103 protein-coding genes (2 of these 103 only partly in view) are annotated in these 111,986 nt (G+C 67.4%); 38 read left to right on the top strand and 65 right to left on the bottom strand.

The features are described from left to right. Positions 1-453 carry the 5' portion of a TauD/TfdA dioxygenase family protein gene (locus LJF27_RS16580; RefSeq protein ID WP_003112660.1) on the bottom strand. Its footprint begins 450 nt before the window's first position, so the window shows 453 of its 903 coding nt (coding positions 1-453); its start codon is at positions 451-453; its stop codon lies beyond the left edge, outside the window. Between the two features lie 40 nt (positions 454-493). Beyond that, entirely contained in the window at positions 494-2,866 is a 2,373-nt protein-coding gene (locus tag LJF27_RS16575; protein ID WP_229601857.1) for a TonB-dependent receptor, read from the bottom strand. Between the two features lie 349 nt (positions 2,867-3,215). Here LJF27_RS16575 and LJF27_RS16570 point away from each other — a divergent pair, with 349 nt between their 5' ends. Then, positions 3,216-4,133 carry a LysR family transcriptional regulator gene (locus LJF27_RS16570; RefSeq protein WP_003083964.1) on the top strand — a complete coding sequence of 306 codons (918 nt, stop codon included), beginning with the start codon at positions 3,216-3,218 and terminating at the stop codon, positions 4,131-4,133. Between the two features lie 23 nt (positions 4,134-4,156). Here the strand turns inward: LJF27_RS16570 and LJF27_RS16565 are convergent, their stop codons facing one another. Beyond that, a complete protein-coding gene (locus tag LJF27_RS16565; protein WP_003083962.1) occupies positions 4,157-4,882 on the bottom strand; it encodes an acid phosphatase in 726 nt (241 codons plus the stop codon). 247 nt (positions 4,883-5,129) lie between these two features. Between LJF27_RS16565 and LJF27_RS16560 the strand changes: the two genes are divergently transcribed. Further along, positions 5,130-6,488 carry an OprD family porin gene (locus LJF27_RS16560; RefSeq protein ID WP_023117250.1) on the top strand — a complete coding sequence of 453 codons (1,359 nt, stop codon included), beginning with the start codon at positions 5,130-5,132 and terminating at the stop codon, positions 6,486-6,488. A gap of 37 nt (positions 6,489-6,525) precedes the next feature. On the opposite strand, the gene LJF27_RS16555 is transcribed toward LJF27_RS16560, so the two are convergent. From LJF27_RS16555 to LJF27_RS16545, 3 genes are all read right to left on the bottom strand, one after another. Further along, positions 6,526-7,407, bottom strand: coding sequence for an AEC family transporter (locus LJF27_RS16555; RefSeq protein ID WP_003107192.1), 882 nt, complete (start codon positions 7,405-7,407; stop codon positions 6,526-6,528). Further along, a complete protein-coding gene (locus LJF27_RS16550) occupies positions 7,404-8,219 on the bottom strand; it encodes a TauD/TfdA family dioxygenase (protein WP_010793570.1) in 816 nt (271 codons plus the stop codon). Before LJF27_RS16550 ends, LJF27_RS16555 begins: the two co-directional genes overlap by 4 nt. A 417-nt stretch (positions 8,220-8,636) precedes the next feature. Next, complete coding sequence (locus LJF27_RS16545) at positions 8,637-9,698, bottom strand: ABC transporter substrate-binding protein (protein WP_003112655.1); 1,062 nt, start codon at positions 9,696-9,698, stop codon at positions 8,637-8,639. A gap of 266 nt (positions 9,699-9,964) precedes the next feature. Between LJF27_RS16545 and LJF27_RS16540 the strand changes: the two genes are divergently transcribed. From LJF27_RS16540 to atsA, 3 genes are all read left to right on the top strand, one after another. After that, entirely contained in the window at positions 9,965-11,581 is a 1,617-nt protein-coding gene (locus LJF27_RS16540; RefSeq protein ID WP_003106694.1) for an ABC transporter permease, read from the top strand. Further along, positions 11,578-12,417, top strand: coding sequence for an ABC transporter ATP-binding protein (locus LJF27_RS16535; protein WP_003112653.1), 840 nt, complete (start codon positions 11,578-11,580; stop codon positions 12,415-12,417). The genes LJF27_RS16540 and LJF27_RS16535 overlap by 4 nt, the downstream gene beginning before the upstream one ends. An 87-nt stretch (positions 12,418-12,504) precedes the next feature. Continuing rightward, positions 12,505-14,115, top strand: a complete 1,611-nt coding sequence (gene atsA, locus LJF27_RS16530; protein WP_003106692.1) for an arylsulfatase AtsA — start codon at positions 12,505-12,507, stop codon at positions 14,113-14,115. A 99-nt stretch (positions 14,116-14,214) separates the two neighbouring features. On the opposite strand, the gene LJF27_RS16525 is transcribed toward atsA, so the two are convergent. After that, the gene (locus LJF27_RS16525; protein ID WP_003106691.1) at positions 14,215-14,967 is read right to left on the bottom strand and encodes a 3-oxoacyl-ACP reductase family protein; all 753 of its coding nucleotides are present in this window, start codon (positions 14,965-14,967) and stop codon (positions 14,215-14,217) included. Positions 14,968-15,083: 116 nt separating this feature from the next. Between LJF27_RS16525 and LJF27_RS16520 the strand changes: the two genes are divergently transcribed. From LJF27_RS16520 to siaD, 13 genes are all read left to right on the top strand, one after another. Continuing rightward, positions 15,084-16,016 (top strand): LysR family transcriptional regulator, encoded by a 933-nt coding sequence (locus LJF27_RS16520; RefSeq protein WP_003083951.1) that lies wholly within the window; start codon positions 15,084-15,086, stop codon positions 16,014-16,016. Between the two features lie 180 nt (positions 16,017-16,196). Beyond that, complete coding sequence (gene cttP / locus LJF27_RS16515) at positions 16,197-17,381, top strand: trichloroethylene chemotactic transducer CttP (RefSeq protein ID WP_009875676.1); 1,185 nt, start codon at positions 16,197-16,199, stop codon at positions 17,379-17,381. A 197-nt stretch (positions 17,382-17,578) separates the two neighbouring features. Beyond that, positions 17,579-17,944: a response regulator gene (locus tag LJF27_RS16510; RefSeq protein ID WP_003083943.1), complete on the top strand. Its 366-nt coding sequence runs from the start codon at positions 17,579-17,581 to the stop codon at positions 17,942-17,944. 27 nt (positions 17,945-17,971) lie between these two features. Beyond that, positions 17,972-19,891, top strand: coding sequence for a chemotaxis protein CheA (locus tag LJF27_RS16505; protein ID WP_023083869.1), 1,920 nt, complete (start codon positions 17,972-17,974; stop codon positions 19,889-19,891). Beyond that, positions 19,878-20,363 (top strand): chemotaxis protein CheW, encoded by a 486-nt coding sequence (locus tag LJF27_RS16500; protein WP_003083938.1) that lies wholly within the window; start codon positions 19,878-19,880, stop codon positions 20,361-20,363. The genes LJF27_RS16505 and LJF27_RS16500 overlap by 14 nt, the downstream gene beginning before the upstream one ends. 35 nt (positions 20,364-20,398) lie before the next feature. Next, complete coding sequence (aer2, locus tag LJF27_RS16495) at positions 20,399-22,438, top strand: aerotaxis transducer Aer2 (protein WP_003112650.1); 2,040 nt, start codon at positions 20,399-20,401, stop codon at positions 22,436-22,438. 69 nt (positions 22,439-22,507) lie between these two features. Next, positions 22,508-23,350 carry a CheR family methyltransferase gene (locus LJF27_RS16490; RefSeq protein ID WP_003102222.1) on the top strand — a complete coding sequence of 281 codons (843 nt, stop codon included), beginning with the start codon at positions 22,508-22,510 and terminating at the stop codon, positions 23,348-23,350. Positions 23,351-23,355: 5 nt separating this feature from the next. After that, positions 23,356-23,958: a chemoreceptor glutamine deamidase CheD gene (cheD, locus tag LJF27_RS16485; RefSeq protein WP_003102220.1), complete on the top strand. Its 603-nt coding sequence runs from the start codon at positions 23,356-23,358 to the stop codon at positions 23,956-23,958. A gap of 19 nt (positions 23,959-23,977) precedes the next feature. After that, positions 23,978-25,027 (top strand): protein-glutamate methylesterase/protein-glutamine glutaminase, encoded by a 1,050-nt coding sequence (locus LJF27_RS16480; RefSeq protein ID WP_003083922.1) that lies wholly within the window; start codon positions 23,978-23,980, stop codon positions 25,025-25,027. A gap of 262 nt (positions 25,028-25,289) precedes the next feature. Then, complete coding sequence (gene siaA, locus LJF27_RS16475; RefSeq protein WP_003112649.1) at positions 25,290-27,281, top strand: biofilm regulation protein phosphatase SiaA; 1,992 nt, start codon at positions 25,290-25,292, stop codon at positions 27,279-27,281. An 8-nt stretch (positions 27,282-27,289) separates the two neighbouring features. Beyond that, complete coding sequence (gene siaB / locus LJF27_RS16470; RefSeq protein WP_003083916.1) at positions 27,290-27,832, top strand: biofilm formation regulator kinase SiaB; 543 nt, start codon at positions 27,290-27,292, stop codon at positions 27,830-27,832. Between the two features lie 26 nt (positions 27,833-27,858). Further along, positions 27,859-28,239, top strand: a complete 381-nt coding sequence (gene siaC / locus LJF27_RS16465) for a biofilm formation regulator SiaD modulator protein SiaC (RefSeq protein WP_003102215.1) — start codon at positions 27,859-27,861, stop codon at positions 28,237-28,239. Positions 28,240-28,245: 6 nt separating this feature from the next. After that, entirely contained in the window at positions 28,246-29,073 is an 828-nt protein-coding gene (gene siaD / locus LJF27_RS16460; RefSeq protein ID WP_003083910.1) for a biofilm formation regulator diguanylate cyclase SiaD, read from the top strand. Between the two features lie 6 nt (positions 29,074-29,079). Here siaD and LJF27_RS16455 read toward each other — a convergent pair whose 3' ends face one another. The 5 genes from LJF27_RS16455 to LJF27_RS16435 form a co-directional block, all read right to left on the bottom strand. Beyond that, positions 29,080-29,670, bottom strand: coding sequence for an IMPACT family protein (locus tag LJF27_RS16455; RefSeq protein ID WP_003102213.1), 591 nt, complete (start codon positions 29,668-29,670; stop codon positions 29,080-29,082). Between the two features lie 5 nt (positions 29,671-29,675). Further along, positions 29,676-30,341 carry a TetR/AcrR family transcriptional regulator gene (locus LJF27_RS16450; RefSeq protein WP_003117223.1) on the bottom strand — a complete coding sequence of 222 codons (666 nt, stop codon included), beginning with the start codon at positions 30,339-30,341 and terminating at the stop codon, positions 29,676-29,678. A gap of 92 nt (positions 30,342-30,433) precedes the next feature. Continuing rightward, positions 30,434-31,840, bottom strand: a complete 1,407-nt coding sequence (locus LJF27_RS16445; protein WP_023117251.1) for a uracil-xanthine permease family protein — start codon at positions 31,838-31,840, stop codon at positions 30,434-30,436. A gap of 241 nt (positions 31,841-32,081) precedes the next feature. After that, positions 32,082-32,918 (bottom strand): outer membrane protein OmpK, encoded by an 837-nt coding sequence (locus LJF27_RS16440; RefSeq protein WP_003102209.1) that lies wholly within the window; start codon positions 32,916-32,918, stop codon positions 32,082-32,084. Between the two features lie 671 nt (positions 32,919-33,589). Beyond that, complete coding sequence (locus LJF27_RS16435) at positions 33,590-35,206, bottom strand: gamma-glutamyltransferase family protein (protein WP_003128380.1); 1,617 nt, start codon at positions 35,204-35,206, stop codon at positions 33,590-33,592. A 77-nt stretch (positions 35,207-35,283) separates the two neighbouring features. Between LJF27_RS16435 and LJF27_RS16430 the strand changes: the two genes are divergently transcribed. Beyond that, complete coding sequence (locus LJF27_RS16430) at positions 35,284-36,081, top strand: AraC family transcriptional regulator (RefSeq protein WP_003083886.1); 798 nt, start codon at positions 35,284-35,286, stop codon at positions 36,079-36,081. Positions 36,082-36,109: 28 nt separating this feature from the next. Here the strand turns inward: LJF27_RS16430 and LJF27_RS16425 are convergent, their stop codons facing one another. The 16 genes from LJF27_RS16425 to LJF27_RS16350 all read right to left on the bottom strand — a co-directional run bounded on the left by LJF27_RS16425 (position 36,110) and on the right by LJF27_RS16350 (position 56,061). After that, positions 36,110-37,444 (bottom strand): OprD family porin, encoded by a 1,335-nt coding sequence (locus tag LJF27_RS16425; protein ID WP_023117252.1) that lies wholly within the window; start codon positions 37,442-37,444, stop codon positions 36,110-36,112. 587 nt (positions 37,445-38,031) lie between these two features. Beyond that, positions 38,032-38,217 carry a hypothetical protein gene (locus LJF27_RS16420; RefSeq protein ID WP_003142428.1) on the bottom strand — a complete coding sequence of 62 codons (186 nt, stop codon included), beginning with the start codon at positions 38,215-38,217 and terminating at the stop codon, positions 38,032-38,034. 115 nt (positions 38,218-38,332) lie between these two features. After that, the gene (locus LJF27_RS16415; protein WP_003121631.1) at positions 38,333-39,271 is read right to left on the bottom strand and encodes a LysR family transcriptional regulator; all 939 of its coding nucleotides are present in this window, start codon (positions 39,269-39,271) and stop codon (positions 38,333-38,335) included. Between the two features lie 198 nt (positions 39,272-39,469). Beyond that, a complete protein-coding gene (triC, locus tag LJF27_RS16410; RefSeq protein WP_229601856.1) occupies positions 39,470-42,517 on the bottom strand; it encodes a triclosan efflux RND transporter permease subunit TriC in 3,048 nt (1,015 codons plus the stop codon). Continuing rightward, the gene (gene triB / locus LJF27_RS16405) at positions 42,514-43,584 is read right to left on the bottom strand and encodes a triclosan efflux RND transporter adaptor protein TriB (protein WP_003083872.1); all 1,071 of its coding nucleotides are present in this window, start codon (positions 43,582-43,584) and stop codon (positions 42,514-42,516) included. Before triB ends, triC begins: the two co-directional genes overlap by 4 nt. Continuing rightward, positions 43,581-44,732 carry a triclosan efflux RND transporter adaptor protein TriA gene (triA, locus tag LJF27_RS16400; protein ID WP_003118583.1) on the bottom strand — a complete coding sequence of 384 codons (1,152 nt, stop codon included), beginning with the start codon at positions 44,730-44,732 and terminating at the stop codon, positions 43,581-43,583. Before triA ends, triB begins: the two co-directional genes overlap by 4 nt. Positions 44,733-44,884: 152 nt before the next feature. Further along, the gene (locus LJF27_RS16395) at positions 44,885-45,724 is read right to left on the bottom strand and encodes an IclR family transcriptional regulator domain-containing protein (RefSeq protein WP_003083866.1); all 840 of its coding nucleotides are present in this window, start codon (positions 45,722-45,724) and stop codon (positions 44,885-44,887) included. Between the two features lie 206 nt (positions 45,725-45,930). Then, the gene (pcaG, locus tag LJF27_RS16390; protein WP_003118582.1) at positions 45,931-46,536 is read right to left on the bottom strand and encodes a protocatechuate 3,4-dioxygenase subunit alpha; all 606 of its coding nucleotides are present in this window, start codon (positions 46,534-46,536) and stop codon (positions 45,931-45,933) included. Between the two features lie 10 nt (positions 46,537-46,546). Next, entirely contained in the window at positions 46,547-47,266 is a 720-nt protein-coding gene (gene pcaH, locus LJF27_RS16385) for a protocatechuate 3,4-dioxygenase subunit beta (RefSeq protein ID WP_003102187.1), read from the bottom strand. A 134-nt stretch (positions 47,267-47,400) separates the two neighbouring features. Beyond that, positions 47,401-48,318: a pca operon transcription factor PcaQ gene (gene pcaQ / locus LJF27_RS16380; protein WP_009314968.1), complete on the bottom strand. Its 918-nt coding sequence runs from the start codon at positions 48,316-48,318 to the stop codon at positions 47,401-47,403. Between the two features lie 286 nt (positions 48,319-48,604). Continuing rightward, positions 48,605-50,992, bottom strand: coding sequence for a TonB-dependent siderophore receptor (locus LJF27_RS16375; protein WP_023117254.1), 2,388 nt, complete (start codon positions 50,990-50,992; stop codon positions 48,605-48,607). A gap of 147 nt (positions 50,993-51,139) precedes the next feature. Then, positions 51,140-52,135, bottom strand: coding sequence for a FecR family protein (locus tag LJF27_RS16370; protein WP_023117255.1), 996 nt, complete (start codon positions 52,133-52,135; stop codon positions 51,140-51,142). Beyond that, entirely contained in the window at positions 52,132-52,677 is a 546-nt protein-coding gene (locus LJF27_RS16365; protein WP_003112642.1) for an RNA polymerase sigma factor, read from the bottom strand. The genes LJF27_RS16370 and LJF27_RS16365 overlap by 4 nt, the downstream gene beginning before the upstream one ends. 196 nt (positions 52,678-52,873) lie before the next feature. Next, positions 52,874-53,824 (bottom strand): adenosine deaminase, encoded by a 951-nt coding sequence (locus LJF27_RS16360; protein ID WP_003112641.1) that lies wholly within the window; start codon positions 53,822-53,824, stop codon positions 52,874-52,876. Between the two features lie 104 nt (positions 53,825-53,928). Then, positions 53,929-54,891 (bottom strand): oxidoreductase, encoded by a 963-nt coding sequence (locus LJF27_RS16355; RefSeq protein ID WP_003112640.1) that lies wholly within the window; start codon positions 54,889-54,891, stop codon positions 53,929-53,931. A 72-nt stretch (positions 54,892-54,963) separates the two neighbouring features. Further along, positions 54,964-56,061, bottom strand: coding sequence for a BMP family ABC transporter substrate-binding protein (locus LJF27_RS16350; RefSeq protein WP_003118576.1), 1,098 nt, complete (start codon positions 56,059-56,061; stop codon positions 54,964-54,966). A 238-nt stretch (positions 56,062-56,299) separates the two neighbouring features. Here LJF27_RS16350 and LJF27_RS16345 point away from each other — a divergent pair, with 238 nt between their 5' ends. Next, entirely contained in the window at positions 56,300-56,815 is a 516-nt protein-coding gene (locus tag LJF27_RS16345) for a nucleoside 2-deoxyribosyltransferase (RefSeq protein ID WP_003162250.1), read from the top strand. A 121-nt stretch (positions 56,816-56,936) separates the two neighbouring features. Then, positions 56,937-57,563 carry a nucleoside 2-deoxyribosyltransferase gene (locus tag LJF27_RS16340; RefSeq protein ID WP_003117212.1) on the top strand — a complete coding sequence of 209 codons (627 nt, stop codon included), beginning with the start codon at positions 56,937-56,939 and terminating at the stop codon, positions 57,561-57,563. A 27-nt stretch (positions 57,564-57,590) separates the two neighbouring features. Here LJF27_RS16340 and LJF27_RS16335 read toward each other — a convergent pair whose 3' ends face one another. Next, the gene (locus tag LJF27_RS16335) at positions 57,591-58,643 is read right to left on the bottom strand and encodes a nucleoside hydrolase (RefSeq protein ID WP_019681401.1); all 1,053 of its coding nucleotides are present in this window, start codon (positions 58,641-58,643) and stop codon (positions 57,591-57,593) included. A gap of 107 nt (positions 58,644-58,750) precedes the next feature. After that, positions 58,751-60,100: an 8-oxoguanine deaminase gene (locus LJF27_RS16330; RefSeq protein WP_004352010.1), complete on the bottom strand. Its 1,350-nt coding sequence runs from the start codon at positions 60,098-60,100 to the stop codon at positions 58,751-58,753. Positions 60,101-60,557: 457 nt separating this feature from the next. On the opposite strand from LJF27_RS16330, the gene ppk2 reads away from it, so the two are divergent. Next, complete coding sequence (gene ppk2, locus LJF27_RS16325; protein ID WP_003121626.1) at positions 60,558-61,454, top strand: polyphosphate kinase 2; 897 nt, start codon at positions 60,558-60,560, stop codon at positions 61,452-61,454. A gap of 79 nt (positions 61,455-61,533) precedes the next feature. On the opposite strand, the gene ahpF is transcribed toward ppk2, so the two are convergent. From ahpF to LJF27_RS16300, 5 genes are all read right to left on the bottom strand, one after another. Further along, a complete protein-coding gene (gene ahpF / locus LJF27_RS16320; protein WP_003083830.1) occupies positions 61,534-63,099 on the bottom strand; it encodes an alkyl hydroperoxide reductase subunit F in 1,566 nt (521 codons plus the stop codon). A gap of 144 nt (positions 63,100-63,243) precedes the next feature. After that, positions 63,244-63,807, bottom strand: coding sequence for an alkyl hydroperoxide reductase subunit C (ahpC, locus tag LJF27_RS16315; RefSeq protein WP_003083828.1), 564 nt, complete (start codon positions 63,805-63,807; stop codon positions 63,244-63,246). Between the two features lie 164 nt (positions 63,808-63,971). Then, entirely contained in the window at positions 63,972-64,898 is a 927-nt protein-coding gene (locus LJF27_RS16310; protein WP_003083821.1) for an ABC transporter permease, read from the bottom strand. 22 nt (positions 64,899-64,920) lie between these two features. After that, complete coding sequence (locus LJF27_RS16305) at positions 64,921-66,018, bottom strand: ABC transporter permease (RefSeq protein WP_003112631.1); 1,098 nt, start codon at positions 66,016-66,018, stop codon at positions 64,921-64,923. After that, the gene (locus LJF27_RS16300; RefSeq protein ID WP_023085742.1) at positions 66,018-67,589 is read right to left on the bottom strand and encodes an ABC transporter ATP-binding protein; all 1,572 of its coding nucleotides are present in this window, start codon (positions 67,587-67,589) and stop codon (positions 66,018-66,020) included. The genes LJF27_RS16305 and LJF27_RS16300 overlap by 1 nt, the downstream gene beginning before the upstream one ends. 1,110 nt (positions 67,590-68,699) lie before the next feature. Between LJF27_RS16300 and guaD the strand changes: the two genes are divergently transcribed. Beyond that, positions 68,700-70,070, top strand: a complete 1,371-nt coding sequence (gene guaD, locus LJF27_RS16295) for a guanine deaminase (RefSeq protein WP_003121623.1) — start codon at positions 68,700-68,702, stop codon at positions 70,068-70,070. A gap of 113 nt (positions 70,071-70,183) precedes the next feature. On the opposite strand, the gene bauR is transcribed toward guaD, so the two are convergent. Beyond that, on the bottom strand, positions 70,184-71,101 hold the full coding sequence (gene bauR / locus LJF27_RS16290) for an HTH-type transcriptional activator BauR (protein WP_023117257.1): 918 nt from the start codon (positions 71,099-71,101) through the stop codon (positions 70,184-70,186). A 134-nt stretch (positions 71,102-71,235) separates the two neighbouring features. Between bauR and bauA the strand changes: the two genes are divergently transcribed. From bauA to gabP, 4 genes are all read left to right on the top strand, one after another. Further along, positions 71,236-72,582 (top strand): beta-alanine--pyruvate aminotransferase, encoded by a 1,347-nt coding sequence (bauA, locus tag LJF27_RS16285; RefSeq protein ID WP_009875662.1) that lies wholly within the window; start codon positions 71,236-71,238, stop codon positions 72,580-72,582. Next, positions 72,582-72,869: a beta-alanine degradation protein BauB gene (gene bauB, locus LJF27_RS16280; protein WP_003083790.1), complete on the top strand. Its 288-nt coding sequence runs from the start codon at positions 72,582-72,584 to the stop codon at positions 72,867-72,869. The genes bauA and bauB overlap by 1 nt, the downstream gene beginning before the upstream one ends. Positions 72,870-72,952: 83 nt before the next feature. Continuing rightward, positions 72,953-74,446, top strand: a complete 1,494-nt coding sequence (locus LJF27_RS16275; protein WP_003101230.1) for a CoA-acylating methylmalonate-semialdehyde dehydrogenase — start codon at positions 72,953-72,955, stop codon at positions 74,444-74,446. 168 nt (positions 74,447-74,614) lie between these two features. Beyond that, the gene (gabP, locus tag LJF27_RS16270; protein ID WP_003083784.1) at positions 74,615-76,042 is read left to right on the top strand and encodes a GABA permease; all 1,428 of its coding nucleotides are present in this window, start codon (positions 74,615-74,617) and stop codon (positions 76,040-76,042) included. A gap of 81 nt (positions 76,043-76,123) precedes the next feature. On the opposite strand, the gene LJF27_RS16265 is transcribed toward gabP, so the two are convergent. Further along, positions 76,124-76,465 carry a zinc ribbon domain-containing protein YjdM gene (locus LJF27_RS16265; protein WP_003101229.1) on the bottom strand — a complete coding sequence of 114 codons (342 nt, stop codon included), beginning with the start codon at positions 76,463-76,465 and terminating at the stop codon, positions 76,124-76,126. Positions 76,466-76,537: 72 nt separating this feature from the next. Then, the gene (locus tag LJF27_RS16260) at positions 76,538-77,038 is read right to left on the bottom strand and encodes an LEA type 2 family protein (RefSeq protein WP_003101228.1); all 501 of its coding nucleotides are present in this window, start codon (positions 77,036-77,038) and stop codon (positions 76,538-76,540) included. A 100-nt stretch (positions 77,039-77,138) separates the two neighbouring features. Between LJF27_RS16260 and LJF27_RS16255 the strand changes: the two genes are divergently transcribed. The 4 genes from LJF27_RS16255 (at position 77,139) to LJF27_RS16240 (ending at position 79,648) form a co-directional block, all read left to right on the top strand. Then, complete coding sequence (locus LJF27_RS16255) at positions 77,139-77,759, top strand: hypothetical protein (RefSeq protein WP_003101226.1); 621 nt, start codon at positions 77,139-77,141, stop codon at positions 77,757-77,759. A 175-nt stretch (positions 77,760-77,934) separates the two neighbouring features. Next, on the top strand, positions 77,935-78,162 hold the full coding sequence (locus LJF27_RS16250; RefSeq protein WP_003112628.1) for a CopG family ribbon-helix-helix protein: 228 nt from the start codon (positions 77,935-77,937) through the stop codon (positions 78,160-78,162). Beyond that, the gene (parE, locus tag LJF27_RS16245) at positions 78,159-78,440 is read left to right on the top strand and encodes a type II toxin-antitoxin system toxin ParE (RefSeq protein WP_003121619.1); all 282 of its coding nucleotides are present in this window, start codon (positions 78,159-78,161) and stop codon (positions 78,438-78,440) included. The genes LJF27_RS16250 and parE overlap by 4 nt, the downstream gene beginning before the upstream one ends. A 299-nt stretch (positions 78,441-78,739) precedes the next feature. Continuing rightward, the gene (locus tag LJF27_RS16240; protein WP_229601855.1) at positions 78,740-79,648 is read left to right on the top strand and encodes a LysR family transcriptional regulator; all 909 of its coding nucleotides are present in this window, start codon (positions 78,740-78,742) and stop codon (positions 79,646-79,648) included. A 31-nt stretch (positions 79,649-79,679) separates the two neighbouring features. Here the strand turns inward: LJF27_RS16240 and LJF27_RS16235 are convergent, their stop codons facing one another. From LJF27_RS16235 to LJF27_RS16205, 7 genes are all read right to left on the bottom strand, one after another. Then, the gene (locus tag LJF27_RS16235; protein ID WP_003101225.1) at positions 79,680-80,090 is read right to left on the bottom strand and encodes an aegerolysin family protein; all 411 of its coding nucleotides are present in this window, start codon (positions 80,088-80,090) and stop codon (positions 79,680-79,682) included. A gap of 179 nt (positions 80,091-80,269) precedes the next feature. Beyond that, positions 80,270-81,004 carry a GntR family transcriptional regulator gene (locus LJF27_RS16230; protein ID WP_003117208.1) on the bottom strand — a complete coding sequence of 245 codons (735 nt, stop codon included), beginning with the start codon at positions 81,002-81,004 and terminating at the stop codon, positions 80,270-80,272. Between the two features lie 100 nt (positions 81,005-81,104). Then, entirely contained in the window at positions 81,105-81,791 is a 687-nt protein-coding gene (locus LJF27_RS16225; protein ID WP_003083762.1) for a FadR/GntR family transcriptional regulator, read from the bottom strand. Positions 81,792-81,839: 48 nt separating this feature from the next. Further along, a complete protein-coding gene (locus LJF27_RS16220) occupies positions 81,840-83,189 on the bottom strand; it encodes a C4-dicarboxylate transporter DctA (protein WP_003119513.1) in 1,350 nt (449 codons plus the stop codon). A gap of 229 nt (positions 83,190-83,418) precedes the next feature. Continuing rightward, the gene (locus LJF27_RS16215) at positions 83,419-84,006 is read right to left on the bottom strand and encodes a 2-hydroxychromene-2-carboxylate isomerase (RefSeq protein WP_003119512.1); all 588 of its coding nucleotides are present in this window, start codon (positions 84,004-84,006) and stop codon (positions 83,419-83,421) included. Between the two features lie 24 nt (positions 84,007-84,030). Then, positions 84,031-84,759, bottom strand: a complete 729-nt coding sequence (locus LJF27_RS16210) for an SDR family oxidoreductase (protein ID WP_003083755.1) — start codon at positions 84,757-84,759, stop codon at positions 84,031-84,033. A 256-nt stretch (positions 84,760-85,015) separates the two neighbouring features. Then, positions 85,016-85,489, bottom strand: coding sequence for a winged helix-turn-helix transcriptional regulator (locus LJF27_RS16205; RefSeq protein ID WP_003101222.1), 474 nt, complete (start codon positions 85,487-85,489; stop codon positions 85,016-85,018). 131 nt (positions 85,490-85,620) lie between these two features. Here LJF27_RS16205 and LJF27_RS16200 point away from each other — a divergent pair, with 131 nt between their 5' ends. Beyond that, positions 85,621-86,073 carry a GNAT family N-acetyltransferase gene (locus tag LJF27_RS16200; RefSeq protein ID WP_003083750.1) on the top strand — a complete coding sequence of 151 codons (453 nt, stop codon included), beginning with the start codon at positions 85,621-85,623 and terminating at the stop codon, positions 86,071-86,073. A gap of 39 nt (positions 86,074-86,112) precedes the next feature. On the opposite strand, the gene senC is transcribed toward LJF27_RS16200, so the two are convergent. From senC to LJF27_RS16175, 5 genes are all read right to left on the bottom strand, one after another. Continuing rightward, positions 86,113-86,748 (bottom strand): cytochrome c oxidase copper chaperone SenC, encoded by a 636-nt coding sequence (gene senC / locus LJF27_RS16195; RefSeq protein ID WP_003083748.1) that lies wholly within the window; start codon positions 86,746-86,748, stop codon positions 86,113-86,115. Between the two features lie 25 nt (positions 86,749-86,773). Then, positions 86,774-87,688 carry a heme o synthase gene (gene cyoE / locus LJF27_RS16190; protein ID WP_003083746.1) on the bottom strand — a complete coding sequence of 305 codons (915 nt, stop codon included), beginning with the start codon at positions 87,686-87,688 and terminating at the stop codon, positions 86,774-86,776. 25 nt (positions 87,689-87,713) lie between these two features. Continuing rightward, positions 87,714-88,787, bottom strand: coding sequence for a COX15/CtaA family protein (locus LJF27_RS16185; protein ID WP_023089577.1), 1,074 nt, complete (start codon positions 88,785-88,787; stop codon positions 87,714-87,716). Between the two features lie 64 nt (positions 88,788-88,851). Beyond that, entirely contained in the window at positions 88,852-89,430 is a 579-nt protein-coding gene (locus LJF27_RS16180; protein WP_003101218.1) for a hypothetical protein, read from the bottom strand. Then, entirely contained in the window at positions 89,405-90,199 is a 795-nt protein-coding gene (locus LJF27_RS16175) for an SURF1 family protein (protein WP_003121615.1), read from the bottom strand. The genes LJF27_RS16180 and LJF27_RS16175 overlap by 26 nt, the downstream gene beginning before the upstream one ends. Before the next feature lie 15 nt (positions 90,200-90,214). On the opposite strand from LJF27_RS16175, the gene LJF27_RS16170 reads away from it, so the two are divergent. Continuing rightward, on the top strand, positions 90,215-90,424 hold the full coding sequence (locus tag LJF27_RS16170) for a twin transmembrane helix small protein (RefSeq protein ID WP_003101213.1): 210 nt from the start codon (positions 90,215-90,217) through the stop codon (positions 90,422-90,424). A gap of 15 nt (positions 90,425-90,439) precedes the next feature. Here the strand turns inward: LJF27_RS16170 and LJF27_RS16165 are convergent, their stop codons facing one another. The 4 genes from LJF27_RS16165 to coxB are packed head-to-tail and all read right to left on the bottom strand — an operon-like array spanning position 90,440 to position 94,629. After that, positions 90,440-91,327 (bottom strand): cytochrome c oxidase subunit 3, encoded by an 888-nt coding sequence (locus LJF27_RS16165; RefSeq protein ID WP_003115030.1) that lies wholly within the window; start codon positions 91,325-91,327, stop codon positions 90,440-90,442. A 10-nt stretch (positions 91,328-91,337) separates the two neighbouring features. Beyond that, the gene (locus LJF27_RS16160; RefSeq protein WP_003083725.1) at positions 91,338-91,892 is read right to left on the bottom strand and encodes a cytochrome c oxidase assembly protein; all 555 of its coding nucleotides are present in this window, start codon (positions 91,890-91,892) and stop codon (positions 91,338-91,340) included. 10 nt (positions 91,893-91,902) lie between these two features. Continuing rightward, complete coding sequence (gene ctaD / locus LJF27_RS16155) at positions 91,903-93,495, bottom strand: cytochrome c oxidase subunit I (RefSeq protein ID WP_003083723.1); 1,593 nt, start codon at positions 93,493-93,495, stop codon at positions 91,903-91,905. A 9-nt stretch (positions 93,496-93,504) separates the two neighbouring features. Then, positions 93,505-94,629 carry a cytochrome c oxidase subunit II gene (gene coxB / locus LJF27_RS16150; protein WP_003101203.1) on the bottom strand — a complete coding sequence of 375 codons (1,125 nt, stop codon included), beginning with the start codon at positions 94,627-94,629 and terminating at the stop codon, positions 93,505-93,507. A gap of 371 nt (positions 94,630-95,000) precedes the next feature. Here coxB and LJF27_RS16145 point away from each other — a divergent pair, with 371 nt between their 5' ends. Further along, positions 95,001-95,639: a hypothetical protein gene (locus LJF27_RS16145; protein WP_003083705.1), complete on the top strand. Its 639-nt coding sequence runs from the start codon at positions 95,001-95,003 to the stop codon at positions 95,637-95,639. Here LJF27_RS16145 and LJF27_RS16140 read toward each other — a convergent pair. The 9 genes from LJF27_RS16140 to vgrG1b all read right to left on the bottom strand — a co-directional run bounded on the left by LJF27_RS16140 (position 95,626) and on the right by vgrG1b (position 106,708). Further along, the gene (locus LJF27_RS16140; RefSeq protein ID WP_023117258.1) at positions 95,626-97,197 is read right to left on the bottom strand and encodes a SulP family inorganic anion transporter; all 1,572 of its coding nucleotides are present in this window, start codon (positions 97,195-97,197) and stop codon (positions 95,626-95,628) included. The genes LJF27_RS16145 and LJF27_RS16140 overlap by 14 nt on opposite strands. Positions 97,198-97,407: 210 nt before the next feature. After that, positions 97,408-98,136 carry a carbonic anhydrase gene (locus tag LJF27_RS16135; protein ID WP_003083701.1) on the bottom strand — a complete coding sequence of 243 codons (729 nt, stop codon included), beginning with the start codon at positions 98,134-98,136 and terminating at the stop codon, positions 97,408-97,410. Positions 98,137-98,511: 375 nt separating this feature from the next. Continuing rightward, positions 98,512-99,759, bottom strand: a complete 1,248-nt coding sequence (locus LJF27_RS16130; RefSeq protein WP_023117259.1) for a TIGR02270 family protein — start codon at positions 99,757-99,759, stop codon at positions 98,512-98,514. Beyond that, positions 99,741-100,661: a type IV secretion system immunity protein Tsi7 gene (gene tsi7 / locus LJF27_RS16125; protein ID WP_003083699.1), complete on the bottom strand. Its 921-nt coding sequence runs from the start codon at positions 100,659-100,661 to the stop codon at positions 99,741-99,743. The genes LJF27_RS16130 and tsi7 overlap by 19 nt, the downstream gene beginning before the upstream one ends. A gap of 21 nt (positions 100,662-100,682) precedes the next feature. Beyond that, positions 100,683-101,843, bottom strand: coding sequence for a type VI secretion system effector Dnase Tse7 (tse7, locus tag LJF27_RS16120; protein WP_003083698.1), 1,161 nt, complete (start codon positions 101,841-101,843; stop codon positions 100,683-100,685). Further along, positions 101,843-102,880, bottom strand: coding sequence for a 3-oxoacyl-ACP synthase (locus tag LJF27_RS16115; protein WP_003115088.1), 1,038 nt, complete (start codon positions 102,878-102,880; stop codon positions 101,843-101,845). Before LJF27_RS16115 ends, tse7 begins: the two co-directional genes overlap by 1 nt. After that, the gene (locus LJF27_RS16110) at positions 102,877-103,989 is read right to left on the bottom strand and encodes a DUF2169 family type VI secretion system accessory protein (protein ID WP_003101197.1); all 1,113 of its coding nucleotides are present in this window, start codon (positions 103,987-103,989) and stop codon (positions 102,877-102,879) included. The genes LJF27_RS16115 and LJF27_RS16110 overlap by 4 nt, the downstream gene beginning before the upstream one ends. A gap of 16 nt (positions 103,990-104,005) precedes the next feature. Beyond that, positions 104,006-104,455 carry a DUF6484 domain-containing protein gene (locus tag LJF27_RS16105; RefSeq protein ID WP_003101196.1) on the bottom strand — a complete coding sequence of 150 codons (450 nt, stop codon included), beginning with the start codon at positions 104,453-104,455 and terminating at the stop codon, positions 104,006-104,008. A 27-nt stretch (positions 104,456-104,482) separates the two neighbouring features. After that, positions 104,483-106,708 carry a type VI secretion system spike protein VgrG1b gene (gene vgrG1b / locus LJF27_RS16100; RefSeq protein ID WP_023117260.1) on the bottom strand — a complete coding sequence of 742 codons (2,226 nt, stop codon included), beginning with the start codon at positions 106,706-106,708 and terminating at the stop codon, positions 104,483-104,485. Positions 106,709-106,961: 253 nt separating this feature from the next. Here vgrG1b and eagT6 point away from each other — a divergent pair, with 253 nt between their 5' ends. The 4 genes from eagT6 to LJF27_RS16080 are packed head-to-tail and all read left to right on the top strand — an operon-like array spanning position 106,962 to position 109,314. Continuing rightward, entirely contained in the window at positions 106,962-107,396 is a 435-nt protein-coding gene (gene eagT6 / locus LJF27_RS16095) for a type VI secretion system effector EagT6 (protein WP_003083692.1), read from the top strand. 15 nt (positions 107,397-107,411) lie between these two features. Next, positions 107,412-108,794 (top strand): T6SS effector (p)ppApp synthetase Tas1, encoded by a 1,383-nt coding sequence (tas1, locus tag LJF27_RS16090; protein WP_023117261.1) that lies wholly within the window; start codon positions 107,412-107,414, stop codon positions 108,792-108,794. Next, positions 108,784-109,017 (top strand): T6SS immunity factor Tis1, encoded by a 234-nt coding sequence (gene tis1 / locus LJF27_RS16085; protein WP_003083689.1) that lies wholly within the window; start codon positions 108,784-108,786, stop codon positions 109,015-109,017. Before tas1 ends, tis1 begins: the two co-directional genes overlap by 11 nt. Positions 109,018-109,029: 12 nt before the next feature. Next, positions 109,030-109,314, top strand: coding sequence for an immunity protein Tsi6 family protein (locus LJF27_RS16080; protein ID WP_003111794.1), 285 nt, complete (start codon positions 109,030-109,032; stop codon positions 109,312-109,314). A 114-nt stretch (positions 109,315-109,428) separates the two neighbouring features. Here the strand turns inward: LJF27_RS16080 and vgrG1a are convergent, their stop codons facing one another. Both vgrG1a and tssH read right to left on the bottom strand, forming a co-directional pair. Beyond that, complete coding sequence (vgrG1a, locus tag LJF27_RS16075) at positions 109,429-111,360, bottom strand: type VI secretion system spike protein VgrG1a (RefSeq protein WP_073673201.1); 1,932 nt, start codon at positions 111,358-111,360, stop codon at positions 109,429-109,431. Between the two features lie 46 nt (positions 111,361-111,406). Beyond that, a protein-coding gene (gene tssH, locus LJF27_RS16070; RefSeq protein WP_010793589.1) for a type VI secretion system ATPase TssH crosses the window boundary here: on the bottom strand, positions 111,407-111,986 show its 3' portion. Its footprint extends 2,129 nt past the window's final position; the window shows 580 of its 2,709 coding nt (coding positions 2,130-2,709); its start codon lies beyond the right edge, outside the window — the gene reads right to left on this strand; the stop codon is at positions 111,407-111,409.

Below are 111,986 nucleotides of genomic sequence, written 5' to 3'. Positions count from 1 at the left end.
GCGCAGCTCCGCCGGCAGGTCGGCGTAGGCGCTCGCCGTGTTGGCCCAGACGGTGTCGCCGCCGGACTCCGGGGCCACCACGCTGCGCAGGATCGAGGCCTTCGGGTAGGCCTCGACGAAGGTCACGTCGGTATGCCAGGAGTTGGCCCGGCGGCCTTCGGCGCCATCCAGCTCGAGGAGGAAGCGGGTGCCTTCGCGGGACGGCACGGTGGGGTGGGCGACCGGTTCGCCGAGCAAGTGGGCGAAGGCCTCCTGGGTCTGGTCGTCGAGATGGCTCTGGTCCCGGAAGAAGATCACCTTGTGGCGTACCAGGGCGGCCTGGATCGCCTCGACGGTGGCGGCGTCCAGTTCGCCGGACAGGGTCACGCCGCGAATCTCCGCGCCGATCCGTCCGGCGACCGGCCGGATGTCGAGCCGTACCGGCGTGGCGAGGGCTTGTGCTGCATTGCTCATGTCATGTTCCTCATGCGTGGGGTACTGCGTGGGTGAAGGCTCAGAAGTCGTAGCGCAGCGATACGCCGAGCGTGCGCGGCTGCCCCACCGATGCGGTGTAGGAGCCGTTGATGCTGGCGAAGGCGCTCAGGTAGTAGTCCTTGTCGAAGGCGTTCTTCAGCCATACCGAGGTGTCCAGTTGGCCGTCGCCGAGATCGCTGCGCAGACCGGCGGCGAGGTTCACCAGGGCGTAGCCGTCGATCTTCGAAAGGTCGGAGTTGTCCAGCGTGCCCTCGGCGGCGGAGCGGTAGGCGTAGCTGGCGCTGACGTAGGGTTGGAAGCGGTCGTCGAGGCGCCACTGGTATTCGCCATTGAGATTGGCGATCCATTTCGAGGCGCCGACCACGCGCTGCCCGGTGAGGTCGCAACTGCTCGGCGCGCCGGGCCGGGTGCTGACTTCCGCAGGGCACGGGGCATCCTTGAACGACAGGTAGGTGACGTCGTTATAGGAGCCGTTGAAGTTCAGGGTCAGGCCGCGCAACGGCAGCGCGGTGGCCTCGAACTCCAGACCACGCGAGCGCACGCTGCCGGCGTTGGCCAGCACCTGCACCAACTGGGTCGAGCCCGGCGCCTGGTACAGGGTGGTGGCCTGGTAGCCGTGGATGCCGGTCCAGAACAGGTTGGCGTTGAGCAGCAGGCGCCGGTCGAAGAGCGTGCTCTTCAGGCCCAGCTCGGCGTCGTTGGCGCGCTCCGGTCCGACCAGCAGCGAATCGGCGCCGGCGCTCGGTGCGCTGCCCACCGCCAGGTTGACCCCGCCGGACTTCTCGCCGTGGGACAGGCTGGCGTAGCCGAGCAGGTCGTCGCTGAACTGGTAGCTGAGGCTGAGCAACGCCGAAGGGGCGAAGTTGTACTGGCTGAGATCGCCGGAATCGTAGGCGCCGAGCTGGCCGTTGCGCACCGCCGCGCCGACCCCGCCGACCGCCGCGCCGCCCAGCGGAGCGAAGCGCTCGACCTTGGCGTTCTTCTCCTCGTAGGTACCGCGCAGGCCGGCGGTGAAGTCCAGGCGTTCGGTGAGGTGCCAGGTGCCCTGGGCGAACAGCGCTAAGCTGTCGGTCTCGATCTTGCCGTTGGCCTTCGAGTAGGTGTCGTTCAGCGCGCCGAGATTGGCGCCGAGCAGGTACAGGTCGGCCAACGGTCCGTAGGAGGTGAAGGTCTTGTTGCCGAGGTTCTGCCTGAACGCGTAGGCGCCCACCACGTAGTCGAAGGCACCGCCGGTGGGCGAGGCCAGGCGGATCTCCTGGGAGAACTGCCGGTCGTGCACTTCCACCCCGGTGTCGTTGATCGCCGAGACGTTCAGTTGCTCGTCGTTGGCCGGGGTGAAGTGCCAGTAGCGGTAGGCGCTGATGGAGGTCAGGCGGTAGCCGCCGGCGAGGTTCCAGTTGGCCTCCAGCGAGCTGCCGCCCTGGTGCACGCTGACGTGCTGGCGGCCGTTGATGTTGACCTTCCTGCGCTGCGGATCGCGCAACGGCGAAGCGCCGACCAGCGCGGCGCGCTGCCAGAAACGCTCGGCGGCGCCGTAGACCACCATGCTGCCGTTGCTCGAATCCTCCTCGTTGTAGTCGGCGATCCAGCGCAGGCTGAAGTCCTCGTTCGGCTCGAACAGCAATTGCCCGCGCGCGCCCTGGCGCTCGCCGCCGTTGAGATAGTTGTCGTCGTGGATGTTCTTGATGTAGCCGTCGTCGCGGGTGCGATAGGCCGAGAGGCGTCCGGCGAGGGTTTCGCCGAGCGGCCCGGAAACCGTGCCGCGGCCCTGGAAGTAGCCATCCTGCCCGCCGGAGACCTCGACGGTACGCTCGGCAGTGAAGGTCGGCGCGCGGGTGCTGATGTTCAGCACCCCGGCGGTGGTGTTCTTGCCGAACAGGGTGCCCTGCGGACCGCGCAGCAGCTCCAGTTGCTCGATGTCCAGCAGGTCGAACACGGCCATTCCCGGACGTCCCAGGTAGACGTTGTCGAGGTAGATCCCGGCGCTGCCTTCCAGGCCGTCGCTGGCGGGGTTGTTGCCGATGCCGCGCACGGCGACGCTCGACTGCCGCGCATGGATGTAGGCGACATTGACGCTGGGCAGCACCTGCTGCAGGTCCTGCACCCGGGAGATGCGCTGGGCCTCGAGAGTCTCGCCGCCGAGCACGGTGATCGGCGTCGGTACCTTCTGCGAATCCTCCTCGCGGCGACGCGCGGTGACAGTGACCTTGCCCAGGGCCGTATCGGCCTTGTCCGGGACGCTGCTGGCCAGCGGCGGCGCTTCCTCGGCGGGCGCGGGAGCATCGGCGGCACTGGCCGGCAACGCACCGCCGAGGGCGAGCAGCAGGGCCAGGGCGTAGTCGGAGCCGCCGGGCGGCGTTCGGCGGAGCGGCAAGCGGTAGTGGTGCTTCATCGTGAATGTCCTCGGTTCCGGCGCAGCCGGACGCAGGCAGCAGGCGGCCATGCCGCGCAAGGCAGCGATCTGGCGAAGGGTTCGAAGGGGGCCGGCGGACGGCTCAGCCCCGGGCGACTGTCAGGGGCGACAGCCGCCGGCGACGCGGAAGGGCATTCGGAACGGCGGAGGTGGGGCGGCAAAGGCACGGTGGACCATGTTCAGCTCCTGGGGTCTATCTATACTTATTACTAAATCGCATATTTTTCTAATTTGTTCTTTGTTGACGGAATAAGAGCTTGCATTTAAAACCAGCACATCCCGAACGGCAAATGCCTTTGTCCAATATTTCCAATGCCGGTAAAGCATCATGGATCTGCGCCAACTGCGTTACTTCATCGCCCTCGCCGAACACCGCAGTTTCGTCCGCGCGGCGGACGCCATGGGCATCACCCAGCCGGCCTTCAGCCGCAGCATCCAGGGCCTGGAGCAGGAGCTTGGCTGTCAGTTGGTGGACCGTGGCAGCAAGGACCTGCGCCCGACGCCGGAAGGCCAGGTGGTGCTGCAACACGCGCTGAGCCTGGTGCAGGGGTCGGCCAACCTGATCCACGAGATCGCCCAGTTGAACAAGCTGGATGCCGGCGAGCTGCGCTTCGGCAGCGGGCCGGCGCCGGCCCAGCAACTGGTGCCGGACGCGGTGGCCGACTTCATCAACCGCCACCCGCGGGTGCAGATCAGCCTGGACGTGGACAACTGGGAAAAGCTCAGCCGCGCCCTGCTCCGCGAAGAGATCGAATTCTTCGTCGCCGACATCCGCGACTTCGAGGCCGACCCGAACTTCCAGACGCGCCCGCTGACCCCGCGCCGCGGCCAGTTCTTCTGCCGTCCGCAACATCCGCTGCTGGGCAAGGACAGCCTGTCCACCAACGACCTGTTCAACTACCCGCTGGCCTCGACCCTGATTCCCCCGGGCATCCGCAAGCTGCTGGCGAACCTCAGCGGCAAGATCGACTTCGCCGCCAACATCCGCTGCGAGAACATGCACGCGCTGATCCGTATCGTCCGCCAGACCGACGCCATCGGCATCGCCAGCGACGAGACCCTGCGCCCCTACCTGCAGCGCGGCGAACTGCAACCGCTACAGTGGCGCAACCTGCCGCAGAACCTGGATAGCCTCAGCGCCCGCTGCGGCATCATCAGCCGCAGCGGCTACCGGCTTTCGGCAGCGGCGAAGGCGATGATCGAGACGCTGGTGGAACTGGACCAGGCGCAACACGCGGCGGCCTGAGCCGCCGCGCGGTTTCCCTTCCTCTACTGGAGTTTCGGCAACCCCAGCGCGCCGCGCAGCTCCTCGCGCACCGCGGCGAAGTCGGCGGCCACCGCCGGATCGGCCAGCAGGCTCGCCACCAGCGCCGCGGCGGCGGTCTGCCCGCCTTCCAGGTCGCTGGGGAAGTGCACGCCGGCCAGCACACGGCTCTGCGCATGCTCCTCGGCGCGGGCGAAGAACGCATCGTGATGCTCCGGCACCAGCATGCTCAGCAGCGAGGCCTTGAAGTAGCTGTCCATGGTGTGGCCGCTGGGATAGGACTCCCCCTCCGGCGGCGGCAGCACCGGCTTCACCTTCGGTGTCACTTCGTAGGGACGCGGGCGGGCGAAGTGCTTCTTCGCCGGCATCAGCACCTCGACCAGGTTTTCCTGGGCGCGGTTGAAGAAACTCCGGGTCAGCGGCAGGCGTTCCTTGTCGAACGAGGCGCCCAGCAGGTCGCCGGCGAAGGGGAAGACGTTGTCCTCCCACTGGTCGTGGGCGCGTACCCGGCGTACCTGTTCGGGCGTGCGCAGGCGTTGCGCCTCCAGCACCGCGCCGAGATCGGCGACGGCCGCAGCCGAGTCCGCCGCCGGCGGCGGCGGGAGGTAGTCGGCCAGGCGCGGTGGGTGGGCCAGCGGATAGGGCGCGGCGGCGGTCTCCCCGAGACAAGACAGCGGTGCAAGCAGCGAAAGGCAGAGCAAGAGCGAAGGGCATAGGGTCTTGTTGTTCATGAAGCGTATTCCCTGAGGCGAGGTTGCATCGGGAGCCTAGGCTCCCACCCACGGCCGTTGCGGATGACGGCCGACGCCACACTCTCCGTCGGTGACTTCCGAAATGCTTGACCCGGCCTGCCGTTGCACATGCCAGCCCCTGCCAATGGCAGGCCCCGGCAAAAGCCGAGGCAGGGAAACACAAGCGGCCTGCGGAGCGACTTCCGAGACTGCGCCCACCTGGCACTCAGGTGGGAGAAAACAATAAATGCAAAATCTCAGACGCGCTGTATTCGCCGGCCTGGTCGCCGGCACGCTTTCCGAAGGGGCGGCCGCGACGGCCGGGGATGGGGGCTTCGTCGAGGACAGCGAACTGCAGTTCCTCGCTCGCACCTACTACTTCAACCGCGACTACCGCGACAGCCCGAACAACGCCGGGCGCAACCGCTTCAAGCCCAGGAGCGAGCGCAACGGCTACCGCGAGGAAGCCACCCAGGGCCTGCGCCTCCAGTTCGCCTCCGGCTACACGCCGGGCAGCCTCGGCTTCGGCCTCGACGCCCATGCCATGCTCGGCCTGCAACTGGACAGCGGCGGCGGCCGCACCGGCACCGGCAACCTGCCGGTCGGCGCCGACGGCCATCCCGACCATCGCTACGGCAAGGTCGGTGGCGCCCTCAGGCTACGCCACGGCGAAACCCGCCTGAAGTACGGCCAGACCACCACCAGCGCGCCGGTGTTCGCCGCCAGCAGCAACCGCACGCTGGCCGGCATGGCCTACGGCCTGCTGCTGGAGGACCGCTCGTTCGACGGGCTGCTGCTCGAGGGCGGGCGCTTCACCGCCGCCTCCGGCCCCGGCGAATCCAAGGTCCGCGGCGACATCAGCACCGTCTACGGACGCCTCGGCGCCTATCCGGTGCGCCTCGACGCGGTCGGCTTCCTCGGCGGTCAATGGCAGGCCACGGAGCGGCTGCAACTGTCGCTCTACGCCTCGCGCTTCGACGACATCTGGCAGCAGGCCTATTTCGGCGCCAGCCATCGCCAGCCGCTGGGCGGGGAGCGCGCGCTGCGGGTCGACCTCGACGCCTACCGCACCCGCGACAGCGGCCAGAGCCGCTTCGGCCGCATCGACACCCTGGCCAGCTCCCTGGCCCTGGGCTACGAACAGGGGCCGCAGCGCATCACCCTGGCCTACCAGCGTGTCCATGGCGAGCAGCCGTTCGACTACATGGCCTTCGGCGACGGGCGCTCCAGCGCGTCCATGGTACTGGCCAACTCGGTGGGCTACTCCGACTTCAACGGACCGGGCGAGCGTTCCTGGCAATTACGCTATGACCTGGACCTCGGCGCGCTCGGCCTGCCTGGGCTCAGCCTGCATGCGCTGCATGCCCGCGGCCGTGCCGGGGCCAGCGCCAGCAGTGCCGCCGAGAGCATCTACGCCGGACTCTACAGGCGTGACGGGCGGCACCGGGAAAGCGACCTCGGCTTCGCCTATCGGGTCAAGGCGGGCCCCCTCGCCGGCCTCGCGCTGCGCGCCTCGCAGGCCTGGCACCGGGGCAACGCGAGCTATCTCGACGGCGACATCGACGAAACCCGGCTGGTCGTCGATTACTCCCGCTCGATCTGGTGACGCCCCGGGCCGCCCCGCGGGGCGGCCCGGATCGTCTTCACGCGCGCGGCAGCAACTGGATGAACAAAGGCGTGGAGAGCAGCACCAGCAGCGTGGTGATCAGCACCATGCCTGCCACTTCGTTCACCGGGCCGTCGTAACGCTTGGCCAACAGGTAGGTGAGCACCGCGGTCGGCATCCCGCACTGGATGGCGAAGGTGCCCGCCGCCACCGCCTCCATGCCCAGGCCGGCAGCGATCCCATAGCCGACCGCGAAACCGCCCCAGACCCGCACCAGAGACAGCAGCAATGGCCGCCAGGTCTCGTGCAGGCGCAGACCGGCCAGCGACAGGCCGAGCATCACCAGCATCAGCGGCACGGTAATCCCGCCCAGCAGGCGGGTCACATCGCGCAACGGCGGCGGCAGGCTCCAGCCCAGGGCGATCAGGCCCAGCGCCACGGCCAGGGCATAGATCATCGGGTTGCGCAGGATGCTCGCCGGGGTGATATCGCCCGAAGCGAACCAGACGCCGAGCGTCGCGTGACCCACCTGGATCAGGGTGGAGAACGCCACCGCATACACCAGCGCCTCCTCGCCGAAGGCCAGGTAGGCGATGGGGATGCCCATGTTCCCGGAGTTCGGCAGCATGATCGACGGCAGGTAGCGCCGCACCGGCATCCGCAGCAGGCGCAGGGCGACCAGGCCCAGCAGGGCGAACGCCAGCACCGCCAGCGCGGTGGCGAGGAACACCCCGGCCACCATGCCAATGGACAGGCCGGGGCGGTCCAGCGACGACAGCAGCAGGCAGGGAAAGCCGACGTTGGCCACCAGGAACACCAGCGCGCGGGTATCCACCGGCCCGGCGGAACGGCTCCAGGCGAAACCGATCCCGGTGCAGATCAGGATCGGCAGCACCACCGCGACGAACTGTGCGATCACAACCCCACCTTGAAGCCCAGTTCCAGCTCCGCCCGCAGGCGGCCGTGGCCGTCGAAGTTGAGCCGGCGCATTTCGCGCAGTTCGTTGGCGCAGAAGGCGGTGCGCCCGTGCAACACCGCGGTGTTGTCGAGCACCAGGATTTCCCCCGGTTCGAGCTTGATCCGCAGTTGGCAGGCCGGATCCTCGAGCGCCGCCACCAGTTCGGCGAAGGCCTCCACCGCCACAGGGTGCTCGACCACCTCGGCCGCCCCGTCGTTCTGCCGGAACTTGATGCCCAGCGCCTCGCCGTTCAGGCGGAACACCGGCTGGGTGCTGCTCTGGTGCTTGCGCACGATGGTCAGGGCGTCGCCGCGCAGCAGGCCGAGATGCTTGGTCGGCATGCGCCGGCGCAGGCGCTCGAAGGCCAGTCCGGCGCTGGCCAGCAGGGTCTCCCCGCCCTCCCGGGCGTTGCGCACGCATTGCAGGCTGCACAATTGCTCCGGGATGTCGAGGAAAGCGCCGTCGGTGTGCAGCTTGTGCTCCAGCGGCGTGGAGCCGAGGTAGCCGCTGACATACCGCGCATTGCTGATCGGCACGATGCCGTCGGCGTCGGCGCGCGGGTGGGGGGCGGCGCGGCCGAACAACTCCTTGAGCGCGAGAAGTTCCTGCCTGTCTTCGCCCTGTTCGCTGCGCAACAGCAGGAAACCAAACTCGTTGAGGGTCCGGATGATCGCCGATTGTTCCTGGCGGGATAACTTCACCAGCGTTCTCACCGAAACTTTCACGCGTTCGAGATCGAGTGTCGCGTCGAACAATTTGCTATCGAGATTCATATGACCGCTCTCCTCCGGAAGAAAATCAGGAATGCCGCCGACGCGCAGGGCGAGGCCCGGCGCTGGCGCCGCGCTGTCGTAGTGATGGGCAGGCTAGATGCGGGACGCGGCGGTTCGCCGCGAGATACTTGGAGTTGTTTCCGGGGAGGGTCGGGAGAATTGTCGGAAGGGAAAACTGGAAGAATTGGCAGTGCCGATTTTGTATCTGAATATATGGGGCGATTAACGAACGAAATGATCGCGGAATAACCTGCGGATTACCCGCGTGAAACTTTCATGACGCGATATACGCAGAATCCCCGACCAACGGCTGGATACTTCGCTCGATCCAGTCATTGGTTGGGTCGGTGCAAGAATCTCGAAACATATTACAAATTGCTACGAAACGGCGCCGCCTCGGCCGTCCCCGGCTCGGCGTCACTCCGCCGCCTGCGCCACGGCCTTGGCCTTGGCCAGCTTGCCGGCCGCCTCCAGCAGTTCCGGCGCGGCCCACTGCTCGGCGCTGAATTCGCGACGGATCAGGCCGAAACGCTTGGCCGCCTGGATCGAAGCATCCAGCCGGCCAAGGAAATCGGCGTCCAGGCGCGGCGACAGGGCGTCGCCCAGCTTGCGGCCACGGTACTCGCTCTGCAGGATCACCACCGGGTAGCTGGCCTGCTTCGACACCAGTTCGATGTAGGCGTCGCGGTTCTCCTCGCGGGCCAGCCAGTCCTGGGCCTGCAACTGCACCTTGAGCAGCCGCTCGGTGATGTCCGGATGGGCATCGACGAAGGCTCCGGAGCCGACCAGCAGCGCCTGCAGGGTGCCGGCGCCGTTCAGGTCGCGGGTGCTCAGCGGAATTTCCGCGAGCCCGCGGTCGCGCAGGGCGAACAGTCCGGCCAGGCCCCAGGTGGCATCGATCTGCCTGGCTGCGAGGGCGGACAGGGCGGCACTGAAATCGAGGTTGATCACCTTCAGGTCCTTCTCGCTGAGACCGACGCTGGCCAGGGCATTGTCGAACGACAACTGGCTGGCGGTGCCACGGAAGATGCCTACGCGCTTGCCCTTGAGATCCTCCAGGGTCTTGATCCCGGAGCCCGGCTGCACGCCGAGATAGTGGTTGACCCCTCGCGCGGTAGCGGCCAGCAGGCGGCTGTCCAGGCCTCCGGACTTGCCGATGATCGCCGCCAGGTCGCCGAGGTAGGCGAAGTCCACCTGGCCGTTGGCGAACGCTTCGTTGACCACCGGGCCGGCGCCCTTGAAGAAGCTCCATTTCACCGCGATGCCGTCGTTGGCGAACTCCTTCTCCAGCAACTGGCGGGTGTAGAGCACGTCGACCACGCCACCGCCCGAGTGCGAACTGCCGGCGCTGACGTCCGGCACCGCGATGCGGATTTCCTTCGGCGGAGCGGCGCTCGCCAGCGGCACGTAGGCACCGAGCAGGCCGGCGAGCACAGGCGCGGCGAACAGACCGAGCAGGGAAGACGTAAGCGCTTTCATGGGGCGGCTCCTTGGAACGGGAAGAGAGGGATTCCCGCCGGGAGCGGGTGTGCGGCTAGCTATGCACAGCGGCGCCTCGAAAATAAATAATAAAAATTCATTTTTTTATAACCACAAGCAGTATGACAGGCCGCACGGGCCTCTCCGCGTCATATGCAGCCAGAGCATGGAAAATATTCTCCAAATGCATTTGCCGCTGCCTGGTGCCTTTCTTTAAATGGCCCTTCTTAGCGAAAAAATGCATTGATTCGGCGATTTATATTCCCATGAAGAATATCGATAAAACCCTTTCGCCCGCCTGGAGCCGGCCCCTGCCGCGCCTGGCGCCGCCGCCCTCCGCGGCTTTCGCCCGGCGCCTGGGGGACGGCCTGCTGCCCTGGTTGCTGCCGCTCGGGCTGGCGCTGCTGTGGTGGGTCGCCAGCCATCGCCACTGGATGTCGGCCCAGGTGCTACCAACTCCCGAGCTGGTCTGGCAGAGCGCCCGCGAGTTGCTCGCCGGCGAACTCTGGAGCGAATTGGCGATCAGCCTGCGGCGCCTGGCCTGGGGCCTGCTCGCCGGGGTCGCCAGCGGCGCCGCGCTAGGCGCCTGGCTGGGCTTCAGTCCGCGTGCCGAGCGCCTGGTCTTCCCCACCTTCAGCGCCCTCGCACAAATCCCCACGCTGGCCTGGATCCCGCTGTTCATGCTGTTCTTCGGCATCGGCGAACTGCTCAAGCTGGTGGTGCTGGTGAAAGCGGTCGTGGTGCCGGTGACCATCCATACCCTGGTCGGCGTGCGCGACGCCCAGCCCAAGCTGCGCGAAGCCGCCGCAGTACTGCGCCTGCCGCCACGCCTGCTGGTCTGGCGGCTGATCCTGCCGGCGGCGCTGCCGGCCTTCCTCACCGGGCTGCGCCTGGCCCTGGCGCAGGGCTGGACCTCGCTGCTGGCGGTCGAGTTGCTGGCTTCCAGCGAGGGTATCGGCTACCTGATGGTGCAGGGCCGGCAACTGTTCATGCTCGACATCGTGTTCGTCTGCATCCTCATCATCGGCCTGGTCGGGGTGGGCATGGACCGCGCCATCCAGTGGCTCGACCGCCGCCTGCTGCACTGGCCGCAAGCCGCCACCGGCGAATTCCGCCGGCGCCCGCCGGGACGCGGCTGGCAGCGCCTGCAGGTGTGGCTGCCGCCGCTGGCGCTGCTGCTCCTGTGGCAGTCGGCGAGCAGCGCCGAATGGGTCGACCCGGCGATCCTCGCCAGCCCTCTGGAAGTGGCGCGGGCGACCTGGAGCGGAGCGCTCGACGGCAGCCTCCCAGGCGCCCTGTTCGACAGCCTGAAGCGCACGCTCGGCGGGCTCCTGCTGGGCGGCGGCCTGGGTTTCCTCGGCGGCCTGCTGCTCGGCCTGTGGCGCCCGGCGGAACGCTTCTTCGGCCCCACTTTCGCGGCACTGCGGCAGGTGGCGATCTTCGCCTGGGTACCGCTGCTCACCGCCTGGTTCGGCCTGGGCGAACCGGCCAAGCTGACGTTCGTCGCAATCGCCGCCTTCTTCCCGCTGCTGCTGGCCACCCAGCGCGGCATCGCCAGCCTGCCGCCGAGCCTCGGCGAGGCGGCCCGGGTGCTGCGCCTGGGTCCCTGGCGACGGCTGCTCCGGCTGGTCCTGCCGGGTGCCGCCCCGTCGGTGTTCGCCGGCCTGCGCCTGGCGCTGATCTACGCCTGGCTGGGAACCATCGGCGCCGAGTACTTCATGCCCTCCGACGGCGGCATCGGCAGCCTGATGATCGGCGCCCAGCAATTGTTCCGCATGGACCTGATCGGCGCCGGCATGCTCCTGGTCGGCCTCACCGGCGCCCTGCTCAATGCCCTCGGCCAACGCATCGAAGCGCGCGCCACGCGCTGGAGACACGCATGAACGCATTCACCGCGCCCGCCACGGGCACCCCGCTGGTCAGCTTCCGCCAGGTGCGCAAGCACTTCGCCGTGGACGGCCGGCGACTGGAAGCGATCCAGCAGTTCGACCTGGAGATCGGCGAGGGCGAGTTCATCGCCATCGTCGGCGCCAGTGGCTGCGGCAAGTCGACCCTGCTGCGCCTGCTGATCGGCCTGGACCGCGACTACGACGGCGAGATCCGCGTCGACGGCCGGCCAATCGCCGGCATCGGCGGCGAACGCGGCATCGTGTTCCAGGAGCACCGCCTGTTCCCCTGGCTGACGGTGCAGCAGAACGTCGCCCTCGGCCTGGTCAACGAAGCCCTTGGCGAAACCGACAAGGCGGCGCGGATCGACGAATACATCCGCCTGGTCGGCCTGCACGGCTTCGAGCGTGCCTACCCGCACCAGTTGTCCGGCGGCATGGCCCAGCGCGTGGCGATCGCCCGTGGCCTGGTGGCCAGCCCGCGCCTGCTGCTGCTCGACGAGCCGTTCAGCGCCCTCGACGCACTGACCCGCCAGCAGTTGCAGGAAGAGTTGCTGGCGATCCGCCGGCGCACCCGTATCACCACCCTGCTGGTCACCCACGACGTCGAGGAGGCGCTCTACCTGGCCGACCGGGTGGTGGTGATGGAGCCACGTCCGGGGCGGATCAGGCGGGTGGTCGAGGTGGGCCTGGCGCATCCGCGCGAGCGCGGTGGCTTCGACTTCCTGCGCCAGCGCGAAGCGCTGCTGCACGAACTGACCGCCGACGGCGAGTACGTCGCGCCGCCGCCGCGACGGGTGGAAAACCTGCCCTTCGAATTCATCGCTTGCTGAAAAGCCCCTTGCCCTGGCCCTTTCCCCCTGCGGGAAGGGCGGGGGCGAGGGCCCCACCTTCTCCTCCCATCCAGACGAGACCCGCGCATGAGCAAACGCCCCAACTTCCTGGTGATCGTCGCCGACGACCTGGGCTTCTCCGATATCGGCGCCTTCGGCGGCGAGATCGCCACGCCGAACCTCGACGCCCTGGCCATCGCCGGCCTGCGCCTGACCGACTTCCACACCGCCTCGACCTGCTCGCCGACCCGCTCGATGCTGCTCACCGGCACCGACCACCACATCGCCGGGATCGGCACCATGGCCGAGGCGCTGACCCCGGAACTGGAAGGCAAGCCGGGTTACGAAGGGCATCTCAACGAGCGCGTGGTGGCGCTGCCGGAGCTGCTCCGCGAGGCCGGCTACCAGACCCTCATGGCCGGCAAGTGGCACCTCGGCCTGAAGCCGGAACAGACGCCCCATGCACGCGGTTTCGAGCGTTCCTTCTCGCTGCTGCCGGGCGCCGCCAACCACTATGGTTTCGAGCCGCCCTACGACGAAAGCACTCCGCGCATCCTCAAGGGTACGCCAGCGCTCTACGTGGAAGACGAGCGCTACCTCGACACGCTGCCGGAGGGCTTCTATTCCTCCGACGCCTTCGGCGACAAGCTGCTGCAATACCTCAAGGAGCGCGACCAGAGCCGGCCGTTCTTCGCCTACCTGCCGTTCTCCGCGCCGCACTGGCCGCTGCAAGCGCCGCGGGAGATCGTCGAGAAGTACCGCGGTCGCTACGACGCCGGTCCAGAAGCGCTGCGCCAGGAACGCCTGGCCCGGCTCAAGGAGCTGGGCCTGGTGGAAGCGGACGTCGAAGCCCATCCGGTGCTCGCCCTGACCCGCGAGTGGGAGGCCCTGGAGGACGAGGAACGGGCTAAGTCGGCGCGGGCGATGGAGGTCTATGCGGCGATGGTCGAGCGCATGGACTGGAACATCGGCAGGGTCGTGGACTACCTGCGCCGGCAGGGCGAGCTGGACAACACCTTCGTCCTGTTCATGTCCGACAACGGCGCCGAAGGCGCCCTGCTGGAGGCGTTCCCGAAATTCGGCCCGGACCTGCTGGGCTTTCTCGACCGGCACTACGACAACAGCCTGGAAAACATCGGCCGCGCCAATTCCTACGTCTGGTATGGCCCGCGCTGGGCCCAGGCGGCCACCGCACCATCGCGCCTGTACAAGGCATTCACCACCCAGGGCGGGATTCGCGTGCCAGCGCTGGTGCGCTACCCGCGGCTAAGCCGGCAGGGTGCGATCAGCCATGCCTTCGCCACGGTGATGGACGTCACCCCGACCCTCCTCGACCTCGCCGGTGTCCGCCACCCAGGCAAGCGCTGGCGCGGCCGCGAGATCGCCGAGCCGCGCGGCAGGTCTTGGCTGGGTTGGCTTTCCGGCGAGACCGAGGCGGCCCACGACGAGAACACCGTGACCGGCTGGGAGCTGTTCGGCATGCGTGCGATCCGCCAGGGCGACTGGAAGGCGGTGTACCTGCCGGCCCCGGTGGGCCCGGCCACCTGGCAGCTCTACGACCTGGCCCGCGACCCGGGCGAGATCCACGACCTCGCTGACAGCCAGCCGGGCAAGCTGGCGGAGCTGATCGAGCATTGGAAGCGATACGTCAGCGAGACCGGTGTCGTAGAGGGGGCTTCGCCTTTCCTGGTGCGATAAGCGGAACCTCTCCCCTCGCCCTCTCCCTTCAGGAGGGAGCGTCTGGCCAGAAGGTCGGGGAGAGGGGCTACTTCGCCGGGTGGAACGAGGCGACCCGGGTCAGGCCGAGAAACCGCCATCGATGGTCAGGCTGGCCCCGGTGATGTAGGCCGCTTCCGGCCCGGCCAGGTAGGCGACGAAGCTGGCGATTTCCTCGCTGCGGGCGTAGCGCGGCAGTGCCATCAGGCCCTTGAGGGCCTCGGCGAAGTCGCCGTCGTCCGGGTTCATGTCGGTATCCACCGGACCCGGCTGCACGTTGTTCACCGTGATCCCGCGCGGGCCGAGGTCGCGGGCCAGGCCCTTGGTCAGGCCGACCAGCGCCGACTTGCTCATCGCGTAGGTGGCGCCGCCGGCGAACGGCATGCGTTCGGCATTGGTGCTGCCGATGCTGATCACCCGCCCGCCGTCGCCCATGTGCTTGACCGCCGCCTGGGTGGCGACGAAGACGCTGCGCACGTTGATCGCCAGGGTCCGCTCGAAGTCGGCCAGCGGCAGCTCTTCCACCGAACCGAGGGCGAGGACGGCGGCGTTGTTGACCAGGATGTCGATGCGTCCGAAGCGAGCCGCCGCTTCGTCGACGGCGGCGACGAGCGCGGCCGCGTCGGCGCTATCGGCATGCAGGGCCAGGATGCTGGCTCCGGCGCCTTCGAGTTCGGCCGCCAGGGCCCGGGACTTGTCCGCCGAGCTGACGTAGGTGAAGGCGACGCTGGCGCCTTCGGCGGCCAGCCGGCGAACGATGGCGGCGCCGATGCCGCGGGAACCGCCCTGGACGAAGGCGACTTTGCCGGCGAGGGATGCAGAGGATACGGACATGGAAATCTCCATCGGAGTGGATAGACAGGCCCCGAGTTTCCGTCGTCCATTGCAGACCTGGTAGCGGGTAATCGCTATATTCAGCCGATACCAATGGTTTATGCGGGCCCTTTCCCATGGAAACCCTCAGCAACATCCAGTGCTTCGTCCGCAGCGCCGAGGCCGGTAGCTTCGCCGAGGCCGCCAGGCGCCTGGGCCTGACGCCGGCCGGGGTGGGCAAGAACGTCGCCCGCCTGGAAAGCAACCTCGGCGTGCGCCTGTTCCAGCGCAGCACCCGGCGCCTGACCCTGACCGAAGCCGGGGAGCGTTTCCTGCAAGAGGTCGGCGGCAGCCTGGAGGGCATCCAGACCGCTCTCGCCAACGTCTCCAGCGTCGGCAACCAACCCAGCGGCACGTTGAAGGTCAGCATGGGGCTGGCCTTCGGCCGCGACTACATCCTGCCGCTGCTCGGCGAGTTCCTCGAACGCTATCCCGACATCGTGCCCGACTGGCATTTCGACAATCGCCAGGTCGACCTCATCGGCGAAGGCTTCGACGCCGCCATCGGCGGCGGTTTCGAACTGCCTCCCGGGGTGGTGGCGCGCAACCTGACGCCGGGCCACCTGATCCTCCTCGCCTCGCCCGCCTACCTCCGCGACAAGCCGCCAATCCGCCATCCAGGCGACCTGGGCGGCTTCGACGGGATCCGCATCCGCTCGCCGCAGACCGGCCGCGTGCGCTCCTGGCCGCTGCGCCGGCGCAACGGCGAGGAGGCGCCGATCGAGCTGCGCGAACGCATGACCATGAGCGACCCGGAAGCCACCTGCGAGGTCGCCGCCATGGGCCTGGGCATCACCCTGGTATGCATGCAGCACGCCTATGCCTACCTGGAGTCCGGCGCCCTGGTGCGGGTCCTGCCGGACTGGTACGTCGACGCCGGCAACACCAGCCTCTACTACGCGGCGAACAAGCTGCTACCGGCCAAGACCCGGGTCTTCGTCGACTTCGTCGTCGACTACTTCCGCCGCCAGGACCTGGCCCGGCGCTTCTCCGCCTTCCCAACCGGCTAGCGCCAGCCATCCGTCGCCTCGGCAAACGGGAAAAGGCCCTGGCACCGGCCTCGCCGGAAAAACGGCAGTTTGACATTACCGATTGGGACTCTAGTTTTAGAAAACGCCGCCGACGAGCTTGGAAGGCGTCTTCCGCACGGTCCCGAGGGACCGCCTGGAAGCCCTGCTCCGATCCGGCACATGGAGTGCAGCATGCGCGAGTCCCTCGGTGTTTCGTTACCATCCCGGCCCCTGCTGCTGAAGCTGGGCCTGCTTTCCCTACCCTGGGCGTTGTGCGCCGGGCTGCATGCCGTCGGCCTCGGCGTCTGGCTGGTCCTGGCGCTCGGTTGGTTCGCCAGCCTGGCCATGCTCGTCCTCCTCCTGCGCGCCCCTCGGCAAGCGGTAGCGAATGCCAACCCGCAGGCGGATGCCGCTTCGCCGGCCTGGAGCGCGGCGCAACGGGCGCTCGCCGACGAAACCGCGCAACTGGACGGTCACGCCCGGCAGATCGACGAACTGCTGCATTCGGCGATCCGCCAGCTCAGCGACAGCTTCCACGGCCTCGCCGAACGCATCGATACCCAGCGCGGCCTGTCCCATTCGCTGATCGAGCGCTACGACGGGCGCGGCCAGGTCGACGAAGGCATCAACTTCCAGGACTTCGTCAGGACCACCCAGCAGACCCTCAGCCTGTTCGTCGAGGCTACCCTGGAAACCAGCCGGACCTCGCAGCAACTGGTGGAACGCATGGACCAGGTGCGCCTGAAGATCACCGAGATCCTGCAGTCGACCCAGGACATGGACGCCATCGCCAAGCAGACCAACCTGCTCGCCCTCAACGCTGCCATCGAGGCCGCCCGAGCCGGCGAGAGCGGCCGCGGCTTCGCCGTGGTCGCCGATGAAGTGCGCGCGCTGTCGACCCGCTCCACGGAGTTTTCCGCCGCCATCCGCAAGCACGTCGACGTGGTCCACCACGAGATCCAGGACGCCGAGAGCGCGATCTCGCAACTGGCCGACAAGGACATGTCCTTCGCCCTCGATTCCAAGCACAAGATCCAGGGCATGCTCGATGACCTGGAGGCGATGAACCGGCACACCCTGAAGGTCATCCACGAACTGGACCGGCTCTCGCTGGAAGTCGGCCAGGGCGTCGACGCGGCGGTCACCGCCCTGCAATTCCAGGACATGGGCAGCCAGTTGCTCGGCCAGATGCGCAAGCACCATGCGCGTCTTGGCGCCTTCGCCCTCGGCCTCGGCGCGCTGGAGGCGCGGCCGCGCCAGGAATGGCCCGAACGGGTCGCGCGGGAGGTCGAGGAACTACGCCGGCCCTTGCCCAGCCCGGTGAGCCAGAACAGCGTCAACGTGGGCGAAGTGGAATTGTTCTGAGGGGTATCGATAGCCAATCCGTCTAACCGGATAACTATCCGACGAGAAACCGGCGCCAATAATTGAAATCCACCGGACATTGTCTTTACTGGAACTAGCAAAGGGCCATCAGAGCCCTCCGTCACAGCCACCTGGCACACACCACCTTCGCCGCCGAGCTTGGCGCTGCGGTAGGGACACCGTGAGGACGCAAGACCATGGGCAAACCGATTCTGATCGTCGACGACTCGGCGTCTATCCGCCAGATGCTGAGCTTCACCCTGAAGTCCGCCGGCTACGAGGTGGACGAGGCCGCGGACGGCAAGGAAGGCCTCGGCAAGGCCCAGAGCAAGAGCTACAGCCTGGTGTTCACCGACCAGAACATGCCGAACATGGACGGCCTGTCGCTGATCCGCAGCCTGCGTAACCTGGCCGGCTACCGCAGCGTGCCGATCCTCATGCTGACCACCGAATCGAGCGACGCGATGAAGCAGCAGGGGCGTAGCGCCGGCGCCACCGGCTGGCTGGTGAAGCCGTTCGACCCGCCGAAACTGCTCGAAGTGACGCGCAAGGTCCTGCCCTGATTCCCGTTCCCCCGCGGGGGAGGTCCCATGCCCCAGGATATGAGCCAGTTTCTCCAGGTGTTCTTCGAGGAAACCGAGGAACACCTGGCCACCCTCGAACTCCTCCTGATCGGTCTCGACCTGGACCGGCCGGACAGCGAGACGCTGCACGGCATCTTCCGCGCCGCGCATTCGATCAAGGGTTCCAGCGGAATGTTCGGTTTCGACGACATCACCGCCGTCACCCACGAACTGGAGACCCTGCTCGACCGCATCCGCTGTGGCCAGATGCACCTGCGGCCGGACATGATCAGTTCCTTCCTCGAAGCCCGCGACGTGTTGCAGCGCCTGCTCGACGCCCATCGCAGCGGCAGTCCCGACCCCGGGGTGCCGTTGCTGGAGACGGTCGAGCGGCTGCGCGGCTGGCTGCGGGTGCCGGAACAGGAAGCGGCGGAGGAAGGCTTCGGCCTGTTCGACGACGCGCCCGCCAGGGAAACCGCGGACGACGATGCCTTCGGCTTCTTCGACGAAGGCCCGGGCGCTCCGGAACGAGCGGCCGCGCCGGAAGCGTTCGGGCTCTTCGACGAGGCGCCCGGCGCACCGGCCGCGAGCGAAGCGTTCGGCCTCTTCGATGAGGCACCGGGTTCCCCACCTACGGAGGAACGCGCCTTCGGCCTGTTCGACGGCGCCCCCGGCAGCCCCGCCGCGCCCAGTGCGCCCGCGCAAGCCGTCGCCGCGACGGCCAGGGGCGCAGTCGCGCCCGTGCGTGGCGACGGCGAGTCCGGCTCGATCCGGGTCAGCGTGGAAAAGATCGACAGCCTGATCAACCTGGTCGGCGAACTGGTGATCACCCAGGCCATGCTCGGCCAGCTCGGCGAGCAGCTCGACCCGAGCCGCCACGAGCGCCTGCAGCACGCCCTGGCCCAGCTCGAACACAACACCCGCGACCTGCAGGAATCGGTGATGTCGATCCGCATGCTGCCGATCAACTTCATCTTCAGCCGCTTCCCCAGGCTGGTGCGCGACACCGCCACGCGCCTGGGCAAGCAGGTCGAGCTGCACCTGCACGGCGAGCACACCGAACTGGACAAGAGCGTGATCGAGAAACTCAGCGATCCGCTCACCCACATCGTCCGCAACAGCATCGACCACGGCATCGAAACGCCCGCCGAACGCCTCGCCGCCGGCAAGCCGGCGAGCGGCACGGTGAAGCTCGCCGCCAGCCACCAGGGCGGCAGCGTGGTGGTGGAGGTTTCCGACGACGGTCGCGGCCTGTCGCGTCCACGCATCCTCGCCAAGGCCCGCGAGCGCAACCTGCCGGTGCATGACGGGATGAGCGACGCCGAGGTCTGGCAACTGGTGTTCATGCCCGGCTTCTCCACCGCCGAGACGGTCACCGAGCTGTCCGGACGCGGCGTCGGCATGGACGTGGTGAAGCGCAACATCGGTGCCATGGGCGGGCGCATCGACATCGACTCGGCGCCCGGCATGGGCACTCGCATCGGCATCCGCCTGCCGCTGACCCTGGCGATCCTCGACGGCCTGATCGTCGCCGTCGAAGCGGTCAACTACGTGATTCCGCTGACCTACATCGTCGAGTCGCTGCAGGCGCGCAGCGACGACGTGCGCGGCCTCGGCGGCGAAGACAACGCGATGATCCGCGTACGCGGCGAGTACCTGCCGCTGTTCAGCCTGCACGAGCTGTTGCGCATCGGCGGCGAAGCGCCGGCGCCGGAGCAGGGCATCGTGGTGATCCTCGAGTCCGAGGGGCGCAGCTTCGCCCTGCAGGTGGACGAACTGGTCGGCCAGCAGCAGGTGGTGATCAAGAGCCTGGAACAGAATTTCCGCCGTGTGGAGGGTATCGCCGGCGCCACCATCATGGGCGACGGCAGCGTCGCCCTGATTCTCGACGTCGATGCGCTGCCACGCCTGGCGGCGCGGGAGGACACCGCCGATGAACGGCACTGAGGCAAGCCAGGCGAACGGCCCGGCGCAGGAATACCTGACCTTCACCCTGGGCCGCGAGGAGTACGCCATCGACATCCTCCGCGTGCAGGAGATCCGCGGCTACGACCAGGTCACCGCGATCGCCAACGCGCCGCCCTTCATCAAGGGCGTGATCAACCTGCGCGGGGCGATCGTGCCGATCGTCGACCTGCGCATCAAGTTCCACCTCGCCGAGGTCACCTACGACCCGTTCACCGTGGTGATCATCCTCAACATCGGCCGGCGCATCGTCGGCGTGGTGGTGGACTCGGTATCCGACGTGATCGCACTGGGCGGCGACGCGATCAGGCCGCCGCCGGAGTTCGGCGCCAGCTTCGACACCGAATACCTGCTCGGCCTGGCCACCGCGGGCGAGCGCATGTTGATCCTGGTGGACATCGAGAGACTGATGACCAGCCGCGAAATGGCGCTGGTCGACGAAGCCGCGGCCTGAGCGGCGCCAACGAGGGATAGGCAGGGGATATCGAAATGGGTCTGTTCAATGCACATGCGGTGGCGCAGCAACGCGCCGACCGGATCGCCACGCTCCTCCAGTCGTTCGCCGACGGCCAGCTCGACACCGCCGTCGGCGAGGCCCCGGCGCCCGGCTACGAGCGTCTCTACGACAGCCTGCGGGCGCTGCAGCGGCAACTGCGCGAACAACGCGCCGAACTCCAGCAGGTGGAAAGCCTGGAGGCGGGGCTGGCGGAGATGAGCCGCCAGCACGAAGCCGGCTGGATCGACCAGACGATTCCCGCCGAACGCCTGGAAGGTCGCGCGGCGCGCATCGCCAAGGGCGTCAACGAACTGGTGGCCGCGCACATCGCGGTGAAGATGAAGGTGGTCAGCGTGGTCACCGCCTACGGCCAGGGCAACTTCGAGCCGCTGATGGACCGCCTGCCGGGCAAGAAGGCGCAGATCACCGAAGCCATCGACGGCGTTCGCGAACGCCTGCGCGGGGCCGCCGAGGCGACCTCGGCGCAACTGGCCACGGCGGCCTACAACGCGCGGATCAAGAGCGCGCTGGACAACGTCTCGGCCAACGTGATGATCGCCGACAACGATCTCAACATCATCTACATGAACCGCACCGTCAGCGAGATGCTCGGTCGCGCCGAAGCGGATATCCGCAAGCAACTGCCGAACTTCGACGCCGGCCGCCTGATGGGCGCCAACATCGACGTGTTCCACAAGAATCCGGCGCACCAGCGGCACCTGCTGGCCAACCTCACCGGCGTGCACAAGGCCGAGCTCAACCTCGGCGGCCGGCGCTTCTCCCTCGACGTGGTGCCAGTGTTCAACGACGCCAACGAACGCCTCGGCTCCGCCGTGCAATGGACCGACCGCACCGAGGAACACCGCGCCGAGCAGGAAGTCTCGCAACTGGTGCAGGCGGCGGCCGCCGGCGACTTCAGCAAGCGCGTCGAGGAGGCCGGCAAGGAAGGCTTCTTCCTCAGGCTGGCGAAGGACCTGAACAGCCTGGTGGATACCGCCGACCGCGGCTTGCGCGACGTCTCGCGGATGCTCGGGGCGCTGGCCCAGGGCGACCTCACCCAGCGCATCGAGGCCGACTACCAGGGCACCTTCGGCCAGCTCAAGGATTTCTCCAACGACACCGCACAAAGCCTGTCGCGGATGCTCGGGCAGATTCGCGAGGCCGCCGACACCATCAACACCGCCGCCAGCGAGATCGCCAGCGGCAACGCCGAACTGTCGGCGCGCACCGAGCAGCAGGCGTCGAGCCTGGAGGAAACCGCCTCGAGCATGGAAGAACTGACCAGTACGGTGAAGCTCAACGCCGAGAATGCCCGCCAGGCCAACTCGCTGGCGGCCAATGCCTCGGAAGTGGCGACCCAGGGCGGCACCGTGGTGCAGAAGGTGGTCAGCACCATGTCCTCGATCAACGAGTCGGCGCGCAAGATCGCCGACATCATCGGGGTGATCGACGGCATCGCCTTCCAGACCAACATCCTCGCCCTCAACGCCGCGGTCGAGGCAGCCCGCGCCGGCGAGCAGGGCCGCGGCTTCGCGGTGGTCGCCGGGGAAGTGCGCACCCTCGCCCAGCGTTCCGCCGCCGCGGCCAAGGAGATCAAGACGCTGATCTCCGACTCGGTGGACAAGGTGGAGAACGGCAACACCCTGGTGGCCCAGGCCGGACAGACCATGAGCGACATCGTGGTGGCGATCCGCCGGGTCACCGACATCATGTCGGAGATCGCCGCCGCCTCCGCCGAGCAGAGCACCGGCATCGAAGAGGTGAACAGCGCGGTCTCGCAGATGGACGACATGACCCAGCAGAACGCCGCGCTGGTGGAGGAAGCCGCGGCCGCGGCCGAGGCCATGCAGGAGCAGGCGGGCCTGCTCAACCAGTCGGTGGCGGTGTTCAGGCTGGACACTCCGCCGAGCGTGGTCCAGCTCGCCAGCGCGCGGCCGTCCGCGCCACGCCCCAGCGCGCCGGCGCCGCTGGCCCGCAGCGGCATGGCGCGGGCCAGCAAGGCGCGCAAGGAAGACGGCTGGGAAGAGTTCTGAGACCACGCCGCGCCTCCGCCAGGCGGAGGGCGGCAAGCCCTTAGGGTCGACCAGGGAAACCCGACGCCAATGCCCACCTCCACGCCTTCGCCGGTGTTCGGCAACCAGGAGTTCCACTACACCCGCGAGGACTTCCAGCAAGTACGCGAGCGGCTCTACCGACTGACCGGCATCAGCCTGGCCGAGAGCAAGGCGCAACTGGTCTATAGCCGCCTCTCGCGGCGCCTGCGCCTGCTGCGGCTCGGCAGCTTCGCCGAATATTTCACCCACCTCGACCGCGAGCCGGGCGAGCAGCAGTTGTTCGTCAACGCGCTGACCACCAACCTCACCGCATTCTTCCGCGAACGCCACCACTTCCCCCTGCTCGCCGACCTCGCCCGCCGCCAGTTGCAGCGGCATCGCCCGCTGCGCATCTGGTCGGCGGCGGCGAGTACCGGCGAGGAACCCTATTCGATCGCCATCACCCTGGTGGAGGCGCTGGGCAGCTTCGATCCGCCGGTGAAGATCGTCGCCTCGGACATCGATACCGGGGTGCTCGACTGCGCCCGCCAGGGCGTCTATCCGCTGGAGCGTCTGGAGCAGATGCCGGCGCCGCTGAAGAAACGCTTCTTCCTCCGCGGCACCGGGCCCAACGCCGGCAAGGCGCGGGTGGTGGAGGAACTGCGGCAACTGGTGGAGTTCCGCCAGATCAACCTGCTGGAGGCAGACTGGTCGATCGCCGGGGAACTCGACGCGATCTTCTGCCGCAACGTGATGATCTACTTCGACAAGCCGACCCAGACCCGCCTGCTGGAACGCATGGTGGCCCTGCTGCGGCCGGAGGGCCTGTTCTTCGCCGGGCATTCGGAGAACTTCGTCCACGCCAGCCACCTGGTGCGCTCCGTCGGCCAGACCGTCTACAGCCCGGCCTGATCGCGATGAATCTCCAGGCCCGGGAAGGCGCGCCGCTGAACCGCTACTACGATCCGTACTTCGCCTGCGATGCGGTGAAGCTTTTGCCCGGCGAATACTTCGCCAGCGGCGAAGACCTGGTGATCGTCACCGTGCTCGGCTCCTGCGTCTCGGTGTGCCTGCGCGACCCGCTCAACGGCATCGCCGGGATGAACCACTTCATGCTCCCCGAGCGCGGCCTCGGCGGCGACCCGGCCTCGCCGTCGGCGCGCTACGGCAGCCACGCCATGGAACTGCTGATCAACCGCATGCTGGCCCTCGGCGCCAGCCGCGAGCGCCTGCAGGCCAAGGTCTTCGGCGGCGGCTCGGTACTGCGCCAGATCAGCGCCGCCATCGGCCAGCGCAACGTCGAGTTCACCCTCGACTACCTGGCCACCGAGCGTATCCCGCTGCTCGCCAGCGACGTGCTGGAGGCCTTCCCGCGCAAGATCTACTTCTTCCCGCGCAATGGCCGGGTCCTGGTGAAGTCCCTGGTGGAGCTGAAGAACGACACCGTGCTGCAGCGTGAACGCGACTACCGCCGCCGTATCGACCGCAACGCGGACGGCGGCCCCATCGACCTGTTCTGACTCTCCGGGAGAGCCCGCCATGCCCATCAGTGTCCTGGTCGTCGACGATTCCGCCCTGATCCGCAGCCTGCTCAAGGAGATCATCCAGGCCGACCCGGAGCTGCGCCTGGTCGGCTGCGCGCCGGACGCCTTCGTCGCCCGCGACCTGATCAAGCAGCACGCGCCGGACGTGATCAGCCTCGACGTGGAAATGCCGCGAATGGACGGCCTGACCTTCCTCGACAAGCTGATGAAGGCGCGGCCGACCCCGGTGCTGATGATCTCCTCGCTCACCGAGCGCGGTTCCGAAGCCACCCTGCGCGCGCTGGAACTGGGCGCGGTGGACTTCATCGCCAAGCCCCGGCTGGGCATCGCCGAAGGCATGCAGGCCTATGCCGAGGAAATCCGCGCCAAGCTCAAGACCGTCGCCCGCGCCCGCCTGCGCCGCCGTGCGGCGGACGCGCCGGCGCCGCCGGAAAGCGCGGCGCCGCTGCTCAGCACCGAGAAGATCATCGCCCTCGGCGCCTCCACCGGCGGCACCGAGGCGCTCAAGGAAGTGCTGCTCGGCCTGCCGGCGCACAGTCCCGGGGTGGTCATCACCCAGCACATGCCTCCCGGCTTCACCCGCAGCTTCGCCGAGCGCCTGGATCGCCTGACCCGGCTCAGCGTCAGCGAAGCGCGCGACGGCGACCGCATACTGCCCGGCCACGCCCTGGTCGCGCCGGGCGACCACCACATGGAGGTGCAGCGCTCCGGCGCCAACTACGTGGTGCGTTTGAACCGCCAGGCGCAGGTCAACGGCCACCGCCCGGCAGTGGACGTGATGTTCGAGTCGCTGGCTCGCTGCGCCGGGCGCAACCTGCTCGCCGGCCTGCTCACCGGCATGGGCAAGGACGGCGCGCGCGGGCTCCTGGCGATCCGCCAGGCCGGCGGCTACACCCTGGCCCAGGACGAGGCTACCTGCGTGGTCTACGGCATGCCCCGCGAAGCGGTGGAACTGGGCGCCGCGGAAGACGTGCTGCCGCTCGAACGGATCGCCGCCGCGCTGCTCCAGCAAGCCGCCCGGCGCGGCAGCGGCAACCGCCTCTGAGCGGGATCCTGGCCGGCCCGCTGCGCTTTTTCGCCGCCCCCCGCAACCTCCCCCGCCGAGACCCCGCCGACGACAGGCCCGAACCACGGGCCTTTGCCTGCTCGCCATCATTGTGACGTCAAATTAATGGCGAAATAAAACCAAATTACGTTGCCTGAAATAATGCACATCTGCACAATTGGCCCTTTCGCCAAAAGTTCGACACACGCTTTCGATCCATGATTTCGGCCGCGGGCCGGGCGAGAAACTGATAGGGATAGCCATGGCGGCGAACTGGGGGTTGCGCGGCAAATCGGTGGTGGCGCTGTTGCTGGCCTGTGCCCTGGCACTGGTCCCGGCGGTGCTGCTGGGCTGGCGCGCGATGGACGACATCCGTACGCACTTCGGCCTGGCCTACGCGAAGAACTTCACCCTGCTGCACCGGCAGAAGATCCTCGCCCCGGTCTCCCGCGAACTGGCGTTGTCGCGCCGTTTCGCCGAATCGGTGGTGACCCGCGACTGGCTGCTGAAGGAAGACGACCCGGCGCGCCGCGCGCTGTTCTTCCGCGAGGCCGAGGGCTACCGCGGCGACTTCCGCGACCACGCCTACTTCATCATCGCCAGCGGCTCCCACCACTACTACTTCAACGACGGCCGCCAACCCTACAGCGAACGGCCGCGCTACACCCTGGAGGCCGGCGACCCGGAAGACGCCTGGTACTTCAATACCCTGCGCAACAGCGCCGCCTACAACATCAACGTCAATGTCGACAGCAAGCTGAACCTGACCAAGGTCTGGTTCAACCTGGTGATCCGCGACCAGGGCCGGCCCATCGGCCTGGCCGGCAGCGGCCTGGACCTGAGCGGCTTCCTCGACGACTTCATCATCGCCCGCGAGCCGGGCGTGACGCCGATGATCGTCGGCGACGACGGCGCCATCCAGGCCCACCCGGACCGCCGCCTGATCGCCTACAGCTCCGCCGCCGGCGGCGCCAGCGAACGCCACCGGGTGTTCGACCTGCTCGACCAGCCGGAACAGCGCGACGCCCTGCGCGAGGCCATGCGCCTGGCCCGCGCCAAGGCCGGCTCGGTGCACTGCCTGTGGGCCGGCCTCGACGGCCGCCAGCAACTCTTCGCCGTGGCCTACATTCCCCAACTGCGCTGGTACGTGCTCACCGCCGTCGACCTGCACGCCGCCCAGGTCCTCGACAACCGCTGGCTTTGGCCGCTGGCGGGCACGTTCCTGCTGTTGCTGGTGGCCCTGCTGCTGGGCTTCGCCTATGCCGTCGAGCGCCTGCTGTTGCGCCCCCTGCGCAGCCTCAAGCGCTCGGCCAAGGCGATCGCCGCCGGGCGCTACGACACGCCGCTGCCGCTGGCGCGCCAGGACGAGATCGGCTCGCTGTCGAAGGCCTTCGCCAGCATGGCCGACCAGGTCCGCCGGCACACCGCCGAGCTGGAAGACAAGGTCCAGGAGCGCACCCAGGCGCTGGAGGAAGCCAACCGCGAGATGGCCGCCGCGCAGAAGAAGATCGGCGACAGCCTCGACTATGCCAGCCTGATCCAGCGCGCGATCCTCCCCGACCGCCAGCTCAGCGCCACCCTCGGCGAGCATCACTTCATCCTGTGGAAACCGCGCGACGTGGTCGGCGGCGACTTCTACGTGTACCGCGAGCAGGCCGACGGCTACCTGATCGGCGTGGTCGACTGCGCCGGTCACGGCGTGCCCGGCGCGCTGATGACCATGCTCGCCCGCGCCGCCATCGACCACGCCATCGAGGCGGTGGGCAGCCGCGACCCGGCGGCGATCCTCGGCGAGACCGACCAGGCGATGCGCAGCATGCTCAGCCAGGAGCAGATCCCCCAGGCGTTGGCCACCAACATGGATGCCGGGCTGGTCTGGGTCGACCGCCGGCGCCGCCAGCTGGCCTTCGCCGGGGCGAAGATCTCGCTGTACGCCAGCGACGGCGAGGAGGTCCAGGAACTCAAGGGCGCGCGCCGGGCGATCGGCGACAAGCGCCGTGGCGACTACCGCAACATCGAGGTACCGCTGGCGCCGGGCTGGACCTTCTACCTGAGCACCGACGGTTTCCTCGACCAGGCCGGCGGCGAACACGGCTTCGGCTTCGGCAGCCGGCGCTTCGCCGACATGCTCCGCGACCACGCGCGGCAGCCGCTCCCCGAGCAGGCCGAGGCCTTCGTGGCGACGCTCGCCGAGTACCAGGGCGAGCACCCGCAACGCGACGACATCACCATCCTGTCCTTCCGATTCGACTAGGGGCACCCATGGAAACGCTAGACCTGCTGGCCATGCGTGAAAGCTACACCCGCCAACGCATCCTGCTCTGCTTCAACGGACCGATCTCGCGCAGCCTGATCGAGGAGATAGGCCACGCGCTGCGCAACTACCTGCACGCCGAACAGGCCAAGCCGAGCGAAGCGATGGACGTCTTCGCGGTGTACATCGAGATGACCCAGAACATCCGCCACTACGCCAATCTCAAGGGCTACGGCGAACACGAGGCGGCGGCCACGGTAGCCATCGCCCGCAACGAGGACGGCCACTACGTGGTGTCCGCCGGCAACCTGGTGGAACGCGACGACGGCCAGAGCCTGGTGCGCAGCATCCAGGCCATCGCCAACCTCGACAAGGCCGCCCTCAAGGCCGCCTACAAGGAGCAGCTACGCCGCCCGCGCGACAGCGGCTGCGCCAGCGGAGCCGGTCTCGGCCTGCTGGACATCGCCCGCAAGTCCAGCGAACCACTGGCCGCATCGCTGAAGGAACAGCCCGACGGGCGCGCCTTCTTCAGCCTGCGCGCCGTGATCTGACCCCGTGTTTTAGGAAGAACACCATCATGAGTGACCTGCACATACCCGGCACCCAGTCCACGCCCGCCATCCAGGGCGACTGGCAGGCCGGACGCCTGTCCATGCAAGGCGATTCCTACCCGGAAAACTCCTATGAACTGTTCGGCCAGGTGATCGACTGGGTCGAGCGCTTCCTCGCCGCCGGGCAGCGGCCGCTGGAACTGGACCTGCGCCTGCTGTACCTGAACACCAGTTCGATCAAGGCCATGATGGACATCCTCGACCTGCTCGAAGAGGCCCACCAGGGCGGTCGCCCGGTCAGCCTGCGCTGGCACTACGACCGGCGCAACGAACGGGTCGCCGAGCTGGCCGAGGAGTTCCGCGAGGACTGCAGCTTCCCCTTCGCCATCCAGGCCCACGACGAGTAGCCGACGATGAGCCGCGAACGCGAACTGGACGCCTGGATCGACGGCCTGCTGGCCGATCCGCAGTTCCACGGGCATCCGCTGCACCAGGCGCTGGCCCGCCTGCGCCAGCAATCGCTGGAGCAACTGGTGCGGCTGGAGCGCATCGCCCGGATCTCCGACGGTTTCCAGTCGATGGCGCGGGAGCAGAACCTGTCGCTGTCCGAGCGCTACCACAAGCAGCTGCGGCGCCTGGAAAAGGTGGCGCGGATCTCCGACCGCTACCAGCAGATGATGCGCGACCTCAACCTGGCGCTGAAGGAAGCCTCGATCCGCGACCCACTGACCGGCCTGCCCAACCGACGCATGCTGCTGGAGCGCCTCAGGGAGGAGAACGAACGCTCCCAACGCCACGGCCAGAGCTACGTGCTGGCAATGCTCGATGTGGACTTCTTCAAGCAGGTCAACGATACCTGGGGCCACGACAGCGGTGACCGGGTGCTGGTGGAAATCGCCCGGGCCATGGAGTCCGAGCTACGCGAATACGACCTCTGCGGCCGCTGGGGCGGCGAGGAATTCCTCCTGCTGCTGCCACAGACCCGCCTGCAGGACGCCGGCCCGGTACTCGAGCGGGTGCGCGACAGCGTACGGACCCTGGCGGTACGCGTCGGCACCGAGGCGCTGAGCGTCACCGCCAGCGTCGGCGTTACCGAACACCGCATCGGCGAAACCTATTCGCAGACCGTCAATCGCGCCGACGCCGCACTGCTCGACGCCAAGCGCAGCGGCCGCGACAAATGCGTGTTCGCCGCGCTCCCGCCGCTTCCTGCCCCTTCCCGCCCGGCTCCAGCGCGCTGAGCCTCCTCAGGCGTCCAGCCGCTGCGGCCGCACCTGGCCTCGGCTGAGGTCCACCAGCAGCGCCTGAAGCGCCTCGAAGCGCGCCACCGGCAACTCCAGGGTCAGGACGACGCCGTCGGCGCCGTAGTCTTCCGCCGCCACGCTGGCGCCCAGCGCCAGGCTGCGCGCCTTGAGCAGCGCGTGGTCGGCGAAGGCACAGGCGAAACGCACCCGGCAGCGCTCGACCAGCTCGCTGCGCGGCGCCTGCTGCAGGCACTTGGCCGCGCCGCCGCCATAGGCGCGGGCGAGGCCGCCGGTGCCGAGCTTGATGCCACCGAACCAGCGGCTGACCAGCACCGCCACGCAGTCCATGTCCTGTCCCTCGATGGCCGCCAGGATCGGCCGCCCGGCGCTGCCGCCGGGTTCGCCGTCGTCGCTGAAGCGGTACTGCGCGCCGCACTTCCAGGCCCAGCAGTTGTGTCCGGCGGAAGCGTCGCGGTGGGCGGCGATGAACGCCTGCGCCTCGTCCTCGTCGGCCACCGGGGCGGCGATGGTGTGGAAGCGGCTCTTGCGGATTTCCTCGCGGTATTCGGCGAGGCCTTGCAGGGTGCTCGGCATCGCGTTCAGGCCGCCGGCGGGATCAGTCCGCAGCCCTTGAGGATGATCCGCACCAGGTTGTCGGCGGCGGCGGCGAAGTCCTGCCTGGACATGCGCTTGCGGCCGGTGACCAGGCCGATCTGGCTGGCGAAGTCGGCGTAGTGCTGGGTGCTGCCCCAGAGCAGGAAGATCAGGTGCACGGGATCCACCGGGTCCATCCGGCCGGCGGCGATCCAGGCCTCGAATACCGCGGCGCGGCCGCGGAACCAGCTGCGGTAGTCCTGGTTGAAATGCGCGGTGAGGCACTCGCCGCCGCTGATGATCTCCATGGCGAAGATCCGCGAGGCCAGCGGGTAGCGGCGGGAGAACTCCATCTTGGCGCGGATGTAGCGGGCCAGCGCCTCGGCCGGATCGTCGTCGACGCCGAGGGTGTTGAAGGTACTGTCCCAGAGTTCGAGGATGTTGCTCAGCACCGCCGTGTAGAGGCCCAGCTTGTTGCCGAAGTAGTAGTGCAGGTTGGCCTTGGGCAGGCCGACGTTCTGCGCGATGGTGTTCATGCTGGTGCCCTTGAAGCCGTGGCGGGCGAACTCCTCCTCGGCCGCGGCGAGGATCGCCTCCTCGTTCTTCTGGCGGATGCGCCCGGCCGGCTTGTCGCGGGCGGCCGGGTCGTGGGCGGGCACTGTCAGGGTCATGCGCAGGTTTCCATCGGCGTGATCCCCGCGTTGATACCCCAGCCCGGCCGCGGGACACAAGCCAGGCGCGGAAAAATTTGCAAACGCCCGTATCAACCCAGCGGCTTGCGCCAGCGCGCCAGGGCGCCGCCCTTCGCGCTGGCCTGCGCCGCTTCGGCAACGCGCTCCTCGGGCAGCAGCAGGTTGAGCAGGATGGCGGTGATGCCGCCGCTGGTGATCGCCGAGTCGAACAGGGTCTTCACCACCGCCGGCATCTGGTCGAGCAGGGTCGGCTGCGCGGCCACGCCGAGGCCGACGCCGAACGAGGCGGCGATGATCAGCACGCTGCGGCGGTCCATCGCGGTCTGGCCGAGAATGCGGATGCCGGCGGCGGCGACGCTGCCGAACATCACCAGGGTGGCGCCACCGAGCACCGGCTTGGGGACCTGCTGGAGGATCGCGCCGACCCAGGGGAACAGGCCGAGCGCCAGCAACACGCCGCCGATATAGATCCCGACGTGCCGGCTGGCCACCCCGGTGAGCTGGATCACCCCGTTGTTCTGCGCGAAGGTGGTGTTCGGGAAGGCGCTGAAGGTGGCTGCCAGCAGGCAACTGACGCCGTCGCCGAGCACCCCGCCGCGCAACCGCTGCAGGTACGCCGGTCCCTCCAGGGGCTGCCGCGAGAGCATGCAGTTGGCGGTCAGATCGCCGACCGTCTCGATGCTGCTGATCAGGTAGATCAGCGCCACCGGCAGGAAGGCCATCCAGTCGAAGGCGAAGCCGAAGCGGAACGGCTGCGGCAGGCTGACCAGCGGCAGCTCGGGCAACGCCCGCGGAACGAACAGGCCGGTCGCCCAGGCCGCCAGGGTACCCAGCGCCAGGCCGATGACGATGGCGGCCAGGCGCAGCCAGGGCAGGCGCGAGCGGTTCAGCAGGACGATGCTCAGCAGCACCAGCGCGCCCAGCGCGAGATTGGCCGGTGCGCCGAAGTCCGTGGCCCCGGCTCCGCCGCCGAGGTCGGTGATGCCGACCTTGATCAGGCTGACGCCGATCAGGGTGATGACGATGCCGGTGACCAGCGGCGTGATCACCCGGCGAAGATGGCCGAGGAAACGACTGAGGACGATCTGCACGAAGGCGCCGAAGAAGCACACGCCGAAGATCATCGCGAGGATCTCCTCGGGACCGCCGCCGCGCTGCTTCACCAGCATCCCGGCGGCCAGCACGGCGCCGAGGAAGGCGAAGCTGGTGCCTTGCAGGCAGATCATCCCGGCGCCGATGCCGAACGGCCGGCGCGCCTGGATCAGGGTGCCGGCGCCGGAAACCATCAGCGCCATGCTGATCAGGTATGGCAGGTGCTCGCCGAGGCCGAGCAGCGAGCCGATCACCAGCGGCGGAGTGACGATACCGACGAAGCTGGCCAGCACGTGCTGTAGCGCGGCAAGGAAGGCGGGAAGCGGGCGCGGCCGGTCGTCGAGGCCGTAGATGAGGTCGTTGGGGCGTTGGTCTTCGCTATGCATCGGGCCGTCTCAAGTGGCGCTCCTCGGACAGGAGGAGGTTGCACGGCTTCTGCAAAAAGCTGTCCAGGTGATCAGCTTATTCCTGCCGCTCAGGCTGCAGGGCGCGCCCGGCGTGGGTCGAGCGAACAACGGGAGGCAAACGCAAGGACCACGGAGGCGACCGTCGCGCACCGTGCCGATGCACGGCGCGCAATGACGGGGCGCGCTGGCGGGGCCCGGCCGGCAGCCCCGCGCGACGGACTCAGAAGTGGTACTTGACCAGGAAGCTGGCGGTGTTCTGGTCGGTGGTGAAGTACTGCGAGTCCTTCACGCCGTACTTGTCGGACCAGTAGTCGTACTCCAGGCCCACGTACAGGTGCTTAGGCTCGTAGCCGAGGGCCTTGCCCAGGTCGTACTTGACCTGTGGGTTGAAGTGCAGGTTGGCGTGATAGTCGCTCTGGTTGCGGCGGCTGGTGCTGGCGCTCTTGTTGTTGATCACCCAGTCCATGTAGCCGTCGATGAGGATGTCGGAGTTGCCCACCGGAATGGTGTAGGACCACACCGGGGTGATCTGCCAGGCGCCGGCGCGCACGCGGTTGCCGTCGGGCTTGCGGTAGTAGAAATTGAGCTGGAAGTAGTCGAAGCCGGGGATCGCCAGGTCGAAGCCCGGGCCGAGCAGGTAGGCCTCGGTGTCGCCTTCGCCGAACTCGTAGGTGCCGGCCAGCAGCACGTCCTTCACCGGGCCGAAGGAGAGGTCCGCTCCGGTGAGCTTGCCGAAGCTCAGGCGCGGAGTGATCTCGCCGTAGTAGGTGTTCTTGCCGTTGCTGGCGTCTTCCTTGCCGTTGTAGTTGATCTGGTCGAAGAAGATAAACAGGTCGCCCCAGGTCCAGCCGCTGGCATGTTCCAGGGTGAAGGTCTGCTGGATCGGCGGGTTGATCTTGAAGTTCTTGCCGTAGAGGTAGGTCAGGCTCTCGTTGTGCCAGAGCAGCGGCCCCGAGTCGGTCTCGTGGGTCGGCGTCATGTCATGGTCTTCGGCGACAGCCTGGCCTGCGGCCAGTAGCCCCCCGGCTAGCATCACGGTGGCGAGTGTGCGGCTCATTGAAACGCTCCTGGAGTGAATAGCTTTTCTTCTAGTGGGCGAACCTGTCCGAGCGGTCAGGCCTCGCCATGGATAGCAAGAACGAAGCCAAGACGGCGCGGGCGCTTCGCCGGGTTTCCTGCGGCGAAGGGAACGCCTGTTTTTTCAGTGTTTTGGACAAAGGCGGCGAAATGCCTCCAACCTCTCTACGACGGCAAAAACCTGACCCCAAGGACAGTTTTTGCCTTGCACTGGTGCGTGGTCGGGAGGGGCGTGCTCGACTTTGGGTTGGCAGCGCGAAGAAAACTGGATACACAAAAACGATTTGTGACAAAAAGAATCAGCAGACTTTTGTACACAAAACAGTGCGTGGTCTTTCTACACATCACCGCCCCGGCGTTCGGGCGAGAAGCGGCGCGGATGATGCCAGAGACGGCGGGCGGAATTCATCCCCGAATGGGGTTTTTCGTCGGGTTTCAGGACGCCCGGACGTAAATTCGCCAGGGCCTGGGAGACTCCGGTGGCATGACATCCAGAAGGCGCTCTCGATGTTGCGTAGCGGAGCGCGCTCGAGTACGGGTCGCCTGGCAGCCTATGCCTGCCGGGACTTCTTGCTTCGCCATCCGCAGGGCGGATACGCCTTGGGCATTATCCGCCGGACAGGTCTCCCCGCCTCACCCACATGGGTCCCCTCACCACACCGCGATCTGCGAATCGGTGCGCGGCTCGGTGCCGCCACAGAGCACGCCGCTGGCCGGGTCGCGCAGGACGATCTGGCCGCGCCCGTAGCTGGTCGAGTCGTAGGCGATTTCCACCTGGTGCCCACGCTGCGCCAGCTCCGCCGCCAGCGCGCGCGGCGCGGCATGTTCGATGCCGACGCGCAGCCCGCCCAGCCACTGCCAGCGCGGCGCGTCGAGGGCGGCCTGGGGGTTGAGGCCGAAGTCCACCAGGTTCATCACCATCTGCACGTGGCCCTGCGGCTGCATATAGGCGCCCATCACGCCGAACGGGCCGAGCGGCACGCCGTCCTTGCTGAGGAAACCGGGAATGATGGTGTGGAAGGTCTGCTTGCCCGGCTCCAGGCAATTCACGTGGTCCGGATCGAGGCTGAACTCGGCGCCGCGGTTCTGCAAGGCGATGCCGGTGCCGGGCACCACCACGCCGGAGCCGAAGCCGTGGTAGTTGCTCTGGATGAACGAGACCAGGTTGCCCTCCTCGTCGCCACAGGCCAGGTACACCGTGCCGCCCGGCCTCGGCTGGCCGGGGCTGGGATCGAGCGCGCGCTCGCCGATCAGCGCACGGCGGCTGGCGGCGTAGTCCTCGTGCAGCAGTTCCTCGACCGAGACCCGCATCGACTGCGGCTGGCTGATGTAGTGCAGCCCGTCGACGTACGCCAGCTTCATCGCCTCCAGTTGGCGATGCCAGGTCCGCGCGCAGTCGCGCTCGCCGAATTCGAAGCCCTTGAGGATGTTCAGGGTCATCAGGGCGATCAGGCCCTGGCCGCTCGGCGGAATCTCCCAGACGTCATAGCCACGGTAGTTCAGTGAGATCGGTTCGACCCACTTCGCCTGGTAGCCGGCCAGGTCCTCCGCGCGCAGGTAGCCGCCGCTGCGCTCGGCGTGGCCGACGATGGCCCTGGCCAGCTCGCCGCGATAGAAGCTTTCGCACTGGCTGCGCGCCAGCTCGTCCAGGGTGTCGGCCTGGCCCGGCTGGCGGAACACCTCGCCGGCGCGCGGCGCCCGGCCGTCGATGAGGAACTCGTCGAACCAGGCCCGCAGCTCGGGCCGCTGCGGCAACGCCGCGCGGAACTTGTCCAGGCCGCTTTGCCACAGGCGGGCGATCACCGGCGAGACCGGGAAGCCATCGCGGGCCAGCTCGATCGCCGGCCGCAGCAGTTGTTCGAACGGCAATTTGCCGAAGCGCCGCGACAGTTCGGCCCAGGCCGCCGGACAGCCCGGCACGGTGACCGGCGTCCAGCCGTACAGCGGCATCCGCTCGTGGCCGGCGGCGCGCACCCGCTCGCGATCGAGCAGGCCCGGCGCGCGCCCGCTGGCGTCCAGGCCGTGCAGGCGGCCGCGGGTCCAGACCAGGGCGAAGGCGTCGCCGCCGATCCCGCAGCCGGTCGGCTCGACCACCGTCAGCGCGGCGGCGGTGGCGATCGCCGCGTCGATGGCGTTGCCGCCACGGCGCAATATCTCCAACCCGACCTGCGCCGCCTGCGGCTGCGAGGTGGCGACCATGCCGCGGCGGGCATGGACCGGCGAACGTTGCGAGGCGTAGGGAAGCGCGTGGGCGGAGAAGTCGAGCATCGGCGTGGGCTCCGGGAAACTTGAGGCGGCAGGTTAGCCCTGCCAGACTCTGCCGACTAGCGACACGACGCCAAGTCATGACGATGAACGGACAGCCTGCGGAACTGCACCGCCCGATTCCCACCCTCGCCCGCCTGCCACGGCCGGTCTACGCGCGCGCCGAAAGCCTGCGCGCCGGCTCCTGGACCTCGCGCCACCGGCACGCCTGGGTGCAGCTTTCCTACGCCATCAGCGGCGTGCTCGGCGTGCATACCGCCGAGGGCAGCTTCTTCGCCCCGCCGCAGCGGGCGATCTGGATTCCGGCGCAACTGGAACACGAGGTGGTCACCTCCACCCGCGCCGAGATGCGCAGCCTGTACATCCGTGGCGACGCCTGCGCCTGGGCGCCGACGCGTTGCCGGGTGCTGGAGGTGACGCCGCTGGCGCGCGAGCTGATCAAGAGTTTCTGCGAGTTGCCGGTGGACTACCCGGAGGGCGACAGCGCCGAATCGCGGCTGGTGCAGGTGCTGCTGGACCAGTTGCGGCTGCTGCCGGAGGTCGCCTTCTCCCTGCCGATGCCGCGCGAGCCGCGCCTGCTGCGGCTGTGCCAGGCACTGATCGACGAACCGACCCAGAGCCTGACCATGGGCGACTGGGCGCAGCGCCTGGGCACCTCGGAAAAGACCCTGTCGCGCCTGTTCCAGCGCGAGACCGGGATGAACTACCGGCTCTGGCGCCAACGCCAGCGCCTGCTCGCCTCGCTCAACGCGCTGGAAGCCGGCGACAGCGTCACCGGCGCCGCCCTGGACAGCGGCTACGACTCGACCTCGGCCTACATCGCCGCCTTCAAGGGACTCTTCGGCTTCACTCCCGGCGAACTGTTCCGCCAGCGCTGAGCCCGGCGAAGGGCCCAGCGCGCGGGGCTCAGAGCACGTCGATGGGATAGTCGACGATCACCCGGTATTCGTCGATGTCGTTGTCCACCGCGCTGTAGCCGCCGGTGCCGCGGTGGGTGGCCCAGCGCAGGCGCAGCGAGAGGTCCTTGGCCGGACCGCCCTGGACCACGTACTGCAGGTCGAGGTCGCGTTCCCAGTGCTTGGCGTTCTTGCCGTCGGCGCTGTACCAGCCGCCGTAGCCGGGGCTGTCCGGATCGACCCGGGTCAGGTCCAGCTTGCCGCGCGAGTACGAGGCCGAGGCGCTCAGGCCGGGTAGGCCGAGGGCGACGAAGTCGTAGTCGTATTGCAGCTTCCAGGACTTCTCGTTGGGACCGTTGAAGTCGGAATACTGCTGCGAGTTGTCGAGGAAGATGCTGTCGCCCTGGTTGATGTAGTCGAACGGCGTGTTGCCGTTGACCTTCTGCAGCACCGCGGTGACGGTGTGCTGCCTGTAGCCGACCGCGAAATGCAGGCTGTAGGTGTTGTTGTCGATCCGGCCGAGCAACGAGTCGCCGCTGTCGACGGTCTTGTAGTAGTGCGCGCCGGGGTTCAGCGACCAGTTGTCGTCGATCTCGTAGGTGTAGTCGACGTCGGCGTAGTACTGCTTCCAGACGTTCTGCAGTTCGGCGGCGTACAGGCTGCTGGTGAAGCCCTCGATGCCGCCCCAGGTGCCGCCCAGCCAGCTGAGATGATGGCTGTCGCGGTCGCCCGGCAGTTCGCCGTAGTACGAGCCGAGGCGACGGTGGCCACTCTGGTTGTAGTACTTGGTGAAACTGACCTGGCCAGCCGTGAGGGTCAGGTCCTCGAAACTGTTGTTGGTCAGGCTCACACCGCGGAAGGTCTGCGGCAGCATGCGCGACTCGCCGCCGGCGACCACCGGGTTGCTGAGGAACTGGTCGCCCAGCTTCAGCTCGGTGTCGAAGGCGCGGATCTTCAGCGCCGCCCCGCCACTGGAGAACTCATCGGGCGCCTTGCCGGATTCGTAGCCTTCCTTGCTCGGCGCGGTGATCGGCAGGATGCTGGTGCCGCCGGTACCGCCGCCGCCGTCGAGCTTCAGCCCGAGCATGCCGTAGGCGTCGACGCCGAAGCCGACCACGCCGGGCGTGTAGCCGGACTGAAAGGTGGCGATGAAGCCTTGCGCCCATTCCTTGCTGTCGTGCCCGGAAGCGTGCCGGCGGTCATGGTTGAAGTAGTAGTTGCGGGTCAGCAATTGGAGGCTGGAGCCTTCGATGAAGCCTTCTTTGGCTTCCCCCTCATCGGCCCAGGCGGCGGACGCGGTGCACAGCGCCAGCGCCATCGGCGTCAAGGCGAACAGATTCCTCATTGCGGTTGCTCCTTCTTACAGCGTGGTGAAATCCGGCAAGGCCGGAAAGCGTGTTGTGGTGTCGTTCCCGGCGACGCTTCTGCTGGCGTCGCGCGGGCGATCGCTCCCATGGGGCGCCCAGCCGGGCGCAACCCGAAAAAAAAGGCCGCTGGTATCAGCGGCCTTGAGAAGACGTCGAATAGGAGCAATCAAAGTTCGGCGTCGGGAAGTCTTGCCAGTGTATTTCCGGACACTGGAAACCGGCTGGAACGCAGTCGGACTCTTCTATTGAAAGTCTCTTCGACTCATCAGGCTTTAGGCTTTCCACGTCCCGCTCTTGCATGGCGAGATCGATGAAGACAGAACGAATATCGTCGACAGCCAGCGACAATTATCCATTGAGCTGGCGCGATTATATTTTTTTGCCACTATCGGAAAAACCCGATATCCAACGAAAGTCTTTTACATATTCTGCAAGAATTGTCCGAACGGTCAGGAAGGCAAAAAAAAACGCCGCATATCATATGCGGCGCAAGGACAGGGTACCCAGGCTCACGCTTCCCGAGTACCCGGGGGAAGCCATGGCGCGGCTGGCGCCATGCGCTAGATCAGGTGTCGCTGCGGGCCCCGGCCTGCGCGGCGGAGGCGGAAAGTTCCTGCTGGTGCTCGATGGCCTGCTGGTTGGCGTCGACCATGCGGTTGGTCATCAGCGAGGACTCTTCGGCGAAACCGGCCTGGGAAAATGCGAGGGAAAACAAACTGAGTATGGCGGCAGCAAGGATCTGGCGATTCATGGCGGGTCTCCGATGACACCCTGTTCACTTGGGACAGGCGCCATATTAGTTAACCGCCATGCTCGGAAAAATAGCCAAACAGACGAGAGAGTATTACCTCAATAACAACAATCCTTCACTGTGCCCAGTAACTTGAACTTTGCATGGTGGTTTCGTCGCGGGCGAATGCCTGGGGAAGTTCCTGTTGCAACAGATCGACCCAGGTGCGGATCTTCGCGTCCAGGTAACGCCGCGAGGGATACAGCGCATAGATGGTCCGCTGGTGCATGGCATGGCCGGGCAACACCCGTAGCAGCTCGCCGTTGCGCAGCGCCGCGGCCGCCACGTAGCTGGGCAGCAGGGCGATGCCGAGGTCGGCCTTGGCCGCCTGGGCCATGACCTCGGCGACATTGACCATGAAGGTGTTCTGCGGGCTGACGGTGCGCTCGCCCTGCTCGTCGGCGAAGATCCAGCCCTCCGGGTAGGCCGGGTCCTGCAGGCGCAGGCAGACGTGGCGCTCCAGGTCGTCCACCGAGCGTGGCACGCCGTGCTGCTGCAGGTAGCCGGGACTGGCGCAGAGCACGCTGTGGATGCTGCCCAGGCGCTGGGCGACGAACTCCGAGTCGGGCAACTGGCGCTCGCCGGTGATCAGCACGTCCTGGCCTTCCTCGAGCATGTCCGGGTTGCGCTGGGACAGGGTCAGCTCGATCACCACGTCGGGGAACAGTGCGCCGTAGCGGGCGATCATCGGCACCAGGTGATGCTGGCCCATGCCCATCAGCGACTGCACGCGCAAGCGGCCGCAGGGGCGGATGTGCGCGCCGGCGGCTTCGGCCTCGGCGACCTCGATGTCCTCGAGGATCCCGCGGCACCGCTCCAGGTAGCGCTCGCCGGCCTCGGTCAGGGCCAGGCGCCGGGTGGTGCGGTGCAGCAGGCGCGTCTGCAGGTGCGCCTCCAGGTCGGAGATCAGCCGCGATACCTGCGCGGTGGACAGGTCCAGGGCCTGGGCGGCGGAAGTGAAGCTGCCGCTGTCCACCACCCTGGCGAACACGCGCATGCCTTGCAATGTGTCCACTATTACCTCGGTTGCAAAACAGATTCGTAAATTGGTCGGATTTTCCCTGGCGCCGGGCTGCCTATACTGGCCGCCGTCGCCGTAGCAACGCCGGGCATACCCTGCCCGGCGTCGGGGCGGATGGCCCACCCGCCGTCCGCTCTCCTTCCCCCCGCACAGACTCTGCTACGGCGGCGCCCCCTTCCCCTTACGCCGCGCTCAGCGTCCCGGTTCCGGAATCCGGTACCAGGCGACGTACAGCGCCGGCAGGAAGATCAGCGTGAGCAGCGTGGCGGCGACGATGCCGCCGATCATCGCATAGGCCATCGGCCCCCAGAACACTTCGCGGGCGATGGGGATCATCCCCAGGCTGGCCGCCGCCGCCGTCAGCAGGATCGGCCGGGTGCGGTGGTGGGTGGCTTCCAGCACGGCTTCCCAGGGCGTCTTGCCGTCTTTCTCGAAGGCATCGATCTGGGTCACCAGGATCACCGAGTTGCGGATGATGATGCCGATCAGCGCGAGAATCCCGAGGATCGCCACGAAGCCCATCGGCGTGCCGGTCGGCAGCAACGCCGCGACCACCCCGATCAGCCCCAGCGGCGCGACGCTGGCCACCAGGAACAGCTTCTGCACGCTCTGCAACTGGATCATCAGGCAGGTCGCCATGAGGAACAGCATCAGCGGCACCACCTTGGCGATCGGGCCCTCGGCCTTGCCGCTCTCCTCCACCGTGCCGCCCACTTCGATCCGGTAGTTCGCCGGCAGGCCGTCGGCGAAGCGCTTGACCTCCGGCGCCAGCCGGGCGACCAGGTCGGTGGGCTGGATCTCGCCGCGCAGCGACGCCTTCACCGTGATCGTCGGCTTGCGGTCGCGGCGCCACACCAGCGGCTGCTCCAGCTCGTAGCTGACCTTGGCGAACGCCTTGAGCGGGATCGAGGTGCCGCTGGGCGTGACGATCTGCAGGCTCTCCAGGGTCTCCAGCGAGCCGCGCTCGCTATCCTCGGCGCGGCCGATGACGTTCACCAGGTAGATGTCGTCGCGCACCTGGGTCACCGTGCTGCCGGTCACCACGCTGTTCATGATCTGCGCCACGTCCTCGGAGGAAAGCCCGAGCTGGCGCGCCTTGTCCTGGGCGATGTCGATCTTGAGCATCTTCCCGGGCTCGTTCCAGTCGTAGACGATATCGCCGATGTTCGGGTTGCCGTCGAGCACGCCGGCCAGGCCCATGGCGTACTCGCGGACCTTGTCGATCTGCGGTCCGCTGACCCGGTACTGGATCGGCCGTCCCACCGGCGGCCCCATCTCCAGCGGCTGCACGTAGGTGCTGATGCCGACGTAGTCCTTGCGCAAGCGATCGCGCAGGCGCGCGGCGACGCGCTCGCGGGCCTCCAGGTCCTTGGTGACGATCACCAGCTGGCCATAGAAGTTGTTCTGCAACTGCTGGTCCAGCGGCAGGTAGAAGCGGATCGCGCCTTCGCCGACGTAGGCGCTCCAGTGGTCGATGTCCTCGTCGTCCTTCAGCGTCGCTTCCAGGCGGTCCATCACCGCCCTGGTCTCGTGGATGCTGCTGTTTTGCGGCAGGTTGAGGTCGACCAGCAGTTCCGGACGGTCGGAAGACGGGAAGAACTGGTGCTGGACGAACTTCATCAGGAACAGCGACACGCCGAACAGCAGCGCGGTGAGGAAGATGGTCGTCCAGCGCCGGCGCATCGCCAGGTGCAGCAGGCTGTCGAAACGCTCGGCGATGCGGCCCTTCTTCTGCTCCGACTTGTGCTTGAGAGTCTTCGGCAGGATGTGCACGGCGATCACCGGGGCGAACAGCACCGCGACGATCCACGACAGCAGCAGCGCCACGGCGATCACTGCGAACAGGGTGAAGGTGTACTCGCCGGCGGAGCTGGCGTTGAGCCCGATGGGCACGAAGCCGGCCACCGTCACCAGGGTCCCGGTGAGCATCGGGAAGGCCGTCGAGGTGTAGGCGTAGGTCGCCGAGTCGTGCAGCGAGTCGCCCAGTTCGAGGCGCGTGATCATCATCTCCACGGTGATCATGGCATCGTCCACCAGCAGGCCGAGGGCGATGATCAGCGCGCCGAGGGAAACCCGCTGCATGGTGATGTCGGTGTATTCCATGAACACGAAGACCATCGCCAGCACCAGCGGGATCGAGCAGGCCACCACCAGCCCGGCGCGCAGGCCGAGGCTGACGAAGCTGACGATGAGGACGATCACCACCGCCTCGAACAGCGCCCGGGTGAAACCGCCGACCGCCTTCTTCACCACCTGGGCCTGGTTCGACACCTGGTGCACGCCGACACCAACCGGCAGTTCGCCGGTGATCTCCTGCATGCGCGCATTGAGCGCCTCGCCGAACTCGAGGATATTGCCGCCCTCCTTCATCGCCACCGCCAGGCCGATGGCCGGCTCGCCCTTGTAGCGGAACAGCGAGGTCGGCGGGTCGACGAAATCGCGGCTGATGCTGGCCAGGTCGGACAGCCGGTAGAAACGATCGTTGACCCGCAGGTTGACCGCCTGCAGGTCCTTTTCCGAACGGAAGTTGCCGGAGGTGCGCACCGAGATGCGCTCGGGGCCGGCCTCGACCACGCCGGACGGGGTCACCGCGTTCTGCGCCTGCAGGCTCTGCACGACCTGGCGCTGGTCGAGACCGAGGGCGGCCAGCTTGCGGGTAGAGAAGTTGAGGTAGATGACCTCGTTCTGCGCACCGATCATCTGCACCTTGCCCAGGTCTTTCACCGAGCGGATGTCCAGGCGCACCTTCTCCACGTAGTCGCGCAGCTGGCGGAAGTCCAGGCCATCGGCGGTGAAGGCGTAGACGCTGCCGAACACGTCGCCGAACTCGTCGTTGAAACCCGGTCCCTGGATGCCCTGGGGGAATTCGCCCTGGATGTCGGATATCTTCTTGCGCACCTGGTACCAGATATCCGGGATGTCGCCGGCCTTGGTGGTGTCCTTGAGGTAGACGAAGACCGTCGATTCGCCGGGTCGCGTGTAGCTCTTCACGTAATCCAGCGAGTCCAGCTCCTCGAGCTTCTTCTCGATGCGGTCGGTGACCTGCTCCAGGGTGTCGTCCACCGTGGCGCCCGGCCAGCGGGTCTGGATGACCATGGTCTTGATGGCGAACGAGGGATCCTCCTCGCGCCCCAGGTTGAGGTAGGAGAACACGCCCATCACCAGCGATACCGCCATCAGGTACCAGACCAGGGACTGGTGGCGCAGGGCCCAGTCCGACAGGTTGAAACCGCCCTTCATCGCGCATCCTCGTCGAGTTTGATCTTCTGGCCGGGCTTGAGGCTGTTGACTCCGGCGCGGACCACCCGGTCGCCGTCGGCCAGGCCCTGTCCGATCACCACCTGGCGTTCGTCGCGGCTGAGCACCTGTACCTCGCGCAGGGCCACGCTGGACTGTTTCCCATCGACGACCCAGACCTGGGTCTTGCCGTCGCGCTCCAGCAGCACGCTGGCCGGCAGCACGCTGCGCACGCTACCGGCGCTGCTCAGCTGGACCTGGATGGTCGAACCGAGGCGAAACGCCTCCGGCGTCTGCGCCAGGCTCAGGCGCACGCGACGGGTGCGGGTCGAGGCGTCGGCCTGCGGACCCAGCTCGCGGATGCTGCCGGTGGTCCTGGCCTGCGGGTCGAGCTGGGCGCTGACCAGGAAGCGCGCGTCGGCCGGCAGGCTCTCGGCGACCTCGGTGGGCAGGTCGAAGACTGCCTCGCGCACTTCGGGCCGGGCCAGGGTGACCACCGCCTGGCCGGCGCTGACCACTTGCCCGGCCTCGGCGTGCCAGGTGGTGATGACGCCGTCGAAATCGGTCACCAGGCGCGTGTAGGAAAGCTGGTCCCTGGCCTGCTGCACCGCCGCTTTGGCCTGGTCGAAGCTGGCCTGGCTGGTCTTCAGGCGGGTCCGCGCATCGTCCAGGCGCGCCTGGGCAGTGACGCTGCGGGCGAACAGTTCTTCCTGGCGCCGGGCATTGGCCTGGGCGTCGATCAACTGTGCCTCGGCGCTGGCCAGGTCGCCCTGGCTGGCGCGCAACTGGTTCTGCTGGTCGGTGGGGTCGAGGGTCGCCAGCAGCGCGCCCTTGCCGACGAAGTCACCGACGTCGAACAGGCGCGAGGCGATCCGTCCGTTGGTGCGGAAGCCGAGCACGCTCTCGTAGCGCGCCTGGATGCTACCGGCGAAGCGACCGAGGTCGTCGTTCTTCAGGGTCTTCACGGTCACCGTCAGCACCGGCCGCGGCGGTGCCGGCGGCGGCTCGTCGCCGCAGCCGGAGAGGAGCAGGGCGAAGCCGAACAGGCCGGCGAGGGAAAACGGCTTCATGGCTGGCCTCCGCCCACGGCGTCGCGGCTGGCGGTGCTCTGGGTCGGCTGCGGCGGCTGGGCCACCTCGACCACCTGGCCCGGATGGAGCAGTTGGCCGCCCACCGTGACCACCGTCTGGCCCGCCTCCAGGCCACCGTCGATGACCACCTTCTCGCTGGCGTAGCGTGCCACCCGCACCGGTTGCAGACGCGCCTTGCCTTGCTGGTCGAGCAACCAGACCGCCGGCTGCTCGCCGACCTTGGACAGCGCCGACCAGGGCAGCACCACGCTGTGCTCGGCCGGCGCGGCGACGCTGGCGTTGACCACGCTGCCGAGGCTCATTTCCGCCGGCACCGAGTCGAGGCCGACCTTGACCTTCAGCGTACCGCTGCGCTCGTCCACCGTCGGGGTGATCTCGCGGACCTTGCCGCTGGCGGTGACTTCCGGCTTGCCGAGCAGGCTGACGGTGATCCGCTGGCCGTCGACATCGTGGCTGAACAACGACTCGTAGACGTTGAACACCGCGTCGCGCTCGCCGTCGCGGGCCAGGGTGAAGATCGGCACGGTGGCCTGCACCACCTGGCCGACCTCGGCCTGGCGGGCAGTGATGACCCCGGCGTCGGAGGCACGCAGCTCGGTATAGGAAAGCAGGTCGCGGGCGTTGGCCAACTGCGCCTGGGCGGCCTTCAGCGAACTCTGCGCGCTGCGCACCGAGGCCAGCGCCTGGTCGTACTCGCTCTGGCTGGTGTAGCCCTTGGGCAGCAGCGCCTTCTGCCGCTGGTAGTTGAGGTCGGCGAGCTTCGACTGCGCCTGCTGCGCGGCGACCGCCGCCTGGGCGTTCTCCACGTTGCTGCGCTGGTCCTGCGGGTCGAGCCGCGCCAGCACCTGGCCAGCCGCGACGTGGTCGCCGACATCGACCAGGCGCTCGACGATCTTGCCGCCGACACGGAACGACTGGTCGGCCTGTACCCGTGCCTGGATGTCGCCGGTGATCGAGGTGGCCGAGGCGAACTCGGCCATCTTCACCGTCTGCGCCAGCACACGGACGTGTTCCTCGGCGGGCGGCTCGGCGCCGCAACCGACAAGCAGGCCGGCGCACAGGATGGCGGGCAGCGCCATCCGCGACCAGCGACCTTTGGAATGAAAAGCGCCTCTGGCGTCTGACATGCCTTCCCCTTCGCGATCCATACAGATACCGGCCGATACGGCCGGAAACTCCCAGAATTGGCAGGGATTCTAGCCGCGTCCCCAAGGATTGCGACTATCAGATGGAAGCGGGGGTTCCTTTTCCAAACTTGTGGAGGGGATCGCCTCCGGCGTCAGGTGAACAGGCGCGCGCTCAGCTCGCGGCTGGCCTCCAGCAGCAACGGCAGGAAACGGCTTTCCAGTTCGGCGCGGGAGACCCGCCCGGCATGGGTGCCGACGTTCAGCGCGGCGAGCACATGGCCGGCGGAGTCGCGTACCGGCACCGCCAGCGAGCGCAGGCCGACTTCCAGCTCCTGGTCGACGATGCACCAGCCCTGGCGACGAATCTCCACCAGGCACGGCAGCAGGGTCTCGGGGGTATACAGGGTACGGCTGGTCTTGGCCTGCATCTCCACTCCGCCGAAGTAGGCGTGCAGCGCGTCGTCGTCCAGCGCGGCGAGGAGGATGCGGCCCATCGAGGTGCAATAGGCGGGCAGCCGGCTGCCGACGTTGAGGTCCACCGAAATCAGCCGCTGGGGAGTGGCCGAACGGGCGATGTAGAGCACGTCGTCGCCCTCCAGGGTGGCCATCGAACAGGCTTCGTGGAGCTGTTCGCTGAGGCGGTCGAGGATCGGCTGCGCAGTGATCGCCAGCGGCGTCGACGACAGGTAGGCGTGGCCGAGGGTGAGCACCTTCGGCAACAGCGAGTAGGTGCGCCCGTCGGTGGTGGCGTAGCCAAGCTGCATCAGCGTGTGCAGGCAGCGACGCACGGCGGCGCGGGGTATCTCGGTGCGGTGGCTGATCTGGGCGATGGTCAGGTGCCGCTTGCGCTCCTGGAACGCATGGATCACCGCCAGGCCACGGGCCAGCGAGGTCATGAAGTTGGGATCGCCGGTGAAGGCCTCGATGCGCTTGGCCGGCGAAAGGACGGTCGGCGGCGCCAGGGTGGCGGGGTGTTCCGGGAGTTCGCTCATGGACGTTCGGGCTCGGGTCACGGAAAGGCTCGCCGATTATCGGACACTCGTTCGATCATCGCAATTGACCGGAGCGCCTCCGACTGTAGTACTGTCGGGGCTACCCATCGCCCTCCGGGAGTAATGTCAGGTACCCATCGGCGGGTTCTGGGTACGCCCTTGCCGCTCCGGCAAGGGCGCCCTTCCTTCCCGCGCGATCGATGCGCCTAGAAGTCAAAGAACACCGTCTCGTTGTCGCCCTGGATGCGGATGTCGAAACGGTAGGCGAGCTGTCCGTCCACTTCGCAGCGCTGCGCGAGCAGGGTGTCGCGACGCGGCGCCTGCTCGATCAGGTTGAGCACCGGACAGGCGGCGTTGGCCTCGGTCTCGTCATCGAAGTACAGCCGGGTCTGCAAGTGGATGTTGATGCCGCGGGCGAACAGCGAGACGTTGATGTGCGGCGCCATCGGCACGCCCTGGGCGTTACGCACCACCCCCGGCTTGACCGTGTGCAGGGTCCACTCGCCGGCATCGAAGGTGGTGGCGGTGCGGCCGAAGCTGTTGAACGGTCGCTCCGGATCGTAGCGCTCTTGGTAGCGGCCTTCGCTGTCGGCCTGCCAGAACTCCAGGAACGAGTCGCGCACCAGGTGGCCGTTGCCGTCGTAGACGTGGCCGAGCAGGAGGATGTGCTGGCCCGGCGCGTCTTCGCGGGCCATGCGGTTCCAGATCTCCAGGTCACGGGTCGGGTTGCCGGCGGCGGCCAGCGCCAGGCCGATGTGGACATAGGGACCGGCGGTCTGGGAAGGGGTTTCCCGCAGCAGTTCGTGGCTCATGGTCGGCTCCTCAGGCGTTCTCGAAGAAGGTCTTGCGCTGCCCGCGCAGGACGATGTCGAAGCGGTAGGCCAGGCAATCCATCGGGTTGGCCATGCTCATGTCGAGCCGGCCGATCAGGCTCTGCGCCGCCTCCGGGTCGGCAAGGGTGCGGATGATCGGGCACTTGGGGATCAGCGGGTCGCCCTCGAAGTACATCTGGGTGACCAGCCGCGCGGCGATCGCCGGGCCGCTGACAGACACGTGGATGTGCGCCGGGCGCCAGTCGTTGGGGCCGTTGCGCCAGGGATAGGGCCCGGGCTTGATGGTGCGGAAGTAATAGTGGCCCTCGCTGTCGGTGAGGGTCCGGCCGACGCCGCCGAAGTTCGGGTCGAGCGGCGCCAGGTAGCGGTCGTTCTTGTGCCGGTAGCGCCCGCCGGCGTTGGCCTGCCACATCTCCACCAGGGTGTGCGGGACCGGCTTGCCGTACTGGTCGAAGACCCGGCCGAACATGATGATGCGCTCGCCCTGGGGCAGGCCGCCGTGGTCGAAGTTGAGCAGCAGGTCGTTGTCGTGGCGGCCGAGCCTGAGGTGGGAGAAGTCCGGCCCGCTGGTTTCCGAGAGCGATTGCGGGATGCTCACCAGCGCCTGGCTCGGCGAGCGCGGCACGGAGGTCTTGTAGTCGGGGGTCAAGGCTTTGGGGTGCCAGTTTCGGTCACGGATGACGAAACGACGGCTTTCGGCGTCGTGCATGTCGGGCTCCTGTTATTCGCGTTATCGGTCGCCAGGCTTGTGGATTCAGGCATGGAAAACGAAGTCTTGCGCAGGAGGCGGGACGGGGACAGTGAATTATCCGGCCCCATACATAACCATTTGGTTATGCTTTATCAGTGCAACTCGGCGGCCACCTCGCGCAACACCGCGCTGAACCATTGCGCCCCCAGCGGCAACGGCAAGGCCGCGTTGTGGCACAGCCCGACCGAACCGCCCGGTTCGCGGATACCCAGGTCCAGCTCGGCCAGCTCGCCGTTGCCGACGTCCAGGCGCACGGCATCGCGCGGCGCCACCCAGATCGCCTCGCTGCGCAACACATAGCTGCGGCTGAGGGTCGGCGAGAGGGTTTCCAGGCGCTGTCCGGCGAGCGGGATGCCCCATTGCACGAACAGGCTGTCGGCGTGGCGGCGGATGGTGGTGCCGGCCAGCGGCAGCACCAGCGGGAATTCGGCCAGCCGCTGCGGGTCGCCGAGGGGCGCGGCGAGCAAGGGGTGGCCGGGACGCACCACCAGCATCATCGACTCGCTGTACAGGTGCTCGAAGGTCAGGCCCTGGATGTCCGGGCTATCGGTCATCCGCCCGACCACCAGGTCCAGCTCGCCGACCTTCAGTTGCGCCAGCAGGTAGGCGCTGGGTCCGGTGGCGACGCTGACCACCAGCGCACCGTGGCGCCGGTGCAGGCGCCGGATCACCTCGGGCACCACCAGGCTCTCCACCGTCGACAGCACGCCGACCCGCACCGTCTCGACCTGCGCCTCGTGGCCGCGCAGGGTGTTCACCCCGTCGCGCAGGGCCTGCACGCAGGGGCCGGCATAGCGCAGGAAGGTCACGCCCGCCTCGGTCAGCTCGGCGCCGGCCTTGCTCCGTTCGAACAGGCGCGCGCCGAGGATTTCCTCCAGTTCCTTGAGGGTCTTGGAGATCGCCGGCTGCGACACCGCCACGGCATCCGCCGCCTTGGCGAAGCTGCGCTGGCGGGCGACTTCGAGGAAGCAGGCGAGGTGGCGGAACTTGATGCGGTTGTCGAGGTTCATGGGGCGGCCGTGGCGGCGAGTGGTGCGGGCATGGTACCCAACGGGCGGGTTGGGAACGAGGTGTGGCGTGCGGCGAGGTCGTGCCAGGCGGTTCTCCGCCTTCCTTTCCCCAAAGGGAGAAGGCACTGGATGGCGGAACGACTCACGCGCCGGGCAATCCCTTCCCTGGGGGAAGAAGGAACCGGATGGAGCATGGTCGGGCAGCATCGCGCCGACCCTTCGCCCTTCAGGGGGGCCTCCACGTCCAGGAGGACGCCGGGGAACCCCACCTGGAGCGAGCGCCGACTCAGAACTCCACCGTCGTCGACACCTGGAACTGCCGGGGCTCGCCCATCGCCACGTACAGTCGATTGGCACTGGACGGGTAGTAGGTGCGGTCGAACAGGTTCTTCACGTTGAGCTGGAACTTCACGCCGTGCCCGCCGAAGCGGGTGTCGTAGCTGGCGAAGGCATCGGCCACGGTGTAGGACGGCAGGTCGAAGGAATTGGCCGGGTCGCCCGGGCGCTTGCCGACGTAGCGCGCGCCGCCGCCCAGGCGCAGGCGGTCGCCGCCGAAGAGCTGGCCGAGTTCGTAGACCGCCGACAGCGACGCGGTGTTGCGCGCCACGTTCTGCAGGCGCTTGCCCTCCAGGGTCGGGTCCTCGGTGACTTCCGCGGCGAGCCAGGCGTAGCTGCCGATCAGGCTCCAGCGTTCGCTGAGCTGGCCGGTGAGGTCCAGCTCCAGGCCGCGCGAGCGGACCCGGCCGGCGGCGCGCACGCTGCTGTTGCCGGCACCGTCGAGTTCGTTGACCAGCACGTTCTTCTTGCGAATGTCGAACAGCGCCAGGGTGCCGCTGAGACGCCCCGGCACATCCAGCTTGGCGCCCAGCTCCCAGGAGGTCGCCTCCTCCGGCAGGATCGCCGAATCGATGGTCTCGCCGGTGCTCAGCGGGGCGATGGTCGAGTTCGGCTTGAACGAGCGCGTGTAGCTGCCGTACAGCGAAACCTCGTCGCTCAGGCGGTAGACCAGGCCGCCGCGCGGCACCCATTTCTGCCCGTTGATATCGGTGTTGGCGTTGAACGGCCGGCCGCGCCCGGCGAGCTGGTCGTAGATCTGGTAGCGCGCGCCGCCGACCAGGATCCAGCGTTCGTCCAGGTGGATCGAGTCCTGGAAGTACAGCGAGTCGCTGCGCAGCTTGTCGGTCTGGTCGCTGTCGCCGGCGACCACCCGGGTCGACGGCACCACCTGGCCATAGACCGGGTCGAGGTAGTCGAAGCGGCTGGTCTTGCTGTCGCGCAGCAGGTCGGCGCGGAAGATCTTGCGCTTCTCGTGGTCCATGCCGAATTGCAGGTCATGTTGCATCCCGGCCAGTTGCAGCGTTCCGCTCAGGCCGAGGGTGGCGAAGCTGTCGCTGCTGACCGCGCCGTGGGTGCCGTCCATGCGCCGGGTCAGGGTGCCGTCGGCATTCACGGCCATCACCCGGGCCTGGTTGTCGTCGTAGGTCTCGCGACTGTAGCCGTAGCCGAAGTGGGCCTTCCAGGTGTCGTCGAGCTGCCGTTCGAGATCCAGGCGGGTCAGCTCGGAACGGCCCTCGGTGATGTTGAAGGGCTCGTCCAGGCGCCGGCTGCGCGGGATGTCCAGCGGGCGGTTGGTACGCGGGTCGATGGCCGTGCCACGGTCGAACGGCGTGGTGAACTCGCGGTGCTCGTAGCTCAGGTTGACCGTCGTGTCCTCGCCGTACCAGGCCAGCGAGGGCGCCACCAGCGTCTCGCGACTCTTGCCGAAGTCGCGCCAGTAATCCTCGTCCTCATGATCGAGGATCATCCGGTAGGCCAGTCCGCTGTCGCCCAGCGGGCCGGTGGAGTCGAGCTGGCCGCCGCTGCCGTTGCGCCCGTGGGCGTAGGCCGAGCCACGCAGGGTCAGGGCGTTGGCTTGTTGCAGTTGTGGCTTCTTGCTCACCACGTTGACCACCCCGCCCGGGTCCTGGATGCCATAGAGCAGGGATGCTGGCCCCTTCAGCACCTCGACGTGGTCGGCGGTGGCGGTGAAATTGCGGCCCTGCACCGAGGGCATGCCGTCGCGCATGATCGAGCCGTCGCGGTTGTCGCCGAAGCCGCGCTTCATCACCGCGTCCTGGGTACCGCCGAGGGTGTTGGCCTGGGTGATGCCGCTGATGTTGCCCAGCGCGTCGTCAAGGTTGCGCGGGCGCTGGTCCTGCAGCGCCTGTGCCGGGACCACGCTGATCGCCTGGGGGATTTCCAGTACCGGCGCATCGCCGCGGCTGATCGAGGCGTTGGCCGCCGGCCGGTAGGCCTGCGCCGGGGCGGCGGCGGAGACCGTCGTGGCATCGAGGTCGAGCGCGCCGCTGGCGGGGATCGGTTCCAGGGTCAGGGTGCGCTCGTCGATCCGCCGCGCGCGCAGGCCGCTGCCCTGCAGCAGGCGTTGCAGCGCCTCCTCCGCGTCCAGCGAACCGTGCAATGCCGGAGCGGTCGCCTGCGGCGGCAGCTCGGCGGTGTAGAGCAGCGTCTGCCCGCTGGCCCGGCTGAACGCGTTGAGCGCCTGGGCCAGCGGCGCGGCAGCCTGGCTGAAGCGGTAGCGAACCGCCTCGGCGGCCTGCACGATGGCGGCGAGACAGCCGAGGCTGAGGAACAGGGCGGGGAGAGTACGCAGGGCGAAGCGCGGGAACGGGGTCATGGGTTGCTCGTGTCGGTCGCTTTTCTAATGCGAATCAATCGCGGTCATGAGCACTACACGAAGCGGCGCCGGATTTACCTCACCCCGCAGGGCAAAAAAATTCTTCGCCGGGAAAGATTCCTGCGGCCAAACGGACCAGGGCCACCGTCAGCGAATCACCACCAGGCGTCCGAACAGGATCTGCTGGCGATAGCCGAGCACCGCCTGCAGCGACTTCAGCGCGGCTTCGGGATCATCGCTGCGGAAGCTGCCGCTGACCGGCTGGCGACCGAGCGCGTCGTCGAGCAGGAGAATGCGTCCGGGGTAGTAGCGAGCGAGTTCGTCGAGCACTTCTGCCAGCGGCCGCCGGTAGAAGCTCAGCCAACCCTGGCGCCAGGCCAGCGCGGCGGCGGCGTCGATGGCCACGGGCCGGCCCAGCTTGCCGTCGGCGAAGCCGACCTGCTGGCCGGCGCCCAGCACTTCCTCGGCGGCGCCCGCACCGGTGCCGGCGCTCACCGCGACCCGCCCTTGCAACACGGTGACGCGGGTCGCCCCGGCGCCGCGACGGACCTCGAACTCGGTGCCCAGTACCCGCGCCCGACCTTCGCCGGCCTCGACCACGAATGGCAGCGCGTCGCGCTTCACCCGCAACGCGGCGGCGCCGCGCAGCAGTTCGACCCACCGCTGGCCGCCGTCGATACGCACGCGCACCGCGCTGCCGGCGTCCAGGCTCAGGTAGGAGCCATCGGCCAGCTTCCATTCGGCGACCTGTCCCGGCGCGGCGACATAGTCGGCACGCCAGTCCTGCAGCCAGTCGCCGGGCTGCCACCAGCCGCCCAGCCAGAGCATCGCCAGCAGGCAGGCGACGCTGGCCAGCGGGTAGGCCCAGCGCCGCGGGTTGCGCGACGCTCGGCGCGGCCGCAGGTAGGCTTCCAGGGCATCGGCCTCTTCGATGGCCAGGCGGCTCGCCGGTATTTCCGTCAGGCGCCAGAGCGCCTCGGCGCGGGCATAGGCCTCGGCATGCGCCGGCCGCTGCGCCAGCCAGTCCTCGAAGGCCCGCCGGGTCGCCGCATCCGGCGTACCGCGCAGGCGCACCAGCCAGGCCTGGGCGGTCTGCTCGAGGACGGGCTCGTAGGGCGCGGCGTCGCTATCGGGTCGGGTCATGGCTGGGCGCTCCTTGCCTGCTCGCCGGCCGGGCCGGCCAGGCTCGCCTTGCAGGCGTCGAGGGCGCGCATCATATGTTTTTCCACGGCGCTTTGGGAAAGCTGCATGGCCTGGGCGATCTCCGCGTAGGTGCGGCCGTGGATGCGATTGAGCAGGAAAATCCGCCGGGTCCGCTCGGGCAGGCCGCGCAAGGCGGCCTCGACCCGGCGCCACTGGTCGCCGGCCTCGAGCGCCTGCTCGGGACCGACCGGCTCGCCCTGGCGCTGCTCCGGCAGCCAATCGTCCAGTTGCCGTTGCCGCGATCCTTCGCCACGCAAGTGGTCGATGGCCAGGTTGCGCGCGCTGCGCAGGAGGTAGCTGCCAAGCTCCTCCACCGGGGCGGCCGGGCGCCGCCAGAAGCGCAGGAACAGTTCCTGGACCAGGTCGGCGGCGGTCGCCCGGCAGCCGACCCAGCGGCTGACCAGGCTTTCCATGCGCTGGCGCTGGGCCAGGAAGGCCTTGAGGAGATCCGCGCGGCGCGCCGCCTCGCCGTCTGCCGGCAAGGCATCCGGGCGCGGGCCGGGAGGTAGGTCGCGGTCGGGCATCGGTGAGGACGGCTGCACGAAAGCCGGCGCCGGGGCGGCGCCATGGGAATGCTGAGCAGGCCCGCAAATGATAATGCTTATCATCAATACCGAGAAGCCGGCGACGACGAAACGCCTTGCGGGTCGCGCGCCGGGCTACCCGGCACGCCGCCCCTCACTTCACCAGGCGCGCATCCAGGCTGTTCTGCGCCAGGCGCCTGGCCTGCTCCTCGGTCATTCCCAGGCTCTGCTGCAAGGCATGGAAGTTCTCGGTGACATAGCCGCCGAAGTAGGCCGGGTCATCGGAGTTCACCGTCACCTTCACGCCGCGTTCGAGCATGTCGAGGATGGTGTGCTGGCTCATGTCGTCGAACACGCAGAGCTTGGTGTTGGACAGCGGGCAGACGGTCAGCGGGATCTGTTCGTCGATCAGCCGCCGCATCAGCCGCTCGTCCTCGAAGGCGCGTACGCCGTGGTCGATGCGCTCGACCTTGAGCAGGTCGAGGGCTTCCCATATGTACTCGGGCGGCCCCTCCTCGCCGGCATGGGCGACGGTGAGGAAGCCTTCGCTGCGGGCCCGGTCGAAGACCCGCTGGAACTTGCTCGGCGGATGCCCTACTTCCGAGCTGTCGAGGCCGACGGCGATGAAGGCGTCGCGGAACGGCAGCGCCTGGTCGAGGGTTTTCTGCGCCTGTTCCTCGCTGAGGTGGCGGAGGAAGCTGAGGATCAGCCCATGGCGGATGCCCAGCAGCTTCTCGCCGTCCCGTAGCGCGGCGCGGATGCCGGCGAGCACCACCTCGAAGGGAATGCCGCGATCGGTGTGGGTCTGCGGGTCGAAGAACGGCTCGACGTGGACGACGTTCTGCGCCTTGCACTTCTGCAGGTAGGCCCAGGTCAGGTCGTAGAAGTCCTGCTCGGTGCGCAGCACGTCGGCGCCGGCGTAGTAGAGGTCGAGGAATTCCTGCAGGTTGTTGAAGGCGTAGGCCTTGCGCAGGGTCTCGACGTCGTTCCAGGGCAGGGCGATGCGGTTGCGCTCGGCGAGGGCGAACAGCAGCTCCGGCTCCAGGGTACCTTCCAGGTGCAGGTGCAGTTCGGCCTTGGGCAAGGCGTTGAGCCATTCGTACATGGGGTGGGTTCTCGATCAGGCTGGTCTTGGCCGGCAAGTTTAACCTGTCCCGGGAGTCAGGCCCGCGGCAAACCCGCGAGCCGCTCCCGCGTGCGACGGGCGGCTCAGGCCGTTTCGCCGCGCCGATAGGCATAGGTCTGCGCGAAGCGCGAGGTCAGCCAATCGCCACAGGTGGTCGGCGGATACTTCGGCGGGTTGTCCGCGTCGAAGCAGCCCGGCAGGCAGCGGATCTCGGTGTCCATGTGCGGTTCGGCGAAGAACGGCATGGAGTAGCGGTGCACCCCGCGCGGGCTGATCACCCGGTGCGGGGTCGAGCGGTAACGGTCGTTGCTCCAGCGCGCCATCATGTCGCCGATGTTGACCACGAAGGTGCCGTCGATGGGCGGCGCGTCGATCCATTCGCCCTGGCGGTTCTGCACTTGCAGGCCACCGGCGGCGTCCTGGTAGAGCAGGGTCACGCAGCCGTAGTCGGTGTGCGCGCCGGCGCCGGGCTGGTCGGCGCTCTGCCGGGCCGAGGCCGGCGGATAGTGGATCAGGCGGAACACGCTGACCGGCTGCTCGAAGCGGCGATCGAAGAAGTCCTCCTCGATCCCCAGGGCGATGGCCAGGGCGCGCAGCACGGTACGGGCCAGCGCCAGCATGTCGGCATAGTGTCCTTCCAGCAGGGCCTCCCAGCCGGGCAGGTCGGGGTGTCGGTTGGGCCCGTAGAAGGACTTGCCGGCGCGCACGTCGGGATGCTCCGCCGGCAGGTGCAGGGCCATGTCGAAGGTCTCCTTGAAGTCGCTGGGCAACGCCGGGTCGAGCTGCTCGGTGGCGATCGCGCCATAGCCGCGATGGTTGCGGCTACGGGTGATATCGATCTTCAGCTTCTCTTCGACGGGCAGCGCGAAGAACTCCCGCGCCGCCGCCAGCAGGGCTTCGAAGCGCGCGGCCGGCAGCGGGTGTCCGGCGATGTAGAAGAAGCCCCACTCGCGGCAGGCCTGGTCGATCCGCCGCGCCACGTCGTTCCAGGCGCCACGGTCGGCGCCGTAGAGCGGGGCGATGTCGATGATGGGTAGACGGTCCAATCGCGCTCTCCTCGATGGGTCCTGTACGGAAAGTGCCTGCGCTCGGCGACTTTTTCCATACAAGGCCAGGGCTCACTTCGGCAGGTCGGCCTTGATGCCTTCCACGTAATAGTTCATCGACGCCAGGTCGGCATTGGTCGCGCTGACGCCGGCGGCGAAACGCTCCTTGCCGGACTGGTCGCGGATCGGCCCGGTGAAGGGGTGGAAGGCTCCGCTGCGGATCGACTCGATCAGCCTGCCCGCCTCTTCCCGCACCGGCGCCGGCAGCACCTCCTGGTTCAGCGGCAGGACCACCGTACTCTCGGCCAGGCCACCCCAGAAGTCCTCGGATTTCCAGGTGCCGTCCATCACCGCCTGGGCCGAGCGGATATAGTGCGGGCCCCAGTCGTTGACGATCGAGGTGAGCACGGTCTTCGGACCGAAGTGCTGCATGTCCGAGGCGTAGCCCACGGCGTACACCCCGCGACGCTCGGCGGCCTGGATCGGCGCCGGGCTATCGGTGTGCTGGAACACCACGTCGACGCCCTGGTCGATCAGCGCGTTGGCCGCGTCGGCCTCCTTGCCCGGATCGAACCAGGTGCTCACCCACATCACCTTGAGTTCGGCCTGCGGGTCGTATTTGTCCAGCGCCAGCTGGATCGCGTTGATGTCGCGGATCACCTCGGGAATCGGAAACGAGGCGATGTAGCCGATCTTGTGGCTGCGGGTCATCTTCGCCGCGAGGAAGCCGCCGACGTAGCGTCCCTCGTAGGAGCGCGACAGGTAGGTGCCGAGGTTCCTGTCGCGCTTGTAGCCGGTGGCGTGCTCGAAGGTCACCTTGGGAAACTGCCGGGCCACCTTGGCGGTAGGGTTCATGTAGCCGAAGGATGTGGTGAAGACCAGGCCGTAGCCGTCTTTCGCCAGGTTGCGGATGACCCGCTCGGCGTCGGCGCCCTCGGCGACGTTCTCGACGAAGCTGGTCTTCACCTTGTCGCCGAAGTGCTCCACCAGTTCGCGGCGGCCCAGTTCGTGCTGGTAGGTCCAGCCGTGGTCGCCGACCGGGCCGACATAGACGAAGCCGATCTTCAGTGGTTCGGCGGCCTCGGCGGCGAGAGCGCAGGCGCCGAGGCCGAGGACGGCGGCAAGGCGGCGCAGGACGGACATGCGGGATTGCGTGCGACGGTGTTTCATGGATGGGCGTGCTCCGGTGAGTGCAGGGTTGGCCATCGGGCGTGGCTTCGCGTTCAGCCCGCCCGCCGATGCAATTACCTGACCACCCGGACAACTCCGCTCAAGCTCGCGCTTCTGCGCGCCGCGTCATGCCGGCGCGGCTGCAGGACGGTGCAGCGCGCCATCGCTTGGTGCATGCCGGCGCCGCCACGATGGCGCTACCATGGGCGCTGGCTTTCCGTAACAAGGCACGCACGCGATGACCGCGATCTACCTGGCCGGGCCGGACGTCTTCCGCCCCGACGCCGAAGCCCATGGCGAAACCCTCAAGGCCCTCTGCGCCGAGTTCGGCTTCGTCGGCCTCTACCCGCTCGACCACGCCCTGCCCGCCGACATCCGCGAGCCAGCCGCACAGGCCGCCTGGATCTACCGCGCCAATGTCGGCCTGATCGAGCGCGCCGACTGCGTGCTGGCCAACCTCGAACCGTTCCGCGGCAGCGAGCCGGACAGCGGCACCGCCTTCGAAGTGGGTTACGCCCTGGCCCTGGGCAAGCCGGTATATGCCTACCTCAGCGATGCCGGCGCCTACACCGAGCGCCTCGCCCGGCTGGCCCCGGAATGGCTCGGCGAGCACCCCGGCGAGGACCGCGACGGTTGGCAACTGGAGGGTTTCGGCCTGCCATTGAACCTGATGCTGGCGGTGCCTTCGCGGCTGGTCGCCGGCGGCCCGCGCGAGGCCCTGCGACGCCTCGCCGAGGAACTCGAGCGCGCCTGACATCGCGGGAAGGCCGTCGCCTAGCTGCTGGCAGATAGCCGCCGCCCGGCCCGTCGCTTGCCGGCCATAATCCTGGACAACAACGGCCCCATCCGGGAGGCCGGCCTGCAAGAGGCATCCGATGAACCGATCCAAGGGTTCCAGCAGCCGTCGTACCTTCCTGCGCCTGGCAGCCCTGCTGCTGCCCGCCGGCGCCCTGCTCGGCAGCCTGCCGGGCGTACGCGCCGCGGCCAGGCCGCGGAAACTCTATCTGGCCGGTCCCGATGTGTTCCGCGCCGACGCCGTCGCCCACGGCGAAGCACTCAAGGCACTCTGCGCACGCTACGGTTTCGAGGGCCTCTACCCGCTGGACAACGCGCTGCCGAAACAGCTCGCCGAGCCGCGCGAACAGGCGGCCTGGATCTACCGCGCCAACATCGGCCTGATCGAACGCGCCGACGCGGTGCTGGCCAACCTGAACTTCTTCCGCGGCGCCGAGCCGGACAGCGGCACCGCCTTCGAGGTCGGCTATGCCACCGCCCTCGGCAAGCCGGTCTATGGCTACGTCGACGACGCCGGCAGCTACGCCGAGCGAATCCGCCGGCACGCCCCGGAGCTGATCGGCGAGGATCCGACCCGCGACCGCGACGGCATGACCCTGGAAGAGTTCGGCCTGCCGCTCAACCTGATGCTGGCGGTGCCGGCAACGCTAGTCGTCGGCGACGCCGAGCAGGCCCTGCGCCAACTCGCCAGCCGGCGCCACGGCTGACCCGGCGCCGGCCGTACGGCGAGAGACTCAGGGCAGGCGGGCGATACGCTCGGTGAGCAGGTCGAAGAACCCCTGGGCGTCGCCCTCGTTGATCCACTCGACGTTGGCCGGCTGCTTGAGGCCGCCGTACCAGTCGGCCACGGTCTGGCCGAAGGTGATGCCCTCGCGGCTGTCGACCTGCACGTTGATCCGCTTGCCCTTGAACAGCGAGGGCTTGAGCAGGTAGGCGACCACCGTGGCGTCGTGCACCGGGCCGCCCTTCAGGCCGTAGTACTTGATGTCGTACTGGACGTAGGCGTCGAGGATGTCGGCGACGGTCTTGCCGGCCTGGTTGCCGAGGTTGCGCAGCTTGGCGATGCGCTCGGGGCTGGTGAGGATCTTGTGGGTCACGTCGAGCGGCAGCATGGTGATCGGCGCCCCGCTCTTGAGCACGATTTCCGCCGCGTGGGGGTCGGCGAAGATATTGAATTCGGCGGCCGGGGTGATGTTGCCGCCGTTGAAGTGGGCGCCGCCCATGATCACGATCTCGCGGATGCCCTTGACGATGTCCGGGGCCTGGGTCAGGGCCAGCGCGAGGTTGGTCTCCGGGCCGAGCATGGCCAGGGTCACGCTCTTCTCCGGCGCCGCACGCAAGGTGCGGATCAGGTAGTCCACGGCGTTACCTTCGGCCAGCGGCTGCTTCGGCTCATGCACCTCGACGCCGCTGATGCCTTCGCTGCCGTGCACGTCGGCGGCGTAGATCGGCGTGCGCAGCAGCGGTCGCGGGGCGCCGGCGTAGACCGGAATATCCGGGCGCTTGCCCCACTCGCGGGCCAGCCGGGCGTTACGCGCGGTCTTTTCCAGCGGCACGTTGCCGGCGACGGTGGTCAGCGCCTGGATCTTCAGCTCCTTCGGCGAGGCCATGGCGAACAGCAGGGCGATCACATCGTCGGCGCCCGGATCGGTGTCGATGATCAGCGTCCGCGGCAATGGCGGCGCCACCGTTTCGGCAGCGGACAGAGGAAGGCTGGCGGGCATCAGCAGGGCGAGTCCTAGCAGAAGGCTGCAAAAGCGATTGCATGGGCGGGCGGCGCGTGACATGGGGCGGCTCCTGGTGGGGAATGCCACAGTCTAGCCAGTTGCGGGCCACGCGCCGACCTATGCGAACCGACAGAGGAAGCCTGGCGCCTCCTCTGTCGGCGCCCGCCTCACCCGGCGATCAGGGCGCTCGCCGCCTCGCGGTGGCGGGCGATCAGGGCGGCCAGGTCGAGCCCTTCCACGGCACCGTCGACCACTCGCCAGGCGCCGCCGACCATTACCCGGTCGGCACGGTCGGCAGCGCACAGCAGCAGCGCCGAGAGCGGGTCGTGGCTACCCGAGAAGCGCAGCTCGTCGAGCTTGAACAAGGCCAGGTCGGCCTGCTTGCCGGGGGCCAGCTCGCCGATGTCGCTGCGCCCGAGCAGGCGTGCCGAGCCACGGGTTGCCCAGCCCAGGGCGAGTTCCGGGGTGATCCGCTCGGCGCCGTAGCGCAGGCGTTGCAGGTACAGGGCCTGGCGCGCCTCGAGGATCATGTTCGAGGCGTCGTTGGAAGCCGAGCCATCGACTCCCAGGCCGATCGGCGCGCCGGCCGCCTCCAGCTCCACGGTCGGGCAGATGCCCGAGGCCAGGCGCATGTTCGAACTCGGGCAATGGCAGATACCGGTGCCCGCCTCGCCGAGCCGGCGGATCTCCTCGGCGTTGAAGTGGATGCCGTGGGCCAGCCAGGTGCGCGGGCCGAGCCAGCCGACGCTATCCAGGTAGTCCACGGTACGCAGGCCGAAGCGCTGCAGGCAGAAGTCTTCCTCGTCGAGGGTCTCCGCCAGGTGGGTGTGCAGGCGTACGTCGTGGCGCGCCGCCAGTTCGGCGCTGGCGCGCATGATCTCCGGAGTCACCGAGAACGGCGAGCAGGGCGCCAGGGCGATCTGCACCCGGGCACCGTCTCCGCGCTGGTGGTAGCGGGCGATCAGTCGCTCGCTGTCGGCGAGGATGGTCTCGGCCTCCTGCACCGTCTGCTGCGGCGGCAAGCCGCCGTCCTTCTCGCCGAGGCTCATCGAGCCGCGGGTGAGCATGGCGCGCATGCCCAGTTCCTCGACCACCCCGGCCTGCACGTCGATGGCCTGTTCGAGGCCGCCGGGAAACAGGTAGTGGTGGTCGGCGGCAGTGGTACACCCGGACAACAGCAGCTCGGCCAGCGCCACCTTGGTGGCCAGTTCGAGTTTCTCCGGGGTCAGCCGCGCCCAGACCGGGTAGAGGGTCTTCAGCCAGGGGAACAGCGGCTGGTTGACCACCGGCGCCCAGGCGCGGGTGAGGGTCTGGTAGAAGTGGTGATGGGTGTTGACCAGCCCCGGCAACACCACGTGCCGGCTGGCGTCGAACTGGCTGGCGCAGGGCTGCGCGGGCTGTTGGCCGGCGCCGAGCAGCTCGACGATGCGGCCGTCTTCGACGACCAGGCCGCCGGCGGCGTCGAGACCGTTGGCGGTGAAGATGGCGAGGGGATTGCGAATCCAGGTGCGGGACATGTGCGGACCTTCGTCGGATCGGCGGGCCGGCGCGAACGCTGCCGGCCCTCGGTTGATGAGAGCCAGCTCAGTGTTCACCCTGTCTGCTGATCCAGGTCCGCGGGGCGACGACGGGACGCCACGCGCGTGGCGATATCCTACAAGGGATTTATGGAGAGGTGTAAGGCTTTCCTCCCGGTGGCGGCCGGGCGCGGTTTGATGGGGGTCAACGGACGCCTCCCGGCAGGGGCATAGAGTGGGGGACTGCATAGCTGAAAACGTAGAACGGAAGGAGTCCCGCATGAGCGAAGAACCCACTGTCAGTCCCCCCTCCCCCGAGCAACCCGCCGCGCAGCCGGCCAAGCCGGCCCGGCCAGCCGCCCGCCGCGCCCCGCGCAAGCCGGCGACCCGCCGCCCGCGAGTGGCCAGCCCGGCGCAGAAGGCCCGCGAGGAGATCCAGGCAATCAGCCAGAAGCCGGTGGCCCTGCAGGTCGCCAGTGCGCCCCACGGCAGCAGCGAGGACAGCACCTCGGCGAGCCTGCCGGCGAACTATCCCTATCACACGCGGATGCGCCGCAACGAGTACGAGAAGGCCAAGCACGACCTGCAGATCGAACTGCTCAAGGTGCAGAGCTGGGTGAAGGAGACCGGCCAGCGCGTGGTGGTCCTGTTCGAAGGCCGCGACGCCGCCGGCAAGGGCGGCACCATCAAGCGCTTCATGGAACACCTGAACCCGCGCGGCGCGCGGATCGTAGCCTTGGAGAAACCGTCCTCCCAGGAGCAGGGCCAGTGGTATTTCCAGCGCTACATCCAACATCTGCCCACCGCCGGCGAGATGGTCTTCTTCGACCGCTCCTGGTACAACCGCGCCGGCGTCGAGCGGGTCATGGGCTTCTGTTCGCCGCTGCAATACCTGGAGTTCATGCGCCAGGCGCCGGAGCTGGAGCGCATGCTCACCAACAGCGGCATCCTGCTGTTCAAGTACTGGTTCTCGGTGAGCCGCGAGGAACAACTGCGGCGCTTCATCTCGCGCCGCGACGATCCGCTCAAGCACTGGAAGCTGTCGCCCATCGACATCAAGTCTCTGGACAAGTGGGACGACTACACCGCCGCCAAGCAGGCGATGTTCTTCCATACCGACACCGCCGACGCGCCGTGGACGGTCATCAAGTCCGACGACAAGAAGCGCGCACGACTCAACTGCATCCGCCACTTCCTGCACTCGCTGGACTACCCGGACAAGGACCGGCGCATCGCCCATGAGCCGGACCCGTTGCTGGTGGGGCCGGCCTCGCGGGTGATCGAGGAGGACGAGAAGGTCTACGCCGAGGCGGCCGCCGCGCCGGGCCACGCGAACCTGGATATCCCGGCCTGAGGCGGGCGGTCGCGCCAACGAAAACGCCCGGGGCGCTTTCGCGCTCCGGGCGTCCCTGGTTCGACGGTCGCTGGCCGGGTCACTCCGGCGCGGAGGTCCGGATCAGGTGGTCGAAGGCGCTCAGCGAAGCCTTGGCGCCCTCGCCCACGGCGATCACGATCTGCTTGTACGGCACCGTGGTCACGTCGCCGGCGGCGAAGATGCCGGGCAGCGAGGTCTCGCCACGGGCGTCGACGATGATCTCGCCGCGCGGCGACAGCTCGACGCTGCCCTTGAGCCACTCGGTGTTGGGCAGCAGGCCGATCTGCACGAAGATGCCTTCCAGCTCGATCGACTTGAATTCCTCGGAGTTGCGGTCCTTGTACACCAGGCCGGTGACCTTCTGGCCGTCGCCCTTCACTTCGCTGGTCAGGGCGCTGGTGATCACCTCGACGTTCGGCAGGCTGTAGAGCTTGCGTTGCAGCACGGCATCGGCGCGCAACTTGCTGTCGAATTCCAGCAGGGTCACATGGGCGACGATGCCGGCCAGGTCGATGGCCGCCTCGACGCCAGAGTTGCCGCCGCCGATCACCGCCACGCGCTTGCCCTTGAACAGCGGGCCGTCGCAGTGCGGGCAGAAGCACACGCCCTTGGCCTTGTATTCCTGCTCGCCGGGCACGCCCATTTCGCGCCAGCGAGCGCCGGTGGCGAGGATCAGGGTCTTGGCCTTGAGGCTGCCGCCGCTCTCGAACTGCACCTCGTGCAACTCGCCGGTGTTCTTCGCCGGAACCAGCTTGCTGGCGCGCTGCAGGTTCATGATGTCGACCTCGTAGTGACGCACGTGCTCTTCCAGCGCCCGCGCCAGCTTCGGCCCTTCGGTCTCCTGCACCGAGATGAAGTTCTCGATGGCCATGGTGTCCAGCACCTGGCCGCCGAAGCGCTCGGCGGCGACGCCGGTGCGAATGCCCTTGCGCGCGGCGTAGATCGCCGCCGCGGCTCCGGCCGGGCCACCGCCGACCACCAGCACGTCGAAGGCGTCGCGGGCGGTCAGCTTCTCGGCGTCGCGGGCGGCGGCGCCGGTGTCGATCTTGGCGAGGATCTCTTCCACGCCCATGCGGCCCTGGCCGAAGACTTCGCCGTTGAGGTAGATGCTCGGCACCGACATGATCTGGCGCGCCTCGACCTCATCCTGGAACAGCGCGCCGTCGATGGCGACGTGACGGATGTTCGGGTTGAGCACGGCCATCAGGTTCAGCGCCTGGACCACGTCCGGGCAGTTCTGGCAGGACAGCGAGAAGTAGGTTTCGAACTCGAAGGTGCCCTCGATGCCCTTGACCTGCTCGATCACGTCCGCGTCGAGCTTGGAGGGGTGGCCGCCTACCTGCAGCAGGGCCAGCACCAGCGAGGTGAATTCGTGGCCCATGGGGATACCGGCGAAGCGCAGGCCGATGTCCGCACCGGGGCGGTTCAACGAGAACGACGGTTTGCGCGCATCGCTGCCGTCGGTCTTCAGGGTGATCTTGTCGGTCAGGCCGACGATGTCTTGCAGCAGGCCCAGCAGCTCGCGGGATTTGTCGCTGTCATCGAGGGACGCGACGATCTCGAACGGCTGGCTGACCTTTTCCAGGTAGGCCTTCAACTGGGTTTTAAGATTGGCGTCCAACATGGTTCAGCTCCTCGAAATTCGGGCAAACGTATCCCCGGCGGATGGGACATCCGCCCTGCACGGCGCGTTGGCTGGGTGAAGGGCGGACGATCCGCGAGGGATCGTCCGCCGGAGAGGCTGGCGGCGAATGCCGCCGGCGCGGTCTTAGATCTTGCCGACCAGGTCCAGGGACGGAGCGAGGGTCTTCTCGCCTTCCTTCCACTTGGCCGGGCAGACTTCGCCCGGGTGGGCGGCGGTGTACTGGGCGGCCTTCAGCTTGCGCACGGTCTCGCCGACGTCACGGGCGATCTCGTTGGAGTGGATCTCGACGGTCTTGATCACGCCTTCCGGGTTGATCACGAAGGTACCGCGCAGGGCCAGGCCTTCTTCCGGGATGTGCACGCCGAAGGCGTTGGTCAGTTGGTGGGTCGGGTCGCCGATCAGCGGGAACTGGGCCTTGCCGACTGCCGGGGAGGTTTCGTGCCAGACCTTGTGCGAGAAGTGGGTGTCGGTGGTCACGATGTAGACCTCGGCACCGGCTTTCTGGAACTCGCCGTAGTTGTTGGCGGCGTCTTCGATCTCGGTCGGGCAGTTGAAGGTGAAGGCAGCCGGCATGAAGATCAGGACCGACCACTTGCCCTTCAGGGATTCCTCGGTCACCTCGATGAACTTGCCGTTGTGGAAAGCGTTGACCTTGAACGGTTGGACTTGAGTGTTGATCAGGGACATCAGTCGTTCCTCTCTCAGTTGAATGGGGTGTTTCAAATCGACTGGGAGAATCTTAACGGGGTTCGGCAAAAATGCCCCATTGATTTAGGCCATCAGTGAAATTATCTAAATCTATCGAAGAATATATAAATAGTTAAAACAACTAATCGAAGAACCTGCCCTCGTCAGTGCCCGGCCTTCCACGGCTGGCCCAGGGAAACCGGGGCATACAGCCGGGTGCGCAGGGCATCGCGGGAGAGCAGGACCAGCACCAGGATGGTCGCCGCATAGGGCAGCATCGCCAGCAGGTTGGCCGGAATCGACAGCCCGATCCCCTGGGCCACCAGGTGCAGGATGCTGGCCAGGCCGAACAACCAGGCACCGAGCAGCACGCGGAACACCCGCCAACTGGCGAAGACCACCAGCGCCAGGGCGATCCAGCCGCGTCCGGCGGTCATGTTCTCCGCCCACATCGGCGTGTAGGCCAGCGACAGGTAGGCACCGGCCAGGCCGGCCATGGCGCCGCCGAAGAGCACCGCCAGGGTGCGCACGCGCAGCACCGGCAGGCCCATCGCGCTGGCCGCGTCAGGGTTCTCGCCGACCGCCTGGAGAACCAGCCCGGCGCGGCTGCGCAGGAGCATCCAGGCGACCGCGGCGAACAGCGCCAGGCTCAGGTAGACCAGCGCGTCCTGGGCGAACAGCATGCGCCCGAGCAGCGGCAACTCGCCCAGCACCGGCAGCGCCAGCGGGGCGAACCCTTGCAGCGGCTTGCCGACCCAGGCGGCGCCGACGAACGACGACAGGCCGACGCCGAAGATGGTCAGCGCCAGGCCGCAGGCCACCTGGTTGGCGTTCAGGTACAGGGCGACCCCGGCGAACAGCGCCGCCAGCAGCATGCCGGCGAGCACCGCGAGGAGCACGCCGAGCCACAGGCTGCCGCTGGAGAAGGCGACCATGAAGCCGATCACCGCGCCGAACAGCATCATCCCCTCCTGGCCCAGGTTGAGCACCCCGCTTCTCTCGCAGACCAGTTCGCCCAGGGCCACCAGCAGCAGCGGAGTACCGGTGCGGACCATGGCGAACAGCAGGTTGTCGAGCAGATCGATATCCATCGTGGTTCCTCGGCGGTTCGGCTCAGGCCAGGGCGTCGCGCAGCGCCGGGCGCTTGCGCCAGCGTCCGTGCAAACGTGGGCGGTAGAGGATCAGCACGTCGCAGGCGAGGAGGAAGAACAGCATCATCCCCTGGAACAGCCCGGACAGCGCCAATGGCAGGTTGAGGCTCATCTGCGCGGCCTCGCCGCCGAGGTAGAGCAACGCCATCAGCAGGCTGGCGCAGAGGATGCCGAACGGATTGAGACGGCCAAGGAAGGCCACGGTGATCGCCGCATAGCCGTAGCCCGGCGAGACCTGCGGCACCAGTTGGCCGATCGGCCCGGCGACCTCGCAGACGCCGGCCAGGCCTGCCAGCGCGCCGGAGAACAGCAGCACGAACCAGACCAGGCGCTTCTCGCGGAAACCGACGAAACCGGCGGCGCGGCGGTCGAGGCCGAGCACGCGGACCTGGAAACCGAGGAAGCTGCGCTGCGCCAGCACCCAGACCGCCGCCAGCGCCAGCAGGCCGAACAATGCGCCAAGGTGCACCCGGCTGTCCTCGAACAGCGCCGGCAGGCGGCTGGCCTCGCCGAACAGCGCCGACTGCGGGAAGTTGAAGCCATCCGGGTCCTTCAACGGCCCGTGCACGCCGTACAGCAGCAGGTTCAGCGCGATGTAGTTGAGCATGATGGTGGTCAGGATCTCGTTGGCGTTGAAGCGCGTTCGCAGCCAGGCGGCGAACCCGGCCCAGAGCGCCCCGGCAGCGGTGCCGGCGAGCAGCACCCAGGCCAGCGCCCAGCGGCTCTGCCAGTCGAGCAACTGGATCGCCACCGCGCTGCCGGCCAGGGCGCCGACCAGCAACTGGCCCTCCGCGCCGATGTTCCACACGCGCGCCTGGTAGGCCAGTGCCAGGCCGAGGGCACAGAGCAGGATCGGCATGGCCTTGACCAGCAGCTCGCCGAGCCCATAGAGGTCGCTGAGCGGCTGTACCAGCACGGTATGCAGGGTCTGCCACGGATCGTGGCCGAGACAGGCGAATAGCAGCGCACCGCAGACCAGGGTCAGCAGCCCCGCCAGCAGCGGAGAGGCCAGCAGCATCCAGCGTGACTGTCGGCCGCGCGGTTCCAGGGACAACAGCATCACAGGCTCCCTTGGGCAACGGCGCCGGCGACTGCCGCCGGCGCCTCGAATTGACCGGCCATCCAGCCGCCGACCTGCTGCGGCGAAGCGCTCGCGGTGGCGACCGCCGGGCACAGCCGACCCGAACACAGCGCGGCGATGCGGTCGCTGAGCAGGAACAGCTCGTCGAGGTCCTCGGAGACCACCAGGATCGCCGTACCGGCATCGCGCAAGGCGATCAGCGCGCGGTGGATCAGCGCCGCCGCGCCGACGTCCACGCCCCAGGTGGGATGCGCCGCCACCAGCAGGCGCGGGGCCTGGAGGATCTCGCGGCCGAGAATGAACTTCTGCAGGTTGCCGCCGGAAAGGCTGCGTGCCGGCGCCCCGGCACCCGGGGCCTTCACGGCGAAACGGCGGATGATCTCCTCGGCCAGCGCCAGCACCTTGCGCCGCCGGACCAACCCGCGCTTCACCAGTCCCTGCTGGAAGGCGGTGAGCAGCGCATTGTCCGCCAGGCTCATCTCCGGCACCGCGCCGTGCCCCAGCCGCTCGGCGGGCACGAAGGCCTGGCCGGCGCGGCGCCGCGCATCCGGCGCCAGGTGCGCGCCGGCGCAGCCGCCGAGGCGGATGCGCTCGGCCTGGGCGCGCGGCAGGCGCACTTCGCCGCTGAGCAGGGCAAGCAACTCGTCCTGGCCGTTGCCGGCGACCCCGGCGATACCGAGGATCTCGCCGCTGCGCACCTCCAGGTCGAGGCCAGCGAAGGACACGCCGAAGGGGTCCGGGTTGCGCCAGTGCAGGTCGCGCACCTGGAGGAAAGGCGCGCCGCCGGTGACCTTCGGATACTCCGCCGCCAGGCCCTCGGCGTCGCCCACCATCAGCCGCGCCAGCTCGAGATCGGAACATTGCGCCGGCACGCACTGTCCGGCCACCCGTCCGCCGCGCAGCACCGTGGCGCGCTGGCAGAGCGCACGGACCTCGGCCAGCTTGTGGCTGATGAAGAGGACACTGCAGCCCTCCTCCGCAAGACGGCGCAGGGTGACGAAGAGATCCTCGGCCTCGCGCGGGGTCAGCACCGAGGTCGGCTCGTCGAGGATCAGCAGGCGGATGTCCTGCATCAGGCAGCGCACGATCTCCACCCGCTGGCGCTCGCCGATGGACAGCCCATGGACCAGCCGGCGAGGCTCCAGCGGCATGCCGTAGCGCTGCGACACCTCGCGAATACGCGCCTCCAACCGGCGCGGGCTGCCCGCCTCGGCGCCGAGGGCGAGCGCGATGTTCTCCGCCACGCTGAGCGTCTCGAACAGGGAGAAATGCTGGAACACCATGCCGATCCCCAGCGCCCGGGCGCGAGCCGGGTCGCGTACCTGCACCGGCTCGCCCTGCCAGCGGATCTCGCCGGCATCGGGACGGGTCACGCCGTAGATGATCTTCATCAGCGTGCTCTTGCCGGCGCCGTTCTCACCGAGCAGGGCGTGGATCTCGCCGGCGTCGATGCACAGGTCGATGCGGTCGTTGGCCAGGCAACCCGGATAACGCTTGCTGATCCCGCGCAGTTCGAGGCGCGGCGGCGCGAAGGAGGAAGGTGCGGACATGGCGGACCCGATCGGTTGCTCGACGATGCGGCGGCCGGTGCAAATACCTGGCCAGGAGGTCAGGAAAGCCCTGGAACGCGGCTTGCACCGGGAGCCACGGGCCAGGCTCCCGCGCCGAGCGGCACCAAGCCGGGGCACGCCTGGGACGCCGCGGCACATTTGCGGGCAACCCTGCGGCGCACCCGCGTGAGCATTTGTCGCAAAACAGTCATCACCACCTTGCTCACAGAGTTATCCACAGCGTGTCGGGAGCCCATCCGGGACCTTGGGAAGCCTCCCGCGCCGATCGTCCCGGCGATTTTCGCAACATTGGCGATGGACAGAAAACAGCCAACCCGGCAGGCCATGGGCGCGACCTGGCAAGGCATTTTTTCCAACACTTTGCCAACAGCTTTATCCACAAGATATCGACAGCCGTTCGGAGGAGCACGGCAGGACGATCTCTCCCGGCCAAGCCACGGGTCGGCCGAATCCCTGGGGCAGCCCCGGCGGCCCGCTTCCGGCACAGTTTGCCAACAGCTTTTCCACAGGAAACCCGCGGAACGGGAATGCCCGTGAAAATGTCTCCAGGACTTCCCCTTTAGACGCCATGATGCCCATGAATACTGGGTTTTCCGGCTTTCCAGGAAAATCCGCGGCGATCGACGGAAGCATGCTCGGCGGCGCCATGGGTGGATCCGCTGTCCACAGTTTCGCGATGCACCGTCGTGGCGCATTCCACAGCACCTTTTCCCTGGCTCTTTCGCCAACCGGGAGAAATCCTGCGGCTCCGTCCAATGCCTTTCCCCCGACCGCCGAAGGCATTTTTTCAACGGGGAATGCGAACAGCTTTTCCACAGACAAACCCACAGAAGCGCCAGTTGCCGACCGGGCATTTCGCAAGGCGGATTCAAGGTGCCGGAACGCTTTCCGCGGATCGCCTGCCGGAAGCCAGATGGGCACATCCCGCAATGGCTCGTGCAATCTTTCCGCACACGCGCTACACACAGACTTATCCACAGCATGCGCACAGTGCATAATGGCGGAAGCGAGATCACGCGCCAAAGACGGGATATTTCCGTCGATTTCCCGGACTAAAGAGGCGAAAGCGCCATTCCGGCAGCAGAGGAGATGAACGATGCAGTACCTGCTGGCAACTTCGTCCCCCCACTTATCCTGCACTCCGACCACGGCGGGAGCGCGATGAGCAGTTCGGCCCATCGCGGGCGGATCCTGCATTTCCTCGGCGACCCGGCGAAACTCGGCGACAAGGCCTGGGAGTATTTCGAGGACGGCCTGCTGTGGATCGAACACGGCCACGTGCGCGCGCTCGATCACGCAACCTACCTGCTGCCGCAACTGCCCGCCGACCTGCCGCTGGAGGAGCATCCGCAGCGCCTGCTGCTGCCCGGCTTCGTCGATTGCCATGTGCATTACCCGCAACTCGGAGTGATCGCCTCCTACGGCACCCAACTGCTGGACTGGCTGGAAACCCACACCTTTCCCGCCGAGCAGCGCTTTGCCGATGCCGGCTACGCCGCCGCCCAGGCCGAGCTGTTCCTCGACGAACTGCTGCGCCACGGCACCACTACCGCGCTGGTGTTCGGCACGGTCCATGCGGTATCCGCCGAGGCATTCTTCCAGGCCGCGCAGAAGCGCCGCCTGCGGATGATCGCCGGCAAGGTGCTGATGGACCGCAACGCGCCGCCGGCGCTGTGCGATACCGCGGCCAGTGGCTACGCCGAGAGCCGCGCGCTGATCGAGCGCTGGCACGGCAACGGGCGCCTGCAATACGCGGTCACCCCGCGCTTCGCGCCGACCTCCTCGCCCGAGCAACTGGCCGCGGCGGCGCGCCTGCTGGACGAGTATCCCGGCGTCTACCTGCACACCCATCTTTCGGAGAACCTCAAGGAAGTCGCCTGGGTCGGCGAGCTGTTTCCCCAGGCGCAGGACTACCTGGACGTCTATCATCGCGCCGGCCTGGTCGGCGAACGCAGCGTGTTCGCCCATGGCATCCATCTCTCCGAACGCGAATGCCGCTGCCTGGCGCACAAGAACGCGGCGCTGGCGCACTGTCCCAGTTCCAACCTGTTCATCGGCTCCGGCCTGTTCGACCTTGGCCGCGCCCAGCAATACGGCATCCGCGTCGGCATCGGTAGCGACGTCGGCGGCGGCACCAGCCTGTCGCTGCTGGCCAACCTCGCCGACGCCTACAAGATCCAGCAATTGCGCGGCACCAGCCTCGATCCGTTCCAGGCGCTCTACCTGGCCACCCTCGGCGGCGCCAGGGCGCTCGACCTGGACGGCCTGGTCGGTAACTTCCTGCCCGGCCGCGAAGCCGACTTCGTCGCCCTCGACCTGGCCGCCACGCCGATGATCGCCCAGCGCATGGAGCATGCGCGCGGCCTGGCCGATACCCTGTTCGTGCTGAACACCCTGGGCGACGACCGCGCGGTGGCGGAGACCTGGGTGATGGGGGAGCGGCGCCATGCGAAGGGGTGAGAGTCTCTTTCCCGCGTTGGCTCGGCCCGTCGCTGCATGCCACCTCCTCGCGCTGTTAGAGAAAAGGCACCGTTCAGCGGACGGCCGAAGCTCGCGTCACTCCATCCGCGCCCTCACGACACCGCCACCGCCTCCAGGAAGCGCTCCAGCACCAGGTTCGGCCGGCGTCCCTTGCGGGTCACGATGGTCAGCGCGATGGCATAGTGGAAACGCTCCGGCAGCAGGGGCCGCAGCATCCCGGCGGCGACCCAGTCGGCAGCGTAGTGCGACGGCAGGTAGCCGATGAAGTTGCCGGTCAGGATCAGGAATGCCATGCCCTCACGGTCCGAGGCGTTGGCGCTGTTGTTCAGCTCCTGGTGGCGCGCCTGGGCTTCGGCGGGCAGGCGGTAGCTGGGCGCCACGGCGTCCGCGGCGAGCACCTCGTCCACCGCGATATCGCCGTCGGCGCGCTCGAACAGTGCGTGGCCGCGGCTGCAATAGAGCTGCGCGTGCTCGTCATACAGCGGCAGGTACTCGAGCCCCGACAGCGGACTGATCAACGGCACCACGCCGACATGCAGGTGGCCGTCGAGCACGCCCAGTTCGATCTCGTTGGGGGTGGTCATGCCGATGTTGATCCGCACCTGCGGTCCCTGCCCCTTGAGCGCGCTGAGAGCGTGGGTGATGCGCATCTGCGGCAGGGTCACCAGGTTGTTGATGATGCCGATGTTGAGTTCGCCGCGCAGGTGCTGGTGCAGGTCGTTGACCTCGGCGCGGAACCCCTCCAGCGCCGCCAGCAGGGTCTGGGTCGCGCGATAGACCTCGCGGCCCTCGTCGGTCAGGGCGAAGCCGGCGCGGCCGCGCTGGCACAGGCGCATGCCCAGGCGCTTCTCCAGGTCGCCCATGTGCAGGCTGATCGCCGAGCGGCTGAGGCCGAGAGTGCTCTCCGCGGCGGAGAAACTGCCGCACTCGACGATGGTCTTGAAGATGCGCAGCAGGCGGATATCGAAATCGCTGACCTGGCCGAGCGACGGGTTGCGGGATTTGGCCATTATTGTTTTACCCAGTCGAAACTAAACGTGAGAAGAATAAGCTTTATCTAACCTTTCGTCAGGGCCAAGCTTGATCCAACGCTCCGCCGCCGCGTGCGCGGAACCTTCCAACAAGAAAGCCCGAGGATCGAACGATGAACCAGCCGCTCAACGTGGCCCCGCCGGTTTCCAGCGAACTCAACCTGCGCGCCCACTGGATGCCCTTCTCCGCCAACCGCAACTTCCAGAAGGACCCGCGGATCATCGTCGCCGCCGAAGGCAGCTGGCTGACCGACGACAAGGGCCGCAAGGTCTACGACAGCCTGTCCGGCCTGTGGACCTGCGGCGCCGGCCACTCGCGCAAGGAAATCCAGGAGGCGGTGGCTCGCCAGCTCGGCACCCTCGACTACTCGCCGGGCTTCCAGTACGGCCATCCGCTGTCCTTCCAGTTGGCCGAGAAGATCGCCGGGTTGCTGCCAGGCGAACTGAACCACGTGTTCTTCACCGGTTCCGGCTCCGAGTGCGCCGACACCTCGGTCAAGATGGCCCGCGCCTACTGGCGCCTGAAAGGCCAGCCGCAGAAGACCAAGCTGATCGGCCGCGCCCGCGGCTACCACGGAGTCAACGTCGCCGGCACCAGCCTCGGCGGGATCGGTGGCAACCGCAAGATGTTCGGCCAGCTGATGGACGTCGACCATCTGCCGCACACCCTTCAACCGGGCATGGCGTTCACCCGCGGGATGGCCCAGACCGGCGGCGTCGAGCTGGCCAACGAGCTGCTCAAGCTGATCGAACTGCACGACGCCTCGAACATCGCCGCGGTGATCGTCGAGCCGATGTCCGGCTCCGCCGGCGTACTGGTACCGCCGGTCGGCTACCTGCAGCGCCTGCGCGAGATCTGCGACCAGCACAACATCCTGCTGATCTTCGACGAGGTGATCACCGCCTTCGGCCGCCTGGGCACCTACAGCGGCGCCGAGTACTTCGGCGTCACCCCGGACCTGATGAACGTCGCCAAGCAGGTCACCAACGGCGCCGTGCCGATGGGCGCGGTGATCGCCAGCAGCGAGATCTACGACACCTTCATGAACCAGGCGCTGCCCGAGCACGCGGTGGAGTTCAGCCACGGCTACACCTACTCCGCGCACCCGGTCGCCTGCGCCGCCGGCCTCGCCGCGCTGGACATCCTGGCCAGGGACAACCTGGTGCAGCAGTCCGCCGAGCTGGCGCCGCACTTCGAGAAGGGCCTGCACGGCCTGCAAGGCGCGAAGAACGTCATCGACATCCGCAACTGCGGCCTGGCCGGCGCGATCCAGATCGCCCCGCGCGACGGCGATCCGACCGTGCGTCCGTTCGAGGCCGGCATGAAGCTCTGGCAACAGGGTTTCTACGTGCGCTTCGGCGGCGATACCCTGCAATTCGGCCCGACCTTCAACGCCAGGCCGGAAGAGCTGGACCGCCTGTTCGACGCGGTCGGCGAAGCGCTCAACGGCATCGCCTGATGAGCGGCCGCCCGCAAGCCGTACCCACCGTGCAGGTGGACAACGCCGAGGTGATCGTGACCGAATGGCGCTTCGCCCCCGGCGCGGAAACCGGGCGCCACCGCCACGGCCACGACTATGTGGTGGTACCGCTGACCGACGGCACGCTGCTGCTGGAAACCCCCGAGGGCGACCGCCACGCGCCGCTGGTCGCCGGACAGGCCTACTTCCGCAAGGCCGGCGTCGAGCACAACGTGATCAACGCCAGCGCACACGAAGTGGTCTTCGTCGAGACCGAGATCAAGTAATCCGCACCCGCTCCCCAGGGAGCGGGTAAAGGGAAAGGGCCACGGCCCTTTCGTCACCCCTAGCGAAGAGAGAACAAGACAAGATGGGCACCCTCCACCACCTGATCAACGGCGAAATGGTCGCCGACAACGGCCGCAGCGCCGACGTCTTCAACCCCTCCACCGGCGAAGCCATCCACAAGGTCCCGCTGGCCGACGGCAAGACCCTGCAGAAAGCCATCGATGCCGCCAGGGCCGCTTTCCCGGCCTGGCGCAACACCCCGCCGGCCAAGCGTGCACAGGTGCTGTACCGCTTCAAGCAACTGCTGGAGCAGAACGAGGCGCGGATTTCCAAGCTGATCAGCGAAGAGCACGGCAAGACCCTGGAAGACGCCGCCGGCGAACTCAAGCGCGGCATCGAGAACGTCGAGTACGCCTGCGCCGCCCCGGAAATCCTCAAGGGCGAGTACAGCCGCAACGTCGGCCCGAACATCGACGCCTGGAGCGACTTCCAGCCGATCGGCGTGGTCGCCGGGATCACCCCGTTCAACTTCCCGGCGATGGTGCCGCTGTGGATGTACCCGCTGGCCATCGCCTGCGGCAACACCTTCATCCTCAAGCCCTCCGAGCGCGACCCCAGCTCCACCCTGCTGATCGCCGAGCTGTTCCACGAAGCCGGCCTGCCGAAGGGCGTGCTGAACGTGGTGCACGGCGACAAGGAAGCCGTGGACGGCCTGCTCCAGGCGCCGGAAGTGAAAGCCATCAGCTTCGTCGGCTCGACCCCCATCGCCGAATACATCTATGCCGAGGGCACCAAGCGCGGCAAGCGCGTGCAGGCCCTGGGCGGCGCGAAGAACCATGCGGTGCTGATGCCCGACGCCGACCTCGACAACGCCGTCAGCGCGTTGATGGGTGCCGCCTACGGCTCCTGCGGCGAGCGCTGCATGGCGATCTCGGTGGCGGTATGCGTCGGCGACCAGGTGGCCGACGCGCTGATCGCCAAGCTGGTTCCGCAGATCAAGGCGCTGAAGATCGGCGCCGGCACTTCCTGCGGCCTCGACATGGGCCCGCTGGTCACTGCCGCCGCGCAGGCCAAGGTCACCGGCTACATCGACAGCGGCGTGGCCCAGGGCGCGGAGCTGGTGGTGGACGGCCGCGGCTACCAGGTCGCCGGCCACGAGAACGGCTTCTTCCTCGGCGGCAGCCTGTTCGACCGGGTGACCCCGGAAATGACCATCTACAAGGAAGAGATCTTCGGCCCGGTGCTGTGCGTGGTTCGCGTCAACAGCCTGGAAGAGGCCATGCAGTTGATCAACGACCACGAATACGGCAACGGCACCTGCATCTTCACCCGCGACGGCGAGGCCGCACGCCTGTTCTGCGACGAGATCGAGGTCGGCATGGTCGGCGTCAACGTCCCGCTGCCGGTGCCGGTGGCCTACCACAGCTTCGGCGGCTGGAAGCGCTCGCTGTTCGGCGACCTCCACGCCTACGGCCCGGACGGCGTGCGCTTCTACACCCGGCGCAAGGCCATCACCCAGCGCTGGCCGCAGCGGGCCAGCCACGAGGCCTCGCAATTCGCCTTCCCCAGCCTCTGAAGGCTGACGACGACAGGCATGGTCGGTAACGACCATGCCTTTTTTCTTTTTCCGCAATCAGGAGTCCGCAACGTTCCACCGCCGTGAAACCTCACCCACGGCCGCACCCATGGCGTCGCCCACAAGGCGGCCCAGACCTTGCCCAAGAACAATTAAAGGGTCTCAACGATGTCCAAAGTCGTACTGGCTTCACAACTGCCGAACAAGCGCAACGCCTCGCTCGCGCCCGGCCTGAAACAACGCCACGTCACCATGCTGTCGATCGCCGGGGTGATCGGCGCCGGCCTGTTCGTCGGCTCCGGCCATGCCATCGCCGCCGCCGGCCCGGCCGCCCTGCTCGCCTACCTGATCGCCGGCACCCTGGTGGTGCTGGTCATGCGCATGCTCGGCGAAATGGCGGTCGCCTCCCCCGATACCGGTTCCTTCTCCACCTACGCCGACCGCTCCATCGGCCGCTGGGCCGGTTTCACCATCGGCTGGCTCTACTGGTGGTTCTGGGTGCTGGTGATCCCACTCGAAGCGATCGCCGCCGCGGCCATCCTCAACGCCTGGTTCCCGGCCATCGACACCTGGATCTTCGCCCTCGCGGTGACCTTCCTGCTCACCGTCACCAACCTCTTCAGCGTGGCCCGCTACGGCGAGTTCGAGTTCTGGTTCGCGCTGCTCAAGGTGATCGCCATCATCGCCTTCATCGTGCTCGGCGCGGTGGCCATCGTCGGCGGCCTGCCGGAGCGTGAGGTCAGCGGCCTGTCCAGCCTGATGGCGAGCCACGGCGGCTTCGTGCCGAACGGCTACGGCGCGGTGCTCGGCGCCCTGCTGACGACCATGTTCAGCTTCATGGGCACCGAGATCGTCACCATCGCCGCCGCCGAGTCCAAGGACCCGGCGAAGCAGATCACCCGCGCCACCAACTCGGTGATCTGGCGGATCGGCCTGTTCTACCTGGTATCGATCTTCATCGTGATCTCCATCGTGCCGTGGAACGACCCGCTGCTGATCCAGGTCGGCTCCTACCAGCGCGCCCTGGAGCTGCTGGACATCCCGCACGCCAAGCTGATCGTCGACCTGGTGGTACTGGTCGCCGTGGCCAGTTGCCTGAACTCGGCGATCTACACCTCGTCGCGGATGGTCTTCTCCCTGGCCAAGCGCGGCGACGCCCCGAGCGTGCTCAAGCTGACCAACACCGCCCACGTACCACGCCCGGCGGTGCTGGCCAGCACCGCGGTGGGCTTCCTCACCACCATCGTCAACTACTTCGCACCGGAGAAGGTCTTCACCTTCCTCCTCGCCAGCTCCGGCGCCGTGGCGCTACTGGTGTACCTGGTGATCGCCGTGGCCCAGTTGCGCATGCGCAAGCAATTGCAGGCCAGCGGCCAGCCCATCGAGTTCCGCATGTGGCTATATCCCTGGCTGACCTGGGCGGTGATCCTGTTCATCGTCGCCGCGCTGAGCATCATGCTGATCATGCCGGAGCACCGTCACGAGGTGTTCGCCACCGCTCTGCTGACGATCTTCACCGTCTGCCTCGGGCTGCTCAACGCGCGACGCAAGCCGCGCCTCGGCGAGGACTACGCCGGGAAGACGGCGCGGGTCTGAGTCCACCACCGGGGGAATAACCCAGACAGCCCTCCAAAGAAAAGCCCGGCCAATGGCCGGGCTTCTTCAGGCAAGGTCGTCTCAGACCTTCCTGACGAATTCCGATTTCAGCTTCATCGCGCCAATGCCGTCGATCTTGCAATCGATGTCGTGGTCGCCGTCCACCAGGCGGATGTTCTTCACCTTGGTGCCGACCTTCACCACCAGCGAGGAGCCTTTCACTTTCAGGTCCTTGATCACGGTGATGGTATCGCCGTCCTGGAGAACGTTGCCCACCGAATCCTTGATCACCTTGCCATCATCGGACGCCGTAGCGGCCTCGTTCGGCGACCATTCATGGGCGCACTCCGGGCAGACCAGCAGCGCACCATCCTCGTAGGTGTATTCGGAGTTGCATTGGGGACAGGGCGGCAGCGTGCTCACGGCATTCTCTCTTCAGCAGGGGGACGAAAACCGCAGATTATATAGGGTTTCTCGCTCCCCTGCCGAACCGCCTCAGAGCCCCTTGGTCTTCGGCGCGCCGACGGCCGGCCCGGAGAAGTCGAGGGTGCCCTTTTCGCTGAAGCGCACGGTGCCGAACAGGCCTCCGGCGAGCTTGCCCTTCACCACGTAGGGCATGCCCCGGGTCGGAGCGTTGTTGCTCAGGCCCCAGGCCTGGCGGAAGGCGGAAAAGGCGGAGACGGTCAGCGGCACGCTCACCACCCGCTCGCCGAAGCGCGGCACCTCGCCGGTCTGGTCGCTGACGCCGCTGGCCAGGGGCTGGCCGTTGACGTCGAGGTCGAGGGCGATGCCGTTGTATTCGATCGGCTCGTCGTTGGGGTTCTGTACCCGCAGCTTGACCATGAAGCGCATCTCCATGCCTTGCCCCGGCAGGGGTTCCAGGCCGACCAGGTCGATACGCAACGGATCGCGCTGGCCGAAGGTGCTGCAGGCGCTCAACAGGACGCCCAGGCACAGGGCCGGCAGCAGGCGGCCGAGGTTCGCAGGCAGGCGCATGGGTTCTCCTCCTTGGGTCGAATGTGCGCCCATGGTGCCACAGCCGCTAGAATTCGCCGCGCAGCCGATCCGGCTGCGCCAATGGACAAAGGACATGCCCATGCCTACACGCGTTCTGCGCGGCCTCGTCGCCGCCCTCCCACTGTTCCTCGCCGCCTGCTCGGACTCCGCTCCGTCCAGCGAGGAGATCGCCCGCCTGCTCGCCGAGCGCGGCTTCGACAAACCCGCCTGCGCCAGCTCCACCCTGTTCAAGACGTTCCCGGTGACGCTCTCCGACAGCTTCTCCGGCCCCGGCCCGGCGAAAGGCAACGCCGCGGTCTACGACGCGCTGGTCGGCGTCGGCCTGCTGCGCCGCGACGGCGATTCCTACGACCTCACGCCCGCCGGCCGCGAGGACTACAAGCCCGAGTCGAAGGCCTTCTGCTACAGCAGCGGCTTCGACGTCAGCGTCCGTTCGGTGGACCCCGCCAAGCCCGACGACTACGGCCCGGCCGTGGAAAAGGGCTGGTTGGTCACCGTCGAGGTCAAGCCACGCGAAGTGAAGGACTGGGCGAAGAACCCCGAGGTGCTCAAGCAGGCCAGCCTGACCACCCTGCAACAGATCACCCAACCGCAGGTCGGCCAGGTCTCGCTGGTCAAGCCACGCGGCGAGGAAGGCTACAAGCTCGTCAACACCCGCTTCTCGCCCAGGCAGGGCTTCCACTTCAACCAGGCCTGGTAATCCCACGCCGTCCTTCCGCCCGCCCCGCTCGGGGCGGGCTCCTCATTCAACCCACTGATCGATAAAGGTTTTTTCGACGGACGAAACAGCCGGGCGATTGCTCACCCGAAAGCTTTCGTATACATTCGTTTTCACTGTAAACACCGTATACATCGAAAACGAAGTTGATCAGAAAATGAGCACCGTAGTCTCGTTCCGCGCCGATGACGCCCTGGTCGCGGCCCTCGACGAACTGGCCCGCGCCACCCACCGCGACCGCCCCTACCACCTGCGGCAGGCGCTCGCGCAGTACCTGGAAAGGCAGCAGTGGCAGGTCGCTGCCATCGATGAAGGCTTGGCCGATGCCAATGCCGGTCGCCTGCTGGAACACATCGAGATCGAGAAGCGCTGGGGGCTGCAATGAGCCTGAAGTGGACCCGCAAGGCGGCCGCCGACCTGGACACCATCTACGACCATTACGTCGTGCTGATCGGCCCGGAAAAAGCTCTGAAAGCCGTTCAGGACATCGTCGAGCAGGTGAAACCGCTGCAGCAGGTAGCCAACCAGGGGGCAGGGCGGCCCAGCGAGGTGCCAGGCGTACGCACCCTGACCCTGGAGCGCTGGCCGTTCAGCGCCCCGTTTCGGGTTAAAGGCAAGGAAATCCAGATTTTGCGCATCGACAGGGTCGAAATTACCCCCTGAAAGTGGTCACACGGTTACAAGATGTTTCAAAATGAATATTTCCCTTGACTTGTACTGAGTAGCTTACTTCGGACAAAACATCCATAACTCACAAAAAATGGACATTTTTCGACCGGGCCAATGAGGGCGACCAACTTGCGACCACTGCGACCTGATTAGTTCTTTGGCTGACTCATGCTTCGCTCCCATACGCGTCCGTATTTTTCCGTAACCCGACGACCTCGCCCGCTGGGCATGCTTTCTCGCGCTTTTTCCGGTGATTTTTCCCCAGGCGCAGTCTCCCGCAAGGAGGAACCGGCATGGATTCGCTGAAAGGCATGGCGATCTTCGCCACTGTGGTGGACAAGGGCTCGATGGCAGCCGCGGCCCAGAGCCTGGGCATGACCCCTTCGGCAGTCAGCCAGCAGATCCGCAAGCTGGAGAGCCGCGCCCAGGTCACTTTGCTGCATCGCACCACCCGCCGGCTGACCCTGACCGAGGCCGGCGAGGCGTTCTATCGCAGTTGCGCGCAGATGCTGGCGATCGCCGAGGAAGCCGAGCGGCGGCTTGGCGAATGGCGCGATGCGCCGGTGGGTGAGTTGCGCCTGGCGGCGCCGGTGGGGTTCTCCGGCACGCTGATCACCCAGGCGCTGAAACCGTTGCTGGAGAACCACCGCCAGTTGCGCCTGCAGCTGTTCTTCCAGGACGAGCGCATCGATCTGGTCGCCGAGCGCATCGACCTGGCGATACGCGTCGGCAATCTCGCCGACTCCAGCCTGGTGGCGCGCCACCTCGGCGATTGGAGCAGCGTGCTCTGCGCGGCGCCGGCCTATTTGCGCCAACGGGCGCCGATCAACCGTCCGGAGCAGTTGACCGAGGTCGACTGGATTTCCCTGAACACCTCGAACCACCTCAACCACCTGACGCTCAGCGGGCCGGGCGGGGAAGTCTGCAAACTGCGCCTGGAGCCACGGGTGGCCGCCAACGGGATGCTCGCGGTGCGTCAGTTCACCCTCGACGGACTCGGCGTGTCCTACCAGCCGCTGCCGGAGGTGCGCTACGCGCTGAACGACGGGCGCCTGCAACAGCTATTGCCGGAGTGGAGGATTCCCGGGCTCGGCATCTATGCGGTGACGCCACGGCGCGAGGCCCAGCCGGCCAAGGTGAAGGTCGCCATCGAGGCGCTGCGGCGAGCGTTCGCCACGGACGGGGATGAGCGCTGGAGCTGACCGACGGACTGCCGGCCAGCTCCAGGTACCGTCAGGAGAAGCGGCCGAGGGTCAGGGTGACCTCGCCGATGTCCGTGCCCGTAGCGTTGCCGCCGCTGGTGATGCCGGCATAGTCCGCCGATGCCGGCGTGAAGCTCCAGGTGTTGGTGGCGCCGGATTTCCACGGGTCATCCCAGCTGAAGGTGCCCATCTTGGTGTTGCCGTCGTAGCAGTCGAAGCTGCCCTGGGTGCCGGACGAAGCGTTCTCCCGTCCGCAGGAGGCGATCCATTGCGGGCTGCCGGCCTGCACGTTCATGCTGCTGACTTCCTCGGTGGAAATCTCGTCGTCCTTGTTGGTGTAGCGGTAGAACTTGCCCCATTGCAAGGTGGCGTTGCGGATGCCCACCGTGCCGATGGATTTGGATACCACGACCTTCACTGCGATCCATTCTGCGTATGCCATGTCGATCTCCGTTAACCATGCGTTCACAGCTTCCTGTAGGACGTCACGGACAGGACCGGGCGCTCACAACGGACCCTTGGCTACTTCGACCAGCACGGCGCCATCCCTGACCCGCTTCACTATAGGCTGGCCACCAGCCACCACCGCCTGCCAGATCTGCTAGGCGGCGGCCGGGGAGGTCAGGCCCTCCGGCGTTTTTCCCCGCGAGGGGCCTTCATGCCGAATGCCTCGCGCAGGTCGGTGGTGGGTGGAGGCAGGAAGCGCATGCGGGCGAACAGGCCTCGCAGGTAAGCGTCCATCAGCGCAGCCGCCGCCGCGCTGTCGCCGTCCTCCAGGGCATCGAGCAGGGCGCGCTGCGCGGCGCAGGCCTCGGCGGTATAGACCGCCCCCTTGTTCAGCGCGATGTCCAGCGAGGCGCGTGCCACCAGGCCACGGACGAAACCCTGCAGCAAGGGATTCTCGGTCAGTTCGGCCAGGCGCAGGTGGAAGCGCCCGGCGAGACGGATCAGCCCGGCGCTGTCGCGGGCCGCGAGGCAAGCCTGCTCCTCGTCGACCAGCGCCCGTAGCTCGGCAAGGGCGGCGGGATCCAGCCCCGCGGGCAGTTGCCGCACCACTTCGCTTTCCACCAGCAGGCGCGCGTCCAGCACCTGCCGCGCCTGGCGCTCGTCCGGGCGGGCGACGCTGGCGACCTCCTTCGGCGGCATCACCACCGCGCCGTCCTCGGCGAGACGGGTGAGGGCACGCTGGATGGTGCCGTTGCTGACCCGGAAGATCTGCCCGAGGGTTTCCTTGCTCAGCTTGGCGGCCGGCGCCAGGCGCTTTTCCAGGATTGCCGTGTAGATGCTTTCGTAGACGAAATGGCTGGTGGGGCGCAGCGCGGCGCCCTGCTGGGTACGTGCTTCGAATCCGACCATGTTCACACCTGTCGAGTCGTGCTTGTGGGCCTTCGCAGGCGGCGGACGAAAGCCGTCCGGGCGCCGCGACGGTCCCGGGTTGGAACCCTGGCGCGGGCGATCAGACCTGCGGCAAGCGCAGGTCGATGTTCAGGCGCGCGCCTTCGTTGAGGATGTGCTGGCGCATCGCCTGGCTCGCCCGCTCGCTGTCGTGCTGGCGGATCGCACGGAGGATGGCGTCGTGTTCCTGGAGGATCTCCTCGGCGTATTCCGGCTGGCGGCGCACCAGGTTGTCGCTGCGTTCCAGGGCGCTGCCGATCTGTTCGGAAACGCTGAGGAAGATCGGGTTCGAGGTGAGCTTCACCAGGCGCCGGTGGAAGGCCGTGTAGGCCTCAACCAGAGCCTGCGGGTCGCCATCCTCGACCGCTTCGCGCAGGTCCAGCAGCAACAGCCGCAGTTCGCTGATCTCCGCCGCCCCGGCGCTCTGCGCGACGATGCCGACGATGAACGGCTCCAGCGCATAGCGCAGTTGCAGGACGTCTTCCATGGTCGCCTCGCCGGGCGCCGCGACCTCGCGCAGCGGTTCGCTGCGTTCGAGGACCATCACGCCCTTGCCCGGCAGCGAACGGACCACGCCCAGGGTCTCCAGGACCATGATCGCCTCGCGCAGGCTCGGCCGGCTGATTTCCATCTGTTCAGCCAGCTCGCGCTGGCCGGGCAACATCTGGCCGGCGACCCAGCGACCCTGCTCGATGGTGTCGAGCAGGCGCTGGGCAACCGCGTTGACCAGCTTGGACGAAGAAAACATGTCGCCTCCCTTTACTTGCCAATCGGACGTGCAACGCGCCTCGGCGCGTCAGCCATGCAGCTTGCCTTCCCCGGCCACCGCGCTGCGCTTGAGCGGCTCGCCGTCGGCCTTGGCCGGCGCCTCCAGGCGCCCGTCGAGTATGGCCTGCGCGCGCGGCATATCGATGTCGTTTTCCCAGCGGGCGATGGTCACGGTGGCCACGCAGTTGCCGATCAGGTTGGTCAGCGCGCGGCCGATGCCCATGAACCAGTCCACCGAAAGCACCAGCACCAGGCCGGCCACCGGGATCGCCGGCACCGCGGTGAGGGTGGCGGCGAGGATCACCAGGGCCGAGCCGGGAATGCCGTGGGCGCCCTTGGAGGTGACCAGCGAAACCAGCAGGATGGTGACCAGGTCGGTCATCGCCAGCGGCGTGCCGGTGACGTGGGCGATGAACACCACCGCCAGGGTCAGGTAGATCGAGAATCCGTCGAGGTTGAACGAGTAGCCGGTGGGAATCACCAGGCCTACCGTGGAGCTGCGGATGCCCATGTGCTCGAGCTTGCGCATCACCTGCGGCAGCACCGCGTCGGAGGAGGCGGTGCCCATCACGATCAGCAGCTCTTCGCGGAAGTAGCGCAGGAACGGCAGCATGCGCACCCCGGAGAGACGCAGGACGCTACCGAGCACCGCCATGACGAAGACCAGGCAGGTGGCGTAGAACACCAGCACCAGCGCGCCCAGGTGGCTGAGCGAGTCGACGCCGTAGCGGGCGGTGGTGAAGGCCACCGCGCCGAACACGCCGAGCGGTGCCAGGCGCACGATCATGCCCATGATGCGGAACACGATGTGGCTGAATTCGTTGATCAGGCGGGCCACGCCGCTGGCCTGCTCGCCGACCAGGTTCAGGGCGCTGCCGAACAGCACGGAGAACAGCAGGACCTGGAGGATGTCGTTCTCGGCGAAGGCGCTGAACACAGAGGTCGGGATCAGGCCCATGAGGAATGCCACGGGGCCGTGGATCTCCTGGGTGCGCCCGGTATACAGGGCGACGTCGCCGGCGGGCAGTTCGTTGAGATGGATGTTGGCGCCGCTGCCCAGGCCCAGGCTGTAGGCGACCACCAGGCCGAGGACCAGGGCGATGGTGGTGAGGATTTCGAAGTAGATCACCGACTTCAGGCCGATGCGGCCGACCTTCTTCAGGTCGCCGGCGCCGGAGATGCCGTTGACCACCACGCAGAAGACGATCAGTGCGATGAGCATCTTGATCAGCTTGATGAAGCCATCGCCCAGCGGCTTCATCTGCACGGCCAGGTCGGGAATGCCGACCCCGCAGATCACGCCTATCACCAGGCCAATCACGACTTGCAGGAATATCGAGCGGGAACAGCGCTTGATGAACATCGCAGGAGTCTCCATTCGGCGCTTCCATCGGGCCTCGCGGAGGCGGGCGATGAACGCATTTTTATTGTGGTATTACCGGTCTGACCAGTTCAGCCTATACGCAAAGAAGTCAGCCTGACAAGCCGCTATCGGCGGGCGCGACGAATGGCCAGGAACCACGGCACGCGCGGGCCGCAGCCGGGAGGAGGGCGCTCGGATGGCGCAAGGCGGCGGGCCAGAGCGGCTCGCCGCGGGGAAGGGGAGGTCAGCCGGCGAGGGCCTCGGCGACGAAATCGAGGCGATCCTGGCCGAAGAACAACTGGTCGCCGACGAAGAAGCTGGGCGCGCCGAAGACGCCGCGCCGCACCGCCTCTTCGGTGGTCGCCTTGAGCCCCTCCTTGACCTGCTCGTCGCCAACCAGGCGGAGGAACTCATCCGGATCGAACCCAGCCTCCGCCAGCACCTGGGCGACCACCTCGGGCTTGCCGAGGTTCTGCTGTCGTACCCACAACGCTTCGAACACCGCTTTCAGGTAGGGCTGGAACCCTTCGCCGCCGAGATAGCCCTGGGCGCCGCGCATCAGCGTCAGGGTGTTGATCGGGAAGGCCGGGTTGAAGGCCAGCGGCACGCCGTAGCGTTTCGCATAGCGCGCCAGGTCGTGGAGGGTGTAGCGCCCCTTGGCCGGCACCTCGATCGGCGAATGGTTGCCGGTGGCCTTGAACACGCCGCCCAGCAGCATCGGCCGCCAGGCGATGCTCGCGCCATGGGCGGCGGCGATGCGCGGCAGTTGGGTCCAGGCGAGGTAGGTGGTGGGACTGCCGAAGTCGAAGAAGAACTCGATTTGCTTGCTCATGCGTGGCTCTTTCCGTGGCGGGGATCAGAAGGTTTCCATCCAGGGGCGCAGGTCCAGTTCGTGCACCCAGCAGTCGCGCGGCTGGCAGTGGATCTGCCAGTAGGTCTCGGCGATGTGCTCGGGATCGAGGATGCCGTCCTGCTCCTTGCGCTTGTACAGCTCGGGCAGGGTTTCGCGGATGAAGTCGGTGTCGATGGCGCCGTCGATGATCGGGTGGGCGACGTGGATGCCCTTCGGCCCCAGCTCGCGCGCCATGCTTTGGGCCAGGGCACGCAGGGCGAACTTGGCGCCGGAGAACGCGGCGAAATGCGCGCGGCCGCGCAACGAGGCGGTGGCGCCAGTGAAGATGATCGTTCCGCGCTGCCGCGGCAGCATCACCCGCGCCGCCTCGCGGCCGGTGAGGAAGCCGCCGAAGGCGGCCATCTCCCAGACCTTGCGATAGACCCGTTCGGTGGTTTCGGTGATCGGGAACCAGACGTTGGCGCCGACGTTGAAGATCACCGCCTCCAGCGCACCGACCTCACCCTCGATGCGGGCGAAGAGGTCGATCACCTGCTGCTCCTGGCGTGCGTCGCAGCCGCAGGCCAGAGCCTCGCCGCCTTGGTCGCGGATGGCCTGCACCAGCGGCTCCAGCTTCTCCGCGTTGCGCCGGGCGACGCACGCCACGTAGCCCTCGCGGGCGAACCGCCGGGCGATGGCGCCACCGGTGGCGTCGCCGGCGCCCATTACCAGAACCGCTTTGCGCTGGGTCATTGCAGAGGCCTCTCTTGTTAGTTCTTTTTTAGAACCCAATAGAGACGATAGTTAGTTCTTAAAAGGAACTTGTCAACTGGCAAGGGCTCGAGTGATATCCGCGCACCAATTACTCTGCCTGTCCCGGCCTGCCCGGCACGTCCTCTCCCTGAAGAGAGGGGACCGGTCGGCGGAGCCTGGTACGACAGCGTCCTTCCTGCCGTAACGCCATCGGCGTTTATCCGCCGATTCGCGTCGGCGGCCAGGCCTGGAACGCTCAGCCGCGCCGCAGCAGGCGCCCCTTCCAGAACAGCCCCTCGCGTACCGTCACGTCCCGCGCGTGCAGCGGCTCACCGCATTCGGAACAGACCAGCACGCCATGCATGTGCTGGCCGCAATGCTTGTGCACATGCTCGAGTGGCGGCCCCTCGACGCCGGCGAGGTGGCGGTCGCCCCAGTTCACCAGGGAAAGGATGGCCGGGTACAGTTCCATCCCTTTCTCGGTAAGCCGGTATTCCTCGCGCAGCGGCCTTTCCTGGTAGGGCACCTTGGCCAGTATCTCCGCTTCGACAAGGCGCTTGAGGCGGTCGGCGAGGACGTGACGGGTCACGCCGAGGCTGCGCTCGAAGTCGTCGAAACGGCGCACGCCGAGAAAGCAGTCGCGCAATACCAGCAGGGTCCAGCGATCGCCGACGATCGCCAGCACCCGCGCCAGCGAACAGGGTTGTTCGCTCAGTTCTTCCCAACGCATGAGACACCTCCAGCCGTTCGGCAAAGGATAGCCGCGTGGGTTCTGAAACGAAACCGACCGGCCACGCCTTTCCAGCGGCCCGCCGCCCATGGCATAACCGCGTTCCTGTCTCCTGTCCCGGAATCCCGACCATGTCGCTCGACTGGACCTGCAAGCACCACGCCGACCTCACCCTGAAGGAACTCTACGCGCTGCTGCAATTGCGCACCGAGGTCTTCGTGGTGGAACAGAAATGCCCCTACCAGGAAGTCGACGGCCTCGACCTGGTCGGCGATACCCATCACCTGATGGCCTGGCGCGACGGCCAGTTGCTCGCCTACCTGCGCCTGCTGGACCCGGTTCGCCACGAGGGCCAGGTGGTGATCGGCCGGGTGGTCAGTTCCTCGGCCGCGCGCGGCCAGGGGCTCGGTCACCAGTTGATGGAACGCGCGCTGCAGGCGGCGGAGCGCCTCTGGCTGGATACCCCGGTGTACCTCTCGGCCCAGGCCCACCTGCAGGCCTACTACGGCCGCTATGGCTTCGTCGCGGTCACCGAGGTCTACCTGGAAGACGACATCCCGCACATCGGCATGCGCCGGGCCTGAGGCCCGGAGCGCCGCGGACGGTGGGGGGAGGGAAGGGAATCAGGCCTGCGGCTTGAGCACGCCGGGCAGTTGGGCTTCCAGCTTGGCGTTGTTCAGCGGCGCGCGGATGAAGCCGTGCTGCTCGCCGTCCGGGCCGATGATCACCAGGTTGCCGCTGTGGTCGACGGTGTAGTTGGGCTTGCTGGTGTCGGCGGGGATGTAGGGGATGCTCATGGCGTTGGCCAGCTTCTGGATGTTCTCCGGAGTGCCGGTGAGCCCCTGGAAGCCGGCGTTGAAGTAGCCCAGGTATTGCTTGATCTGCTGCGGCGTGTCGCGGTTCGGATCGACGCTGACGAATACCACCTGCAGGTCGTCGCGCACCTCCTGCGGCAGCTTGCCCTGCAATTCGCGGAGCTGGGCGAGGGTGGTCGGGCAGACATCGGGGCAGAAGGTGTAGCCGAAGAACAGCAGGTGCCAGCGACCCTTGAGACTGGCAGTGCTGACCGCCTGGCCGTCCTGGTTGGTGAACTCCAGCGCCGGCACCTTGCGCGTCTGCGGCAGGATCACGATGCCGGCGTCGAGCAGCACGGTGGGATCGGCCTGGCGCTGGGCGGTGAGCACCTTGTGCACGGTGAGGCCGAGGACCAGGGCGACCAGGGCGACGAGGACGAGGACGGTCTTGTTGACTCGAGTCATGGGTGGGCAAGGCTCTAGAGTGGGATCAGAGAAGCAGCTTCAGCGGCAGATAGTGGTCCACCAGCAGCGCCATGAACAGCAGGAACAGGTAGACGATAGAGTACTTGAAGGTCTTTATCGCCGCATGTGGCCGGCTGTCACAGTAGAGCGCCCAGGCCCAGTCGAGGAAGCGCGCGCCCAGGGCCAGGGCGCAGAGCAGGTAGACCAGCCCACTCATGTGGATGACGAACGGCATCAGGCTCACCGCGAACAGCACCAGGGTATAGAGCAGGATGTGCAGCTTGGTGTAGCGCTCGCCGTGGGTCACCGGCAGCATCGGGATGTCGGCCTTGGCGTATTCGTCCTTGCGGTGGATGCATAGCGCCCAGAAGTGCGGTGGGGTCCAGGCGAAGATGATCAGTACCAGCAACAGCGGCTCGGCGCTCAGGTGGCCGGTGATGGCGACCCAGCCGAGCAGCGGCGGCGCCGCCCCGGCGAGCCCGCCGATGACGATGTTCTGCGGCGTGGCGCGCTTCAGGAAGCCGGTGTAGAGCGCCGCGTAGCCGAGCAGCGAGGCGAGGGTCAGCCAGGCCGTCAGCGGGTTGGTGAAGGCCAGCAGCACGGCCATCCCGGCCAGCGCCAGGAGCAGCGCGAAGCCCAGCGCCATGCTCGGCGACACCCGGCCCTCGGCCAGCGGCCGCTTGTGGGTCCGCGCCATGATCGAGTCGATGCGCCGGTCCACCACATGGTTGACCGCCGCCGCCGCGCCGGCACAAAGGCCGATGCCGAGGTTGCCGAAGATCAGCACCTGCCAGGGCACGAAGCCATCCAGCGGCGCCTTGGTGGCGAGCAGCATACCGATCAGCGAGGTGATCAGCATCAGCACCACGACCTTGGGCTTGGTCAGTTCGAGGAAGTCGCGCCAGGTCGGCTGGCTGTGGCGATCGATGACGGTGGCCATATCCTTACCTCCATCCTTCTGTCTGTCAGGCGGCCTTCAGCCGCGAACCTTGCGCCGGCGGCAGCGTGCGGCGCACGCGCTGCGGCGACGGTGCCGGCGCGCGGACGCTGGCCGGCGCGCGCAGGCGATAGTTGACCAGCACCAGGCTGAGCAGCAGCAGGGCGCCACCGCCGTTGTGCGCCACCGCCACCGGCAGCGGCAGGTGCAGCAGCACGTTGCTGATGCCCAGGCCGATCTGCAGCGACAGGCCGAGCAGCATCAGCGCAGTCGGCCAGACCAGGCCGCTGCGCTGCAGGCGCCAGGCGAGCAGCAGGAGGACCAGGGTCACGCACAGCGCGCCGATCCGGTGGGTCATGTGGATCGCCGTGCGCGCGTCGCTGTCGAGCTGGCCGCCGAGGTAGTTGGGGCCGATGTGCTGGGTCAGGTGGAAGCCGTTGGCGAAGTCCATCCGCGGCCACCACTCGCCATGGCAGGTGGGCAGGTCGATGCAGGCCACCGCCGCATAGTTGCTGCTGACCCAGCCGCCGAGGGCGATCTGGCCGATCACCAGGAACAGGGCCAGCCCCGCCAGGCCGCGGGTCGCCGCCGGGTAGCGCCGCGCCGCGAAGCGTCCGGAGAGGCGCAGGGCGAGGAGAAAGAGCAGCGCCAGGGTGGTGAAGCCGCCGAGCAGATGGGCGGTGACCACCTGCGGCCAGAGCTTGAGGGTCACCGTCCACATGCCGAAGGCGGCCTGCGCGATCACCACCGCGAGCAGCAGCAGCGGCAGCTTCAGCGGTTGGCCGTCGCGCCCGCGGCGGACCAGCGCATGCAACGCCAGGCCAAGGATGAGCAGGCCGAGGGCGCCGGCGAAATAGCGGTGGATCATCTCGTTCCAGCCCTTCTGTGCCTCCACCGGGGCGTCGGGGAAGTGCAGTTCGGCGTGGGCCAGTTGCGCCTCGCTCAGCGGCACGTGGACGAAGCCGTAGCAGCCTGGCCAGTCCGGACAGCCGAGGCCGGCGTGGGTCAGCCGGGTATAGGCGCCGAGCAGGACCACCACGGCGGCCAGCAGGGTCGCCAGCACGGCGACGGTGAAACCGGGTTTGCGGGTTGCGCCTGTCATTCGCGGGCCCCTTTTTCTTGTCGTTCTGTCCTCATCGGGCCGGGAACCGCGCCGGCCACGCCGATCAACCGATATGCGAGAGCTTGAGCAGCAGTTGCACGTCCTTCAGCAGCTTCTTGCCGTTGGCCTTGGCGTCGTAGCGCAGCACCAGGTTGCCGTGCGGGTCGACCACCCACAGCAGCGGCCGCTCGCCGCCGCCGGCCTTGTCGTACAGGGCCGGGTCCAGGCCGTAGCGCTGCAGGCGCGGGTAGTCCTGCCTCACCAGGTTGGCGAAGTCCGCCGGCAGCTCGCCACTGGCGGCCAGGGCGTGGCCGGCGCGCGAGGCTTCGCGGCCGAGGGCGATGTTGACCTGGCGGGCCAGGTAGACCAGTTGCTGGCAGTCCTCGCCGCAAGTACCCGGCGCGGTCACCAGCAGTTGCCACTGCTCGCCCTGGCTGCGTCCCTGCACGCCGAGGTCGGCGGGGGTCTGGCCATTGCCGATCAGCGCGCCGCTGTAGCTGCGCCCCTGCGGAACCCAGAAATTCCATTTGTACATGGCGCTGGCGAGCAGCATCGGCCCCACCACCAGGCCGATGATCGCCAGCAGTTGCAGGCGGCCACGGGCGCGGCGCGGACGTTCAGGCATCGGAATCGCGAGACTCATGGTTTTTCTCCCGTGCGCGGCGCACACCGAGGTAGAGGTAGAGGGCGAGCAGGGCCGTCGCCAGGGCGAACCACTGCACGGCGTAGCCGGTGTGCCGCTCCGGCGGCATCGAGACCAGGGGCCAATCGGTGTCGAAGCTGGCGTCGCCCGGCTCCAGGCGGATTTCCCAGGGCAGCCCGGCGCGACCGAAGGCCTGCCACAGCGCCGGGATGTCGAGCTGGGTCACCAGGCGCGGCCAGCCGCCGGCCGGCGCGTCGGCCAGGTGCAGGCCGCCGGGTGGCGGCAGGTAGGTCCAGGCGTCGAGCAGGAGGACGCGGTCGGGGGTTTCCAGCGTCGGCGGCGAGCGTCGGTCAGTCCATGCGACCCAGCCGCGGTTGACCAGCAGCCAAAGGCCGCTGGCCTGATCGTAGAAGGGTTGCAGCACCTCGACCCCGGCCTGTCCGTTGCGCAGCCGGTTATCCAGCAGCAGCGTATGCCGCTGGTCGAAGCGGCCGTGCAGGCGCACGCGGACGTACGCCGGGTCGCGCAGTCCCTCTAGCTGCCCGGGCGACACCGGCTCGGCGCCGCGCCGGGCCTCGTAGCTGGCCAGCAGGGCGCGCTTCTCGTCGGCCCGCTGCAACTGCCAGGTGCCCAGCCAGAGCAGTACCGGCAGCAGGCCGAGGACCACCAGGGTCGGCAGCAGGCCGGGGCGGAACGCGCCACGCATGCTGCGTCTGTCATTGCGTCCGGCCTCCCCGAGGCGCTGGCTATACTGCATGAATCCCCCCATCGCCGGAGTCCCACCATGTTGAAAGTGGCGATCGTCCTGCTACTGCTGGCTACCCTGGTGAGCCTGTTCAGCGGCCTGTTCTTCCTGGTCAAGGACCAGGGCCATGGTTCCCGCGTGGTCAATTCGCTGACCGTCCGCGTGGTGCTCGCCGCGGCGACCCTGGTGCTGGTCGCCTGGGGCTTCTACAGCGGCGAGCTGAACAGCCACGCGCCCTGGCATTTCTGATTCCCCCGGTGGCGGTCAGATCACGTAGACGAAGATGAACAGGCCGATCCAGACCACGTCGACGAAGTGCCAGTACCAACTGGCGGCCTCGAAGCCGAAGTGGTGCTCGGCATCGAAGTGACCGCGCAGGATGCGGATCAGCATGATGCCGAGGATCAGCGCGCCGAGGGTCACGTGGGCGCCGTGGAAGCCGGTGAGCATGAAGAAGGTCGAGCCGTAGATGCCGGCGCCGAGGGTCAGGCCCAGCTCGTTGTAGGCGTGCACGTACTCCTCGGCCTGCAGGATCAGGAAGGCGATCCCCAGCAGCACGGTCAGCGCCAGCCAGGCCTTGAGCGGGCCGCGCTTGTTCTTCTTCAGGGCGTGGTGGGCGAAGGTCACGGTGAAGCTGGAGGTGACCAGCAGGATGGTGTTGATCAGCGGCAGCTTCCACGGCTCGATCACCGCGCTCGGCGGCGGGAACAGCTTCGGGTCCGGGGTCTGCAGCAGCGGCCAGCTGTACTGGAAGTTCGGCCAGAGCATGTGCGCCACGCCCTTGGCACCCTCGCCGCCGAGCCAGGGACCGGCGAAGTGGCGGACGTAGAACAGCGCGCCGAAGAAGGCGGCGAAGAACATCACCTCGGAGAAGATGAACCAGCTCATGCCCCAACGGAACGAGCGGTCCATCTGCGCGCTGTAGAGTCCGGCGCGGCTCTCGCGGATGACGTTGCCGAACCAGCCGAACAGCATGTAGGCGATGATCAGCCCGCCGACGAAGAAGATCCACGGGCCATGGGACTCCTTGTGGCCGGCGGTGAGGTCGTTGAACCAGGTACCCAGGCCGAACACCGTCACCAGCAGGCCGATGCTGGCGATGATCGGCCACTTGCTCTGGGCGGGGACGTAATAGTGTTCGTGGCTTGCCATGTTGTTCTCCTTATCGTCCCGCAACCGGTACGGGCGGCTTCCGCGCAGTGATATCGAAGAGGGTGTAGGCCAGCGTCACGTGCCGCACATCCTTGGGCAGATCGCGGTCGACGATGAAGCGCACCGGCATCTCGATGCTCTCGCCGGGTTGCAGCACCTGCTGGGTGAAACAGAAGCATTCGGTCTTGTGGAAGTAGGCGGCGGCCTCGGCCGGGGCGATGCTCGGGATGGCCTGCGCAGTCATCGGCTTGTCGCTCGGGTTGCGCGCGTAGAACACCATCTGGTTCACCGCGCCGGGATGCACCACCAACTGGTCGCCGGCGGAGCGGAACTCCCAGACCATGTCGATATTGTTCGAGGTCATGAACTGCACCTTCACCTCGCGCCCGACATCCACCTGCTGTTCGCCGCTGTAGGCGCTGCCGGCGGTCTTGCCGTTGATCCCCAGGGCGCGGCACATCACGTCATAGAGCGGCACCAGGGCGAAGCCGAAGGCGAACATCAGCACGGTCACCAGCAGCAGGCGGCCGACCAGGCGGCGGGTATCGACCTTGGCATCGCTCATGACGCGCTCCTCACTTGACCTCGGGCGGGGTGCTGAAGGTGTGGTAGGGCGCCGGCGAGGGGATGCTCCACTCCAGGCCCTCGGCGCCGTCCCAGGGCTTGGCAGGGGCCGGCTTGCCGCCGCGGATGCACTTGATGACGATGAACAGGAACAGCAGCTGGGTGGTGCCGAACATGAAGGCGCCGATCGACGAAACCATGTTGAAGTCGGCGAACTGCAGGTTGTAGTCGGGGATCCGTCGCGGCATGCCGGCGAGGCCGACGAAGTGCATCGGGAAGAACGCCAGGTTCATGCCGATGAAGCTCATCCAGAAGTGCAGCTTGCCGAGGGTCTCGTCGTACATGTGGCCGGTCCACTTCGGCAGCCAGTAGTAAGCCGAGGCGAAGATGCCGAAGATCGCGCCGGGCACCAGCACGTAGTGGAAGTGGGCGACCACGAAGTAGGTGTCGTGGTACTGGAAGTCCGCCGGGGCGATCGCCAGCATCAGTCCGGAGAAGCCGCCGATGGTGAACAGGATGACGAAGGCCACGGCGAACAGCATCGGCGTCTCGAAGGTCAGCGAACCCTCCCACATGGTGGTCACCCAGTTGAACACCTTCACCCCGGTGGGCACCGCGATCAGCATGGTGGCGTACATGAAGAACAGCTCGCCGGTGACCGGGATGCCGACCACGAACATGTGGTGCGCCCAGACCACGAAGGAGAGGAAGGCGATGCTGGCGGTGGCGTAGACCATCGAGGTGTAGCCGAACAGCGGCTTGCGCGCGAAGGTCGGGATGATCGCACTGACCGCACCGAAGGCGGGCAGGATCATGATGTACACCTCGGGGTGGCCGAAGAACCAGAACACGTGCTGGAACAGCACCGGGTCGCCGCCGCCGGCGGCGCTGAAGAAGCTGGTGCCGAAGTGGATGTCCATCAGCATCATGGTCACCACGCCGGCCAGCACAGGCATCACCGCGATCAGCAGGAACGCGGTGATCAGCCAGGTCCAGACGAACAGCGGCATCTTCATCAGGGTCATGCCCGGGGCGCGCAGGTTGAGGATGGTGGCGATCACGTTGATCGCGCCCATGATCGAGCTGATCCCGGCCAGGTGGATGGCGAAGATGAAGAAGGTCACGCTGTGCGGGGCGAAGGTGGTCGACAGCGGCGCATAGAAGGTCCAGCCGAAGTTGGGGCCGCCGCCGGGCATGAACAGGGTGCTGACCAGCAGGCCGAAGGCCGCCGGCAGCAGCCAGAAGCTGAAGTTGTTCATCCGCGGCAGGGCCATGTCCGGCGCGCCGATCATCAGCGGGATCATCCAGTTGGCCAGGCCGACGAAGGCCGGCATCACCGCGCCGAAGACCATGATCAGGCCGTGCATGGTGGTCATCTGGTTGAAGAACGCCGGCTCGACGATCTGCAGGCCGGGCTGGAACAGCTCGGCGCGGATCACCATGGCCATCGAGCCGCCGAGCAGGAACATCATGAAGCTGAACCACAGGTAGAGGGTGCCGATGTCCTTGTGGTTGGTCGTCAGCACCCAGCGCATCAGGCCCTTGGCCGGTCCGTGGTGGTGGTCGCCGGCATGGTGGTCGGGCGTATCGATCACAGCACTCATGGCGGTCTCCTATTGTTGTTTCTGCTTGTAGGCGACGACGTCTTTCGGGGTGACCATGTCGCCATCGTCGTTGCCCCAGGCGTTGCGCTCGTAGGTGATCACCGCGGCCAGGTCGACCTCGTTGAGCTGCTTGCCGAAGGCCGCCATGGCGGTGCCGGGCACGCCGTTGAAGACCACTTCCAGGTGGTGCTCCTTGGGCCCGGTGACGATCTTCGAACCCTTCAGCGCCGGGAACATCGGCGGCATGCCCTGGCCTTCGGCCTGGTGGCAGGCGGCGCAGATGGTGTGGTAGACCTTGTCGCCGCGCGCAACCAACTCTTCCTTGGTCCACTCCTTGCTGGTCAGTTCCTTGACCTTCGCCGCCTCTTCCTTGCGCTTGGCCAGCCACTGGTCGAACTCGGCCTTGGGCTTGACGTCGACCACGATCGGCATGAAGCCGTGGTCCTTGCCGCACAGCTCGGCGCACTGGCCGCGATAGATGCCGGGCTCGTCGACCTTGGTCCAGGCCTCGTTGACGAAGCCGGGGATGGCGTCGCGCTTGACCGCGAAGGCCGGCACCCACCAGGAATGGATCACGTCGCTGGAGGTGATCAGGAAGCGCACCTTGGTGCCCACCGGCAGCACCAGCGGCTCGTCCACCTCCAGCAGGTAATGCTCGTCCTTCGCCTGCCGGTTGTGGATCTGATCCTGCGGGGTGGCCAGGTTGCTGAAGTACTCGACGTCCTGGCCCAGGTACTTGTACTGCCACTTCCACTGGTAGCCGGTGACCTGCACGTCCAGCTCCGGCTCGGAAGTGTCGTAGATGTGGATCAGGGTGCGGGTGGCGGGCACCGCCATCACCACCAGGATCACGAACGGCACCACCGTCCAGAGGATTTCCACCGTGGTGCTCTCGTGGAAGTGCGCCGGCTGCTGGCCGGTGGAGCGGCGGTGGACGATCATCGACCAGAACATCGCGCCGAAGACCAGCACGCCGATCACCACGCAGATCCAGAAGATGGTCATGTGCAGGTCGAAGACGGACCGGCTCACCTCGGTAGCGCCCGGGGCCATGTTGACCGTCCAGGCGGCATTCGCCTGGCTGATCGCCGAGAGCAAAAGGAAGCCCATCCAGACTCGTGGATGTCGCAGCATTCGGGTTCCCCTTATCGTTGTTTTTATCCCGCCGGCAGACGCCAACGGCCAAGGGGTGGACCGCCAAGACAACGAACTTTGACCGTCGCACCTCGGCACACAGCAAGGCAGGCCGGGTTCATCAGGTTCAGCATTCGAGTGGGAGTATAGACAGCGGCTGCGACATAACAACGCAGCGTAAAAACGTCGCTGGAAAGTGCCGTTTCTTCTCTAAAAGCCGCGAGCGGCGTGGCTTTGCAGGCGAATGGTGGCCGCCTGATATATCATCCTCGCATAACCACGAAGCGATTATGACAATCGCGTCTTAGCCGGCGCGCGCCGCCGGCTATGTTTCTCCTCTTCTTCACCATCCCCGTTGTATGGGAGACCCCATGAACACCGCTGCCCTCCGTGAACTCATCCAGCAGGCGCACCTCAGCGAAGCCCGCCACGGTCACCTGGCTGATCTGATAGCCAGCCGCCTGCCCCGCCTGCATCGCACCATCCAGCCGCAAGGCGAGAACACGGAAGACATACTCACCCGCTTCGTCCACGCCTACGTCGAACAGGTACCGGACCTGCTCGACGCCGCCAACAGCGTGGCCCGCGAAGCCGGCATCGAGGAACGGATCAAGCCGGTGCTGAAGGTCGCCGAGCAGTTCTTCCTCACCCCGCCGGCGTTGCTCGCCGGCCACGACGGCCTCGACGCCCTGCTCGACGAAGCCTACCTGGCGCACCGCCTGGTGGAAGAAGTGAACGACCGCTACATCGCCCACTTCGGCCAGGCACTGATCCCACTGGACACCACCGTAGCCAACCTGGTGGCCCACCAGTTGATCGGCGAGCCCTTCGCCAACCGGCTGGACGAAGCCGTCCACCATGCGGTGGAGAACATGCTCGACGCCACCACCTTCGACGCCGACTCGGCCCGCGCCTACCGCGAGAACCTGAAGAACCCGCGGGTGGTCGCCGCCTGGCAGCAGTGGCCGTGCCTGTCGAAGCAGCTCGGGGTGGAACTCAGCCTGGGCTGACCGCCCCGCCATTGCGCGCGCCGCCCAACCCGACGCTGCCGCGCAGGCGCCCTTCCAGGCGACGCTTCAAGGCGCGCGGTTCGATCACCAGGCGCGAGCCCTGCACCGGTGCCATCCGCCCCCAATCCTCGAGCAGCTCCATGCAGGCATGGTCGACATAGCTGAGGTTATCCATCGGTACGTGCAGGGTGGTCCCCGGCTTGACCTCGTCGAGCACCCGCGACAGCGCCGGCACCTTGAGGAAAGTCGCGGCGCCGCTCAGGCGCAGCTCGGCTTCATGCTCGCCGGTGTAGCGCAGGGCGATCTTCAGCCGCGCCGCCTTCAGCACCAGCTTCAGCAGGGTCAGGGCGAAGCCCACCAGCACGCCGGTCAGCAGGTCGGTGAAGACGATCGCCAGGGCGGTGGCCGCGTACACCAGCATCGGCATCCGGCCGTAGCGAGAGAGGTTGCCGAGGGCCTTGAAATCGACCAGCTTGACCCCGGTATAGACCAGCACCCCGGCCAGGCTCGCCACCGGAATCTGCCGCAGCAGGCTGCCGAGCAGGAGGACGAAGGCGAGCAACCAGAGGCCGTGGAAGATCGCCGAGGCGCGGGTTCGCGCACCGGCATTGACGTTGGCCGAGCTGCGTACGATCACCCCGGTCATCGGCAGCGCGCCGAGCAGGCCGCAGAGCATGTTGCCGACACCCTGGGCGGACAACTCGCGATCCATGTCCGAGCGCGGGCCGTCGTGCAGGCGATCCACCGCCGCCGCCGAGAGCAGGGTCTCCGCACTGGCGATGAAGGCCACCACCACCGCCGCCAGCAGCAGGGAGGGATCGGCCAGGGCCAGCAGGTCGGCCGGGCGTAGCCAGTCGATGGCCTCGCCGAGGTTGGCCGGTACCTCGACCCGCCGCACGTCCAGCGCCAGCCAGAGGCTGGCCAGGGTCGCCAGGCTCACGCCGAGCAGCGCGCCGGGTAGGAAGCGCAGGCGTTGCGGACGCAGCTTGTCCCAGCCCCACATCACCGCGATGGTGCCCAGCCCGAGCAGCGCCGCGTCGAGGCCGCTGTCCATGCCCAGCGAACCGAGCGCGGCGAACGCCGCCTGGGGGAATGCCAGCAGGTTGTCGAGGCCGGACGCCTTGGGCGCCAGGTCGAGCATCACGTGCAATTGCGAAAGGACGATGAGGATGCCGATGCCGGCGAGCATCCCGTATACCACCGCCGGCGAGGTGACCCGGAACCAGCAGCCCAGGCGCAGCCGCCCGGCGAGCAGCTGGATGGCGCCGGCGAGCAGCAGGGTCGGCCCGAGCATGGCCACCCCGTAGGTACGCACCAGTTCGAAGACCAGCACCGCGAGGCCGGCCGCCGGGCCGCTGACCTGTAGCGGCGAGCCGGCCAGGAAGCCGACCACCAGGCCACCGACGATGCCGGTGAGCAGGCCCTTGGCCGGCGGCATCCCGGAGGCGATGGCGATGCCCATGCACAGCGGCAGGGCGACGAGGAACACCACCACGGAGGCCATCAGGTCCCGCGGCAACGTGTCCCGGAGGGACGGAAACACCTTTGAAACATGCATGGCACAGTTCTCCTGCGAATTTTTTCCACGACGAGGGAGCGACGCCAGGACCAGGCCCGGCGCCGGTTGTGTGTGCGCAGTGTGTTTTTTCTTGTAATAGCGACCCGTTCAGCCCCGGAACGGGGCTTCCCAGAGGTCGTCCATGGCAGGAACGGCGAAAGGTGACGCGAAAACGCTGTTGTTATCCGGCGGCCCGCACGGCCGCCGCTATCACGAGTTCAGGTAGCGCGGCGCGGGCGTGGCCATCGGCACCGGATGCTCGCCGTCGAGGGGCAGGAAGCGACCCTGCTTGGCGTCGTAGGCGCGGATCTGCGCACTCTCGATGTCGTACACCCAGCCGTGGATGAACAGTTGCCCGCTGGCCAGGCGCGAGGCCACCGAGGGGTGGGTGCGCAGGTGATCGAGCTGGGCCACCACGTTCTCTTCGGTGAGCACCCCGAGGGTGTCGTGGCTGGCGCCGCAGTCGCAGTTGTCCGCCACCACCGTGCGTGCCACCTCGGCGTGCCGCAGCCAGGCCTTGACCGTCGGCATGCGTTCCAGGGTCTGCGGGTCGAGCACGGCGCGCATCGCCCCGCAGTCGGAGTGGCCGCAGACGATGATGTGGTGCACGCCCAGCGCCAGCACAGCGTATTCGATGGCGGTGGAGACGCCACCGTTCATCTGCCCGTAGGGCGGCACCACGTTGCCGACGTTGCGGGTGACGAACAGGTCGCCGGGGGAACTCTGGGTGATCAGCTCGGGAACGATGCGCGAATCCGCGCAGGTGATGAACATCGCCCGCGGCCGCTGGCTATTGGCGAGCTTCTTGAACAGCGCCTGCTGCTCGGGAAAGACCTCCCGGCGGAAATGCTGGAATCCATCGACAATCCTTTTCAATGCGTCGTCAGCGCTTTCCTGCTCTGGAGAATCGGACTTAACGCCCCGCATACGGTCTGGCATGGTTCGGAACCTCGATGAATGGATCGATTGAATTTTCCCACGTCTGCCGACGCTTTCCCCATAGGAAAAAGGCACAACAAACGCAGAGCGACCTATGTGACCGACCGGTCACTTCTGGTGCTCAACGCTAATGCCCGAAGCTTAACCATAAATTAAAAAATCCCTCTATCTCGCACGTTGTCAGCTTTTTTCACGATATTTCCAGAGGATGTCGACAGGCTATCATGGCAAACGAGTGGCATTTCCATTCGTCCCGCATAAGTGGTGAAAGGTTTCAGTCAACCGGTTGGCTACGTGCAGGGAAATTCGTCGAATGGGAAAATCCGGCGCACCGCGCCAGCGGCCATGACCTGGCCGCCCGGCGCCAGCCAGCTATCAGAACAGGTCCAGTTGGCGGCGCACCGGCGCACCGGTGGGGAACAGCGGCAGGTTCGGCACGAAGCGCGCCAGCAGGCACGCCGCAGCCATTCGCTGGCGTTGCTGGCCGTCACGCAGGACCTGGCGGCAGCGCGCCTCGCCCAGCGGTTCGCCGAGCAGGTAGGCGCGCCCGGCGACGAAACGCGCGCCGTTGTCACGCCACCAGGCGGAGACTCGCTCCGCCTCCGGCCAGCTAAGGTTCTCGTCGTCGTCGAGGGCGACGTTGTCGTCGTCGAGATCGTCGTTGGGGCCAGGGTCGTAGTCGGGCAAGACCTCCAGCTCCAGGTCGAGCAACGCCAGGTCGGCGCCGGTGATCAGGCTGAAGGCCTCGCCGGCGACCCGCGCCAGACTCTCGTCGCGCATCTGCTGGATCAGCCAGGGCACCGCCACCGGATCGCCGAACAGGCCGGTGGCCTGGATGCCGATCCGCCGCGTGTCCGCCGCCTGCATCAGTTGGCGAATCCAGGCCATGCTGGTGTCGCGCGGCTGCCAGGCGAGCAGCACCATGGTCGCCGGCAGCTGGAACGGGCCGGGCTGCCCGGCGAACGCACGCAATGGCCCCAACGCCTCCTCGTCGCCCATCTGCGCGGTGGCCCAGTTGGCCCAGAAGCGCAGGCTCGGGTCATCGTGGGCGCGATAGGCGCGAATATTCGCCATCAGGTCGCGCCGACGCAGCTCGCCGGCGGTGCGCGCGGCGCGCGCCAGCACCGCCGGGTCGGCGTGGCCAAGGGCGGACAGCAGCGCCGGCCCCGGGTCATGCCGGTGCATGCCGCAGGCGGCCAGGCCAATGGCGCGGAACAGCGGCTCGGGCGAGGCCAGCAGGCGCTCCACCCAGGGCCGCGCCTGGTCCCAGTCGAGCCAGCCGAGGGCTGCGGCGAAACCGCGCCGGGCTTCCGGAGACGCCGCAAGACAGGCGCGCATCCGGCCGATCAACGCATCGTCTCCTGCCTGCATGGCCAGTACCGCGAGGGCGAACGCCTCGCCCTGGGCGTGCGCGTCGAGTTGCTCGAGCAGGGCGTCATGGCCGGCCTGGCCGGCGATCGCCAAGCCGTCCAGGTGCGCCTCGATGCGCTGATCGAGCTCGGCGAGCTCCTCCAGGTCGTAATGGGGCGCACGCACGGCGTAGTCGCGGAGCAGGGCAAGGAAGGCGGCTTCCTCGGCGTGCTGGTCGACGATCGCTGCGATGCTCAATCTATGCGCGTCCATTGCTGGCCGTCGAAGCTGAAGATGTCTTTCGCGGCGATGCTCCACAACACGCCGTCGGCAGCGCTAAGGTGGAAGCAGCGTTGGGGTTGCTCATCACCGAAGTCCACCTCCTTGAGATGGCCACCGACCAGCGTATAGACCGCCGTTGCGCTCGACACGTAGAGTGCGCCGTCGAACCACGCGAGGCTCCACAAGTCTTCATCGACATCGTCCTGGGCGATGATCTCCCAGTGGTCGTTGCGTCCACGCAGCAGCGTTCCCGCCTGTCCACAGGCGTAAACCGAGCCATCTTCCGCGCAGCAGATCGCCGTCAGGATCAAGTTCGTCGGGCTCTCCCGGGGCTGCCAGCGCTTGCCGTCGTACTGCCAGATCTCCCCGTCCCAGCCGACGGCATAGATTTCCCTGGCACCGAAGCCGCCGATGGCCTCGAATCCGACCACCGCTTCGCTGCCTGCCGGAGGCCGAGCGCCGCTGTCGATGGCACGCCAGTCGTTCTCGTCGAAGCGCCGGTAGACCTGTCGATCCATCCCGCAGGCATAGGCCACCCCGTCGATACAGGCAACGCCGCGCATATTGCCCCGGCCACCGATGGCATCGTCGCCGTCGGGCAACTGCTCTTCATGGATGTCGCCGGAGCCCATGCAGAATACCTGGCCCCGAGCGCCCAGAAACAATGCTTGTTCCACTGGCTCGTGCACTACCGTGGCCGACACGATCTCCCAGGGCAGCATGTCGTCATCCTCGCCAGCAACACACCAGGTTCCGCAGTCCCACTCCGTGACATAGCTGTGCGCTATGTTCTGCTCCTGGATCTCGTCGGATACCGAGGCCACGTACGCCAGGTCCTGATAGCGGACGACGCCGGTGATGTTCGAGAAAATCGGCGAGAGTTTCTTCAACATTTCAATCTCCTGTAACGGTCACTAGCGGACTCGACTCCTCGTGGCGCCAAGACGCGCATTGCGGGTCTTTATCGCCTGCGTCGCAGCCGTGACGTCGGTCTGGCCGGTTTCAACGGCCTTGATGGGTGTTCTGGCGTTGATTCCGCACTGCTTGTGATAGTTGTCGAGCTGAGCGGACAGACATTCCTTCGAGCATTTCGACTGCGGAAAGACCTTGCCCATGGCAGCCATGGATTGACGTTTCGCCGTTCCGTAGGTGGTCTTCTTCGCGGAGATGGAGCTGCCATTGGACAATTGCAGGGTTCCACTGCGCGACTTCGCGGCAGCGGCGCTCTGGAACGTGTGCATGAGGCCGTGGGTACCCACGTTCTGATTGACGCCCTCCGCGCAGACGCAAGGAGCCTTGTTCTCCGAATAGTTGGATATCCCCTTGAGGGGTACCGAGCCTTTTCCACCACGTCCCTTGTCGTGCAAGGCGCTGGCCTCGATCAGGTGGTGAGCGGTCTGCTGCGGGCAGCAACTGTTCGGCTTGTACGGTTGCAGGGCACACCGGCGCGCGGTCAGGCATTTTCGGGCAGCGACCTTGTCTGCCAGTCGGTCAGCTTCGTTGCTGGTCTTCTTGCCGGAAGGCTTGCCCGCGCCAAGGCCAGCGCAGGCATCCTTGCTGCCATGCGGCTTGAAGTCAGCGCAATCCTTCTTCTCCTTCTTCACTTCATTGCTGCACGGTCCACCACCAGCATCGACGGTGGCCTGGTCGAGGTAGGGCCAGACCGGCGTATTGCCAGGAAAGGACGCGTGGTTGTGGGTGGTCAGGTCGAGGTGGCGAACCACGTTCTTGCTTTCGAACTTGACGTTCATCGACCAGGAGGTGAAGTACACCTTGCCCTTGATCTTGCTGGTGACGATGCCCTTCTTCGGCGCCCGCCCCGGCTCGTCGCCGTAGCTGGTCTTGTAGTAGCTCTTGTTCTTCAGCATCACCTCCTTGCGGGTGATGCGAATGGTCCGGGTGCCTTTGGTGGTGTCCTTGGACAGGCCGGTATTGGGGTAGGGGATCGGTACCCCCAACGGCGTCGGCGGCGCCTGCGGCGGGGTGAAGCAGACATCCGGGAAGGCCGCGATGGACTTGCCGCTCGCCGCCTTGCAGGAGATCTCCATGTTGTTGGCGTACACCTCGTTGGCCATCAGGCAGCCCTCACCCGTCGATAGCTGAGCAGCGCGGCGGCGCGTTCGCCGGCGTCGTTGCCCAGGTGGCAGAACACGTTCGGCCCGTCGCCGTAGCCCTTGCGCGAAGCGGCCAGGGCCACGGCGAGCAACGCCGGGCCGATGGCGGCGCCGCATTCGCCGATGCAGTCGGCGGGGTGCCAGAGGTCGAACTTCGGCTTGAGCACGCGCAGGTTGCGACTCAGGGTCAGCGAGGCCTCCTTGAAGTAGTACTGCTCGCCGGAAATGTCGGTGAGCCGGTAGTCCATCTGCTCCAGGCCGCAGCCAGCCTCGGCGAGGGCGGCGCGCACGGCCTGGCTCAGGCCGTCGGCGCGCAGCGGCAGGTCCTCGCTCTCCACCGTGGCCTTCTCGACGCCGAAGCCGAGGCCGATGCAGAGCAACTGCGGCGCCTCCTCGTGGAGCGGCGCGGCGACCAGCACGGCGGCGGCGCCCTCGCCGGGAATGAAGCCGTTGGAGTTCTGGCTGGTCAGCAGCCGCTCGCGGGCCTCGTAGGCGGCCAGGGTCGGGCCGCTGACGAAGGAGTCGACGCCGGCCACCAGGACCTGCCGGCAGCCGCCCTGGATCAGCTTGCGCGCGTTGAGCAGGGCCACCGCGCCACCGACCCGGCCACGGGCGATGAGTGCCGAGGAGGGATGGAAGCGTCGTCCCAGCTCGCCTTCCAGGTCACGCAGGAAAGACTCGTCGAGCCCCGCGCAGCGTCCGGGACGGTCGCCCTCGGCGACGCAGAGCAGCAGCGGCAGCTCCGTGCAATCGAGATCGGGCTGGCCGCGCAAGGCCTCGTCGATGGCTCGCGCAGCCATCTTCAGCAGCTTGGCGCGGCCGCGCCAGGGCTGCTCCAGCGGCACGCTGGCGGCAAGCAACCATTCGCCGCCCTGGTCGATGAAACGGGTTTCCTGGAAGTTGTCCAGGGCGCAGCGGATCGCCGCGCAGCTGGCCGGCGCGCTGAGGCCGACCGCGCTGACCATGCCGGAGGCGACGATGCTCAGGGCCTGGCTCATGCCTCGTCCTCCTCGGCCTGGCGGCTGCGTGCCAACGCGGCAAGCGAGGGGTAGTAGTCCTTGCCCAGCTCGCGGGCGCGCCACCAGGCGGCGGACTTGCTGCCGACCAGCACCTGGGCGATCTCGAACAGGTTGCGCTTCAACGGTCGGCGAATGCGCCAGGTGACTTCCACGCGACGGGCGTCGCAGTCCACCAGCAGGGTATCGATCCGTGCCTGCGCGGTTTCGTGGCCACCCTTTTTCAGGAAGAAGGTCACCGGGACCTCCCTGCGCGGCACGCGGAAGGCCGCGCGCTCCTCGCCGGTGAGGTTGAGCAGCAGGACCTCCTCGCCGCCGCGCAGATGGTCGGTCCACTGGTCGGCCGGCGCGGACTGGAAGTAACGCTCGTCGAAGTCGGCGGGCAGGAACGGGAAGCGCTCGGCCAGCCAGGCGTCGTCGTAGCGGCCGGCAAAGCCGACCCGGGCCTGCCAGTGGCGACCGAGCGGGCCGAGCGCCATCGGCGTGAAGCGGCCGTGGGGGCTGTCCACCGGCTCGCCGAGCTTTTCCGTGGCCGGCATCGGCGTGCCGACGATCTCGGCGGTGTCGGCGCTGCGCGGAAACCAGCCACATCCGGCCGGATTGGCCATGTAGCAATCCATGAAACCGGGGTTGTCCGGCGAGGCATGGCTGCCGCCGAAGGCACTGGCGTAGGAAATGTCCTGGCTCTGGAACGGCTGCGCGACGCCCGCGCCAGCACCGAGCAATCCCGGTTCCCACTGGCGCGGCCCATGCACCGTCAGCGCCTTGCTCACCCGGCCGACGCGGATGCCCGCGGTCAACTGCTGTACCGGCCGCCCGCCGGGCGCCTGGGCGCTGCCCAGCACCAGCACATCGCAGAACGGCTTGAAGGGAACGAACTCGCACTCCCGGCGCGGCGCGGAAAACCCCGGCTCGCCATAGAATTCATCGACCATCAGCAGCGTCTGCTGCTCGTCCAGCAGGCGCGCCTCGCGACCGTCCAGCGGCAGGTCGAAACTGCCCTTGGCGATCACCACCAGCGACTCCCGGCCTTCGGCGTCGAGCCCCTGGTTGTAGGCGGCGGCCAGCGGGGTGGCGTTCAACAGTTCCATGTCGGGCCCGCCGCGCTCAGTTGATCTGCACCGAACCGCCCTTGATCCGGTTGACCCCGGTGGAGCGGCTGGAAAGATAGGCGCCACGGATGATCACCTTGCCGGCGCGGGTCAGGGTGATGCTGGCCTTGCCACAACGCAGGACGATCTCGCGTTCGGCACTGAACTCCAGGCGCTCGCCGTCCAGTTGCGCCAGCGCTTCCTGCGGCAGGCGCTGGATGCGGCCGATCAGCAGCGGCTGGCGCGGATCGCCGGCGACGAACATCAGCGCTACCTGGGCGCCGATGTCGGCGCGACTGAGCTGGGTGGTGGTGGCCGCCGCCAGGCCGTGCTCGCTCGGGCAACCGGGATAGGCGACCACCGGAGCGGCGGCGTCCGGCACGTCGAGGAGGACGCCGATGACCACGCCGTCCAGGCGCGCGGGAAGGGCCGTCGTGGCCCCGGGTAGATGGATCTCGACACTCATGCGCTGACTCCCTGGCTCTGCGCCGCTTCAGTTCTGGAGGATCTTGCGTCCCTTCACCACCACGTTCTTGTCGGCCTTGACGTTGATCGCCCCGGATCCGTCGATGGTGATGTTCTTGCCGCTGATGACGATGCTGCCGTCCTTCTTCATGCGGATGCTGGCGGCACCGGTGACCAGGGTGATCGAGTCGCCGGCGTTGAGCGTGAAGCTCTTGCCCACGTCCAGGCTATCGTCCTTGCCCACCGAGGTATCGCGGCCCTGGCCGACGCTGCGCGACTCGTTCTTGCCGATGCTGGTGCTCTGGTTGCCGCCTATGTCGATGGTCTCGTTGGCGCCCACCGACTCGCTGCGGTCGGCGCCGATGCTGATCGTCTCGTTGTTGCCCACCGACTCGCTACGGTTCGCGCCGATGCTGATGGTCTCGTCGTTGCCGACGTCCTCGGTGCGATTGGCACCGATGCTGATCTTCTCGTTGCTGCCGACCTTCTCGGTGCGGTCGACGCCGATGCTGATGGTCTCGTTGCTGCCGACGTCCTCGGTGCGGTTCGCGCCGATACTGATCTTCTCGTTGTTGCCGACCTTCTCGGTGCGGTCGACGCCGATGGTTATGGTCTCGTTGTTGTCCACGGTCTCGGTGCGATCGTGCTTCACGTGCACGGTCTCGTCGTGGTCGATGGTCTTGGTCCGGTCGTGGCCGACCCAGTGGGTCTCGTCGTTCTCGACCTCGATGTCCTGGTTCCTCTCGGCATGGATGAACAACTGCTCGGCGCCCTTCTTGTCCTCCATGCGGATCTCGTTGAAGTTGGCCGGCGTGCCGCCCTTGCTCGAACGGCTCTTGGTGCCGCTCTGGGTAGCGTTCGCCGGCAGCTCGTAGGGCACCGTCTGCTCGGCGTTGTAGACCCGCCCGGTGATGATCGGCCGGTCCGGGTCGCCTTCGAGGAAGCTGACGATCACTTCCTGGCCGATCCGCGGGATCTGCATCGAGCCCCAGTTCTTCCCCGCCCAGGCCTGGGAGACGCGCATCCAGCAGGAGCTGTTCTCGTTGGACTGGTCGTGGCGGTCCCAGTGGAAATGCACCTTGACCCGGCCGTACTGGTCGGTCCAGATCTCCTCGCCCTTGGGCCCGACCACCACCGCAGTCTGCGGGCCACGGACGATCGGCAGCGGAGTGGTCGGCAAGGGGCGGTAGGCCTGGCCGGCATCGATGCAGTCCAGCTCGCTTTCGAACTGCGCGCCGACCCCGCCGCCGCCGGTCTCGTAGAGTTCCTGGACCACCCGGTACTCGGCGCCGACCACCAGGTACTCGCGGTTCTGGTCCTCGCGCGGGTAGCCGCTGAGCTTGAACAGGTGGCCCGAACCCAGGCCGCGGGCGCGGCCGCGCAGGCGCACCCGTTCGTAGCGCGCCTGCAAGGCTTCGATACGGGTCCGCGCGTACTGCTCGCCGTCCTGGCTCTGCACGTATTCGCCGGGGTAGTCGTACAGCGGGTAGTCGGCCGCCGCGTGCGAGCGGGCGATGTTCGAACGCACCTCCAGGCGCGCGCCGGGACGCTGGAAGTCGTAGTCGTTGAGGCTCAGTGAGCCGGACTGCACCTCGCGCGCCATGTGCCAGTCGTAGAAATGGTCGCGCTCGCGCTGTTCCAGGGTCGGCGGGTAGTAGGGCACGCTGGCGTAGTTCGGTGGGCTCTGGTGCGCGCCGTAGGCGTCGGAGAGCACCAGGATGTGGCGGCTCTGCTCGTGGCGGAACCAGTAGTAGATGCCTTCCTGCTCCATCAGCCGGCTGACGAAGTCGAAACTGGTCTCGCGGTACTGCACGCAGTATTCCCACTCGCGGTAGGAGCGGCTCAGGGCGTCCTCGAAGTCGGAGAAGCCGAGGTCGCGGAACACCTGCTTGATGATGTCCGGGACCTTCTGGTTCTGGAAGATGCGGCAGTCGGAGGTGCGCGTCAGCAGCCACAGCCAGGGCCGCAGGGTGACCTGGTAGCTGGCGAACTGGCCGTTGCCGGATCCCTGGCTGCAAGCGGCGACGATGCCGTGGAAATGCCGCCGGCTGCCGTCGTGCAGTTCCAGCGCCAGGCTGGCCGGCTTGCCCAGCAGCCCGTCGAGTGGCAGGTCGGGGTTTTCCGAGATCAGTTCCAGCTCGTAGGCGAACGGCCGGCCGAGCTCTTCGCGACCCTCCATTCGCTGCAATTGCAGGACCTCCGCGCCGAGCGGACTGTCGACCCGGACCAGGCGGGTCTGTTGCGCAAGTGCCATGAAATCATCCTTGATCCACGTCCATCACTGGCGCCGTTGGAGCGGCGCCACCCAAGCAGCATAGGCGCGGATGCGGTGGAAAGGGGAGATGCGTGACACAGATTCCGACGAGCGCCCCGACCGACGGCGAACAGGCAGAAGGCCATCACGAAAGGCCGCTTCGGGCCAGGAAAGCCTTGATTCGCGAGCAACATTCCGTAAAGCTTTTGTCCAGCAATGACTCACTCAGAATCCTAGGGAAGGGGTTAACACAGTGACGCTCTATCGCCTCCACGAAGCCGATCTCGAGATTCCCGATGCCTGGCAGGACCAGAGCATCAACATCTTCAAGCTCCCCGCCAGCGGCCCCGCCCGCGAAGCCAGTTTCGTCATCAGCCGCGACGCCAGCCAGGGCGACGCGCCGTTCGCCGACTATGTCGCCCGCCAACTGGAGAATGCCGAGAAGCAATTGCCCGGCTTCAAGCTGCACAAGCGCTGGGACATCAACATTCACGGCCACGCCGCCGTGCTCCTCGACTACCAGTGGCAGCGCGAGGGCCGCGACCTGATGCTGCGCCAGGTATTCATCGAGCGCCGCCCGGCGGTGCTGATCACCACCCTGACCACCACCCCGGCTGACCTGCCGCACCACGAGCCGGCCTGGAAGCAGGCGATGCAGACCCTGGTCCCGCGCCCGACCCCTAGCTGACCCGAGTACCGACGCATGGATGCGCAAGCCGCCGCCCGACTGGGCGATGAGATAGCCCACGGTTTCGGTGTCGCCGCGATGGTCGCCGGAGCCGTGGCCGGAGCCCTGATCGGCGCCGCCGTGGTCGCCGCCACCGCCGCCACCGGCGGCCTGGCCGCGGTGATCCTGGCCGGTTCGATCGCCGCCGGCGGGCTGTCGATGTTCCAGATCGTCAAGGGCCTGACCACCATCTTCGAGCTACCCAAGCCGACCACCGGGGTGCTCATACGCGGCAGCTTCAACGTCTACGTGAACAGTCGCAACGCGATGCGCGCCGGCGACGACGTCTCCGCCACCTGCAGCGGCCTGCCGCTGAACCATCCGCTGTGGCCGTTCCCGGTGCTGATCGCCGAAGGCAGCGCCACCGTGTACATCAACGGCAAGCCGGCGGCGCGCCTGCAGAGCAAGATGGTCTGCGGCGCGCACATCAAGACCGGCAGCCAGGACACCTTCATCGGCGGCCCCACCGAGCGGGTGGCCTTCGTCCTCGACCTGGAGGAATGGCTGCACACCGGCCTCGAGGCGCTGGGCCTGGCGGCCCTTGCCGGCGGCCTGCTGCTGGCGGCGATGGCCGGGGTCGCGGCGCTGGCCGGCTTCGTCGCCATCGGCGGGCTGATGATGGGCGGCATGGCCCTGCTCGGCGACCTCGGCGACCGCCTCGGTCCCGGCTACCGCGACCTGTTCCAGGGCGTGGCCGGCATGGCGCTGCTGGGCTTCGGACCGAAGATGGCACGGCTCGGCAACGCACCCAAGGGCGCGCCGAAGACCCAGGTGCCGAAAGGCTTCGAGAAGGTCTATGGCAAGGCGCCGGCAGCCAAGGCCGAGATCGACGCGGTGGCCGACGGACTGGCGGCGAAGCACGGCGGCAGGGTCGCCAAGGCACCGATCAAGTCGCGCGAACGCGCCATGCAGAAGATCAACAACGACTACAAGGGCGATCCGACCAAGATCAAGGATCTGGCCCGCAACACCATCATCGTCGAAGGCGACAAGGTGAACACCGTTGCCGCCGAGCTGGCCAACCGCGGCGCCAAGGTCAAGGTGATCGACGGCAACGCCGACCCGCTCGGCTACAGCGGGGTGAACTCGACGATGAACACCAAGGCCGGGATACCCGGCGAGATCCAGGTCAACTCGCCGGAGATGATCTACGCCAAGGAGTCGGAGGACATGGCTCGCATCCTCCTCGGCAACGACACCTACGACGCGGTGGCGGCCAAGGCCGGCGTACCCGGAGGGCAGGGCCACAAGTACTATGAGGACTGGCGGGTACTGGATCCGAAGTCCCCGGAGGCCCAGGCCATCGCCGAGAAGAGCCGGGCGTACTACGACGCAGTGAGGAAAGGCAATGGCAATTGAAAAGGGCGAAGCGTTCGCCAGGCGCGATATCTACATCGACTACGACTTCGAAGACGTCACCTACCGCTGGGACCATCGGCAGGGCACGATCCACGTGCGCTTCTACGGCGAAGCCGAATCCCCCGAGCCGGTTGAGCACGACAACCGCCTGTTCAACGATGCGCTGCGTTTCGGCCGGGAAATCACCCGCGAGGAGTACGAGACGGGCTTTCCCAAGGGCTGAAGCGGCGCAGCCATGTCCCCCGTGAACTATGTCGAACGCGCCCTGGCGCTGGTCGCCGAGCGGCTGGCCCGGCATCCGCAATGCGGGATGCTGCTCTCCGTGGAAAAGCAGTTGCTGTACCTGAAAGCCGTGCTGCTCGACCGCAGCCTGGACCGTTCCGCGTTGCACCGGCTGAGCTTCGGCGGCATCGCCGGGAAAGAGTTCGAGGAGACCGACCCGGAACTCGCCAGGGCCCTCAAGGACGCATTCTACGTCGGCATACGCACTGGCCGCGGCCTGAAGGTCGACCTACCCTGAGCGCAACACCATCGGTCTTGAGCGACCGCCGCTTCTGCCTGGCGAGGACATGCGCGAATCGTCAAGGCTCCCGCGGCGTCCTGCCCAAGGGCGGGCAGCCAGGATGCCGCCGCCTCAGCCCTTCGCCGGCGGCGGAAACATCGCCTGTACCTGGCCGTCGATGGTGCCCTGCACGCCCTTGCCCTTGGCGTCGACCTCGCTGGCGCCGCCGGAATTGAGGTCGAGGCGGCCGCCGGTGTCGATGTTGCCGTTGCCGCTGGCGTAGAGGTTGAAGGCGCTGCCGGAGATATTGATGGTGCCGTCGGCGTTGAACTCCACCACGCTCTTGCCGCAGACCAGGCGGATCTGCGCGCCGGCCTCGATCAGGTAGGTGCCGGTGACGCTGTCGCTCTTCGCCCCGCCCACCAACAGGGTGTCGTTGAGCTTCACCGCGCGGGTGCGGTTGTTGCCGATGCGCGCCAGCTCGTCGTGGCCGATGCTCTTGTTGCGGTCGTGGCCGACCGACAGCGAGGCATCGTTCTCGACCAGGTTGTCCTGGTTGCGCTCGGCGTGGATGTATAACTGCTCGGCGCCCTTCTTGTCCTCCATGCGGATCTCGTTGAAGTTGGCCGGCGTGCCGCCCTTGCTCGAACGGCTCTTCATCCCGCTCTGGGTGGCGTTCGCCGGCAGCTCGTAGGGCACCGTCTGCTCGGCGTTGTAGACCCGCCCGGTGATGATCGGCCGGTCCGGGTCGCCTTCGAGGAAGCTGACGATCACTTCCTGGCCGATCCGCGGGATCTGCATCGAACCCCAGCTCTTCCCGGCCCAGGCCTGGGACACGCGAATCCAGCAGGAGCTGTTCTCGTTCGACTGGTCGTGGCGATCCCAGTGGAAGTGCACCTTGACCCGGCCGTACTGGTCGGTCCAGATCTCCTCGCCCTTGGGTCCGACCACCACCGCGGTCTGCGGACCCCGCACCACCGGTACCGGAGTCTGCGGCAGGAGACGGAACGACTGGCTGGCGTCGATGCAGTCCAGCTCGCTCTCGAACTGCGAGCCGGCGCCGCCGCTGCCGGTTTCGTAGAGTTCCTGGACCACCCGGTATTCGGCGCCGACCACCAGGTACTCGCGGTTCTGGTCATCGCGCGGATAGCCGCTCAGGCGGAACAGGTGCCCGGCGCCGATCCCGCGCACCACGCCGCGCAGGCGCACGCGCTCGTGCTGCGCCTGGATCGCCTCGATGCGGTTGCGCGCGTACTGCTCGCCGTCCTGGCTCTGCACGTATTCGCCGGGATAGTCGTACAGCGGGTAGTCGGCCGCCGCGTGCGGCCGGGCGATGTTCGAACGCACCTCCAGGCGCGCGCCGGGGCGCTGGAAGTCGTAGTCGTTGAGGGTCAGCGAACCGGGCTGGACCTCGCGTGCCATCTGCCAGTCGAAGAAGTGGTCGCGCTCGCGATGGCCGAGGGTCGGCGGGTAGTACGGCACGCTGGCGTAGCCACCCGGGCTGCGATGCGCGCCGTAGGCGTCGGAGAGCACCAGGATGTGGCGCTTCTGCTCATGGCGGAACCAGTAGTAGATGCCTTCCTGTTCCATCAGCCGGCTGATGAAGTCGAAGCTGGTCTCGCGGTACTGCACGCAGTATTCCCACTCGCGGTAGGGGCGCGTGAGGGCATCCTCGAAATCGGAAAAGCCGAGGTCGCGGAACACCTGCTTGATGATCTCCGGCACGCTCTGGTTCTGGAAGATGCGGCAGTCCGAGGTGCGCGTCAGCAGCCACGGCCAGGGCCGCAGGGTGGCCTGGTAGCCGGCGAACTGGCCGTGCCCGGCCACCTGGCTACAGCGCGCGACGATGCCGTGAAAGAAGCGCCGGCTGCCGCCGGGCAGCTCCAGCGACAGGCTCATCGGCTTGCCGAGCAACTGCTCCAGCGGCAGGTTGGGATTTTCCGATACCAGGTGCAGCTCGTAGGCGAACAGCCGTCCCAGTTCCTCGCGTCCCTCCATGCGCTGCAACAGCAGCACGTCCGGCCCCAGCGGGCAATCCACCTGGACCAGGCGGGTCAGTTGCATCAATCCCATCGACGGTTCCTTCTACTGCTCTGCGTGTCGCCGGTTGTCACTCGGCCTCGGCGAAGTCGTAGTGGAACTGGTTGTCGCGGCTACTGATACGTACCCCGGCCAACGGCTTGCCTTCGAGCATGCGGGTGAGGAACTCGCGGCTCATGTCCGGCAACAGCGTGTTGGTGAGGATCGCGTCGATCATCCGGCCGCCGCTCTCGGTCTCGGTGCAGCGCGAGACGATCAGGTCGACGACGCCCTCGTCGAACTCGAACGGCACCTTGTGGGTCGCCTCCACGCGCTTCTTGATCCGCCCCAGTTGCAGGCGCGAAATGGCCTTGAGCATGTCGTCGCTGAGCGGGTAGTAGGGGATGGTCACCAGGCGGCCGAGCAGCGCCGGCGGGAAGATCTTCAGCAGCGGTTCGCGCAGCGACTTGGCGATGGCTTCCGGCTCGGGCATCAGTTCCGGATCGGCGCAGAGGCTGGCGATCATCTCGGTGCCGGCGTTGGTGGTGAGCAGGATCAGGGTGTTCTTGAAGTCGATCACCCGGCCTTCGCCGTCCTCCATCACGCCCTTGTCGAAGACCTGGAAGAAGATCTCGTGGACATCCGGGTGGGCCTTCTCCACTTCATCCAGC

This window comes from Pseudomonas sp. 203-8, assembly GCF_020708595.1.
Taxonomy (GTDB): Bacteria; Pseudomonadota; Gammaproteobacteria; order Pseudomonadales; family Pseudomonadaceae; genus Pseudomonas; species Pseudomonas aeruginosa.
The sequence above is the reverse complement of the archived record's forward strand: the minus strand, read 5'-3'. Positions and strand labels throughout refer to the sequence as shown.

What these genes read in the sequence shown, in the direction of transcription:
- LJF27_RS16575 (WP_229601857.1), bottom strand. Translation starts at nt 2,866, where the DNA reads ATGAAGCACCACTACCGCTTGCCGCTCCGCCGAACGCCGCCCGGCGGC.
- LJF27_RS16570 (WP_003083964.1), top strand. Translation starts at nt 3,216, where the DNA reads ATGGATCTGCGCCAACTGCGTTACTTCATCGCCCTCGCCGAACACCGC.
- LJF27_RS16565 (WP_003083962.1), bottom strand. Translation starts at nt 4,882, where the DNA reads ATGAACAACAAGACCCTATGCCCTTCGCTCTTGCTCTGCCTTTCGCTG.
- LJF27_RS16560 (WP_023117250.1), top strand. Translation starts at nt 5,130, where the DNA reads ATGCAAAATCTCAGACGCGCTGTATTCGCCGGCCTGGTCGCCGGCACG.
- LJF27_RS16550 (WP_010793570.1), bottom strand. Translation starts at nt 8,219, where the DNA reads ATGAATCTCGATAGCAAATTGTTCGACGCGACACTCGATCTCGAACGC.
- LJF27_RS16545 (WP_003112655.1), bottom strand. Translation starts at nt 9,698, where the DNA reads ATGAAAGCGCTTACGTCTTCCCTGCTCGGTCTGTTCGCCGCGCCTGTG.
- LJF27_RS16540 (WP_003106694.1), top strand. Translation starts at nt 9,965, where the DNA reads ATGAAGAATATCGATAAAACCCTTTCGCCCGCCTGGAGCCGGCCCCTG.
- LJF27_RS16535 (WP_003112653.1), top strand. Translation starts at nt 11,578, where the DNA reads ATGAACGCATTCACCGCGCCCGCCACGGGCACCCCGCTGGTCAGCTTC.
- atsA (WP_003106692.1), top strand. Translation starts at nt 12,505, where the DNA reads ATGAGCAAACGCCCCAACTTCCTGGTGATCGTCGCCGACGACCTGGGC.
- LJF27_RS16525 (WP_003106691.1), bottom strand. Translation starts at nt 14,967, where the DNA reads ATGTCCGTATCCTCTGCATCCCTCGCCGGCAAAGTCGCCTTCGTCCAG.
- LJF27_RS16520 (WP_003083951.1), top strand. Translation starts at nt 15,084, where the DNA reads ATGGAAACCCTCAGCAACATCCAGTGCTTCGTCCGCAGCGCCGAGGCC.
- cttP (WP_009875676.1), top strand. Translation starts at nt 16,197, where the DNA reads ATGGAGTGCAGCATGCGCGAGTCCCTCGGTGTTTCGTTACCATCCCGG.
- LJF27_RS16510 (WP_003083943.1), top strand. Translation starts at nt 17,579, where the DNA reads ATGGGCAAACCGATTCTGATCGTCGACGACTCGGCGTCTATCCGCCAG.
- LJF27_RS16505 (WP_023083869.1), top strand. Translation starts at nt 17,972, where the DNA reads ATGCCCCAGGATATGAGCCAGTTTCTCCAGGTGTTCTTCGAGGAAACC.
- LJF27_RS16500 (WP_003083938.1), top strand. Translation starts at nt 19,878, where the DNA reads ATGAACGGCACTGAGGCAAGCCAGGCGAACGGCCCGGCGCAGGAATAC.
- aer2 (WP_003112650.1), top strand. Translation starts at nt 20,399, where the DNA reads ATGGGTCTGTTCAATGCACATGCGGTGGCGCAGCAACGCGCCGACCGG.
- LJF27_RS16490 (WP_003102222.1), top strand. Translation starts at nt 22,508, where the DNA reads ATGCCCACCTCCACGCCTTCGCCGGTGTTCGGCAACCAGGAGTTCCAC.
- cheD (WP_003102220.1), top strand. Translation starts at nt 23,356, where the DNA reads ATGAATCTCCAGGCCCGGGAAGGCGCGCCGCTGAACCGCTACTACGAT.
- LJF27_RS16480 (WP_003083922.1), top strand. Translation starts at nt 23,978, where the DNA reads ATGCCCATCAGTGTCCTGGTCGTCGACGATTCCGCCCTGATCCGCAGC.
- siaA (WP_003112649.1), top strand. Translation starts at nt 25,290, where the DNA reads ATGGCGGCGAACTGGGGGTTGCGCGGCAAATCGGTGGTGGCGCTGTTG.
- siaB (WP_003083916.1), top strand. Translation starts at nt 27,290, where the DNA reads ATGGAAACGCTAGACCTGCTGGCCATGCGTGAAAGCTACACCCGCCAA.
- siaC (WP_003102215.1), top strand. Translation starts at nt 27,859, where the DNA reads ATGAGTGACCTGCACATACCCGGCACCCAGTCCACGCCCGCCATCCAG.
- siaD (WP_003083910.1), top strand. Translation starts at nt 28,246, where the DNA reads ATGAGCCGCGAACGCGAACTGGACGCCTGGATCGACGGCCTGCTGGCC.
- LJF27_RS16455 (WP_003102213.1), bottom strand. Translation starts at nt 29,670, where the DNA reads ATGCCGAGCACCCTGCAAGGCCTCGCCGAATACCGCGAGGAAATCCGC.
- LJF27_RS16450 (WP_003117223.1), bottom strand. Translation starts at nt 30,341, where the DNA reads ATGACCCTGACAGTGCCCGCCCACGACCCGGCCGCCCGCGACAAGCCG.
- LJF27_RS16445 (WP_023117251.1), bottom strand. Translation starts at nt 31,840, where the DNA reads ATGCATAGCGAAGACCAACGCCCCAACGACCTCATCTACGGCCTCGAC.
- LJF27_RS16440 (WP_003102209.1), bottom strand. Translation starts at nt 32,918, where the DNA reads ATGAGCCGCACACTCGCCACCGTGATGCTAGCCGGGGGGCTACTGGCC.
- LJF27_RS16435 (WP_003128380.1), bottom strand. Translation starts at nt 35,206, where the DNA reads ATGCTCGACTTCTCCGCCCACGCGCTTCCCTACGCCTCGCAACGTTCG.
- LJF27_RS16430 (WP_003083886.1), top strand. Translation starts at nt 35,284, where the DNA reads ATGACGATGAACGGACAGCCTGCGGAACTGCACCGCCCGATTCCCACC.
- LJF27_RS16425 (WP_023117252.1), bottom strand. Translation starts at nt 37,444, where the DNA reads ATGAGGAATCTGTTCGCCTTGACGCCGATGGCGCTGGCGCTGTGCACC.
- LJF27_RS16420 (WP_003142428.1), bottom strand. Translation starts at nt 38,217, where the DNA reads ATGAATCGCCAGATCCTTGCTGCCGCCATACTCAGTTTGTTTTCCCTC.
- triC (WP_229601856.1), bottom strand. Translation starts at nt 42,517, where the DNA reads ATGAAGGGCGGTTTCAACCTGTCGGACTGGGCCCTGCGCCACCAGTCC.
- triB (WP_003083872.1), bottom strand. Translation starts at nt 43,584, where the DNA reads ATGAAGCCGTTTTCCCTCGCCGGCCTGTTCGGCTTCGCCCTGCTCCTC.
- triA (WP_003118583.1), bottom strand. Translation starts at nt 44,732, where the DNA reads ATGTCAGACGCCAGAGGCGCTTTTCATTCCAAAGGTCGCTGGTCGCGG.
- LJF27_RS16395 (WP_003083866.1), bottom strand. Translation starts at nt 45,724, where the DNA reads ATGAGCGAACTCCCGGAACACCCCGCCACCCTGGCGCCGCCGACCGTC.
- pcaG (WP_003118582.1), bottom strand. Translation starts at nt 46,536, where the DNA reads ATGAGCCACGAACTGCTGCGGGAAACCCCTTCCCAGACCGCCGGTCCC.
- pcaH (WP_003102187.1), bottom strand. Translation starts at nt 47,266, where the DNA reads ATGCACGACGCCGAAAGCCGTCGTTTCGTCATCCGTGACCGAAACTGG.
- pcaQ (WP_009314968.1), bottom strand. Translation starts at nt 48,318, where the DNA reads ATGAACCTCGACAACCGCATCAAGTTCCGCCACCTCGCCTGCTTCCTC.
- LJF27_RS16375 (WP_023117254.1), bottom strand. Translation starts at nt 50,992, where the DNA reads ATGACCCCGTTCCCGCGCTTCGCCCTGCGTACTCTCCCCGCCCTGTTC.
- LJF27_RS16370 (WP_023117255.1), bottom strand. Translation starts at nt 52,135, where the DNA reads ATGACCCGACCCGATAGCGACGCCGCGCCCTACGAGCCCGTCCTCGAG.
- LJF27_RS16360 (WP_003112641.1), bottom strand. Translation starts at nt 53,824, where the DNA reads ATGTACGAATGGCTCAACGCCTTGCCCAAGGCCGAACTGCACCTGCAC.
- LJF27_RS16350 (WP_003118576.1), bottom strand. Translation starts at nt 56,061, where the DNA reads ATGAAACACCGTCGCACGCAATCCCGCATGTCCGTCCTGCGCCGCCTT.
- LJF27_RS16345 (WP_003162250.1), top strand. Translation starts at nt 56,300, where the DNA reads ATGACCGCGATCTACCTGGCCGGGCCGGACGTCTTCCGCCCCGACGCC.
- LJF27_RS16340 (WP_003117212.1), top strand. Translation starts at nt 56,937, where the DNA reads ATGAACCGATCCAAGGGTTCCAGCAGCCGTCGTACCTTCCTGCGCCTG.
- LJF27_RS16335 (WP_019681401.1), bottom strand. Translation starts at nt 58,643, where the DNA reads ATGTCACGCGCCGCCCGCCCATGCAATCGCTTTTGCAGCCTTCTGCTA.
- LJF27_RS16330 (WP_004352010.1), bottom strand. Translation starts at nt 60,100, where the DNA reads ATGTCCCGCACCTGGATTCGCAATCCCCTCGCCATCTTCACCGCCAAC.
- ahpF (WP_003083830.1), bottom strand. Translation starts at nt 63,099, where the DNA reads ATGTTGGACGCCAATCTTAAAACCCAGTTGAAGGCCTACCTGGAAAAG.
- ahpC (WP_003083828.1), bottom strand. Translation starts at nt 63,807, where the DNA reads ATGTCCCTGATCAACACTCAAGTCCAACCGTTCAAGGTCAACGCTTTC.
- LJF27_RS16310 (WP_003083821.1), bottom strand. Translation starts at nt 64,898, where the DNA reads ATGGATATCGATCTGCTCGACAACCTGCTGTTCGCCATGGTCCGCACC.
- LJF27_RS16305 (WP_003112631.1), bottom strand. Translation starts at nt 66,018, where the DNA reads ATGCTGTTGTCCCTGGAACCGCGCGGCCGACAGTCACGCTGGATGCTG.
- LJF27_RS16300 (WP_023085742.1), bottom strand. Translation starts at nt 67,589, where the DNA reads ATGTCCGCACCTTCCTCCTTCGCGCCGCCGCGCCTCGAACTGCGCGGG.
- guaD (WP_003121623.1), top strand. Translation starts at nt 68,700, where the DNA reads ATGAACGATGCAGTACCTGCTGGCAACTTCGTCCCCCCACTTATCCTG.
- bauR (WP_023117257.1), bottom strand. Translation starts at nt 71,101, where the DNA reads ATGGCCAAATCCCGCAACCCGTCGCTCGGCCAGGTCAGCGATTTCGAT.
- bauA (WP_009875662.1), top strand. Translation starts at nt 71,236, where the DNA reads ATGAACCAGCCGCTCAACGTGGCCCCGCCGGTTTCCAGCGAACTCAAC.
- bauB (WP_003083790.1), top strand. Translation starts at nt 72,582, where the DNA reads ATGAGCGGCCGCCCGCAAGCCGTACCCACCGTGCAGGTGGACAACGCC.
- LJF27_RS16275 (WP_003101230.1), top strand. Translation starts at nt 72,953, where the DNA reads ATGGGCACCCTCCACCACCTGATCAACGGCGAAATGGTCGCCGACAAC.
- gabP (WP_003083784.1), top strand. Translation starts at nt 74,615, where the DNA reads ATGTCCAAAGTCGTACTGGCTTCACAACTGCCGAACAAGCGCAACGCC.
- LJF27_RS16260 (WP_003101228.1), bottom strand. Translation starts at nt 77,038, where the DNA reads ATGCGCCTGCCTGCGAACCTCGGCCGCCTGCTGCCGGCCCTGTGCCTG.
- LJF27_RS16255 (WP_003101226.1), top strand. Translation starts at nt 77,139, where the DNA reads ATGCCTACACGCGTTCTGCGCGGCCTCGTCGCCGCCCTCCCACTGTTC.
- LJF27_RS16250 (WP_003112628.1), top strand. Translation starts at nt 77,935, where the DNA reads ATGAGCACCGTAGTCTCGTTCCGCGCCGATGACGCCCTGGTCGCGGCC.
- parE (WP_003121619.1), top strand. Translation starts at nt 78,159, where the DNA reads ATGAGCCTGAAGTGGACCCGCAAGGCGGCCGCCGACCTGGACACCATC.
- LJF27_RS16240 (WP_229601855.1), top strand. Translation starts at nt 78,740, where the DNA reads ATGGATTCGCTGAAAGGCATGGCGATCTTCGCCACTGTGGTGGACAAG.
- LJF27_RS16235 (WP_003101225.1), bottom strand. Translation starts at nt 80,090, where the DNA reads ATGGCATACGCAGAATGGATCGCAGTGAAGGTCGTGGTATCCAAATCC.
- LJF27_RS16230 (WP_003117208.1), bottom strand. Translation starts at nt 81,004, where the DNA reads ATGGTCGGATTCGAAGCACGTACCCAGCAGGGCGCCGCGCTGCGCCCC.
- LJF27_RS16225 (WP_003083762.1), bottom strand. Translation starts at nt 81,791, where the DNA reads ATGTTTTCTTCGTCCAAGCTGGTCAACGCGGTTGCCCAGCGCCTGCTC.
- LJF27_RS16220 (WP_003119513.1), bottom strand. Translation starts at nt 83,189, where the DNA reads ATGGAGACTCCTGCGATGTTCATCAAGCGCTGTTCCCGCTCGATATTC.
- LJF27_RS16215 (WP_003119512.1), bottom strand. Translation starts at nt 84,006, where the DNA reads ATGAGCAAGCAAATCGAGTTCTTCTTCGACTTCGGCAGTCCCACCACC.
- LJF27_RS16210 (WP_003083755.1), bottom strand. Translation starts at nt 84,759, where the DNA reads ATGACCCAGCGCAAAGCGGTTCTGGTAATGGGCGCCGGCGACGCCACC.
- LJF27_RS16205 (WP_003101222.1), bottom strand. Translation starts at nt 85,489, where the DNA reads ATGCGTTGGGAAGAACTGAGCGAACAACCCTGTTCGCTGGCGCGGGTG.
- LJF27_RS16200 (WP_003083750.1), top strand. Translation starts at nt 85,621, where the DNA reads ATGTCGCTCGACTGGACCTGCAAGCACCACGCCGACCTCACCCTGAAG.
- senC (WP_003083748.1), bottom strand. Translation starts at nt 86,748, where the DNA reads ATGACTCGAGTCAACAAGACCGTCCTCGTCCTCGTCGCCCTGGTCGCC.
- cyoE (WP_003083746.1), bottom strand. Translation starts at nt 87,688, where the DNA reads ATGGCCACCGTCATCGATCGCCACAGCCAGCCGACCTGGCGCGACTTC.
- LJF27_RS16185 (WP_023089577.1), bottom strand. Translation starts at nt 88,787, where the DNA reads ATGACAGGCGCAACCCGCAAACCCGGTTTCACCGTCGCCGTGCTGGCG.
- LJF27_RS16180 (WP_003101218.1), bottom strand. Translation starts at nt 89,430, where the DNA reads ATGAGTCTCGCGATTCCGATGCCTGAACGTCCGCGCCGCGCCCGTGGC.
- LJF27_RS16175 (WP_003121615.1), bottom strand. Translation starts at nt 90,199, where the DNA reads ATGGGGGGATTCATGCAGTATAGCCAGCGCCTCGGGGAGGCCGGACGC.
- LJF27_RS16170 (WP_003101213.1), top strand. Translation starts at nt 90,215, where the DNA reads ATGTTGAAAGTGGCGATCGTCCTGCTACTGCTGGCTACCCTGGTGAGC.
- LJF27_RS16165 (WP_003115030.1), bottom strand. Translation starts at nt 91,327, where the DNA reads ATGGCAAGCCACGAACACTATTACGTCCCCGCCCAGAGCAAGTGGCCG.
- LJF27_RS16160 (WP_003083725.1), bottom strand. Translation starts at nt 91,892, where the DNA reads ATGAGCGATGCCAAGGTCGATACCCGCCGCCTGGTCGGCCGCCTGCTG.
- ctaD (WP_003083723.1), bottom strand. Translation starts at nt 93,495, where the DNA reads ATGAGTGCTGTGATCGATACGCCCGACCACCATGCCGGCGACCACCAC.
- coxB (WP_003101203.1), bottom strand. Translation starts at nt 94,629, where the DNA reads ATGCTGCGACATCCACGAGTCTGGATGGGCTTCCTTTTGCTCTCGGCG.
- LJF27_RS16145 (WP_003083705.1), top strand. Translation starts at nt 95,001, where the DNA reads ATGAACACCGCTGCCCTCCGTGAACTCATCCAGCAGGCGCACCTCAGC.
- LJF27_RS16140 (WP_023117258.1), bottom strand. Translation starts at nt 97,197, where the DNA reads ATGCATGTTTCAAAGGTGTTTCCGTCCCTCCGGGACACGTTGCCGCGG.
- LJF27_RS16135 (WP_003083701.1), bottom strand. Translation starts at nt 98,136, where the DNA reads ATGCCAGACCGTATGCGGGGCGTTAAGTCCGATTCTCCAGAGCAGGAA.
- LJF27_RS16130 (WP_023117259.1), bottom strand. Translation starts at nt 99,759, where the DNA reads ATGGACGCGCATAGATTGAGCATCGCAGCGATCGTCGACCAGCACGCC.
- tsi7 (WP_003083699.1), bottom strand. Translation starts at nt 100,661, where the DNA reads ATGTTGAAGAAACTCTCGCCGATTTTCTCGAACATCACCGGCGTCGTC.
- tse7 (WP_003083698.1), bottom strand. Translation starts at nt 101,843, where the DNA reads ATGGCCAACGAGGTGTACGCCAACAACATGGAGATCTCCTGCAAGGCG.
- LJF27_RS16115 (WP_003115088.1), bottom strand. Translation starts at nt 102,880, where the DNA reads ATGAGCCAGGCCCTGAGCATCGTCGCCTCCGGCATGGTCAGCGCGGTC.
- LJF27_RS16110 (WP_003101197.1), bottom strand. Translation starts at nt 103,989, where the DNA reads ATGGAACTGTTGAACGCCACCCCGCTGGCCGCCGCCTACAACCAGGGG.
- LJF27_RS16105 (WP_003101196.1), bottom strand. Translation starts at nt 104,455, where the DNA reads ATGAGTGTCGAGATCCATCTACCCGGGGCCACGACGGCCCTTCCCGCG.
- vgrG1b (WP_023117260.1), bottom strand. Translation starts at nt 106,708, where the DNA reads ATGGCACTTGCGCAACAGACCCGCCTGGTCCGGGTCGACAGTCCGCTC.
- tas1 (WP_023117261.1), top strand. Translation starts at nt 107,412, where the DNA reads ATGGATGCGCAAGCCGCCGCCCGACTGGGCGATGAGATAGCCCACGGT.
- tis1 (WP_003083689.1), top strand. Translation starts at nt 108,784, where the DNA reads ATGGCAATTGAAAAGGGCGAAGCGTTCGCCAGGCGCGATATCTACATC.
- LJF27_RS16080 (WP_003111794.1), top strand. Translation starts at nt 109,030, where the DNA reads ATGTCCCCCGTGAACTATGTCGAACGCGCCCTGGCGCTGGTCGCCGAG.
- vgrG1a (WP_073673201.1), bottom strand. Translation starts at nt 111,360, where the DNA reads ATGCAACTGACCCGCCTGGTCCAGGTGGATTGCCCGCTGGGGCCGGAC.